Origin of the sequence: Streptomyces sp. Ru71 (assembly GCF_002920535.1) — a bacterium.
Classification (GTDB): domain Bacteria; phylum Actinomycetota; class Actinomycetes; order Streptomycetales; family Streptomycetaceae; genus Streptomyces.
This window is the reverse complement of sequence record NZ_PQSS01000011.1, coordinates 1-113,613: the sequence shown is the minus strand read 5'-3', so window position 1 is coordinate 113,613 and position 113,613 is coordinate 1. Positions and strand designations below refer to the sequence as shown.

General features: G+C 72.0%; 100 protein-coding genes, 2 tRNA genes, 5 pseudogenes and 1 riboswitch (1 of these 108 only partly in view). Of the genes and pseudogenes, 45 read left to right on the top strand and 62 right to left on the bottom strand.

Annotated features, from left to right (window positions below):
• Positions 1 to 205, top strand: partial view of an amino acid ABC transporter permease gene (locus tag C3489_RS09860; RefSeq protein ID WP_103781380.1) — the 3' end only. Its footprint begins 734 nt before the window's first position; the window shows 205 of its 939 coding nt (coding positions 735-939); its start codon lies off the left edge, out of view; the stop codon is at positions 203 to 205.
• Between the two features lie 86 nt (positions 206 to 291).
• Positions 292 to 1,044: an amino acid ABC transporter ATP-binding protein gene (locus tag C3489_RS09855; protein ID WP_103781415.1), complete on the top strand. Its 753-nt coding sequence runs from the start codon at positions 292 to 294 to the stop codon at positions 1,042 to 1,044.
• 56 nt (positions 1,045 to 1,100) lie between these two features.
• On the opposite strand, the pseudogene C3489_RS09850 reads toward C3489_RS09855, so the two are convergent.
• Positions 1,101 to 1,917, bottom strand: a pseudogene (locus C3489_RS09850) (class I SAM-dependent methyltransferase).
• 101 nt (positions 1,918 to 2,018) lie between these two features.
• On the opposite strand from C3489_RS09850, the gene C3489_RS09845 reads away from it, so the two are divergent.
• Positions 2,019 to 2,648 carry an ABATE domain-containing protein gene (locus tag C3489_RS09845; RefSeq protein WP_103781379.1) on the top strand — a complete coding sequence of 210 codons (630 nt, stop codon included), beginning with the start codon at positions 2,019 to 2,021 and terminating at the stop codon, positions 2,646 to 2,648.
• Here the strand turns inward: C3489_RS09845 and sodX are convergent.
• A complete protein-coding gene (gene sodX, locus C3489_RS09840; RefSeq protein WP_103781378.1) occupies positions 2,552 to 2,995 on the bottom strand; it encodes a nickel-type superoxide dismutase maturation protease in 444 nt (147 codons plus the stop codon). The two genes, C3489_RS09845 and sodX, sit on opposite strands and share 97 nt — an antisense overlap.
• 144 nt (positions 2,996 to 3,139) lie before the next feature.
• Between sodX and sodN the strand changes: the two genes are divergently transcribed.
• The gene (sodN, locus tag C3489_RS09835; protein WP_103781377.1) at positions 3,140 to 3,535 is read left to right on the top strand and encodes a superoxide dismutase, Ni; all 396 of its coding nucleotides are present in this window, start codon (positions 3,140 to 3,142) and stop codon (positions 3,533 to 3,535) included.
• Positions 3,536 to 3,636: 101 nt separating this feature from the next.
• On the opposite strand, the gene C3489_RS09830 is transcribed toward sodN, so the two are convergent.
• On the bottom strand, positions 3,637 to 4,455 hold the full coding sequence (locus tag C3489_RS09830; protein ID WP_258054626.1) for an alpha/beta fold hydrolase: 819 nt from the start codon (positions 4,453 to 4,455) through the stop codon (positions 3,637 to 3,639).
• 92 nt (positions 4,456 to 4,547) lie between these two features.
• On the opposite strand from C3489_RS09830, the gene C3489_RS09825 reads away from it, so the two are divergent.
• Positions 4,548 to 6,617, top strand: coding sequence for a transcriptional regulator (locus C3489_RS09825; RefSeq protein ID WP_103781375.1), 2,070 nt, complete (start codon positions 4,548 to 4,550; stop codon positions 6,615 to 6,617).
• Positions 6,618 to 6,620: 3 nt separating this feature from the next.
• Here the strand turns inward: C3489_RS09825 and C3489_RS09820 are convergent, their stop codons facing one another.
• From C3489_RS09820 to C3489_RS09795, 6 genes are all read right to left on the bottom strand, one after another.
• A complete protein-coding gene (locus C3489_RS09820; RefSeq protein ID WP_103781414.1) occupies positions 6,621 to 7,601 on the bottom strand; it encodes a hydroxyacid dehydrogenase in 981 nt (326 codons plus the stop codon).
• Positions 7,602 to 7,642: 41 nt separating this feature from the next.
• A complete protein-coding gene (locus tag C3489_RS09815) occupies positions 7,643 to 8,551 on the bottom strand; it encodes a carbohydrate ABC transporter permease (protein WP_103781374.1) in 909 nt (302 codons plus the stop codon).
• The gene (locus C3489_RS09810) at positions 8,548 to 9,507 is read right to left on the bottom strand and encodes a carbohydrate ABC transporter permease (RefSeq protein ID WP_103781373.1); all 960 of its coding nucleotides are present in this window, start codon (positions 9,505 to 9,507) and stop codon (positions 8,548 to 8,550) included. The genes C3489_RS09815 and C3489_RS09810 overlap by 4 nt, the downstream gene beginning before the upstream one ends.
• Positions 9,507 to 10,844, bottom strand: a complete 1,338-nt coding sequence (locus C3489_RS09805; RefSeq protein WP_103781372.1) for an ABC transporter substrate-binding protein — start codon at positions 10,842 to 10,844, stop codon at positions 9,507 to 9,509. The genes C3489_RS09810 and C3489_RS09805 overlap by 1 nt, the downstream gene beginning before the upstream one ends.
• Positions 10,845 to 10,994: 150 nt before the next feature.
• Positions 10,995 to 12,056: a substrate-binding domain-containing protein gene (locus C3489_RS09800; RefSeq protein ID WP_103781371.1), complete on the bottom strand. Its 1,062-nt coding sequence runs from the start codon at positions 12,054 to 12,056 to the stop codon at positions 10,995 to 10,997.
• A 157-nt stretch (positions 12,057 to 12,213) separates the two neighbouring features.
• Positions 12,214 to 13,704 (bottom strand): right-handed parallel beta-helix repeat-containing protein, encoded by a 1,491-nt coding sequence (locus C3489_RS09795; protein ID WP_103781370.1) that lies wholly within the window; start codon positions 13,702 to 13,704, stop codon positions 12,214 to 12,216.
• A 131-nt stretch (positions 13,705 to 13,835) separates the two neighbouring features.
• Here C3489_RS09795 and C3489_RS09790 point away from each other — a divergent pair, with 131 nt between their 5' ends.
• On the top strand, positions 13,836 to 14,264 hold the full coding sequence (locus C3489_RS09790) for a helix-turn-helix transcriptional regulator (protein WP_103781369.1): 429 nt from the start codon (positions 13,836 to 13,838) through the stop codon (positions 14,262 to 14,264).
• A 10-nt stretch (positions 14,265 to 14,274) separates the two neighbouring features.
• A complete protein-coding gene (locus C3489_RS09785; RefSeq protein ID WP_103781413.1) occupies positions 14,275 to 14,685 on the top strand; it encodes a VOC family protein in 411 nt (136 codons plus the stop codon).
• A 4-nt stretch (positions 14,686 to 14,689) separates the two neighbouring features.
• Here C3489_RS09785 and C3489_RS09780 read toward each other — a convergent pair whose 3' ends face one another.
• The 6 genes from C3489_RS09780 to C3489_RS09755 all read right to left on the bottom strand — a co-directional run bounded on the left by C3489_RS09780 (position 14,690) and on the right by C3489_RS09755 (position 19,277).
• On the bottom strand, positions 14,690 to 15,025 hold the full coding sequence (locus tag C3489_RS09780) for a DUF952 domain-containing protein (RefSeq protein ID WP_103781368.1): 336 nt from the start codon (positions 15,023 to 15,025) through the stop codon (positions 14,690 to 14,692).
• A gap of 9 nt (positions 15,026 to 15,034) precedes the next feature.
• Complete coding sequence (locus C3489_RS09775; protein WP_103781367.1) at positions 15,035 to 15,253, bottom strand: hypothetical protein; 219 nt, start codon at positions 15,251 to 15,253, stop codon at positions 15,035 to 15,037.
• A 19-nt stretch (positions 15,254 to 15,272) separates the two neighbouring features.
• Positions 15,273 to 15,857, bottom strand: coding sequence for a dihydrofolate reductase family protein (locus C3489_RS09770; protein WP_103781366.1), 585 nt, complete (start codon positions 15,855 to 15,857; stop codon positions 15,273 to 15,275).
• A gap of 108 nt (positions 15,858 to 15,965) precedes the next feature.
• On the bottom strand, positions 15,966 to 16,553 hold the full coding sequence (locus tag C3489_RS09765; RefSeq protein WP_103781365.1) for a GNAT family N-acetyltransferase: 588 nt from the start codon (positions 16,551 to 16,553) through the stop codon (positions 15,966 to 15,968).
• Between the two features lie 205 nt (positions 16,554 to 16,758).
• Positions 16,759 to 17,874 carry a family 2 encapsulin nanocompartment cargo protein polyprenyl transferase gene (locus C3489_RS09760; RefSeq protein ID WP_258054624.1) on the bottom strand — a complete coding sequence of 372 codons (1,116 nt, stop codon included), beginning with the start codon at positions 17,872 to 17,874 and terminating at the stop codon, positions 16,759 to 16,761.
• Positions 17,871 to 19,277, bottom strand: coding sequence for a family 2B encapsulin nanocompartment shell protein (locus C3489_RS09755; RefSeq protein WP_103781363.1), 1,407 nt, complete (start codon positions 19,275 to 19,277; stop codon positions 17,871 to 17,873). Before C3489_RS09755 ends, C3489_RS09760 begins: the two co-directional genes overlap by 4 nt.
• Positions 19,278 to 19,568: 291 nt before the next feature.
• Between C3489_RS09755 and C3489_RS09750 the strand changes: the two genes are divergently transcribed.
• Together C3489_RS09750 and C3489_RS09745 are read left to right on the top strand one after the other, a co-directional pair.
• The gene (locus C3489_RS09750; RefSeq protein ID WP_103781362.1) at positions 19,569 to 20,159 is read left to right on the top strand and encodes an N-acetylmuramoyl-L-alanine amidase; all 591 of its coding nucleotides are present in this window, start codon (positions 19,569 to 19,571) and stop codon (positions 20,157 to 20,159) included.
• A gap of 22 nt (positions 20,160 to 20,181) precedes the next feature.
• A complete protein-coding gene (locus C3489_RS09745; RefSeq protein ID WP_103781361.1) occupies positions 20,182 to 21,126 on the top strand; it encodes a 1-aminocyclopropane-1-carboxylate deaminase/D-cysteine desulfhydrase in 945 nt (314 codons plus the stop codon).
• On the opposite strand, the gene C3489_RS09740 is transcribed toward C3489_RS09745, so the two are convergent.
• Positions 21,108 to 22,706, bottom strand: coding sequence for a Na+/H+ antiporter (locus C3489_RS09740; protein ID WP_103781360.1), 1,599 nt, complete (start codon positions 22,704 to 22,706; stop codon positions 21,108 to 21,110). The two genes, C3489_RS09745 and C3489_RS09740, sit on opposite strands and share 19 nt — an antisense overlap.
• A gap of 60 nt (positions 22,707 to 22,766) precedes the next feature.
• Between C3489_RS09740 and C3489_RS09735 the strand changes: the two genes are divergently transcribed.
• The 3 genes from C3489_RS09735 (at position 22,767) to C3489_RS09725 (ending at position 24,890) form a co-directional block, all read left to right on the top strand.
• Entirely contained in the window at positions 22,767 to 23,027 is a 261-nt protein-coding gene (locus tag C3489_RS09735) for a UBP-type zinc finger domain-containing protein (protein WP_103781359.1), read from the top strand.
• A gap of 316 nt (positions 23,028 to 23,343) precedes the next feature.
• The gene (locus C3489_RS09730) at positions 23,344 to 23,760 is read left to right on the top strand and encodes an anti-sigma regulatory factor (protein WP_103781358.1); all 417 of its coding nucleotides are present in this window, start codon (positions 23,344 to 23,346) and stop codon (positions 23,758 to 23,760) included.
• Positions 23,761 to 23,777: 17 nt separating this feature from the next.
• Positions 23,778 to 24,890: an RNA polymerase sigma factor SigF gene (locus tag C3489_RS09725; RefSeq protein ID WP_258054623.1), complete on the top strand. Its 1,113-nt coding sequence runs from the start codon at positions 23,778 to 23,780 to the stop codon at positions 24,888 to 24,890.
• A gap of 6 nt (positions 24,891 to 24,896) precedes the next feature.
• On the opposite strand, the gene C3489_RS09720 is transcribed toward C3489_RS09725, so the two are convergent.
• Positions 24,897 to 25,349: a hypothetical protein gene (locus tag C3489_RS09720; RefSeq protein ID WP_103781356.1), complete on the bottom strand. Its 453-nt coding sequence runs from the start codon at positions 25,347 to 25,349 to the stop codon at positions 24,897 to 24,899.
• 144 nt (positions 25,350 to 25,493) lie between these two features.
• Here C3489_RS09720 and C3489_RS09715 point away from each other — a divergent pair, with 144 nt between their 5' ends.
• Together C3489_RS09715 and C3489_RS09710 are read left to right on the top strand one after the other, a co-directional pair.
• The gene (locus C3489_RS09715; RefSeq protein ID WP_103781355.1) at positions 25,494 to 26,462 is read left to right on the top strand and encodes a diacylglycerol kinase family protein; all 969 of its coding nucleotides are present in this window, start codon (positions 25,494 to 25,496) and stop codon (positions 26,460 to 26,462) included.
• Between the two features lie 321 nt (positions 26,463 to 26,783).
• The gene (locus C3489_RS09710; protein WP_003992873.1) at positions 26,784 to 27,041 is read left to right on the top strand and encodes a WhiB family transcriptional regulator; all 258 of its coding nucleotides are present in this window, start codon (positions 26,784 to 26,786) and stop codon (positions 27,039 to 27,041) included.
• Between the two features lie 281 nt (positions 27,042 to 27,322).
• Here C3489_RS09710 and C3489_RS09705 read toward each other — a convergent pair whose 3' ends face one another.
• A complete protein-coding gene (locus C3489_RS09705; RefSeq protein ID WP_181139604.1) occupies positions 27,323 to 28,798 on the bottom strand; it encodes a sensor histidine kinase in 1,476 nt (491 codons plus the stop codon).
• A gap of 406 nt (positions 28,799 to 29,204) precedes the next feature.
• Complete coding sequence (locus C3489_RS09700) at positions 29,205 to 29,945, bottom strand: TetR/AcrR family transcriptional regulator (RefSeq protein ID WP_258054622.1); 741 nt, start codon at positions 29,943 to 29,945, stop codon at positions 29,205 to 29,207.
• 107 nt (positions 29,946 to 30,052) lie between these two features.
• Here C3489_RS09700 and C3489_RS09695 point away from each other — a divergent pair.
• The 8 genes and pseudogenes from C3489_RS09695 to C3489_RS09660 all read left to right on the top strand — a co-directional run.
• Positions 30,053 to 30,793, top strand: a pseudogene (locus tag C3489_RS09695) (SDR family oxidoreductase); the annotation flags it as partial.
• Positions 30,794 to 31,041: 248 nt separating this feature from the next.
• Positions 31,042 to 31,827 carry a glucosamine-6-phosphate deaminase gene (nagB, locus tag C3489_RS09690; protein ID WP_103781353.1) on the top strand — a complete coding sequence of 262 codons (786 nt, stop codon included), beginning with the start codon at positions 31,042 to 31,044 and terminating at the stop codon, positions 31,825 to 31,827.
• Positions 31,828 to 32,026: 199 nt separating this feature from the next.
• Positions 32,027 to 32,791: a GntR family transcriptional regulator gene (locus tag C3489_RS09685; protein WP_103781352.1), complete on the top strand. Its 765-nt coding sequence runs from the start codon at positions 32,027 to 32,029 to the stop codon at positions 32,789 to 32,791.
• Between the two features lie 147 nt (positions 32,792 to 32,938).
• Positions 32,939 to 33,205, top strand: coding sequence for a DUF3311 domain-containing protein (locus C3489_RS09680; RefSeq protein ID WP_181139603.1), 267 nt, complete (start codon positions 32,939 to 32,941; stop codon positions 33,203 to 33,205).
• Entirely contained in the window at positions 33,202 to 34,839 is a 1,638-nt protein-coding gene (gene mctP / locus C3489_RS09675) for a monocarboxylate uptake permease MctP (protein WP_103781350.1), read from the top strand. Before C3489_RS09680 ends, mctP begins: the two co-directional genes overlap by 4 nt.
• 83 nt (positions 34,840 to 34,922) lie before the next feature.
• Entirely contained in the window at positions 34,923 to 35,429 is a 507-nt protein-coding gene (locus tag C3489_RS09670; protein ID WP_103781349.1) for a GNAT family N-acetyltransferase, read from the top strand.
• 77 nt (positions 35,430 to 35,506) lie between these two features.
• A riboswitch (cobalamin riboswitch) is annotated at positions 35,507 to 35,585 on the top strand.
• A gap of 146 nt (positions 35,586 to 35,731) precedes the next feature.
• Positions 35,732 to 38,104, top strand: a complete 2,373-nt coding sequence (locus tag C3489_RS09665) for a ribonucleoside-diphosphate reductase subunit alpha (protein ID WP_103781348.1) — start codon at positions 35,732 to 35,734, stop codon at positions 38,102 to 38,104.
• A complete protein-coding gene (locus C3489_RS09660; protein WP_103781347.1) occupies positions 38,104 to 39,117 on the top strand; it encodes a ribonucleotide-diphosphate reductase subunit beta in 1,014 nt (337 codons plus the stop codon). Before C3489_RS09665 ends, C3489_RS09660 begins: the two co-directional genes overlap by 1 nt.
• On the opposite strand, the gene C3489_RS09655 is transcribed toward C3489_RS09660, so the two are convergent.
• Positions 39,030 to 39,272 (bottom strand): hypothetical protein, encoded by a 243-nt coding sequence (locus C3489_RS09655; protein WP_181139602.1) that lies wholly within the window; start codon positions 39,270 to 39,272, stop codon positions 39,030 to 39,032. The genes C3489_RS09660 and C3489_RS09655 overlap by 88 nt on opposite strands.
• Positions 39,273 to 39,365: 93 nt before the next feature.
• Between C3489_RS09655 and C3489_RS09650 the strand changes: the two genes are divergently transcribed.
• Positions 39,366 to 40,331 (top strand): GlxA family transcriptional regulator, encoded by a 966-nt coding sequence (locus C3489_RS09650; protein WP_103781345.1) that lies wholly within the window; start codon positions 39,366 to 39,368, stop codon positions 40,329 to 40,331.
• A gap of 4 nt (positions 40,332 to 40,335) precedes the next feature.
• Here C3489_RS09650 and C3489_RS09645 read toward each other — a convergent pair whose 3' ends face one another.
• The 10 genes and pseudogenes from C3489_RS09645 to C3489_RS09600 form a co-directional block, all read right to left on the bottom strand.
• Complete coding sequence (locus C3489_RS09645; RefSeq protein ID WP_103781344.1) at positions 40,336 to 41,706, bottom strand: cytochrome P450; 1,371 nt, start codon at positions 41,704 to 41,706, stop codon at positions 40,336 to 40,338.
• Positions 41,703 to 42,800, bottom strand: coding sequence for an epi-isozizaene synthase (gene cyc1 / locus C3489_RS09640; RefSeq protein ID WP_103781343.1), 1,098 nt, complete (start codon positions 42,798 to 42,800; stop codon positions 41,703 to 41,705). Before cyc1 ends, C3489_RS09645 begins: the two co-directional genes overlap by 4 nt.
• Positions 42,801 to 43,082: 282 nt before the next feature.
• On the bottom strand, positions 43,083 to 43,733 hold the full coding sequence (gene def / locus C3489_RS09635) for a peptide deformylase (RefSeq protein ID WP_103781342.1): 651 nt from the start codon (positions 43,731 to 43,733) through the stop codon (positions 43,083 to 43,085).
• Between the two features lie 126 nt (positions 43,734 to 43,859).
• On the bottom strand, positions 43,860 to 44,840 hold the full coding sequence (locus C3489_RS09630) for a hypothetical protein (RefSeq protein ID WP_103781411.1): 981 nt from the start codon (positions 44,838 to 44,840) through the stop codon (positions 43,860 to 43,862).
• Positions 44,841 to 44,951: 111 nt separating this feature from the next.
• A pseudogene (locus C3489_RS09625) lies at positions 44,952 to 46,200 on the bottom strand (HD-GYP domain-containing protein).
• 412 nt (positions 46,201 to 46,612) lie between these two features.
• Positions 46,613 to 47,917: pseudogene (locus C3489_RS09620) on the bottom strand (HD-GYP domain-containing protein); the annotation flags it as partial.
• Positions 47,918 to 48,029: 112 nt separating this feature from the next.
• On the bottom strand, positions 48,030 to 48,332 hold the full coding sequence (gene rsrA / locus C3489_RS09615) for a mycothiol system anti-sigma-R factor (RefSeq protein WP_103781339.1): 303 nt from the start codon (positions 48,330 to 48,332) through the stop codon (positions 48,030 to 48,032).
• Entirely contained in the window at positions 48,329 to 49,024 is a 696-nt protein-coding gene (locus C3489_RS09610) for a sigma-70 family RNA polymerase sigma factor (protein ID WP_219821940.1), read from the bottom strand. The genes rsrA and C3489_RS09610 overlap by 4 nt, the downstream gene beginning before the upstream one ends.
• Before the next feature lie 258 nt (positions 49,025 to 49,282).
• Positions 49,283 to 49,909, bottom strand: a complete 627-nt coding sequence (locus C3489_RS09605; RefSeq protein ID WP_103781337.1) for an alpha/beta family hydrolase — start codon at positions 49,907 to 49,909, stop codon at positions 49,283 to 49,285.
• Between the two features lies 1 nt (position 49,910).
• Positions 49,911 to 50,726, bottom strand: a complete 816-nt coding sequence (locus tag C3489_RS09600) for an SOS response-associated peptidase (RefSeq protein WP_103781336.1) — start codon at positions 50,724 to 50,726, stop codon at positions 49,911 to 49,913.
• A 49-nt stretch (positions 50,727 to 50,775) separates the two neighbouring features.
• Between C3489_RS09600 and C3489_RS09595 the strand changes: the two genes are divergently transcribed.
• The 4 genes from C3489_RS09595 (at position 50,776) to C3489_RS09580 (ending at position 54,310) form a co-directional block, all read left to right on the top strand.
• Entirely contained in the window at positions 50,776 to 51,498 is a 723-nt protein-coding gene (locus C3489_RS09595) for a M50 family metallopeptidase (RefSeq protein ID WP_103781335.1), read from the top strand.
• Between the two features lie 51 nt (positions 51,499 to 51,549).
• Positions 51,550 to 52,866: a 3-phosphoshikimate 1-carboxyvinyltransferase gene (gene aroA, locus C3489_RS09590; protein WP_103781334.1), complete on the top strand. Its 1,317-nt coding sequence runs from the start codon at positions 51,550 to 51,552 to the stop codon at positions 52,864 to 52,866.
• 10 nt (positions 52,867 to 52,876) lie between these two features.
• Positions 52,877 to 53,887 carry a ribosome small subunit-dependent GTPase A gene (gene rsgA, locus C3489_RS09585; RefSeq protein ID WP_103781333.1) on the top strand — a complete coding sequence of 337 codons (1,011 nt, stop codon included), beginning with the start codon at positions 52,877 to 52,879 and terminating at the stop codon, positions 53,885 to 53,887.
• 99 nt (positions 53,888 to 53,986) lie between these two features.
• A complete protein-coding gene (locus C3489_RS09580; protein ID WP_103781332.1) occupies positions 53,987 to 54,310 on the top strand; it encodes a multidrug efflux SMR transporter in 324 nt (107 codons plus the stop codon).
• A 3-nt stretch (positions 54,311 to 54,313) separates the two neighbouring features.
• Here the strand turns inward: C3489_RS09580 and C3489_RS09575 are convergent, their stop codons facing one another.
• On the bottom strand, positions 54,314 to 54,937 hold the full coding sequence (locus tag C3489_RS09575) for a TetR/AcrR family transcriptional regulator (RefSeq protein ID WP_103781410.1): 624 nt from the start codon (positions 54,935 to 54,937) through the stop codon (positions 54,314 to 54,316).
• 167 nt (positions 54,938 to 55,104) lie between these two features.
• On the opposite strand from C3489_RS09575, the gene hisN reads away from it, so the two are divergent.
• Together hisN and C3489_RS09565 are read left to right on the top strand one after the other, a co-directional pair.
• Entirely contained in the window at positions 55,105 to 55,905 is an 801-nt protein-coding gene (gene hisN, locus C3489_RS09570; RefSeq protein ID WP_103781331.1) for a histidinol-phosphatase, read from the top strand.
• A 159-nt stretch (positions 55,906 to 56,064) separates the two neighbouring features.
• Positions 56,065 to 56,457 carry a cyclic nucleotide-binding/CBS domain-containing protein gene (locus C3489_RS09565; RefSeq protein WP_103781330.1) on the top strand — a complete coding sequence of 131 codons (393 nt, stop codon included), beginning with the start codon at positions 56,065 to 56,067 and terminating at the stop codon, positions 56,455 to 56,457.
• Positions 56,458 to 56,521: 64 nt separating this feature from the next.
• Here the strand turns inward: C3489_RS09565 and C3489_RS09560 are convergent, their stop codons facing one another.
• Positions 56,522 to 57,976, bottom strand: a complete 1,455-nt coding sequence (locus tag C3489_RS09560) for a catalase (RefSeq protein ID WP_103781409.1) — start codon at positions 57,974 to 57,976, stop codon at positions 56,522 to 56,524.
• Positions 57,977 to 58,120: 144 nt separating this feature from the next.
• Here C3489_RS09560 and C3489_RS09555 point away from each other — a divergent pair, with 144 nt between their 5' ends.
• Entirely contained in the window at positions 58,121 to 58,537 is a 417-nt protein-coding gene (locus C3489_RS09555; RefSeq protein ID WP_103781329.1) for a Fur family transcriptional regulator, read from the top strand.
• Between the two features lie 123 nt (positions 58,538 to 58,660).
• On the opposite strand, the gene C3489_RS09550 is transcribed toward C3489_RS09555, so the two are convergent.
• From C3489_RS09550 to C3489_RS09535, 4 genes are all read right to left on the bottom strand, one after another.
• Positions 58,661 to 58,734 (bottom strand) — tRNA-Met (locus C3489_RS09550).
• Between the two features lie 109 nt (positions 58,735 to 58,843).
• On the bottom strand, positions 58,844 to 60,646 hold the full coding sequence (locus C3489_RS09545; protein WP_103781328.1) for a tetratricopeptide repeat protein: 1,803 nt from the start codon (positions 60,644 to 60,646) through the stop codon (positions 58,844 to 58,846).
• Positions 60,647 to 60,873: 227 nt separating this feature from the next.
• Positions 60,874 to 60,947: transfer RNA gene (locus tag C3489_RS09540), tRNA-Met, on the bottom strand.
• A gap of 42 nt (positions 60,948 to 60,989) precedes the next feature.
• Positions 60,990 to 63,950 carry a UPF0182 family protein gene (locus C3489_RS09535; protein ID WP_103781327.1) on the bottom strand — a complete coding sequence of 987 codons (2,961 nt, stop codon included), beginning with the start codon at positions 63,948 to 63,950 and terminating at the stop codon, positions 60,990 to 60,992.
• A 164-nt stretch (positions 63,951 to 64,114) separates the two neighbouring features.
• Here C3489_RS09535 and C3489_RS09530 point away from each other — a divergent pair, with 164 nt between their 5' ends.
• Positions 64,115 to 64,654, top strand: a complete 540-nt coding sequence (locus tag C3489_RS09530) for a PPA1309 family protein (RefSeq protein ID WP_103781326.1) — start codon at positions 64,115 to 64,117, stop codon at positions 64,652 to 64,654.
• A gap of 6 nt (positions 64,655 to 64,660) precedes the next feature.
• On the opposite strand, the gene C3489_RS09525 is transcribed toward C3489_RS09530, so the two are convergent.
• From C3489_RS09525 to C3489_RS09515, 4 genes are all read right to left on the bottom strand, one after another.
• The gene (locus C3489_RS09525) at positions 64,661 to 65,755 is read right to left on the bottom strand and encodes a PDZ domain-containing protein (protein ID WP_103781325.1); all 1,095 of its coding nucleotides are present in this window, start codon (positions 65,753 to 65,755) and stop codon (positions 64,661 to 64,663) included.
• Between the two features lie 71 nt (positions 65,756 to 65,826).
• On the bottom strand, positions 65,827 to 65,991 hold the full coding sequence (locus tag C3489_RS38615) for a hypothetical protein (protein ID WP_181139600.1): 165 nt from the start codon (positions 65,989 to 65,991) through the stop codon (positions 65,827 to 65,829).
• A gap of 119 nt (positions 65,992 to 66,110) precedes the next feature.
• Positions 66,111 to 66,572 carry a molybdenum cofactor biosynthesis protein MoaE gene (locus C3489_RS09520; RefSeq protein ID WP_103781324.1) on the bottom strand — a complete coding sequence of 154 codons (462 nt, stop codon included), beginning with the start codon at positions 66,570 to 66,572 and terminating at the stop codon, positions 66,111 to 66,113.
• Positions 66,573 to 66,822: 250 nt separating this feature from the next.
• Positions 66,823 to 67,935: an SDR family oxidoreductase gene (locus tag C3489_RS09515; protein ID WP_103781323.1), complete on the bottom strand. Its 1,113-nt coding sequence runs from the start codon at positions 67,933 to 67,935 to the stop codon at positions 66,823 to 66,825.
• A 193-nt stretch (positions 67,936 to 68,128) separates the two neighbouring features.
• On the opposite strand from C3489_RS09515, the gene C3489_RS09510 reads away from it, so the two are divergent.
• Together C3489_RS09510 and C3489_RS09505 are read left to right on the top strand one after the other, a co-directional pair.
• On the top strand, positions 68,129 to 69,577 hold the full coding sequence (locus C3489_RS09510) for a zinc-dependent metalloprotease (protein WP_103781322.1): 1,449 nt from the start codon (positions 68,129 to 68,131) through the stop codon (positions 69,575 to 69,577).
• A complete protein-coding gene (locus C3489_RS09505; RefSeq protein ID WP_103781321.1) occupies positions 69,574 to 70,095 on the top strand; it encodes an NUDIX hydrolase in 522 nt (173 codons plus the stop codon). The genes C3489_RS09510 and C3489_RS09505 overlap by 4 nt, the downstream gene beginning before the upstream one ends.
• A gap of 74 nt (positions 70,096 to 70,169) precedes the next feature.
• Here C3489_RS09505 and C3489_RS09500 read toward each other — a convergent pair whose 3' ends face one another.
• The 4 genes and pseudogenes from C3489_RS09500 to C3489_RS09485 all read right to left on the bottom strand — a co-directional run bounded on the left by C3489_RS09500 (position 70,170) and on the right by C3489_RS09485 (position 74,087).
• Complete coding sequence (locus C3489_RS09500) at positions 70,170 to 70,925, bottom strand: AIM24 family protein (protein ID WP_103781320.1); 756 nt, start codon at positions 70,923 to 70,925, stop codon at positions 70,170 to 70,172.
• Between the two features lie 17 nt (positions 70,926 to 70,942).
• Positions 70,943 to 71,623, bottom strand: a complete 681-nt coding sequence (locus C3489_RS09495; protein WP_103781319.1) for an AIM24 family protein — start codon at positions 71,621 to 71,623, stop codon at positions 70,943 to 70,945.
• A 12-nt stretch (positions 71,624 to 71,635) separates the two neighbouring features.
• A pseudogene (locus tag C3489_RS09490) lies at positions 71,636 to 73,358 on the bottom strand (TerD family protein).
• 132 nt (positions 73,359 to 73,490) lie between these two features.
• Positions 73,491 to 74,087: a M48 family metallopeptidase gene (locus tag C3489_RS09485; protein WP_103781318.1), complete on the bottom strand. Its 597-nt coding sequence runs from the start codon at positions 74,085 to 74,087 to the stop codon at positions 73,491 to 73,493.
• Between the two features lie 288 nt (positions 74,088 to 74,375).
• Here C3489_RS09485 and C3489_RS09480 point away from each other — a divergent pair, with 288 nt between their 5' ends.
• On the top strand, positions 74,376 to 75,599 hold the full coding sequence (locus C3489_RS09480; RefSeq protein ID WP_103781317.1) for a ThiF family adenylyltransferase: 1,224 nt from the start codon (positions 74,376 to 74,378) through the stop codon (positions 75,597 to 75,599).
• Positions 75,592 to 76,962, top strand: coding sequence for an AarF/ABC1/UbiB kinase family protein (locus C3489_RS09475; protein ID WP_103781316.1), 1,371 nt, complete (start codon positions 75,592 to 75,594; stop codon positions 76,960 to 76,962). The genes C3489_RS09480 and C3489_RS09475 overlap by 8 nt, the downstream gene beginning before the upstream one ends.
• A gap of 43 nt (positions 76,963 to 77,005) precedes the next feature.
• On the opposite strand, the gene C3489_RS09470 is transcribed toward C3489_RS09475, so the two are convergent.
• From C3489_RS09470 to C3489_RS09450, 5 genes are all read right to left on the bottom strand, one after another.
• Positions 77,006 to 77,227, bottom strand: a complete 222-nt coding sequence (locus tag C3489_RS09470; RefSeq protein WP_103781315.1) for a hypothetical protein — start codon at positions 77,225 to 77,227, stop codon at positions 77,006 to 77,008.
• A gap of 171 nt (positions 77,228 to 77,398) precedes the next feature.
• Positions 77,399 to 77,722 (bottom strand): hypothetical protein, encoded by a 324-nt coding sequence (locus C3489_RS09465; protein WP_103781314.1) that lies wholly within the window; start codon positions 77,720 to 77,722, stop codon positions 77,399 to 77,401.
• On the bottom strand, positions 77,719 to 78,087 hold the full coding sequence (locus tag C3489_RS09460; protein ID WP_103781313.1) for a WhiB family transcriptional regulator: 369 nt from the start codon (positions 78,085 to 78,087) through the stop codon (positions 77,719 to 77,721). The genes C3489_RS09465 and C3489_RS09460 overlap by 4 nt, the downstream gene beginning before the upstream one ends.
• Before the next feature lie 173 nt (positions 78,088 to 78,260).
• Positions 78,261 to 78,587, bottom strand: a complete 327-nt coding sequence (locus tag C3489_RS09455) for a hypothetical protein (RefSeq protein WP_103781312.1) — start codon at positions 78,585 to 78,587, stop codon at positions 78,261 to 78,263.
• Between the two features lie 164 nt (positions 78,588 to 78,751).
• On the bottom strand, positions 78,752 to 80,971 hold the full coding sequence (locus C3489_RS09450) for an ATP-dependent DNA helicase UvrD2 (RefSeq protein ID WP_181139598.1): 2,220 nt from the start codon (positions 80,969 to 80,971) through the stop codon (positions 78,752 to 78,754).
• Between the two features lie 207 nt (positions 80,972 to 81,178).
• Here C3489_RS09450 and C3489_RS09445 point away from each other — a divergent pair, with 207 nt between their 5' ends.
• Positions 81,179 to 81,421 (top strand): mycoredoxin, encoded by a 243-nt coding sequence (locus tag C3489_RS09445; RefSeq protein WP_103781408.1) that lies wholly within the window; start codon positions 81,179 to 81,181, stop codon positions 81,419 to 81,421.
• A gap of 83 nt (positions 81,422 to 81,504) precedes the next feature.
• Here C3489_RS09445 and nudC read toward each other — a convergent pair whose 3' ends face one another.
• From nudC to C3489_RS09420, 5 genes are all read right to left on the bottom strand, one after another.
• Entirely contained in the window at positions 81,505 to 82,446 is a 942-nt protein-coding gene (nudC, locus tag C3489_RS09440; RefSeq protein WP_103781310.1) for an NAD(+) diphosphatase, read from the bottom strand.
• 150 nt (positions 82,447 to 82,596) lie between these two features.
• On the bottom strand, positions 82,597 to 84,000 hold the full coding sequence (locus tag C3489_RS09435) for a dipeptidase (protein WP_103781407.1): 1,404 nt from the start codon (positions 83,998 to 84,000) through the stop codon (positions 82,597 to 82,599).
• A gap of 55 nt (positions 84,001 to 84,055) precedes the next feature.
• Entirely contained in the window at positions 84,056 to 87,541 is a 3,486-nt protein-coding gene (locus C3489_RS09430) for a UvrD-helicase domain-containing protein (RefSeq protein ID WP_103781309.1), read from the bottom strand.
• 122 nt (positions 87,542 to 87,663) lie between these two features.
• On the bottom strand, positions 87,664 to 91,083 hold the full coding sequence (locus C3489_RS09425; RefSeq protein ID WP_103781308.1) for an ATP-dependent DNA helicase: 3,420 nt from the start codon (positions 91,081 to 91,083) through the stop codon (positions 87,664 to 87,666).
• 255 nt (positions 91,084 to 91,338) lie between these two features.
• The gene (locus C3489_RS09420) at positions 91,339 to 91,764 is read right to left on the bottom strand and encodes an MGMT family protein (protein ID WP_308460804.1); all 426 of its coding nucleotides are present in this window, start codon (positions 91,762 to 91,764) and stop codon (positions 91,339 to 91,341) included.
• 185 nt (positions 91,765 to 91,949) lie between these two features.
• Here C3489_RS09420 and C3489_RS09415 point away from each other — a divergent pair, with 185 nt between their 5' ends.
• The 4 genes from C3489_RS09415 (at position 91,950) to C3489_RS09400 (ending at position 99,676) form a co-directional block, all read left to right on the top strand.
• Entirely contained in the window at positions 91,950 to 94,676 is a 2,727-nt protein-coding gene (locus C3489_RS09415) for a lysylphosphatidylglycerol synthase transmembrane domain-containing protein (protein ID WP_181139596.1), read from the top strand.
• A gap of 76 nt (positions 94,677 to 94,752) precedes the next feature.
• A complete protein-coding gene (locus tag C3489_RS09410) occupies positions 94,753 to 96,297 on the top strand; it encodes an alpha/beta hydrolase (RefSeq protein ID WP_103781305.1) in 1,545 nt (514 codons plus the stop codon).
• Positions 96,298 to 96,432: 135 nt separating this feature from the next.
• Positions 96,433 to 97,914 carry an alpha/beta hydrolase gene (locus C3489_RS09405; protein ID WP_103781304.1) on the top strand — a complete coding sequence of 494 codons (1,482 nt, stop codon included), beginning with the start codon at positions 96,433 to 96,435 and terminating at the stop codon, positions 97,912 to 97,914.
• A 127-nt stretch (positions 97,915 to 98,041) separates the two neighbouring features.
• On the top strand, positions 98,042 to 99,676 hold the full coding sequence (locus C3489_RS09400; protein WP_103781303.1) for a serine hydrolase: 1,635 nt from the start codon (positions 98,042 to 98,044) through the stop codon (positions 99,674 to 99,676).
• 88 nt (positions 99,677 to 99,764) lie between these two features.
• On the opposite strand, the gene moeZ is transcribed toward C3489_RS09400, so the two are convergent.
• The 7 genes from moeZ to C3489_RS09365 form a co-directional block, all read right to left on the bottom strand.
• Entirely contained in the window at positions 99,765 to 100,943 is a 1,179-nt protein-coding gene (gene moeZ / locus C3489_RS09395; RefSeq protein ID WP_103781302.1) for an adenylyltransferase/sulfurtransferase MoeZ, read from the bottom strand.
• Between the two features lie 63 nt (positions 100,944 to 101,006).
• Positions 101,007 to 101,759 carry a spherulation-specific family 4 protein gene (locus tag C3489_RS09390; RefSeq protein WP_103781301.1) on the bottom strand — a complete coding sequence of 251 codons (753 nt, stop codon included), beginning with the start codon at positions 101,757 to 101,759 and terminating at the stop codon, positions 101,007 to 101,009.
• Positions 101,747 to 102,709, bottom strand: coding sequence for an NAD(P)-dependent oxidoreductase (locus C3489_RS09385; RefSeq protein WP_103781300.1), 963 nt, complete (start codon positions 102,707 to 102,709; stop codon positions 101,747 to 101,749). Before C3489_RS09385 ends, C3489_RS09390 begins: the two co-directional genes overlap by 13 nt.
• A gap of 109 nt (positions 102,710 to 102,818) precedes the next feature.
• A complete protein-coding gene (locus C3489_RS39990) occupies positions 102,819 to 103,628 on the bottom strand; it encodes a hypothetical protein (RefSeq protein WP_374936729.1) in 810 nt (269 codons plus the stop codon).
• 474 nt (positions 103,629 to 104,102) lie between these two features.
• Positions 104,103 to 105,830, bottom strand: coding sequence for a DUF3492 domain-containing protein (locus C3489_RS09375; protein ID WP_103781299.1), 1,728 nt, complete (start codon positions 105,828 to 105,830; stop codon positions 104,103 to 104,105).
• A gap of 226 nt (positions 105,831 to 106,056) precedes the next feature.
• A complete protein-coding gene (locus C3489_RS09370) occupies positions 106,057 to 107,706 on the bottom strand; it encodes a DUF3152 domain-containing protein (protein WP_374936728.1) in 1,650 nt (549 codons plus the stop codon).
• An 8-nt stretch (positions 107,707 to 107,714) separates the two neighbouring features.
• Positions 107,715 to 108,725 (bottom strand): alpha/beta fold hydrolase, encoded by a 1,011-nt coding sequence (locus tag C3489_RS09365; RefSeq protein WP_103781297.1) that lies wholly within the window; start codon positions 108,723 to 108,725, stop codon positions 107,715 to 107,717.
• Positions 108,726 to 108,980: 255 nt separating this feature from the next.
• On the opposite strand from C3489_RS09365, the gene C3489_RS09360 reads away from it, so the two are divergent.
• The 4 genes from C3489_RS09360 to C3489_RS09345 all read left to right on the top strand — a co-directional run bounded on the left by C3489_RS09360 (position 108,981) and on the right by C3489_RS09345 (position 110,908).
• Positions 108,981 to 109,205 (top strand): hypothetical protein, encoded by a 225-nt coding sequence (locus C3489_RS09360; RefSeq protein ID WP_103781296.1) that lies wholly within the window; start codon positions 108,981 to 108,983, stop codon positions 109,203 to 109,205.
• A 188-nt stretch (positions 109,206 to 109,393) separates the two neighbouring features.
• Positions 109,394 to 110,038: a TetR/AcrR family transcriptional regulator gene (locus C3489_RS09355; protein ID WP_103781295.1), complete on the top strand. Its 645-nt coding sequence runs from the start codon at positions 109,394 to 109,396 to the stop codon at positions 110,036 to 110,038.
• 167 nt (positions 110,039 to 110,205) lie between these two features.
• Positions 110,206 to 110,433, top strand: a complete 228-nt coding sequence (locus C3489_RS09350; protein ID WP_103781294.1) for a DUF3107 domain-containing protein — start codon at positions 110,206 to 110,208, stop codon at positions 110,431 to 110,433.
• Between the two features lie 205 nt (positions 110,434 to 110,638).
• The gene (locus C3489_RS09345; RefSeq protein WP_103781406.1) at positions 110,639 to 110,908 is read left to right on the top strand and encodes a hypothetical protein; all 270 of its coding nucleotides are present in this window, start codon (positions 110,639 to 110,641) and stop codon (positions 110,906 to 110,908) included.
• A 143-nt stretch (positions 110,909 to 111,051) separates the two neighbouring features.
• On the opposite strand, the gene C3489_RS09340 is transcribed toward C3489_RS09345, so the two are convergent.
• The gene (locus tag C3489_RS09340) at positions 111,052 to 111,789 is read right to left on the bottom strand and encodes a ferritin-like fold-containing protein (RefSeq protein ID WP_181139594.1); all 738 of its coding nucleotides are present in this window, start codon (positions 111,787 to 111,789) and stop codon (positions 111,052 to 111,054) included.
• 537 nt (positions 111,790 to 112,326) lie between these two features.
• Between C3489_RS09340 and C3489_RS09335 the strand changes: the two genes are divergently transcribed.
• Positions 112,327 to 113,613, top strand: a 1,287-nt coding sequence (locus tag C3489_RS09335; RefSeq protein WP_374936727.1) for a DEAD/DEAH box helicase, incomplete at its 3' end; no start/stop codon positions are given.

Below are 113,613 nucleotides of genomic sequence, written 5' to 3'. Positions count from 1 at the left end.
CGGCCAGACCTCCGGCGCCCCGGCCGAGATGCTGTTCCTCGCCGCCGCCTGGTACCTGCTGCTGACCTCGGTGTTCAGCGTCGGCCAGTACTACCTGGAGCGCTACTACGCCCGCGGCTCCACGCGCCAGCTGCCGGCGACGCCCTGGCAGAAGATCAGGAAGAACGTGCTCTCCCTGTCCGGCCGGAAGGGGGCCACGGCATGACTGACAAGACCGCGAAGCCGGTGCAGACCGACAAGACGACGGAGCCCGCGAAGGCGGACGCCGCGCCGAAGAGGTCCACCGTCCCGATGGTGAAGGCCGAGGGCGTCCACAAGAGCTTCGGCGCCGTCGAGGTGCTCACGGGCATCGACCTGGAGGTCAAGCAGGGCGAGGTGTTCTGCCTGATCGGCCCCTCGGGTTCCGGCAAGTCGACCTTCCTGCGGTGCATCAACCACCTGGAGAAGATCAACGCCGGGCGGCTGTACGTCGACGGCGAGCTGGTCGGCTACCGCCAGAAGGGCGACAAGCTGTACGAGCTCAAGGACAGCGAGGTCGCGCGCAAGCGCCGGGACATCGGCATGGTGTTCCAGCGGTTCAACCTCTTCCCGCACATGACGGCCGTCGAGAACGTCATGGAAGCGCCGATGCAGGTCAAGGGCACCAGCAAGACGCAGGCGCGGGAGCGCGCCATGCAGCTGCTGGAGCGCGTCGGCCTGGCCGACAAGGCGCGCAACTACCCCTCGCAGCTGTCCGGTGGCCAGCAGCAGCGTGTGGCGATCGCCCGCGCGCTGGCGATGGACCCCAAGCTGATGCTGTTCGACGAGCCGACCTCGGCGCTGGACCCCGAGCTCGTGGGTGACGTCCTGGACGTCATGCGGGACCTGGCCGAGTCGGGCATGACGATGGTCGTCGTCACGCACGAGATGGGCTTCGCCCGCGAGGTGGGCGACAGCCTGGTCTTCATGGACGGCGGCGTGGTGGTCGAGTCCGGCCACCCGCGCGAGGTCCTGACCAACCCGCAGCACGAGCGGACGAAGTCCTTCCTGTCCAAGGTGCTGTAGAAACGCCCGAAAGGGGCGGTACGGCCTGGCCGTACCGCCCCTTTCGCTGTTCCTGGCTACCTCAGCGCCAGCAGCAGCGTGTCACTCGCGACGCCCAGACGGGCCGCGCCTCCTCGAACCCCTGCTCGCGCAGCACGCGCGCGTGCCATGCCGCCGAGGGCATCTCGCCGTCGGCGTGGACGCCGTAGATCTCGAAGCGGCGGGCCGTGGGACCGGCGAGGACGGGGTCCTTGGCGGCCAGGGCCCACCACTCCGCCCAGTCCAGCGCTCCGGCGCGCATGGCCTGATCCATGCGGGCGCGGCGCCGGATCTCCTCCGCCGCGTTGATCCGGGGCGTGGTGTCGTCGATCATGTGGTCCGCGTTGAGGAAGACTCCGCCGTGCCGGACCAGGCCGGCGAGCCGCCCGTAGAGCGTGCGCAGGGGTTCCTTGCGCAGCCAGTGCAGGGCGGTCGCGGTCAGCACGGCGTCGTAGGTGTCGTACGGCAGTCGCGCGGGCCAGTCCGGGTCGGTGAGGTCGGCCTCGACGAGGGTGACGCGGTCGTCCCCGGCGAAAGTGCCGCGGGCGATGGTGAGCAGGGCGGGGTCGAGGTCGATCCCGGTGCTGACGGCCTTCGGGAAGCGACTCAGCAGGCGGGCGGTGATGCTGCCGGTGCCGCAGGCGAGGTCGAGGACGCGGGGCTCGGAACCGCAGAAGGCCTCGACCTCCCCCATAGCCTTAAGGGCATGGGGGGACCCCCATCCAGCATGACGCGGAAGCGGTCCTCACGGTCGGGCATGTACCACTCCTGCCGGCGGTCCCAGCTCTCCTGCCAGGCCCGCCAGTCGGTGCCGAAGGCGGTGGACGTCGTTGGGGTGGTAGAGGTGTCCGTCATCGCTGCCCCTCCGTCACGGGATGACCGTAATACCCTGGAACCACGACCGGCTGTTACCCGACCGCACCCACGACCATAGAGCGCCTCCGTAAGGACTACAAGTGGAACTGGCCTATTACTCGGACTACGCCGTACGGCTCGTGAACAGTGAGGAGCCGACCCGGGGCAAGGACTCCCTGACCTCGGTGGAGGCCGTCCGGGAGCTGTTCGGCGCCAACCAGTCGGCGGCCCGCCGCGCCACCGACGCGGACGTCACCCGCTTCCGCTCGGTCCGGGCCCGGCTGCGCGCGGTCTTCGAGGCGGCCGACGAGGGCGACGAGACGCGCGCGGTGGACCTGCTGAACGCGCTGCTGCTGGAGTTCCCGGTCAGCCCGCAGATCTCCGGCCACGACCACCGCGACGACGACGGCCGCCCGCTGTGGCACATGCACCTGGCCGACCACCCGTCCAACGCCACCGCCGGCTACGCCGCCATCGCCGCGATGGGCCTGGCGTTCCACCTGACCGAGTACGGCGTGGACCGGCTCGGCCTGTGCGAGGCCGCGCCCTGCCGCAACGCCTACCTGGACACCTCGACCAACCGCTCCCGGCGCTATTGCTCCGACCGCTGCGCCACCCGCGCCAACGTGGCCGCCTACCGGGCCCGCAAGCGCCTGGAGGCCGACCGGTCGGCGAACAGGGGCCGGGCGGCCGACAGCACCCAGCGCGCCACCGCGAGCGGCGAGCGCTGATCCGGCTCCGGCATCCGGCGCAGACGGAAGACGGCCCGGCCCACCATCAGCTCGTCCGGCACGACACCGAACTCCTCGCTGTCCGTCGTCGCCCCGAACGGGTTGTCGGCGAGCACCCACCAGCCCCCGTCCCGGCGCTCCGCAGCCCGCTTCACGACCAGCAGGTTCTGCTGCAGCGGATGACGCAGGACGACGATGTCACCGGGCCGCACCCGGGCCCCGTGGCGCACCAGCAGCTGATCGCCGTGGTACAGCGTGGGCACCATCGACGGCCCCGTCACCTCGACCCACCCGAAAGGCGGCTGGGCAGGCCTCCCCTGCTCGGTCTCCTGCGACAGCTCCGGCATCCCGGCACCTCCCCGGTCCATTCATCCACCAGTCTCAGTCTGACCCTGGACTTTTGTCCTAAGCCCAAGGGGGCACTCGCGAAAACCCGTGCCGCAGGGAGTAATGTCCCACCTGAGAAGACGATCACGAGGAAGGAATGCTCCATGCTTTCCCGCCTGTTTGCCCCCAAGGTCAAGGTCAGCGCACACTGCGACCTGCCCTGCGGTGTGTACGACCCGGCCCAGGCCCGCATCGAGGCGGAGTCGGTGAAGGCCGTGCAGGAGAAGATGGCCGGCAACGACGACCCGCACTTCCAGGCTCGTGCCACGGTCATCAAGGAGCAGCGCGCCGAGCTCGCGAAGCACCACGTGTCCGTGCTGTGGAGCGACTACTTCAAGGCGCCGCACTTCGAGAAGTACCCGCAGCTGCACCAGCTGGTCAACGACACCCTGAAGGCCCTGTCGGCCGCCAAGGCGTCCACCGACCCCAAGACCGGTGAGAAGGCCCTGGAGCTCATCGCCGAGATCGACAAGATCTTCTGGGAGACCAAGAAGGCCTGATCACGTCAGCCGCCACCGACCCGCGGTCGGTGCACCACCGCGGGGGCGCGACCCGTGAGAAGGGGGCCGGTCGGACATCCGACCGGCCCCTTTCGCGTTCGTCACGGGGTGATCGGGTGCCTCGCGAAGAAGCGCGCCAGGGCCGTGGCGACCGGCTCGGGGTGTTCGATGTGCAGCAGGTGGCCCACGCCGTCGATGACGTGCTCCTCCACTCCGGGTACCGCCGCGCGCAGGAACGCGGCCACCTCCCACCACAGTGGGCGGGTGTCGCTGCCCAGCAGCGACAGCACGGGCCGGTGGATCGCCGCGGCCTCCTCGGGGCCGAACCGCCACGCGGCCAGGGCCGGCAGCTCGGTCCCGAAGAAGGTGTCGGCGTCCTTGGCCGCCCGCTCCACACAGCCCGGCATCCGCTCCTCCAGCAGCGCCCGGCACCGCTCGGCGTCCATCCCGCACACCACGGGCAGGAACAGCGACAGAGCCCGCTCCGGGTCCCCGGCGCCGTACGCCTCGAAAGCCGGTGCCAGCTCCGCCAGGAGCGCCTGCCCGGCCGGCAGCGACAGGACGGGGAGCTCCAGCAGCGCGGCCGTGGCCACCCGGTCGGGACGGTCCTGGGCGAGCTGGGCCGCGACCGCCGCGCCGCTGGAGTGCCCGGCCACATGGACGCGGTCCAGACCGAGCCGGTCGAGCAGCGCGACCGCGTCGGCCGCGTGGTCGGCGACCGACACCGGCCCCGGGGTGTGGGTGCTGCCGCCCCAGCCCCGCTTGTGGTACCGAATGAGCCGGTGGTGGTCGGCGAGGGCGGGCTCGGTGACCAGCGGCGCGAATCCGTCCGCCAGTACCGGACCGACCAGCAGCACCGGCTCGCCGGATCCGTGGATGTCGTACTCCAACCGGATGTCGTTCACCCTGGTGGTGTCCATGGTGTCCTCCTCGACGGTCATCTCTGACCAGAAGGCGTAAGCGAGACCGTTACGGCCGTAACCACGCGGCCCGCGACGGAAAGGACGTGGGCGTGAGCCATGCCGGCGGCCACCCGGCCGCACTCGAACAGGCCCGGACGGCCGCGGCCCGCGGCGCGTGGAGCGACGCCTACGACGCCTACCTGCGGGCCGGCGAGCTGGGCCCGGCGGAACTCGCCGAGCTCGCCGGCGTCGCCTACGCCGCGGGGCACCTCGACACGGCGATCGAGACCTGGGAGCGGCTGCACGGCGAGCTGGCGGCGCTCGGCGAGGACACCGGCGCGGCCGGCGCCGCCGTACGCGTGGCGATGCACCTGCTGTTCGACACCGCGCTCATGGCCCCCGTACGGGGGTGGCTGCGCCGCGCCGAACAGCTGCTCGGCCCGGGCGCGGCCACGCCCGCGTACGCCTGGTTCGCCGTGGTGCGGGCCTACGAACGGCTGCTCAGCGGCGATCCGGACGCCGCCCGCGCGTGGGCCGGGCGGGCGGTGATCACCGGCTCGGGCACGGATCCGGCGGCGGCCGCCGTGGGGCGGGTGGCACAGGCCCGGCTGCTCATCGTCGACGGTGACGTGGAGGAAGGGCTGGCGCTGCTCGACGACGCCGGCGCGACCGCGATGTCCGGTGACCTCGACCCGCTGTCGACCGGGGTCGTCTACTGCGAGCTGGTCTGCGCGCTGCAGGGCCTGGCCCAGTACGACCTGGCCGAGCAGTGGACCGAGGCGATGGAGCGGTGGACCCGGGCCAACCCCATCGGCAGCCTGCACGGCCGGTGCCGGGTGCACCGGGCCGAGATCCTGCGGCTGCGGGGCCAGTGCGCACCCGCCGAGCGGCAGGCACTGCTGGCCTGCGAGGAGCTGCGCCCCTATGTGCGCCGCGAGCTGGGCTGGCCGCTGACCGAGCTGGGCCGCATCCGGCTGCGCCGCGGTGATCCGCAGGGCGCCGAGGAAGCGCTGCTCGCCGCCCACCGGCTCGGCTGGGACCCCGAGCCCTGGCTCTCGCTCACCCGGCTCGCCGCCGGGGACGCCGGCACGGCGGCCGCCACGATCCGGCAGGCACTGGCCCACCCGCTGCCGGTGCCGTCCAAGGAGCTGCCGCCCAGCACCGCGCTGCGCCGGGCGCCCCTGCTGGCCGCGCAGGTGTCCATCGCCCTGGCCGCCGCCGACGCGGACACGGCCCGGGCCGCCGCCCGGGAGCTGGCGGAGGTGGCCGCCCGTTACGGGAGCAGCGCGCTCAGCGGGGCGGCGCTGCGCGCGCGGGGCGAGGTGTTGCTCGCCGAGGGCGACGCGGCCGGCGCGGCGGAGGCGCTCGCCGACGCGGTACGCGTGTGGAGCGAGATCGGCGCACCCTACGAGACGGCCGAGTGCCGGCTGCTGCTCGCCGACGCCCGGCGCGACCTGGGCGATCCGGAGGCCGAGAACCTCGAACGCGGGGCGGCGCAGGCCACGTTCGAGCAGCTGGCCGGGGGCACGTCCGAGCAGCCGGCCCAGCATGCCCGGACCACGACCGAGCACCCCGCGCAGCCCCGCGTCACCGAGCCGGCGCCCGCGGACGCCACCGAAGCCGACCTCTTCGTCCGCGAGGGCGACTACTGGACGGTCCTTTTCGACGGCCGGCGGGCGACCGTCCGCGACAGCAAGGGCATGCGGCACCTGGCCCGGCTGCTGGCCGCGCCCGGCCGGGAGTTCCATGTCCTCGACCTCGCCGCCGCCGACACCGACGACCCCGCGGCGGCCGCCCGGCTGGTGCGCGCCCCGGACGCCGGTCCGCTGCTGGACGAGCGTGCCAAGGCGGCCTACCGGCAGCGGCTCGCGGAGATCGAGGAGGACCTCGACGACGCCCGGGCCCAGGGCGACCTCGCCCGGCAGGAACAGGCCGCCTACGAGCGCGACTTCCTGATCGCCGAGCTGCGCCGGGCCGTCGGTCTGGGCGGGCGGGACCGGCGGGCCGGCGCGGCCTCGGAACGGGCCCGGGCCGCGGTGACCCAGGCCCTGCGCAAGGCGCTCGCCCGTCTGCACGCGACCTGCCCGCCGCTCGGCGAGCACCTCGACCGGACGATCCGTACCGGCACGTACTGCGTGTACCTCCCGGACCCCCGCTCCCCCGTCGCCTGGACCACCTGACGCTCAGGCCGACCGGTGCCACTCCGCCCGGCTGACCGGGTGGGCGAAGGGCAGGCCCGCGGTGTAGCGGTCGAGTTCGTCGGCGGCCGCCGCGGCCATGCGGTGCAGCTCGTTGCCCAGGGAGCCCGCGATGTGCGGGGTCAGCAGCACGTTGGGCAGGTCGTAGAGCGGGGAGTCGGGGGGCAGGACCTCCGGGACCGTCACGTCGAGGACCGCGTCCAGCCGGCCCGCCGTCAGCTCCTCGGTCAGCGCGTCCTGGTCGATCAGCGAGCCGCGGGAGGTGTTGATGAGCGTGGCGCCGGTGTGCATCAGCGCCAGGCGGCCGGCGTCGATCAGGTGCCGGGTCTCGGGCAGCTCGGGGGCGTGCACGCTCACCACGTCCGACGCGGCGCACAGCTCGTCCAGGCCGACCGACCGCGCGCCCAGCGCCGCCGCCTCGGCGGGCGGGACGTAGGGGTCGTGCAGGAGGAGGTCCAGGTCGTGCGGACGCAGCAGTTCCAGGACCCGGCGGCCGATGCGGGAGGCGCCGACGATACCGACCGTACGGCGGTAGTTGCCGGCCTCGGCGTAGGCGCCCTGCCAGTCGTGCGGGGCGCGGCGGCGGCGGTAGTCGTCGCGGATGCGCAGGAGCCGTTTGTTGGCGAGCAGGATCAGGGCGACCGTGTACTCGGCGACGGGCAGGGCGTTCGCCCAGGCCGCCGACGTGACCTGGATGCCGCGTTCCCAGCACGCCTCGGTGATGTGGTGCTTGACCGAGCCGGCCGCGTGGACGACCGCCCGCAGGCGGGGCGCGGCGGCCAGCACCTCGGCCGTCAGCGGAGGGCAGCCCCAGCTGCTGACGATCACCTCGGTCTCGTGCAGGACGGCTGCCGCGCGCGGCTCGGTGAAGTCCTCGACGACCAGCTTCGGGTCGAGGTCGGCGAGGTCGGTGAGCCGGGTCATGGTGGGGGCGTCGATGAGCTTGGCCGCCAGGTCGGCGTGCATGGCCAGCAGGGCACGCGGCCGGCGGCGTCCGGCGGGGGCGGTCACTTGACGGCTCCCGCGGTCATGCCCGCCTTCCAGAACCGCTGCAGCGCGACGAAGGCGACGACGAGCGGGATCACGGCGAGCAGCGAGCCGGTCACCACCAGCGGGTAGTACTCGGGGAAGGAGTGGGTCTGGGTGTTCCACGCGTACAGGCCGAGGCTGACCGGGAACAGCTTGGTGTCGGACAGCATCACCAGCGGCAGGAAGAAGTTGTTCCAGATCGCCGTGAACTGGAACAGGCAGATCGTCACGAACCCCGGCATCACCATCCGCAGCCCGATCGACCAGAAGGTCCGCAGTTCGCCCGCGCCGTCCATGCGCGCGGCCTCCAGCACCTCGCCGGGCACATAGCCGGCGCAGAAGACGCGGGCCAGGTAGACGCCGAACGGGTTGACCAGGGACGGCAGGAACACCGCCCAGAAGGTGTTGACCAGGCCCACCTTGGAGGCGAGCAGGTACATCGGCAGGGCGAGCGCGGTGGTCGGCACCAGCACGCCGAGCAGCACCAGGCCGAACAGCTTCTCCTTGCCGGCGAAGCGCGAGACGTGGAAGGCGTACCCCGCGGCGACGCAGATCAGCCCGCACAGCAGGGCGCCGCCGCCGGCGTACAGCAGGGAGTTGAGGTACCAGCGGAAGTACACGCCGTCGCCGGTCGCGGCGAGGTTCGCGAGGTTGTCGCCGAGGTGCCAGCGGGAGGGGGACAGGGTCCGCCCGCCGAGCAGGTCGCCGGTGTTCTTGGCGGCGGCGGTCAGCAGCCACAGCAGCGGGAAGAGCGTGTAGAGGGTGGCCAGCAGCAGGATGCCGTTGACGGCCGTCTTCGACAGGGACCAGGGGCGGCGCCCCGGCTCCTGGGTGTCGTACGCATCGGTCTTCGGCGGTGCCGGCCGGACGGGCGCGGTGGTGCTCATGCCTTCGCTCCCTTCGGCTCGGCGCCGCGGCCACCGCTGAGCCGGGTGACCACGAAGGACAGGACGGCGGCGGCGAGGGCGAGCAGGACGGAGGCGGCCGCGGCGAGGCCGTAGTCGTTCCGTTCGAAGGCCGCGGTGTAGGCGTACATGTTGGGGGTCCAGGTGGTGACGACGCCGGGGGCCGCGCCGTGCAGGATCATCGGCTCGGTGAACAGCTGGAGCGAGCCGATCACGGTGAACAGGCCGACCATGGCGAGCGAGGGCCGGATCAGCGGGAGTTTGATGCTGAGCGCGGTGCGCAGGGGGCCCGCGCCGTCGACGACGGAGGCTTCCAGCACCTCGCGCGGGATGGCCTGGAGGGCGGCGAAGAAGATGATGAGGTTGTAGCCGGTCCACTCCCACAGCGCGATGTTGACGACGGCGGGGACCGGGTGGCCGAGCAGGTCGGCCTCGATGCCGCCGGAGTGCAGGGCGCCGATCACCGGGCTGACGCCGGGCGTGTACAGGTACATCCACACCAGGGCGGCGATGATGCCGGGCACGGCGTGCGGCAGGAACAGCGCCAGCTGGAAGAAGCGCCGGGCGCGGGCGAGCGTGGAGTCGAGCAGCAGCGCCAGCAGCAGGGACAGGGCCAGCATCAGCGGGATGTACAGCACGCAGTACAGCGCCAGGTTGACGAAGCCGCCCCGGAAGGACGCGTCGCCGAGGGCCTGCGTGTAGTTGCCGAGGCCGGCGAACACGCGCTGCACGCCGCCGAAGCCGAGGCCGGAGCGGCGCTCGCGGTAGAGGCTGAGGTAGACGGCGTTGCCGATGGGGATCAGCGTGCACGCGGTGAAGAGCAGGAAGAACGGCAGCAGCAGCGTCACCGGGGCGCCCGGCCTCCCGCGCCGGCGGGCGGGGCGGGAGGCGGAGCGGGAGGCCGGGGCGCTGCCGCCGGGCAGCGTCGGGGCGACCATCAGCCGGTCACCTTGATGCCGCGGTTGCCGAGTTCCTTCGTGGTCGCGCTCTGGGCGCCCTTGACGCTGTCGAGGATGCTGCCCTTGCCGCCCTGGATGCCGGCGAAGGAGTCCTTGAGGGAGTTGTTGGTGACGCCCATGGCCGGGCCCCAGGCCCAGTCGGGGCGGATCGACTTGGCGGCGTCCTGGAAGAGCGTGTAGACGTCCTGGCCCTGGAACAGCGCGCCCTTGAAGGAGGCCTTGGCGACCGGGACGAGCGCGGGTGCGGCCGGGTAGGCGGAGGAGGTGCCGCTGGCGATACGGGCCTTGATGCCGGCCTCGGTGGTGGTGGCCCACTCGGCGAACTTCACCGCGGCCTCGGCCTTCTTGCTGTCCTTGGACACGGCGAAGGTGGAGCCGCCGAGCATGCCGCTGGCCGGGTTGCCGTCGGCGGTGGGGATGGGAGCGGCCGCCCACTTGCCGGTCTGGTCGGGCAGGGTGCCGCCGAGCACGCCCGCGCCCCAGCTGGCGCCGAGGTAGCCGACGGTCTGGCCCTTCTGCAGGGCGGCGGTCCACTGCTGGGAGAAGGACGGGGCGACGTCGATCAGGTCGTCGTCGATCATCTTCTGCCAGTAGCCGGCGGTCCGCTGGGTGGCGGGGTCGGTGAAGTTCACCTTCCACGCGTCGCCCTCGGTCTTGAACCACTGCGCGCCCGCCTGCCAGGCCATCGCCTCGAAGGTGCTGGGGTCGTCGGGGAAGAAGGTGGCGATACGGGCCTTGGGGTCGGCCTTCTTGATCTTCTCGGCGTCGGCGCGGAACTCGTCCCAGGTCTTCGGCGGCGTGGTGATGTGCGCCTTGGCGAAGACGTCCTTGCGGTAGTAGAAGGTCTGCGGCGCGGCGTCCAGCGGCAGCGCCCAGGTCGATCCGCCGAGCGTGGTCAACTGCACCGCCTGCGGCAGGTACTTGGCCTTGAGGCCGGCCGGGACCAGCTTGCTGATGTCCTTGACGGCGCCCTGGCTGACGAAGTCCGGCAGCTGCGGGTACTCCACGTTGAACACGTCGGGCGCGTTGCCCGCCTTGACCGCGTTGGAGATCTTGGCGTAGCCGCCGGCGTTGCCGGAGGGGATCTCCTGGAACTGCACCTTCACGTCCTTCTGGGCCGCGTTGAAGGCGTCGACGACGTCCTTGGTGCCCTTGGCCCAGCCCCAGAAGGTGATCGTCACGGGGCCGTTCTTGCCGGCGGCGCCGGCGTCCGCGTCCTCGCCCGAGCCGCAGGCGGCGAGCGCGGTGAGGGACAGGGCGGTGACGGCGATCAGGGCGGTGGAGCGGACTCTGCGTGCGGTGGCGGAGGAAGTCATGGGCGCGGCTCCTTGAACGGGGCGGGATCGGGTGACATCCTCAGTCGCCATTTGATCGGAGTCAATACTCTTCGATCAAATGATCTGAAGTGATCAGCCCGAACCCGAGTCCGGCGGGGCCGGGCGCCGAGTCCGGCGGGCCCGGGCGCGTCAGCCGCAGGACGCCCGCACGGTGAGCGAGGGCAGCAGCTCGATCTGGTGCACCGGCAGCGCGTCCCCCTCGTCGAGGCGGCGCAGCAGCAGCCGCAGCGCCTCCGCGCCCACGGCCCGCTTGGGCGGGGCCACCGCGGTCAGCGGCGGGTCGGAGAGGTTCGCGTAGACGTCGTCGTACGACACCAGGGCCAGGTCGTCGGGCACGGTCAGACCGTGCGCGCGCAGCAGCGGCGGCAGCTGGATGGCGTCCTGGTCGTTGTGGACCAGCACCGCCCGTACGCCGGAGGCGGCGGCCTCGGCGATCCGCGCGGCCAGCGCCTGATGACCGCCCGCGGGCCGCGCCGCGGCCGGCGTGGGAATGTCGACGACCGGCAGGTCCGCGAGCCCGAGACCCTCGACCGCGACGGCGTACCCGGCGCGCACCTCGTGCGCCGTGCGGGTGTCGGAACGCGCCGCGAGCAGCACGGACGTGTGGCCGAGCCCGGCGAGCCGGCGCAGGGCGAGCAGCACGCCGTGGCGGTGGTTGGAGCAGACCGCGTCGAGCCCCGCGGCGGGGCTGGCGGGCGCGGCCCGGCGCTCCACGAGGACGGCCGGCACCGGCAGGTCGCCCAGCCAGTCGCTGCCCACGAGGCCGCCGTCCGCCGACCAGTTGGGGGTCAGCAGCAGCCCGTCGACGTCCGACTCCAGCAGCCGTTCGACCTGGGCGCGGTCGCTGTCCGCCTCGTAGGGGGCGATGCCGAGCACCACGCGGGCCCCGGCGGCGGTCGCCGCGGCGCTGGCACCCGCGACGACCTCGTCGAAGTACGACCCGACGGACGGCACGAGCATGCCGATCACCCGTCCCTGCCCGCCGGGCCCGGCCGCGGAGGCGCCCGCCGACAGCGAGACCGCGCCGTGCGTGCGCTCCAGGCGCCCCTCCTCGGCCAGCGCGGCCACGTCCCGGCGCACCGTGACGGCGGGGATGCCGAGGCGTTCGGCGAGCTCCACGACCCGGACGGATCCGGCCTCCCGCACCACCTGAAGGATGCGCGTACGGCGTTCCTGCGCCGATGTGGCCATCGGGTCCTCCTGATCCTGGCGACGCGACGGCGCCGGCCGCCGTCGCCGTCCGGGCTGCCTCACGACCTCCCGCCCTCACGGTATCCGATCACATCGTGGTCATCTGATCAATCCGCTCAGGCCATCGCCCGGGCCCGCGCTGCAGTCCCGGCCCGCGCTACAGTCCCGGCCCGTTGTACGCGCCCCGGTTCGGCTTCGCGGTCGCCGAGACCGGGTTGCCCCAGTAGTCCCGGCCGCCGTTGTCCTGGACGACGCCGCCGTTGGCCAGGGCCGGGGAGTCGGCGCGCAGCCGGTAGCCGCCGGCGGAGGCCAGGGTGTCGCCGCCGGTGCCGGGGGCGGTGAACCTCGGGTCGCCGGCGATGCCGTTGGCGGTGGGCCGGGGCACGCCCTGGAAGACGTTCCACAGCCAGGAGATCCCGGACCCGGTGGGCAGCCTGGAGTCGGCGGTGCCCACCCAGATGTTGTTCTCCACGAGGCTGTTCGAGGGCAGCGTGACGTCGAACTTCTTGTCCGGGCAGTAGAAGACGTTGTTGTACATCCGCAGCGCGGACCGGCCGCCGGAGGCGTGGACGATCCGGCAGTCGTTCTCGGAGACGTTGTAGCGGACGACCTGGGTCGCCGCCCCGCTGGTGCCGCAGCCGTCGCAGTCGAGGAAGAACCCGCCGATGTTGTCCCGGCTGAAGTTGTACTGGATGGTGCAGGTGCCGGTGTTGCCCCAGTCGCAGTCGAAGGCCTCGCTGTCGAAGACGGACATCCGCGTGATGTCGTGGACGGCGTTGAACTGCATCACCGGGTTGTGGTCGCCGAGCACCCAGATCCCGGCGAAGTTGCCGCCCGAGAACGGATAGACCCCGTTGCCCACGCCGGAGGCGGTGTTGTACTGGATCAGCGGCGCCTCGGCGTAGCTGACGATGACGCCGTCGCCGCCCACGTCGCTGATCGTGTTCCGCTCGACCAGCACACCGGTGCCCTTGAGCGCCATCGCGCCCACTCGGACCTTCACTCCCCCGCCCCCGGTGTTGCTGATGACGTTGTCGTGGACGTGGATGTCGTCGAGCGTGGACCCGGTGCCGCTCGCGCCGGTGACGATGCCGGCGGACTGCACGTAGTCGTCGGTCGTCGGGCTGTTCTTGTTGGTCTGCCCGGCGACCCGGTCGACGACGAGATCGCCGATGTCGAAACCGGAGTGGGCGCGGCCGTCGGTGGCGGAGATCCGCAGCCCGGTGCGGCGGGCCAGGGCCGGGGCCGGATTGGTGATCTTCAGGCCGGTGACCGTCCAGTGGTCCTGGTCGGTGAAGGCCACGGCGTCGGGTGCGCCGGCGCCGTCGATCACCGGCCGGGCGCCGGAGCCGTACGAGGTGAGCGTGGCGGGTGCGGCGGCGGTGCCGCTTCCCCGGGGTGTGAGGGTGCCGGTGCAGGTGGTGCCGGCGGCCAGGGCGAGGGTGTCGCCGGGGCCGTAGGTGCGGCCGTTGGCCTGGGCGAGGCTGTTGAAGGGGGCGGCCTGGCTGCCGTCACCCGCCGTGGGGCGGGAGCAGTCGACGTAGGTCGTCGTGCCGGCGGCCGCTGCCGGTACGGCGGGCAGCGCGGCCGTACCGATCAGCGCGAGGGCGGCCACGGCCGACCGGCACAGGGCGGGGGTGATCCTCATGGAGTGTCCACCTTCCTTGGGTGGCTCAGAGGGACCGGAACGACGCCCGAAGCTAGGGAGGCACAAGGATCACGTCAATGCCCACGTATCAATCGATCGCAATTCGCTCAGCACCCGATCAATTGATCCCCATGTGCTGGGCCGGTTCCGCGTGGCATGCTGGCCGGGTGACCCCCGAGGACCTGGCCCGGCTGCGCAGGGCCCGTGACCGCATGGACCGCGAGTACGCCGAGCCTCTCGACATCGCCACGCTCGCCCGTACGGCGCTGATGTCTCCGGGCCACTTCCAGCGCAGCTTCCGCGAGGCGTACGGCGAGACGCCCTACGGCTATCTGATGACCCTCCGGGTGGAGCGCGCCAAGGCGCTGCTGCGGCGCGGGGACCTGAGCGTGACCGAGGTGTGCTTCGCCGTCGGCTGCACCTCGCTGGGCTCGTTCAGCTCCCGGTTCACCCAGCTGGTGGGCATGACACCGAGCGCGTACCGGGCCCGTCCGCACGAGGAGGTCGCGGTGATCCCGCCCTGCGTGGTGCGCCGGCTCACGCGCCCGCGCCGACCTTAGGTTGACCGTCATGGATGTGAAACTGAAGCAGTGCTTCATCACCGTCGACGACCCCGACAAGGCGCTCGCCTTCTACCGGGACGTCCTCGGCCTCCAGCTGCGCAACGACGTGGAGTACGAGGGGCTGCGCTGGCTGACCGTCGGCTCCCCGCTCCAGCCGGACGTGGAGATCGTGCTGGAGCCGCCGGCTGCCGACGCCTCCCCCGCCGACCGGGAGACCCTGACCCGGCTGCTGGCCAAGGGCGTGCTGCGCGGCGTCATCTTCACCACCCCCGACTGCGAGGCGCTGTGCGAGAAGGTCAGGGAGGCGGGCACGGAGATCCTGCAGGAGCCGATGGACCAGCCCTACGGGGTGCGGGACTGCGCGTTCCGGGACCCGGCGGGCAATCTGCTGCGGTTCATGCAGCGGGCGGACGGCTGACGGCTCAGGCCGACCACGGCTCCTCGGCCACCACGGCGGCCGCCGGGATGGGCCCGTACACGTGCGGGAACTCCTCTCCGCCGGGCTCGGCGGCCTCGTACTTCAGCGGCACATCCAGCCGCGCCGGGTCCACGACGAGGACGACCAGCTCGTCCGGGCCGTCGTAGCCGCCGTACAGAAAGGCGGCCACCGCGGGCAGTTGCGCCCGGGTCGAGCAGTGGATGAAACCCTCCTGCTCCAGGGTGCGGCCGCGGGTCGACATCGTGTACCGGCCCCGGGCGCGGGCGGCCTCCCACAGGGAGCGTTCGGTGAGGTGGAGGATGTGCGGGGCGTCGGTCATGCGCCCACGCTAGCCACCTTTCCGCGGGGCGTCGTCCGCTTTCTGCGCGGCCTCCTCGGCCGGGGCGACGCCCCCGGGCTCCTCCTCCGCACGGGCCGCCGGGCACTCGGGGTTGCGGCAGGGCCCGGGCCCCCACACCGGCACCCAGGCGCCCAGCGTCTTGTGCCGCCGGACGACCCTCTCGACGGGCTGTCCGCAGACGGGGCAGACGGGTTCGTCGCGGTCCATCTCCCCAGCGTAGGGCGGCTCAGCCCTTCCTGCTGTACGTCCGCACCAGGACGCCGTTCCTGAACGTGCGCACGTCCTCCAGCCGGAAGTCCGTGACGGCGAAGGCCGAGCCGAACATCGGCATGCCCGAACCGTAGATCTGCGGGTAGGTCTTGATGACGAGCTCGTCGACCTCGTCGACCAGCTGCCCGGCGAGCCGCGACCCACCGCACAGATAGATGCCGAGCCCACCCTCCTCGGCCTTCAGCTCGCGCACCTTCCCCACCAGGTCATCCGCGATGATCTCGACGTTCGGGTCGGGCGACTCCCCCAGGGTGCGCGAGGCGACGTGCTCGCGCAGATGGGCATACGGGCTGGTGATGCCCTCCTTGAGGGCGAGTTCATAGCTGCCCCGCCCCTGGATGATCGTGTCGAACCGTTTGTTCGGCAGGTCGTCGAGACCCATCGCGCGACGGCCAGGGGTCGCCATCGTCTCCGGGTACTCCGCCGCGAGGAACGCGATGAACTCCTCGTCGACGAACGAGTACATCGACGAGGCGTCGCCGGCCGGGTCACCGATGAACCCGTCGATCGAGCAGGCGATGAAGTAGGTGAGCTTGCGCAAGCCGGTCTCTTTTCCGTAGGCGGGTGATCACTTCAGTTGTAGTACTCCACTTGTAGTGGTTGCAAGGAGATTTCCCCACCCGCATCAATTAAGAGACGACCCTCCGCTTCAGCCCCGCGGCTCCCGCCACATCGGCCACATCCGGGGCCCGTCGGGCAGATCCAGGTCACCCATGACCGCAAAGCCGAGCCGCTCGTACAACGCCCGGCTGCGCACGTTGCTGGCCTCCAGATAGGCGGGCAGCCCCTCGCGGTCGCACCGCTGAAGCACATGCTCGATCAACGCGGTGCCCAGCCCCTCCCCCTGCCGCTCCGGAGCGACCCCGATCATCCACAGATAGAGATGCGCACGCTCCCCGGGGTGCACCCCGGCGGTCAGCCGCCCGATCAACTCCACCCGCTCATTTCCCGGATCCACCGCCTGCCGCAGCTCAGCGGGCCCCTCGTCCTCCCCGTGCTCGCCACCGGGCACGGACAGCCACAACGCGCAGGCAGCCAAGTCATCGCTGAGATCGATCCACCCCTCACCGAGCACGATGTCGGTGAAGGCCCCCATCAACCGCCGATGCGTACGGCGCCGGTACTCCTCCCCGGGAAACACCCACGCGCTGACCGGATCATCCAGAAAGGCCTCGTCCAACAACCGCACGACGAGGTCCCGATCCCCCGCATCCGCCCGCCGTATGACCACACCCACGAGGACCCTCCCACCAACCCGCCTACGGAATACGGTCGTTGACCCTATCCCGCACGCCCGCCCGGCGACGGCCCGCACCCGCGCACGGCGGGAGGGGGCCGCCGCAGGCGTTCAAGGGGGCGCGGGGAACTGCGCGAGCAACCACAACGCACCCGCAGACGAAAGACCACCGCAGCCAAGCCCGGCCAAGCGCCGCAGGCAATCGTCACGAACAACGCCGCGTGACAAACTCCGCCAGACTCAGCAAACCCCCCGCCCTCTCCGGCTCCGGCAAAACCCGAGCCAACGCACAAACAGCCCGCGACATACGATCCGCCGCCTGCTCCTGCGCCCAGTCCCGCCCACCGGCCCGCTCCACGGCGGACGCCGCCCGCTCCACATCCCCCGCCTCGAACGGCACCGCGTACAACTCCGCCAGCTCCCGCGCCGCCCCCGTGCCGGAGGCCAACGCCGCGACCACCGGCAGCGACTTCTTCCGCGCCGCGAGATCCGCCCCCGCCGGCTTGCCGGTGTGCCGGGGATCCCCCCAGATCCCGATCACGTCGTCGATGAGCTGGAAGGCGAGCCCGGCCTCCCGCCCGAACACCTCCAGCGCCTCGACGTCCTCCACCTCCGCTCCCGCGTACAGCGCACCGATCGCGCAGGCACAGCCCAGCAGCGCCCCGGTCTTGGCCTCGGCCATGGCGAGCACCTCGTCGATCCCCACCTCACCGGCCGCGCGCCGCTCCAGCGCGGTGTCGGTGTGCTGCCCGGCGCACAACTCGACGACACAGGACGTCAGCCGCGCGGCCGCCGCCGCGGCCGCCGGATGCGGATCCTCCGCGAGCATCCGCAGCGCGAGGGCCTGCAGGGCGTCGCCGGCGAGGATCGCGTCGGCGTCCCCGAACACGGTCCAGGCGGTCGGCCGGTGCCGCCGGGTGCTGTCCCGGTCCATCACGTCGTCGTGCAGCAGCGTGAAGTTGTGCACCAGCTCCACCGCCGCGGCCACCCGCACCGCGCTCTCCAGCGCAGGCCGCCCGCCGAGCGCGTCGGCCGCCGCGAGGACGAGCGCCGGCCGCAGCGCCTTGCCCGCGGGTGCCGAGTCCGCAGTGCCGTCCGCCCGCTCCCAGCCGAAGTGGTACCCGGCGACACGTCGCATGGAGTGCGGCAGCGAGGCCACCGCCGCGCGCAGCTCGGGATCGACCAGGACCCGCGCCCGCTCCAGAAGCACCGCCGCCTCCGCGCCGTCCGTCGTCGCCCCGCCCTGCGCCGGGAGCGCGGCCGAAGCGTGTGCCCGCCCCGCCGTGGGACGGGCACACGGCCCCTGGACGGGGAGGGTCACCGCCAGCGGCCGATCTCGACGTTCTCCAGCACGCCCAGCGCATCGGGCACGAGCACCGCCGCCGAGTAGTACGCCGTCACCAGGTACTTGATGATCGCCTGCTCGTTGATGCCCATGAACCGCACGGACAGGCTCGGCTCGATCTCGTCGGGGAGGCCGGACTGTCGCAGGCCGATGACGCCCTGGTCCTGCTCACCGAGACGCATCGCGATGATGGAGGTGGTGCGCGCCTCCGTCACCGGGATCTTGTTGCACGGGTAGATCGGCACGCCCCGCCAGGTCGGGATGCGGTTGCCGCCCACGTCGATGGTCTCGGGGACGAGCCCGCGCTTGTTCAGCTCCCGCCCGAACGCGGCGATCGCGCGCGGGTGGGCGAGGAACATCTTGGTGCCGCGCCGCCGGCTGAGCAGCTCGTCCATGTCGTCCGGGCTGGGCACGCCGTCGTGCGGCTGGATCCGCTGGTCGTACTCGCAGTTGTTGAGCAGGCCGAACTCACGGTTGTTGACCAGCTCGTGCTCCTGGCGCTCCTTCAACGCCTCGACGGTGAGCCGCAGCTGCTGCTCGGTCTGGTTCATCGGCTGGTTGTACAGGTCGGCCACGCGCGTGTGGATGCGCAGCACGGTCTGGGCGATGCTCAGCTCGTACTCGCGGGGCCGGGCCTCGTAGTCGACGAAGGTGTGCGGGATGTCCGGCTCGCCGGAGTGACCGGCGGCCAGCTCGACCTCCTTCTCCCCGTACTTGTTGGTGCGCTGGGCCGGAACCGAGCGCGTGCGCCGCAGCTGCTCGCGCAGGGACTCGGCGCGCTCGGCGACCTGCTCGACGTCCTGGCGGGAGAGGATCAGCACCGTGCACGCGGTGTCCGCGCGGGCGGTGTACTCCCAGATGGCGTCGCCGGACAGCAACGCCTGGTCGCCGAAGTACGCGCCGTCGGCGAGCACACCGAGGACCTGGTCGTCGCCGTAGGGGCCGGTGCCGACCTTCTCCACCCTGCCGTGCGCCAGCAGGTACACCTCCTCGGCCTGGCTGCCGAAGGAGGCGATCACGTCGCCCGGGGCGAACTCGTGCTGCCGGCAGCGCTGGGCCAGTTCCGCCAGCACCTCCTCGTCCTCGTACGACCTCAGGGCGGGCAGCTCACCCAGCTCGGCGGGGATCACCTCGACCCGGTCCCCGGTCTTCACGAACGTGATGCGGCCGTCGCCGACCGCGTAGGTCAGCCGCCGGTTCACCCGGTACGTGCCGCCCTGCACATCCACCCACGGCAGGAGCCGCAGCAGCCAGCGCGAGCTGATCTCCTGCATCTGCGGGACGGACTTGGTGGTGGTGGCCAGGTTCCGCGCGGCCGCGGTGCCAAGGCTCTGCTGCGGCCGGGTCTCTTCCGTGCGGACCTCTTCGCCTACCGACATAGAGAACTGCCCTCCCAGTGCTGCACTGGCTCCGAAGTGCGCCAGGCATCGATCTCCGACCAGGCTCCCATCACGGAGCGTGCCGGTGCTATTACACGAAAGAGCGGGGTTGGATCACCGCTCGCTGGGAAGAGGGAGAAATCCGCTTCCCCACCGATCGGTCCCGGCATGTCCGGATCGGCTCGCACACCGTACGAACGATGTGGTCCAGGACATCCCGTTTCGGTACAAGCGCTGTAACGACGGCGGCCGCGACCCGTGGCCGCGGCACGGCAGCACGAAGGAGGCGACATGGCCTCACCCCTGTCCGCGAGCGACTTCCTGGCCGCGCTGAGAGCCGAGGGTCTGAAGGTCGTCGAAGTCGGCGACTGGAGGCATCACAACCGCAATCACAAGGGCCCCTGGGGCCCGGTGCACGGCGTGATGATCCACCACACGGTGACCCGCGGCAGCGCGCGCACGGTGGAGCTCTGCCGCGACGGACACCCGGGGCTGCCGGGCCCGCTGTGCCACGGCGTGATCACCAAGGACGGCACGGTCCACCTGGTCGGCTACGGCCGCGCCAACCACGCCGGCCTCGGCGACCACGACGTACTGCGCGCGGTGATCGCGGAGAAGGCGCTGCCCCACGACAACGAGGCCGACACCGACGGCAACCGCTGCTTCTACGGCTTCGAGTGCGAGAACCTCGGCGACGGCGAGGACCCCTGGCCCGAGGCCCAGCTGGAGGCGATCGAGAAGGCGGCGGCGGCCGTCTGCCGCCGGCACGGCTGGACACAGCGGTCGGTCATCGGGCACCTGGAGTGGCAACCGGGGAAGGTGGACCCGCGGGGGTTCACGATGACGTGGCTGCGGGCACGGATCCGCGACCGCCTGAAGTGAGCGGCTGTTCGACAATGGTGCCGTGACCAGCCTGGACGCCCTTGAACCCCGTCTCCCCTCGCCCCTGCGGGAGGTGCCGGACGACCGTTTCGCCCGGCACGGCGTCCGTCTGTTCCTCAAGCGCGACGACCTGATCCACCCGGAGCTGGTCGGCAACAAGTGGCGCAAGCTGGCGCCCAACCTCACGGCGGCGGCCGGGCGCCCGATCGTGACGTTCGGCGGCGCGTACTCCAACCACCTGCGGGCCACGGCCGCCGCGGGCCGCCTCCTGGGCGTGCCCACGGTGGGTGTGGTCCGCGGCCAGGAGCTGGCCGGCCGCCCCCTCAATCCCGTGCTGGCCCGGTGCGCCGCCGACGGCATGCGGCTGCACTTCGTCGACAGGTCGACGTATCGCCGTAAAGCGGAACCGGACATCCTTGCCGCGGTCCTGGGCTCGGCAGGGGTCCCGGACGCGTACGTCGTGCCCGAGGGCGGCAGCAACGCGGCGGCGGTGCGGGGATGCCTGGCGCTCGGCGCGGAACTGCGCGGCCGGGCGGACGTGGTCGCGGTCGCCTGCGGCACCGGCGGCACCCTGGCCGGGCTGGCCGCCGGACTGGGGCCCGGGCAGCGGGCGCTCGGCATCCCGGTGCTCAAGGGAGGCTTCCTCGCCGACGAGATACGGCGGCTGCAGGGCGCGGCCTTCGGCGGCCGGCGCGGCAGCTGGTCCCTGGACGAGCGCTTCCACTTCGGCGGCTACGCGCGCGTGCCCGCCCTGCTGGACGCGTTCGCGGAGGACTTCGAGGAGCGGCACCGACTGCCCGTGGAACGTCTCTATGTCGCCAAGCTGTTGTACGGGCTCGTCGCCCTGACCGAGGAGGGGGCCTTCCCGCGCGGCACCGTCCTCGCAGCCGTGATCACGGGCCGCCCGTTCCCCCCGTCTCGCCCGCCTCGGTCCGGTCCCGGTACGGATCAGGTCGCCTCGCGGTAGGCCGCCGCCTCCTCCAGGTCCAGGCGGCGCAGCAGCGTGCGCAGCATCTCGTCGTCGATGTAGCGGCCGTCGCGCAGCTTCACGAAGACCTCACGTTCGGCGCTGATCATCTCGCTGGACAGCCGCCGGTAGGTGTCGTCGGCGGTCTCACCGGTGATCGGATTGACCTGGCCGAGGCGTTCCCACACGGCGTTGCGGCGGCGCTCCAGGACGGTGCGCAGCCGGTCGGCGAGCGGCGGCGGAAGGGCGTTGCGCTCGTCGGCGAGGAGGTCGTCCAGGCGCTGCTCGGCGACGCGGGACGCCTGCGCCTGCGCGTTGGCCTCCGCCAGGGTCTCGGCCTGGATGTCGCGGCCGGGGAACTTCAGCAGGCGGATCAGCGGGGGCAGGGTCAGTCCCTGCACCACGAGGGTGCCGATGACCGTGGTGAAGGTCAGGAAGAGGATCAGGTTGCGCTGCGGGAAGGGCTGGTCGCCGTCGTGCAGGTGGAGCGGGATGGAGAAGGCGATGGCCAGGGAGACGACCCCGCGCATGCCGGCCCACGCGATGACGACCGGGGCACGCCAGGTGGGGTTGTCCTCGCGCGTACGCACGCGTGCCGACAGCAGCCGCGGCAGGAAGGTCGCCGGGTACACCCACAGGAAGCGGGCCGCGACGACCACCAGGAAGAGCGCGATGGCGTACCAGGCGGCGTCGGCACCCTCGTACTCCCCGAGGCCCTTCAGGACGACCGGCAGTTGCAGGCCGATGAGCGCGAAGACGGCCGACTCCAGGACGAAGGCGACCATCTTCCACACCGCCTCCTCCTGCAGCCGGGTGGCGAAGTCGACCTCCCACGCGCGGTGCCCGAGGTACAGCGCGACGACGACCACGGCCAGCACACCCGAGGCGTGGACCTGCTCGGCCGCCGCGTAGGCGACGAACGGGATCAGCAGCGAGAGGGTGTTCTGCAGCAGGGGTTCCTTGAGGTGGGTGCGCAGCCAGTGGATCGGGGCCATCAGGACCAGGCCCACCACCACGCCGCCGACCGCCGCGAGCAGGAACTCGCCGATCCCGCCGGCCCAGGACGCGCCCTCGCCGACGGCCGCGGCGAGGGCCACCTTGTACGCGGTGATCGCGGTGGCGTCGTTCAGCAGGGACTCGCCCTGGAGGATCGTGGTGATCCGGGAGGGCAGCCCGACCCTGCGCGCCACCGCCGTCGCCGCCACCGCGTCCGGCGGCGCGACGACCGCGCCGAGCACGAGCGCCGCGGTCAGCGGCAGGCCGGGCACGAGCACGTACGCGGCCCAGCCGACGAGGACGGTCGCGAACAGGACGTAGCCGACGGACAGCAGCGCCACCGGCCGCGTCTGCGCTCTGAGGTCCAGGTAGGAGCTGTCGGTGGCGGAGGTGTACAGCAGCGGCGGCAGCAGCAGGGGCAGCACCACGTCCGGGTCGAGCCGGTAGTCGGGGATGCCGGGCACGTACGACACGGCCAGGCCGGCCGCGACCAGCAGCAGCGGCGCGGGCACCGGGGTGCGCCGGGCCGCCGCGGCGACCGCCGCACTGCCCGCCACCAGCAACAGCAGTGGCATCACGTCCATGGTCCTCGCCCGCCCTCTTTTCCGCGCCGCCGTCCGCGGGCCCGTCGTAACCTGGCAATCATGAAACAGTGCACGCACGCCGACGCGCTGCCGCGTCCGGAACCTCAGCCGCAGAGCGAGACGTGTCCGGAGTGCCTGCGGGACGGCACGCATCCGGTGCAGCTGCGGCTGTGCATGACGTGCGGCCACGTGGGCTGCTGCGACTCCTCGCCGGGCCGGCACGCCACCGAGCACCACAAGGACTCCGGTCACCCGGTGATGCGGACGTTCGAACCCGGTGAGGACTGGCGCTGGTGCTTCGTCGACCATGTACTGGTGTGAGCGGTCCGGCACGTTCCGGCGTGAGCGGTCCGGTGGGTGAAACGGGCGGGACAGAAGACCGGAAGGGCCCGTACCGGGTACGGTTCGAGCGTCTGACGTCTGGGTACGTCAATCCGGCGCGCGCTGTTCCCAATTGGGCCCGCACACCCCCTAGCCACGGAGCGTATCCGGAGTTTTACTATGAGTGACGGCAAGGGGTTGGGGTCCCGGAACAGGAAACTTCTGGGCGCGATAGCGTCACCGCTGTACCACACTTCGCGTTGACCCGGGGGGCGACCCTCGGCCCCGAACAGCTTGTACCACCTTGGAGGTGAGGGTGTCCCAGATCGCAGGCGAGCCCGCGGTGAACCAGGACTTCGTGGAGGTCCGGCTGCCGGCTGCGGGTGCCTACCTGTCGGTGCTGCGGACGGCCACGGCCGGTCTCGCGGCCCGCTTGGACTTCACCCTGGACGAGATCGAGGACCTTCGCATCGCGGTGGACGAGGCCTGCGCGATCCTGCTTCAGCAGGCCGTGCCCGGCTCGGTGCTGTCCTGCGTCTTCCGACTCGTCGACGACTCACTTGAGGTCACCGTCTCGGCACCGACCACGGACGGCCACGCGCCCTCGCGGGACACCTTCGCCTGGACCGTCCTGTCCGCCCTCGCGGGCAAGGTCTCCTCCGCCGTGGACGAGGACAAGACCGTTTCGATCAGCCTCTACAAACAGCGCGGCGCGGGACCCGGGCCGGCGTGAGGAACGGGGACGGGCCGGTGCGGGACGAAGAGCGCGGCACACGGGAGCTGCCGTCCGAGAACGCCCTGGGCGCTCAGGGTGGATCCCGGCGTACGGCGGACGGCATCGACGGCATCCCCGAGCAGGCCCGGCCGCATCCGGAGGAGGCCGCCGAGGGCGGCTCGCGGACGGCTGCGGACGGCGGCCGCCGGGAGACGGAAGGCGCCGGACCGGGGACGCCCCGGGGCCGGCACAGCGGGGGCACCCCTGTCCGAGCACAAGCCGGGGCTCGGGGAAGGGCAACGGGCGGGACGATGAGCGAGCACGAGCGAGACGCCGAGGACCAGTCGCCGAACGGGCAGGCCGCACCGGGTCTGCAGGCCACCGGCCACGGCCTGCAGGACCGCAGCGGGGCGCGGGCGATGTTCGTCGAGCTGCGCGGCCTGAAGGAGGGCAGCCCCGAGTACGCCGAGCTGCGCAACCGGCTGGTCCGGATGCATCTGCCGCTCGTCGAGCACCTCGCGCGCCGGTTCCGCAACCGCGGCGAGCCGCTCGACGACCTCACCCAGGTCGCCACCATCGGCTTGATCAAGTCCGTCGACCGCTTCGACCCGGACCGCGGGGTGGAGTTCTCCACGTACGCGACCCCGACGGTCGTCGGCGAGATCAAGCGGCACTTCCGCGACAAGGGCTGGGCGGTGCGCGTGCCGCGCCGGCTCCAGGAGCTGCGGCTTTCGCTGACGACGGCCACGGCGGAGCTCTCCCAGCTGCACGGCCGCTCCCCCACGGTCCACGAGCTCGCCGAGAAGCTGTCGATCTCGGAGGAGGAGGTCCTGGAGGGCCTGGAGTCCGCCAACGCGTACTCCACGCTGTCCCTGGACGTCCCGGACACCGACGACGAGTCCCCCGCGGTCGCGGACACCCTGGGCGCGGAGGACGAGGCGCTGGAGGGCGTGGAGTACCGGGAGTCCCTCAAGCCGCTGCTGGAGGACCTGCCGCCGCGCGAGAAGCGGATCCTGCTGCTGCGCTTCTTCGGCAACATGACCCAGTCGCAGATCGCGCAGGAGGTCGGCATCTCCCAGATGCACGTGTCCCGGCTGCTGGCCAGGACGCTGGCCCAGCTGCGGGAGAAGCTGCTCGTCGAGGAGTGACCCGGGTCACTTCTCCGCGTTGCCGGGCCCCCGGATCCCGAGGGCCCGGGTGGTCTCGCCGTTGACCAGCAGCACCAGTGCGGCGATGGCGACGGCGGCGAGCGCGATGCCCGCCGGGATGGCGACGCCGTCGGCGTGGATCAGGCTGTAGGACACCGGCAGCGCCATGAGCTGCGTGATGACGGCCGGGCCGCGGCTCCAGCTGCGCCGGGCCAGCAGCCCGCGGGCGGCCAGCAGCGGCAGCAGCGCGAGGATGACGAGCGTCACCCCGCCGGTCACGGCCTGCTGCCGGTGATCCACTTCGCCGGTGAGACCGAGGGCGAGCATCCACACCCCACCGACCAGCACCGTGAGCCCTTCGAGACCGGCGAGCACGGCGGCGTACGTCAGACGCCGCGGCCGGGGTCCGGCGAGGTCGTCCTGGGGCTTGGCGGAGGCGGGGGTCTGCTCACTGCTCACCCCAGAAGGGTAGCCCTCACGTTTCCCCCACCGGCGTCCCCCACCGGCCCGCCCCCTCTCGACCTCGGCCTCGCCGGGGCGGGCTCTTACCCGATCCCTACCTCGCTCTCGTACGAGTACCGCTCAGTAGGTACGCTTCCCGTCATGCGTGCACTTCTCGTGGTCAATCCGGCGGCAACCACTACCAGTGCGCGCACACGTGACGTGCTCATCCACGCGCTCGCCAGTGAGATGAAGCTGGAGGCGGTCACCACCGAGTACCGCGGGCACGCGCGCGACCTGGGCCGGCAGGCCGCCCTCGGCGACGACATCGACCTCGTCGTGGCGCTCGGCGGCGACGGCACGGTCAACGAGGTCGTCAACGGCCTGCTGCACGCCGGCCCCGACCCGGAGCGGCTGCCCGGCCTCGCCGTGGTCCCCGGCGGCTCCACCAACGTCTTCGCCCGCGCGCTGGGGCTGCCCAACGACGCCGTCGAGGCGACCGGCGCCCTGCTGGACGCGCTGCGCCAGGGCAGCGAGCGCACGGTCGGCCTGGGCCTGGCCTCGGGCACTCCGGGCACCGAGGACGAGGCCGTACCGGAGCGCTGGTTCACCTTCAACGCGGGGCTCGGCTTCGACGCGGGCGTGGTCGGCCGGGTCGAGCAGCACCGCGAGCGCGGCAAGAAGTCGACGCACGCGCTGTACGTACGGCAGGTGGTGCGCCAGCTGCTGGGCGAGCCGAACCGCCGGCACGGCACGATCACGCTGGAGCGGGCCGGCGAGGAGCCGGTCGAGGATCTCGTGCTGTCGATAGTTTCGAACACCTCGCCCTGGACGTTCCTCGGCAACCGGCCGATCTACGCCTCCCCGCAGGCGTCGTTCGACACCGGGCTCGATCTGTTCGGTCTCAGCCGCCTCTCCACGCCCGCCGTCGCCCGGTATGGCACCCAGTTGCTCACTTCGTCCCCGGAGCGCGGACCGCGCGGCAAGCACGCCGTCACACTGCACGATCTGGACCGGTTCACCTTGCATTCGAAGGCCCCGCTCCCCCTCCAGATGGACGGTGACCATCTGGGGCTGCGTACCAGCGTGACGTTCACAGGTGTACGCCGTGCACTGCGTGTGATTGTGTGAGCAGAACGGGCCAAAGTCCTTTCACTCGAACGTTTAGGCCAGGATCCACCCCATGGAAGTACGGCTGTGACCTAGTCGACACCGAAGAATCAAAAAAAACTTTCCAGAAGGGGTTGTATCCGCCGCTGAGGTTTGCGAGTCTCTACGTGGCGATCGGGACGGCCCGCAACACCGGCCTCCACTGATCACCGGAACCCCTCTACAAACCACAGGACCACGCCGGGGAAGACTCGGCGGTCGGCCCTTCACTTGTTGAGGGATTCGTGAAAGCGTTCACATTCACAAGCAACTTGCACGTAATACCAAGGAGAGGTAGCAGCCATGGACTGGCGTCACAACGCCGTTTGCCGCGAGGAAGACCCCGAGCTCTTCTTCCCCATCGGCAACACCGGTCCTGCGCTGCTGCAGATCGAGGAAGCCAAGGCCGTCTGCCGTCGCTGCCCGGTGATCGAGCAGTGTCTGCAGTGGGCGCTTGAGTCCGGTCAGGACTCCGGCGTCTGGGGTGGTCTCAGCGAGGACGAGCGCCGCGCCATGAAGCGCCGCGCCGCCCGCAACCGGGCCCGTCAGGCCTCCGCCTGACGTCCCACCCCTGCTGACAGCCTGAGCTTGGCGGCGCGCACATCGCGTGCGCATCTCCCGCCCCCGAGCCGCAGCGCGCAGTGAACGAAGAAGTCGAGCACTAGCCTCGGACCAATGGCGGTCCGGGGCTTTTTGCTGTCCCCAACTCGTACGAGCTGTCCCGGACCCCTGTGACGCGGCCCTCAACTCCCAGGTGAGGAGGGCCACTTACCCCCTATGGCGAGGGTCACTCACTCTCTGTGACATCCGCCGCGTCGGTCCCGTACCGCTTCTGTCCTGTACTACTTCTGCGCCCGCACCGGGATGTCGAGGATCACCTGGGTGCCCCGCTCCGGGGCCGGGACCATGTCGAAGGTGCCGCCCAGCTCGCCCTCCACCAGTGTGCGGACGATCTGCAGGCCCAGGTTTCCTGCCGTGTGCGGGTCGAATCCCTCGGGCAGGCCGACGCCGTCGTCCTGGACCGTCACCAGCAGGCGGGCCTCCTTCGTCGTACCGCCGCGCACCGCCGAGACCTCGACCGTGCCGGTGTCGCCCTGACGGAAGCCGTGCTCCAGGGCGTTCTGCAGAACCTCGGTGAGGACCATCGACAGCGGCGTGGCGACCTCGGCGTCCAGGATGCCGAAGCGGCCGGTGCGCCGGCCGGTGACCTTGCCCGGGGAGATCTCCGCGACCATCGACAGCACCCGGTCGGCGATCTCGTCGAACTCCACCCGCTCGTCCAGGTTCTGAGACAGCGTCTCGTGGACGATGGCGATCGAGCCGACCCGGCGGACCGCCTCCTCCAGCGCCTCCCGTCCGCGCTCGGAGTCGATGCGCCGGGCCTGCAGCCGCAGCAGGGCCGCAACCGTCTGGAGGTTGTTCTTCACCCGGTGGTGGATCTCCCGGATGGTGGCGTCCTTGGTGATCAACTCGCGCTCACGGCGCCGCAGTTCCGTCACGTCCCGGAGCAGCACCAGCGAACCGATGCGGGTGCCCTTGGGCTTGAGCGGGATCGCCCGGAACTGGATGACCCCGTCGTTGGCCTCGATCTCGAACTCGCGCGGCGCCCAGCCGCTGGCGACCTTGGCGAGCGCCTCGTCCACCGGCCCGCGCGTCGGAGCGAGTTCCGCGGTGGTCTGGCCCAGGTGCTGGCCGACGAGGTCGGAGGCGAGACCGAGCCGGTGGTAGGCGGACAGCGCGTTCGGGGAGGCGTACTGGACGAGTCCGTCGGCGTCCAGCCGGATCAGGCCGTCGCCGACGCGCGGCGAGGCGTCCATGTCGACCTGCTGGTTCGGGAACGGGAAGGAGCCGGCCGCGATCATCTGCGCCAGGTCGGAGGCGCTCTGCAGGTAGGTCAGCTCCAGGCGGCTCGGGGTGCGCACGGTGAGCAGGTTCGTGTTGCGCGCGATCACACCGAGGACGCGGCCCTCACGCCGTACGGGGATGGACTCGACCCGTACCGGCACCTCCTCGCGCCACTCCGGGTCGCCCTCGCGCACGATCCGGCCCTCGTCGAGCGCGGCGTCCAGCATGGGCCTGCGGCCGCGCGGGACCAGGTGGCCGACCATGTCGTCCTGGTAGGAGGTGGGGCCGGTGTTGGGCCGCATCTGGGCGACCGAGACGTAGCGCGTGCCGTCGCGGGTGGGGACCCACAGGACCAGGTCGGCGAAGGAGAGGTCGGAGAGCAGCTGCCACTCCGAGACCAGCAGATGGAGCCATTCGAGATCGGAGTCGTCGAGGCCGGTGTGCTGGCGGACCAGTTCGTTCATGGAGGGCACGTGTGCGAGCGTACCTGGCGGTTTGTACGGCCCTGAAATGCACGGCGCGGGGAGGCGGCCGTGGGTCCCCTGGGCCTGCCGCACCGGCCCCGGAAACACCCGCGGGCCGCGGCGCCTGGGAGGGACCCTCAACCCTCCCGGCACCGCAGCCCGGAGCAATATCGGCCGCGGGGTGTGCGGTCCCGGTCGGCCGAAGGTGAGGACCCGGGGCAGTCAGGGCAGAGAGCACCGGTTCCTCGGTCCGCCTTCCTGTGCGGGGAAGACGGAGGCTCTGGTCCTGCGCTGGTCGTTCTCGCGCTCTCCCGACGATTGTGGACTAGACCAGTAGGCGTGTCCATGCGTCGGCGGCGGTTTGTTCGGCGCAGGTCTGTGTGAAGTTGCTGCTGCGCAGCCTAGCCCGCCCGGCTCAGCTGCGGGGCCAGATGGACATGGCAAATTCCGCGACCGCTTCCAGTTCCTCCCGGCTCGCCCCATCCCGTGCCTGCTGTGACATGCCCTGGAACACGGCGGCGGCGTGTCGCGCGAGGGTGCCCGCGTCGGTGTCCGCAGGCAGCGCACCGGCGACGACGTCGGCCCGGATACGGCTCTCGATGGCGGCGACGGCGGCCTGCCGCTGCCGGCGCAGGGCCTGCTCGACCTCGGGGGTCGAGCAATTGGTGGCCGCGTGGATGACGAGGCAGCCGTGCGGATGACCGGGGTCGGTGAACTGTGCGGCGGCCTCCCGCAGCAGCCGCGCGACGGCCGCCTCGGCGCTCGGCTCCTCGTCCAGGGCGCGCTGCGAGAAGGCGCCGTGCGTGACGCCGTAGACCCTGACGACCTCCTCGAACAGCGAGCGCTTGTCCCCGAAGGCCGCGTACAGGCTGGGGGCGCCGATGCCCATGACGCGGGTGAGATCGGAGACCGAGGTCGCCTCGTAGCCCCGCTCCCAGAAGGCCATGACCGCCTTCTCCAGCGCGGTCTCCCGGTCGAAGGCGCGGGGGCGGCCACGGGGACGCGGGGTACGCGCCGGCACCGGTCCGCCGCGCCCGGTCGCGCTGTCGTCTGCCGACGCGCTGTCGTCTGCCGACGCGCTGTCGTCTGCCGACGCGCTGCCGTCGGCAGCGGCCCTGTCGTCCGCAGCCGCGCTGCCCATTCGCTGCTCACCCATGGGAGGGATTTTATAGCGGGCACTAGAGAAATGTCTGCGGGCTGTCGTACGGTTTTTTTGTAGCGACCGCTAGACAAATGCGGCGACGGATCGAGGGGAGTGCCGACATGGGCGTGCTCGGGGGCAGGACGGCCCTGGTGACGGGGGCGAGCAGGGGAATCGGGCGAGCGGTCGCCGAGCGGCTGGCGCGTGACGGGGCGCGTGTCGCGGTGCACTACGGCAGCAACGAGGCAGCGGCCAAGGAGACGGTCGCCGGGATCGAGGCGGAGGGCGGCTCGGCCTTCACCATCGGGGCGGAGCTGGGCGTGGCGGGGGACGCCGAGCGTCTGTGGGCCGAGTTCGACCGGCACGCCGACGGGCTGGACATCCTGGTGAACAACGCCGGGATCGGGACCAGCCGCCCGTTCGATGAGATCGACGAGGGGGAGTACGACCGCCTCTTCGCGGTGAACGTGAAGGCGCCGCACTTCATCACCCAGCTCGGGCTGCGCAGGCTCAGGGACGGCGGGCGCGTGGTGAACATATCGTCCGGCCTCGCCCACAGCGCCGCGATGCCGCAGTTGATGGCGTACGCGATGACGAAGGGCGCGCTCGACGTCTTCACCCGGGACCTGTCCAAGGTGCTCGGCCCCCGGGGGATCACGGTGAACTCGGTGGCGCCCGGCATCGTCGACACCGACATCAACGCCGGGTGGCTGCGGGTGAGCGATCAGGCGCGGCAGGGCGCCGCCGCGTACTCGGCGCTCGGCCGGGTGGGCATGCCGGCGGACATCGCCGACGCGGTGGCCTTCCTCGCCTCGGACGACGGCCGCTGGGTGACCGGTCACTGGCTGGACGCGACGGGGGGGGTCGCTGACCTGACCCCAGGACACTCGGCCAGGGCGCTGCCTGCCGGGCGGTGGCGGGAGGCGGAGGGTCCGGGGACCCTGGGATACGGGCACCTGTCTCTGTTAGATTGGTCTAAACCACACTGCCCGTTTCCGGGCAGAGCCATCGGCCCCGACGGACCCCGGTCCCCGGCCCGCACGGGCCCCGGTCCCGGCCCGCACGGGCCCAGTCCCACCTCCGAGTCCCCTCTTCGAAACGGCAGGCCAGCGTGGAAGTTGTCATCGTTCCGGACGCCGAGGCGGGCGGCGAGCTCATCGCCGAGGCCATGGCGCAGCTGCTGCGACGCAAGCCCGACGCCCTGCTCGGCGTCGCCACGGGCTCCACCCCGCTGCCCATCTACCGGGCGCTGGAGGCCAAGGTGCGCTCCGGTGCCGTGGACACCGCGCGGGCCCGGGTCGCCCAGCTCGACGAGTACGTGGGGCTGCCCGCCGACCACCCCGAGTCCTACCGCTCGGTGCTGCGGCGCGAGGTGCTGGAGCCGCTCGGCATCGGCATGGAGCGGTTCCTCGGCCCGGACGGCACCGCCGAGGACGTCCAGGCGGCGTGCGAGGCGTACGACCGCGTGCTGGCCGAGGCCGGCGGGGTGGACCTGCAGCTCCTCGGGATCGGCACCGACGGACACATCGGGTTCAACGAGCCGTGCTCCTCGCTGGCCTCCCGGACGCGGATCAAGACGCTGACCGAGCAGACCCGAGTGGACAACGCGCGGTTCTTCGACGGCGACATCGAGCAGGTGCCGCACCACGTCATCACGCAGGGCATCGGCACCATCCTGGAAGCGCGCCACCTGGTGCTGCTGGCCACCGGTGAGGGCAAGGCGGACGCGGTGGCGGCGACCGTCGAGGGGCCGGTCGCGGCGATATGCCCGGCGTCCGCGCTGCAGCTGCACCCGCATACGACGGTGGTGGTGGACGAGGCGGCCGCGTCCAAGCTGAAGCTCGCCGACTACTTCCGGCACACCTACGCCAACAAGCCGGAGTGGCAGGGCATCTGACCGCCGCGGGGGCGGAAGCCGGACCGCCTCTGCCGGGCTCTCTGGACTAGACCAGCACCGGCGCCAACGGTATACAGAGGAGATCACGGAGCGTGCAAGGGCGCCCACCGAGGTCGCCCCGCACGAAGCCGTGCCACGATGTGAGCCCGCGGCCGATGGCGTGTCGGCCGCTTCGGCACCGGAGCCGGGAAGGCAGAGCATGAGCACCGACGTCAGCAGTGCGGAGAACGACAGTGGCGCCACCGTCCGTACCGCGCGTGTGCCCAAGTACTACCGCCTGAAGAAGCACCTGCTCGACATGACCGAGACGATGCCGCCCGGCACCCCGGTCCCGCCGGAGCGGACGCTCGCGGCGGAGTTCGACACCTCCCGCACGACCGTCCGCCAGGCGCTGCAGGAACTGGTGGTGGAGGGCCGGCTGGAGCGCATCCAGGGCAAGGGCACGTTCGTCGCCAAGCCGAAGGTCTCGCAGGCGCTGCAGCTGACGTCGTACACCGAGGACATGCGGGCGCAGGGCCTGGAGCCCACCTCGCAGCTGCTGGACGTCGGTTACATCACCGCCGACGAGCGCCTGGCCACCCTGCTCGACATCACCGCCGGCGGCCGGGTGCTGCGCATCGAGCGGCTGCGCATGGCCAACGGCGAGCCCATGGCCATCGAGACCACCCACCTGTCGGCCAAGCGGTTCCCGGCGCTGCGCCGCTCGCTGGTGAAGTACACGTCGCTGTACACCGCCCTCGCCGAGGTCTACGACGTCCACCTGGCCGAGGCCGAGGAGACCATCGAGACCTCGCTGGCCACCCCGCGCGAGGCCGGTCTGCTCGGCACCGACGTGGGTCTGCCGATGCTGATGCTCTCCCGGCACTCCTTCGACCGGCAGGGGGAGCCGGTGGAATGGGTGCGGTCGGTCTACCGGGGCGACCGCTACAAGTTCGTGGCCCGCCTGAAGCGCCCGCAGGACTAGCCGTCACATCCCGTCGAAGTCGCGGTCGGATAACGGTCCAGGCAGCCAACGACCGTTATGCGGACGAGGGGTTCCGTTCCCGCCACACCTGACCTAGATTTCCTGCGCACTTGCACAGGTGATCAGTGAGGGGACGGGAGCCGCGCGATGTCGAATGCGCCAGATGTGTCCAGACCGGCGGTGGTGACGCCTGCACGCGTCGTCATCGCCCTCTGCCTTGTCGCGCCCTTCGTGGCGATGCTGTGGGTGGGTTCGTACGCCAAGGTGGACCCGGCGTTCATCGGAATCCCGTTCTTCTACTGGTACCAGATGCTGTGGGTGCTCATCTCCACGGCGCTGACGATGATCGCCTACAAGCTGTGGCAGCGTGACCAGCGCGCCCGTGCCTCTCAGAAGGGCGGTGCGGACAAGTGAAGGACGACGTGAACGGCGTCGCACTCGGCGTCTTCATCTTCTTCTTCCTGCTCGTCACCGTCATGGGCTTCCTGGCCGCCCGGTGGCGCAAGGCCGAGAACGAGCACAGCCTGGACGAATGGGGCCTGGGCGGACGGTCGTTCGGCACCTGGATCACCTGGTTCCTGCTCGGCGGTGACCTGTACACGGCGTACACGTTCGTCGCCGTGCCGGCGGCGATCTACGCGGCGGGCGCGTCCGGCTTCTTCGCGGTGCCGTACACGATCCTCGTCTACCCGCTGATCTTCACGTTCCTGCCGCGCCTGTGGTCGGTGTCGCACAAGCACGGGTACGTGACGACCTCGGACTTCGTACGGGGCCGGTTCGGTTCCAAGGGGCTGTCGCTGGCGGTGGCGCTGACCGGCATCCTCGCGACGATGCCGTACATCGCGCTCCAGCTCGTCGGCATCCAGGCCGTGCTGGACGTGATGGGCGTCGGCGGCGGCGAGAACACCAACTGGTTCGTCAAGGACCTGCCGCTGCTGATCGCGTTCGGCGTGCTGGCGGCGTACACCTACTCGTCGGGTCTGCGGGCCCCCGCGCTGATCGCGTTCGTGAAGGACGCGCTGATCTACATCGTCATCGCGGTGGCGATCATCTACATCCCGATCAAGCTGGGCGGGTTCGACGACATCTTCGCCAAGGCGGGCGACGCGTTCAGCCAGGTCAACCCGACCACGGGCAAGCCGCGTGGTGCGCTGGCCTCGGGCGAGGCGCAGCAATGGACCTACGCCACCCTGGCGTTGGGCTCCGCGCTCGCGCTGTTCATGTACCCGCACTCGATCACCGCGACCCTGTCGTCCAAGAGCCGTGAGGTGATCCGGCGCAACACCACGATCCTGCCGCTGTACTCCCTGATGCTGGGCCTGCTCGCGCTGCTCGGCTTCATGGCGATCGCGGCCGGGATCAAGGTGCAGAACGGCCAGCTGGCCATCCCGCAGCTGTTCGAGAACATGTTCCCGGACTGGTTCGCGGGCATCGCCTTCGCGGCGATCGGCATCGGCGCGCTGGTCCCGGCGGCGATCATGTCGATCGCGGCGGCCAACCTCTTCACCCGCAACATCTACCGGGACTTCATCAAGCCGGACGCCACGCCGAAGCAGGAGGCCCAGGTCTCCAAGATCGTCTCCCTGCTGGTGAAGGTGGGCGCGCTGGTCTTCGTCCTCACCATGGACAAGACGGTCGCGATCAACTTCCAGCTGCTGGGCGGCATCTGGATCCTGCAGACGTTCCCGGCGCTGGTCGGCGGTCTGTTCACCCGCTGGTTCCACCGCTGGGCGCTGCTGGCCGGCTGGGCGGTCGGCATGGTCTACGGCACGCTCGTCGCCTACGGGGTGCCGTCGCCGACCAACCCGAGCCAGAAGCACTTCGGCGGCTCCGCCAAGGAGATCCCCGGCATCGGCGAGATCGGCTACATCGGCCTGACGGCGTTCGTGCTGAACGTCGTGGTGACGGTGGTCCTCACCTTCGTCCTGAAGGCCGTGAAGGCCCCCGAGGGCGTCGACGAGACCCGCCCGGAGGACTACACGGCGGACGCCGGCGACCCGGGCGTCCAGACCGAACTGCCCCCGGCCACGGCGGGCGCCGGCCACTGAGCCACCCGCACGCACGCCGTACGCACGGGCCGTCGGAGAAATCCGGCGGCCCGTCGTCGTACCCGTGGGGCACACTCGCCGTCATGGACATCCGGATCCGACGCATTCAGCCCGCCGAACACGCCGCTCTGGGGGAGATCACCGCCCAGGCCTACCTCCGTGACGGCCTCCTGGACTTCGGGGAGAGCGACGAGTACCTCGGGGAGCTGCGGGACGTGGCCAAGCGTGCCGCCGCGGCCGAGGTGCTGGTCGCCACGGCGGACGGCACGGTTCTGGGCGGCGTCACTTTCGTACCGTCCGGCGGTCCGATGGCCGACATCGCGCGCCCCGGCGAGGCCGAGATACGGATGCTCGCGGTGGCCCACGAGGCGCGCGGCCGGGGTGCCGGCGAGGCGCTGGTGCGAGCCTGCGTCGAGCGGGCCCGGGCCGTCGACGGCTGCACGAAGCTCGTGCTGTCGACCCAGCGGACCATGCACGCCGCCCACCGCATCTACGAACGCCTGGGTTTCGTCCGTACGCCCGAGCGGGATTGGAATCCCCTCCCGGAGCTCGACGACATCACCCTGCTCACCTACGAGCTGACGCTGTGAAGCCACCGGGACACAACATCTGGGGGTGACGCGACAGCCCAGCACTAGATGTATGCTCATGCTCGCTGTCGCCGCAGGGGAATCCGGTGCGAATCCGGAACTGTCCCGCAACGGTGTACACGCGTGCTTCGCGCACGCCTGTTCAGTCCGAGGACCTGCCGACAGTGCACCCGGCCGTCCGGCCGGTGTGCCCTGACGTCCGGGCCTCGTGGAATGGGCCGGTGGACGCGACGCCGCGTGCGCTCGTGTGCTGCCCCCTGCCCTCCCCCAGGCCCGAAGTGCCGAGCGAGGGAGAGCCCCACGTGACCATCGCGCCAGCCGACCCGGCTTCAGTCAGCGACGATGCCGTCGACGGTCTGAAGACCGACGGTCCCGGTGCCGCGCTGCTGCGGACCCTGACCGAGCTGACCGCCGACCTCCCCGACGCCGACCCCGGCCGGGTCGCTGCCGCCGCGCTGCGCGGCCGGTCCGCCCACGCCGACGAGGCCGAGCTGCGGGAGCTGGCCACGGAGGCCGCCGCCGGGCTCATCTCCGAGGACCCCGCGTACTCGCGGCTGGCCGCCCGGCTGCTGACGCTGACCATCCGCGCCGAGGCCGCCTCGCAGGGCGTCACGTCGTTCACCGAGTCGGTCGCCGTCGGCCACCGCGAGGGGCTCGTCGCGGACCGGACCGCCGAGTTCGTGCGGCTGCACGCCGAGCGGCTCGACGCCCTCGTCGACACCGGCGCCGACGACCGCTTCGGCTACTTCGGCCTGCGCACGCTGCACAGCCGCTATCTGCTGCGGCACCCGATCACCCGCAAGGTGATCGAGACGCCCCAGCACTTCCTGCTGCGGGTGGCGAGCGGGCTCGCCGAGGACGACACCGCCCGCTCGGTGGACGAGGTCGCGGCGCTCTACGGGCTCATGAGCCGCCTCGACTACCTGCCCTCCTCCCCCACGCTGTTCAACTCCGGCACCCGGCACCCCCAGATGTCGTCCTGCTACCTCCTGGACTCCCCGCTGGACGAGCTGGACTCCATCTACGACCGCTACCACCAGGTCGCCCGGCTCTCCAAGCACGCCGGCGGCATCGGTCTGTCGTACTCCCGCATCCGCAGCCGCGGTTCGCTGATCCGCGGCACCAACGGGCACTCCAACGGCATCGTGCCGTTCCTGAAGACGCTGGACGCCTCGGTCGCGGCGGTGAACCAGGGCGGGCGGCGCAAGGGCGCGGCCGCGGTGTACCTGGAGACCTGGCACTCCGACATCGAGGAGTTCCTGGAGCTGCGGGACAACACCGGTGAGGACGCCCGCCGTACGCACAACCTGAACCTCGCGCACTGGATCCCGGACGAGTTCATGCGCCGGGTGGGCGCCGACGAGCAGTGGTCGCTGTTCTCGCCGGCCGACGTGCCGGAGCTGGTGGACCTGTGGGGCGAGGAGTTCGACGCCGCCTACCGCAAGGCGGAGGCCGCGGGCCTGGCGAAGAAGACCATCCCGGCTCGTGACCTGTACGGCCGCATGATGCGCACCCTGGCGCAGACCGGCAACGGCTGGATGACCTTCAAGGACGCCGCCAACCGCACCGCCAACCAGACGGCCCTGCCGGGCCACGTGGTCCACTCCTCCAACCTCTGCACGGAGATCCTGGAGGTCACGGACGACGGCGAGACGGCGGTGTGCAACCTCGGCTCGGTCAACCTGGGCGCGTTCGTGGCCGGCGGGGACATCGACTGGGAGCGGCTGGACGCCACCGTCCGCACCGCCGTCACCTTCCTCGACCGCGTGGTCGACATCAACTTCTACCCGACCGAGCAGGCGGGCCGTTCCAACGCCAAGTGGCGCCCGGTGGGCCTGGGCGCGATGGGTCTGCAGGACGTCTTCTTCAAGCTGCGGCTGCCGTTCGACTCCCCCGAGGCCAAGGCCCTGTCCACCCGGATCGCCGAGCGGATCATGCTCGCCGCGTACGAGGCCTCGGCCGACCTCGCCGAGCGCAACGGCCCGCTGCCGGCCTGGGAGAAGACCCGTACGGCACAGGGTGTGCTGCACCCCGACCACTACGACGTGGAGCTGACCTGGCCGGAGCGCTGGGAGGCGCTGCGCCGTCGTATCGCCGACACGGGCATGCGCAACTCCCTGCTCCTCGCCATCGCGCCGACCGCCACCATCGCCTCCATCGCGGGCGTCTACGAGTGCATCGAGCCGCAGGTGTCGAACCTGTTCAAGCGCGAGACGCTGTCGGGTGAGTTCCTGCAGGTGAACTCCTACCTGGTCGCCGAGCTGAAGAAGCTCGGCGTGTGGGACGCCCGCACCCGGGAGGCGCTGCGCGAGTCGAGCGGCTCGGTGCAGGACTTCGCCTGGATCCCCGAGGACGTACGCCGGCTGTACCGCACGGCGTGGGAGATCCCGCAGCGCGGCCTGATCGACATGGCGGCGGCGCGGACCCCGTTCCTGGACCAGGCGCAGTCCCTGAACCTCTTCATGGAGACGCCGACCATCGGCAAGCTCTCCTCGATGTACGCCTACGCCTGGAAGTCCGGGCTGAAGACCACGTACTACCTGCGCTCGCGCCCCGCGACGCGCATCGCCCGCGCCGCCCGGGCGCAGGCCACCGTCCCCGTCCAGCAGGTGTCCTCCGAAGAGGCCGTCGCCTGCTCCCTGGAAAACCCCGAGTCCTGCGAGGCCTGCCAGTGATGACCACCCGAAACCAGAACCTGCTCGACCCGGGCTTCGAACTCACCCTGCGTCCGATGCGCTACCCCGACTTCTACGAGCGCTACCGGGACGCCATCAAGAACACCTGGACCGTGGAGGAGGTCGACCTCCACTCCGACGTCGCCGATCTGGCCAGGCTGACGCCCGAGGAGCAGCACCTGATCGGCCGGCTCGTGGCCTTCTTCGCGACGGGCGACTCGATCGTCGCGAACAACCTGGTGCTGACGCTGTACAAGCACATCAACTCCCCCGAAGCGCGGCTCTATCTGAGCCGTCAGCTGTTCGAGGAGGCCGTGCACGTCCAGTTCTATCTGACGCTGCTGGACACCTATCTGCCCGATCCGGACGACCGTGCCGCCGCCTTCGCGGCCGTGGAGAACATCCCGTCCATCCGGGAGAAGGCCGAGTTCTGCTTCAGGTGGATCAACGAGGTCGAGAAGCTGGAGCGGCTGGAGAGCAAGGCCGACCGCCGCCGCTTCCTGCTCAACCTCATCTGCTTCGCCGCGTGCATCGAGGGCCTGTTCTTCTACGGCGCCTTCGCGTACGTCTACTGGTTCCGCAGCCGGGGTCTGCTGCACGGCCTGGCGACCGGCACGAACTGGGTGTTCCGGGACGAGACGATGCACATGTCGTTCGCCTTCGACGTGGTCGACACCGTCCGCAAGGAGGAGCCGGACCTCTTCGACGACGAGCTGGGCCGGCAGGTCACCGACATGCTGCGGGAGGCCGTCGAGGCCGAGCTGCAGTTCGCGCGCGACCTGTGCGGGGACGGCCTCCCCGGCATGAACACCGACTCGATGCGGCAGTACCTGGAGTGCGTCGCCGACCAGCGGCTGACCCGGCTCGGCTTCGCTCCGGTCTACGGCTCCGAGAACCCCTTCTCCTTCATGGAGCTGCAGGGCGTTCAGGAGCTGACCAACTTCTTCGAGCGGCGCCCCTCGGCGTACCAGGTGGCGGTGGAGGGCACCGTCGACCTGGACGAGGACTTCTGAGCCTCCTTCTCTCCGCGGGCTTCCTGGGCCTCCCTGATCTGCCGGTCGACGCGCCGTTCGCGCACGATGCCGAGCAGTGAGGGGAGGATCAGGAGGACCAGGATCCCCAGGGTGAGGGTCATTCCGATCAGGCCTTCGATCTGGTTTCCGTTCATGGACACCACTGTCGCGCCGCACACTCCTTACCGTGAGTGGCAGTACTGCCGCACACCCTCGAATTACTGCCACTGGCGAGGCACACTGGCAGCATGCTGAAGAACGTGGCCGCCGTCCTGCTCGACGGTGTGCATCCCTTCGAGTTCGGGGTCGTGTGCGAGGTCTTCGGGCTCGACCGCAGCGACGACGGGCTGCCGGTGTACGACTTCGCGGTGGTCTCCGCCGAGGGCCCGTCGCTGGGCACGCACGTCGGCGGGCTGACCGTGTCCACGCCGTACGGCCTGGACCGGCTGGAGGGCGCCGATCTGATCGTCGTCCCGGCCGGCGAGGAGTTCGCGCACCGCGCCTATCCCCCCGCACTGCTGCAGGCCCTGGTCCGTGCGGTGGAGAGCGGGGTGCGGGTGCTGAGCGTGTGCTCCGGCGTGTTCGTGCTGGGCGCCGCCGGACTGCTGGACGGCCGGCGCTGCGCGGTGCACTGGCACCACGCCGACGAGCTGCGGCGGCAGTACCCGCGCGCGATCGTCGAGCCGGACGTGCTCTACGTCGACGAGGACCCGGTGATCACCTCGGCCGGCACCGCCGCCGGCATCGACGCCTGTCTGCACCTGGTGCGCAAGGAGCAGGGGCCGGAGGTGGCCAACAAGATCGCCCGGCGCATGGTCGTACCGCCGCACCGGGACGGCGGGCAGGCGCAGTACATCGAGCGGCCGCTGCCGAAGGCACCCTGCGACACCGTCGGCGAGGTGCTGGCGTGGATGGAGCAGCACCTCGACCAGGAGGTCACCGTCGAACAGCTCGCGGAGCGGGCCCATATGGCGCCGCGCACGTTCGCCCGGCGCTTCCAGCAGGAGACCGGCACGACGCCGTACCGGTGGATCCTGCGCCAGCGGGTGCTGCTGGCGCAGCGGCTGCTGGAGGCGACGGACGAGACGATGGACGCGATCGCCTGGCGCACCGGGTTCGGTACGGCGGCGGCGCTGCGGCACCACTTCACGCGGGTGCTGGGGACGACCCCGAACGCCTACCGCCGTACCTTCCGCGGCCCGCGGGCCGCCTGAGCGCTCAGCGCGGCACCGCCCGCAGCAGCAGCCGGTTCGGGCGCAGGGTGATGCCGACCCGGGTCGCGTCGTCGGAGCCGGGGGCCTGCTCGAAGCGGTACCGGGCGGCGAGCGCGGCCGTGATCAGCGTCAGCTGCGACATGGAGAAGTGGTCGCTGGGGCATTTGCGGTTGCCGGTGCTGAACGGGCTCATGGCGTGTTTCGGTACGTCCTTGGCCCGGTCCGGAAGCCAGCGGTCCGGGTCGAACTCCAGGTTGCGGGCGTACGACTTCGGATCGCGCTGGATCGCGTACGGACTGTAGACGATGTCCGACCCGGCCGGAATCCGCCAGCCGCCCAGTTCGGTGTCGACGACCGCGCGCCGGGTCAATATCCATACGGCGGGCCGCAAACGCATGGCCTCGATGACGACATTGTTGGTGTGCCGCAGCTTGCGTACGTCGTCGAATGCCACGGGCCTGCCGCCGGTGACGGATTCGACTTCGGCGTGAATCTTGTCGGCGTGCTCCGGGTGCTCGGCAAGTGCCTGAAGCAACCACATGATGGTGGATGCCACCGTTTCGCTGCCGGGCGTGACGATGGCGACGACCTGGTCGTGGATCTCCTGCTCCCCGATGGGGTCGCCGTTTTCGTCCTTCGCTTCCAGCAATGCCGTCAGCAAATCGTCCGGCTTTTGACCAGATGCGCGTCGCTCGGCGATGATCTCGTCGACCAGGAGATGCAAATCGGCCAGGGCGCGATTGAATTCGCGGTTGGCCGGCAGCGGCAGCCGGTACAGCGGTCCGAGCGGGACCACCATCCGCCGGTACATGCCGCGGAAGACGACCGCGAGGGCGGTGCACAGCCGCTCGGCCCGCTCGTCCATGTAGTCCCCGCGCAGCAGGCAGCGGGCCGCGATGCGCACGGCGATCCGGAAGGACTCGCCGGTGCAGTCGATGGTCTCGCCGCCCGCCCAGCGCTCGGCGAGCGCGTGCGCCTCCTCTTCCATGATCGGTCCGTAGGCGGGGATGGCGTCGAGCCGGAACGCGGGCTGGATGGTGCGCCGCTGCCGGCGGTGCTGCGGGCCGTTCGCGGTGGCCACGCCCTCCTTGCCGAGCAGGCCCTCCAGGGACTCCCACAGCGGGCCGGCGATGTGGTAGTCGGGGCTGAGGGCGAGCGCGCCGGTCAGTTCCGGGGTGGTGACGGCGTACACCGTCTTGGGGCCGAGCCGGAGGCGGACGACGTCGCCGTGGTCGCGCAGCGCGGACATGAACCGCAGCGGGTCGCGGGCCAGTTTCCAGCCGTGGCCGAGGAGCGGGACCCCGCCGCCCGCGAGGGGTGGCTCGCGCAGTTCCGGGGGTGTGGACACCGAGGGCTTCACCGACTCGACGGTCATTTCTCACCTGCCGCTTCGTTGTTGACGTACGGGGGCGTGGACCGGTCGTCCCAGTTGTCGACCATGTACCGGCCGGATTCGTGGTGGAACCAGTAGACGGAACTGAACCAGTTCCGCATGTTCCCGACGCAGGCCCGTACGGCGGCGCTCAGTTCTTTTCCGCGCACGGTGCCGTCGTCGAGTCCGTCGGCGAAAATCAGGGCGCTCCGTTCCGCGTCGATGAATTCGGTGATGCATTCCTCGACGCGGCGCCGGACTTCTCGCACCGCCTGTTCCAGGGTCAGCCCCTCATGGGTGATGAGACTGATTCCGAGATTGTGCACCTCGTCGCCCGCTATTTCCTTGGGCAGCGAGCACAGGTCGTTGTACCAGGCGGCGAATTCCTGGCTCAGCAGAGCCGGTCGCGCATATGCCGGGTGTTTCCGTACGGCGTCCGGGAGTTCACAGCCGGCGCTCGGTTCGAGCAGGTCGGTCCAGATCCCGTGGGCGAAGGTCAGCCGGCGCAGCCGCAGGTACTCCTCGACCGTCGGGACGACGCCCTCGATCCGATTGTGGAACTCCCGGTCATAGGCCTCGATGACCGCGTGGAAGTGCCGGGTGAAGCGGGCGTTCCAGCTGGCCGGCAGGAACGTGAACAGCCGCCCCACGCTGTCCGCCAGCCCCGCGACCAGGGGATCCTCGTGGCGCAGATGGTCCCGGGGGGCGTCCAGCGCGGTGTGCAGCCGGGACTTCAGGCAGCGCCAGGCGACCGGCCTGCGGTGCACGATGTCGCGGTCGTGGCGGTCGTCCCAGACGAAGAACCAGGCGCTGAAGTCGGCGATGGCCTGCAGGACCTCGTCGGGGGCGCCCAGGTAGTAGCCCGCCATGAGGTCGGTGTAGCACAGGCTGTCGGCATATTCCTCGACCTTGTCCGCCGGCATCAGCCGCTTTTCCAGCAACCAGGTTCGGGTCTTCTCCTGGAGCTTTGGCCAATACTGGTGCAACCGCCGGGGAAACGCCGCCTCGATCACCGGAAGAGAGAGCGACGGTGGCACCGCCACCGCCTTCGGCGCCGCACCGGTGCCGCGTGTGGTGCTGTATGGGAGAGCATGCACGAACTACCCCTCTCAGCCGCCGCTGCGCGCACACCCCTCCTGTCGTGCCGGGCGTGCGCCGTTGCGTATCCCCGCACTTACCATTCAGCACCACAACTGACCGTTCTGGGAACGGATTTGCTTCATTCACTACCCCGGCGTGCCGAGAATCTCCCCCTATGTGACTGCTTATCGATCACCCACATGTGCGCAGGGGATCGAACGTGCGACGGACAGACGAACGGCGCCTGTTGGGGCGCTGGGGCCCCCAACAGGCGCCGTACGCAAGGCGCTTGGGAGACGTCAGTCGTTGGCGACGACCGGGTAGCGCGGCTCGTTCTCGGCCATCTGCCGCAGCACGTCCTTGCGTTCACGCTTGGAGAGCCGGTCGATGTAGAGACGGCCGTACAGATGGTCCGTCTCGTGCTGCAAACACCGGGCGAAGTAGCCGGTGCCGCGCACCTTGACCGGGTTGCCCTGCTCGTCCTGCCCGGTGACCTCGGCGTAGTCGGGGCGGGCGAGCGGCGCGTACGCGGTCGGCACGGACAGGCAGCCCTCGTTGCTGTCGTCCAGGACACGCTGGTCGGCGGGCAGCTCGACGAGCTTGGGGTTGCAGACCACGCCGACGTGCCGGACACCGCTGTCGTCCATGCAGTCGTAGACGAAGACCTTCAGGCCGACGCCGATCTGGTTGGCGGCCAGGCCCACGCCCTCGGCGGTGCGCTGCGAGGCGAACATGTCCGCGACCAGCTGCTGGAGCTCGTCACCGAAGTCGGTGACGTCCTCGCACTCCTTGTGCAGCACCGGGTTGCCCACGACCGTGATCGGCCGCGAGGTGCCGCGCTCACGCCAGGCGGTCTCGCGCTCCTCGCAGTCCTCCGTGTCGACGACGTACCCCTCGTCATCGACGGGGAGCACGCCCACGTGCTGCTGATCGGTGTCCTGCTGCGCCATGACGGACGTAAGCCTTCCTGAACAAAAACAAGGGGATGATGCTGATACAGGGTACGGCGGCCGCGCCCCGAAGGGGCGCGGGGAACTGCGCGATCAGCCACGACGGCGCCGCGCGCGGACGACGGCCTAACAGACCTCCTCAAGATCCCGCCAATCGCGGGAATCCGGGCTGTCCGCCACCCATCCGTCCAGCAACCCCCGTACCAAGGAAGCCGGCGCAGCCACCCCGCACTCCCGCTCCGGCACCCACAGCTGCCCGTCCGTGCGGTGGCCGAGGGGGCCGGGGTGACCCGGCTCGCTGTGGTCGTGGGGGTCGAGGTGGACGCCGTCGCCCTCGTCGGCCGGCATCCGCGACTCCGAGCACATCCGGCACAGCAGCCGCACCGACGACGACCAGTCCTCCGCCGCGAACCCGGCGTCCGCGGCCAGCTGCTCCAGCGCGTCCCGGTCCGCCTCGGTGGCCGCCTCGATCAGCACCACCCAGGTCGGCACCGGCGAGGGCGCCCACAGCTCGATCTCGTCGAAGACCGGGAAGCTGTGCCCGCCGGACGTGGTCCGCTCCCCGTGCGGGACGCCGTCGTGCAGTACGACCTCGCCCCAGCGCCGCCCGGACGACGGCAGTGGAATCGACAGCACCTCGATCCGCGACGGGTCCAGCCGCCGGCCCCACACCACCTCGGCCTCGCCCTCGGGCGACAGCCGTACGGCCGCGCTGCCCAGGTCCATGCCGACCGGCTCGTCGGCGGCCGTGGCACCGCCCGGCACGCTCAGCCCGTACGCCTGCCAGGCACGCCGGGCCAGCGGCCAGTCCTGCAGCGCGGTCGCGGCGATGCCGACGTTCCACCAGTCCGGCGCCCCGCTCTCCTTCTCCAGCAGGGCCACCGCCCGCAGACCCGCGGCGCGCGCCTGCTCCCAGTCGTGCCGGAACTTGTGCAGCAGGGCCAGGTTGAACCAGGACTCCGACAGCCAGGGCTCCAGATCGGCCGCCCGCGTCAGCAGCGCGCCCGCGTCCTCGTAGCGGCCGTCACCGATCAGCGTGAACGCGCGGTCCGTGGCCTGCCGCCAGGAGGCGGAGGGCCGGTGCCGTCCCTTGCCGAAGATCCTCACGATTCCCGCCTGCCAGTTCCAGTTCCGGAAAGTGGGCTGGCTCACGCCCCCGGACACCCTCTCCCTCGCATCCAACCACGTACGCCGGGAGGGCCGCTCATTACCCATGGGTTACCCAGCTCGGGGCCGGGTCAGACTGTTGCCGGGACAACACCCGGGCCAGCGCTTCCACCACATCCGGCGCGTAGTCCCCGGCCGTTCCCAGCCGTAGCTCCTCCAGCGCCGCCAGCGCCCCGCACGGCCCGGCGCCCCGCGCCTTCTCCTCGTACGCGTTCACCGCCCGCACGATCCGCGCCGCGAGCGGCTGCTCCCGGCACGGGTTGGCCTGCCGCTCCACCACCATGGCCACCTGCGGGCTCACCCCGGTCTGCCGTACGACGGCCCCGCCGAGCAGCGCGATCCGCCGCTGCTCCTCGGCCGGGAGGTGGGCGGTGGCCCCGGCCGGCACCGGGTCGACGAGGCTGAGCTGCCCGATGTCGTGCATCAGGGCCGCGTACTCCAGCACGGTCAGCTCCGCCTCGCTCAGCCCGAGGTCCCGCCCGACCGCCTGGCTGAGCCCGGCGACCCGGCGCGCGTGCCCGGCCGGTGTGTACCCGGCTGTCTCGGTGGCCCGGGCGAGCGAGGCGATGGTCTGCCGGTAGGTGGCGCGCACCTCCGCGTACCGGCGGAAGGCCAGCTGGGTCAGCAGCAGCGGCAGGCAGAACACCGGCAGCGCCCACAGCCCGGCCACCGCCACCGCCAGGGCCATCACCGCACCCGTGGCGCACACCGCCGAGCCGATGCCGGGCAGCGCCCGCAGCTGGTCGCGCAGCAGCGGCCCGAACGGCCACCGGGTGCGCGCGTGGGCCAGCGCGGCCGCGAGCACCGCGTCGCACAGCGCGGTCAGCGCCAGCAGGGCGACCAGCAGCAGGGCGTAGGCGGGGCCGATCCAGGTGTCGAACACGCCCCGGTTGAACAGCGGCTGGAAACAGACGGCGGCGAAGCCGGCGGTCAGCGTGCGCCGGGTCAGGTCGTCGAGCGTCGGCCCGCACCCGCGCGCGATGTGCGGCACCCCGCCGAGCAGGCAGGCGGCGCCGACCACGGTGACGACCTGCGCCACGCCGTGCCCGGTCGGCCTCCCGGCGCACTGCCCCAGCAGGGCGTACGACAGCGCCCCTGCCGCACCGAGCGGCGCCGGCTCCCGCAGGTGCGGGCCGCTCCAGCGGGTCAGCTCTCCGACGGCGACGAGCGTGCCGAAGGCCAGCGCGATGGGGCGCTCGGCGAGCCCGGTACGCAGGGTGCCGGCGAGACAGGCGAGCACGAGGAGACCGGCGGGGATGTGCAGAAGCAGCAACCCGAGCGGCACGCAGCGCCGAGGCACCCGCACGCTGAGGGCCGGGTCGCCGGTCGGCGAGGCGCTGGGGGCCGGTCCCCCGCTCGCCGATGCGCCGCGGGCCGATTCCCCGCTTGCCGATGCGCCGCGGGCGGACTCCCTGCCTTCCGGCGCCCTACGGGCCGGCTCCCCGTTCACCGGTGTCCCGCTGACCGGCTCCCCGCTTCGGGGCGCCCACCCGGCCACTCGACCGGTTCCCGCCACCGTCCCGCCCGGCGATTCGCTCCCCGGCGATTCGCTCCCCGGCGCCCACTCGGCCGGCCGCCGTCGCCCCTCCAGCCGGCGTACGCCCCTGACAGGCGCACCGTCGGCCGATTCCTCGTCCCCCGGCGCTCCCCCGGCCGGCTCCCCGTCCGCCGTCCCCCCGCCTCCCGGCTCCCTCCCGGGCGCTCGGCCGGTCACCGGTGGGCTCCCGGGTGGGTGGGGCGGGGCGCGGGGTGGGGAGCGTGGGCGGGGGCTCGTCGGCGGTGACGGCCGGGTGCCAGCCCTGGCGGGCCACGGCTCGTACCAGCGCCTCGACCATCCGCGGGTCGAAGTGGGAGCCCGCGCACCGCTGGAGCTCGGCCAGCGCCGCCGGCACCGGCCGCGCCCTGCTGTAGGAGCGGGTGGACGTCATCGCGTCGAAGGCGTCGGCGACCGCCACCACCCGGGCCGGCTCGGGGATCTGCCCGCCCCGCAGGCCGTAGGGATATCCGCTGCCGTCGAGGCGTTCGTGGTGGTGCAGCACGGCCGAGCGCGCCTCGCCGAGGAACGAGATGCCGCGCACGATGTCGTGGCCGTACTCGGGATGCAGCTCGATCACCCGGCGTTCCTCCGGGGTGAGCGGGCCGTTCTTGCGCAGCAGCCGGGTGGGGACGCCGAGTTTGCCGACGTCGTGCAGGATTCCGGCGAAGCGCAGCACCTCCACGCGTTCGTCGCACATGCCGAGCTCGCGGGCGATCATCATCGACGCCTGGCCGACGCGCTCGCTGTGGCCGCGTGTGTAGCCGTCCTTGATGTCCACGGCCTGCACCAGCGCGCGGATCGTGGCCTGGTGGGCGGCGCGCTGCCGGTGGTACTGCGCGAAGACCCACCAGGACACGCACATCGGCAGCAGCACCAGCAGCGCGGCGACGGGGCCGTAGGGGCTGCGCCAGAGCACGGCCATCATCAGCCCGGCGAGCCCGTGCACGGCCAGCGGGCCGAGGCAGCGCAGGAACAGCCCGCGCCAGGCCCGGCGCAGCGGCAAGTGCTCGGCGCAGGCGCGGATTCCCCCGTCGAGCAGGGTGAGGACGAGGCAGAAGGCGAGCACGGCCGCGCCGGCGGGCAGCAGGACGTGCGGAAAGTCGGAGCCGGTGACGGCTTCGCGTCCGCCGAGGACACCGTGCACCCGTGCCGCGGCCCAGGTGCCGATGACGAGCTGGGCGGCCCGCCACAGGCGGCGTGGCAGCGCGGGCCGCTGCTCGACCGGTGCGAGCAGGGCACCGGGCAGCGGGACGAGCGCCGCGGCGGGCGGCGGCAGCAGGAAGGCCCCGGCGAGCAGCACGGGATAGAACGTTCCGGCGAAGCGGCGGCGGGCCACGCGCTCACCGGCGGCGTACAGCGCGGCCAGCAGGGTGAGTGCCCACCAGGGGGCCGGTGCGGACGTCAGCGGGAGCAGGAGCACCAGGGCGCAGACGACGACACAGGCCACATACGCGCGCGCCCGTGCCGGAACCGTCTCCATGAACGCCCCTCCCCGGCCCTGCCTCCTCCAGGTGTCGGAGCCTAGGGCGGCGTCAGGGGGCTCCGCGGGCGGATGACCCGCGGATTAGCACGTTCGGGTGACAGCGGGGAGTTCAGGACTCCTGGGGCGCGGCGGTGATGTCGTGCTCGGGCACGGCCTGCCCGGAGCGGATCAGGTCGAGCCGCCCCAGGACCTTGGCCCGCAGGTCGGTCGGCACGTCGTCATGCCCGCAGCACCGCTTGACCAGCTTCTTCACGGCCTGCTCAAGGCCGTACTTCTCCAGGCACGGCGAGCACTCCTTGAAGTGCTGCTTGAACTTGTCGCGATCGACGTCCGGCATCTCACTGTCGAGGAACTCGTACAGATGGTCGAGTACCTCACTGCAGTCCGTCTCGTGCGGCTCTCCGCAGCTCATGAGCCCGAGCCTTTCGCTTCGTTCGACTCTCCGGCGCCGGCCGGGACCAGTCCGCGCTCGCGCGCGTAGTCCTCCAGCATGCCGCGCAGCTGACGGCGGCCCCGGTGCAGCCGGGACATCACCGTACCGATGGGTGTCCCCATGATGTCCGCGATCTCCTTGTACGCAAAGCCCTCTACGTCCGCGAGGTAGACGGCGATGCGGAACTCCTCGGGGATCGCCTGCAACGCTTCCTTGACGTCCGAGTCGGGCAGGTGGTCCAGCGCCTGCGACTCGGCGGAGCGCAGACCCGTGGACATGTGCGACTCGGCGCGGGCGAGCTGCCAGTCCTCGATCTCCTCCGCGGCGGAGCGCTGGGGTTCGCGCTGCTTCTTGCGGTAGGAGTTGATGAAGGTGTTCGTGAGGATCCGGTACAGCCACGCCTTGAGGTTGGTGCCCTCGCGGAACTGGTGGAAGGACGCGTACGCCTTGGCGTACGTCTCCTGCACCAGGTCCTCGGCGTCGGCCGGGTTGCGCGTCATGCGCAGCGCGGCCGAGTACATCTGGTCGAGGAATTCCAGCGCGTCACGCTCGAAGCGCGCGCTGCGCTCCGCGGTCGTCTCCGTGCTCGCGTCCGCGCCGGCGCCCTGGCCCTCGGGCAGCCCCGTCTGGCCGTTGTCGGTCCCTGCGTCGGTACCGGGAACCGGACCCACCTCCTCAAGCGACGTCGGGCGGCCGAAACCGGTCCCACCCGAATCGGAGGATAGACGACGACCCGTGCCTGCCGCCGCTCGAATAGGAGCGGTCTTGGCCGCGTGCAGCACCGTCCAGTCCAGGTCGGCACGGCTGCTGCGGCTCGGGCATGCGGTCGAACCCATGCGGCGGACTTCCTCTCCCACGATGTCGGCGCTGGTTCCCCAGCGCTTCTGTCCGCCTCAACAGCGTTCGTGTGCGAGTCATTCCCGGGTGTTTCAGGCCAGTGACGCGACCCACCGCAGGACACCGTCGGTGACGATCTCCAGTGCTTGCTCCTGGGTGATGTCCGCGCGCCTGGGCACGGCCAGACCGTGATCGCCGGACGGCACCTCGACCAGGTCGTACGCCCCGTTCGGGAACTCCTGCGGCCTGCCGAACGGGTCGTTGCCGCCCTGCACGACCAGGGTGGGCACCCCGGCCCCGAGCAGCTCCTCGGCGCGGGACTTCTCCGGTCTGCCCGGCGGGTGCAGCGGGAAGCTCAGCGCGAGCACGGCGAGCGCGCCCAGTTCCGTCGCCGTACGGCACGCGACCCGGGCGCCGGCGCTGCGCCCGCCGGAGATCACGGGCAGCTCCATCCCGGCGAGCGCCGGCCAGATGCCGCGCCAGCCGGTGTCCAGCGTCTTCGGCGCCGCCGCGACCTTCTTCCCGGCGACCCGCCAGGGCTGCTCGACGAGGGCCACGGTGACGCCGTGCCCGGGCAGGACCCGGGCGAGGGCCTGCAGGTCGCGGGCCTCGATGCCGCCGCCGGCGCCGTGGCTCACGGCGAGGACCAGCCGTGCGTCCTCCGCCCGGTGCCAGGTGATGCGCGCGGTTCCGGCCTCGGTCTCGACAATCTCGATCACGCTAGAAGAGTGTGCCCTCTTCCGGCCCCTCAAGCTCCTTGAGCAGCTCCGGGCTGTTGTTGCGCACATTGCTCACGGCCGTCGAGACCGGGTAGGCCCGCATCAGCCCGGCGGGCGGCGGCGCGAGCAGTTCGCGCAGGTCGTCGGGGTCGGTGCGGGCCGGGTCCAGCCAGGCGTCCCAGCGGTCCGGGGTGAGCATCAGCGGCATCCGCGGGTGGATGTCGGCCAGCGCGTGCGGGCCCTCGGCGGGGGCGACGGCCAGCGGGGTCTTCTCGGCCTCCGTGGTGATGACCGAGCAGGTCACCCACCAGGCCTGCGGGTGGTCGTCCGGCAGGGTGCGGTCGCGCCAGAACTCGTACAGCCCGGCCATCGCGAACACCGAGCCGTCGGCCGGCAGCACGAAGTACGGCTGCTTGCGCGGCCGCTTCTTCTTCCCCTCGACCTCCAGGTCGCGCTCCTGCTTGCCGGTGACCCACTCGTAGTAGCCGTCGGCGGGCAGGATGCAGCGCCGTGAGGTGAAGGCGCGGCGGTAGGCGGGCTTCTCGTGCACCGTCTCGGCGCGCGCGTTGATCATGCGGGCGCCGCCCTCGGGCGTCTTGGCCCAGGAGGGCACGAGCCCCCACTTGAGCTTGCGCAGCTGCCGAACCGGACGCGGGTCGGGGACGTCTTTGAGGGGGCGGTCCAGGACGGCGTAGACCTCTTTGGTCGGGGCGACGTTGTAGTCGGGCGCCAGCGTCTCCTCGGGCTCCCACTTCTCGACCTCAAAGATTCCTGCGAGATCCTCGGGCCTACGACTCGATGCATACCGTCCGCACATACGTGCCACCCTGCCAGACTCCCCAGGAGCAGAGGAGCCACTTCCGCACATGGACAACCTCGCCGCCACCGCGCTGCCCGACCTCTGGGACCGGCTCACCGGAACCCAGCCCGACCCGGACCTCTGGGTGGTGCTCGCCACCATGGTCGCCGCTCTGGCCGTGGTCGTCCCGCACACCCTGTGGCGGATATCCCGCAACGCCATCACCATCGCCCACGAGGGCGGCCACGGCCTGGTCGCGCTGCTGACCGGCCGGCAGCTGACCGGCATCCGGCTGCACTCCGACACCAGCGGCCTGACGGTGAGCCGCGGCAAGCCGTACGGCCTCGGCATGATCCTCACCGCGGCGGCCGGCTACACCGCTCCCCCGCTGCTCGGCCTCGGCGGCGCGGCCCTGCTCGGCGCGGGCCGGATCACGCTGCTGCTGTGGGTGGCGACGGCCCTGCTGGTGGCGATGCTGGTGATGATCCGCAACGCGTACGGCGCGTTGACGGTCCTCCTTACGGGTGGCACGTTCGTGCTCGTCTCCTGGCTCGCCGGTCCGCAGGTGCAGGCGGCGTTCGCGTACGCGGTGGTGTGGTTCCTGCTGCTGGGCGGGGTGCGCCCGGGCTTCGAGCTGCAGTCGAAGCGGTCCCGGGGCGGAGCAGGCGACTCGGACGCGGACCAGCTGTCCCGGCTCACCCACGCCCCGGCGGGACTGTGGCTGTTCCTGTTCCACGCGGTGTCGCTGTGCTCCCTGATCGGGGGCGGCCGGTGGCTGCTGGACCTGTGACGGCGGGCGCTGACGACGACCCGCGGCGCGCGCTCCTTATAAAGTGACCCCATGGCCCCGAACCCCGCACACACCGCCCTCTGGCCCGCCCCGCACGCGAGCGGAGCCGTCGACGCGACGGTCCACGTGCCCGGGTCCAAGTCGGTCACCAACCGTGCCCTCGTGCTCGCCGCCCTCGCCTCCGAGCCGGGCTGGCTGCGCCGGCCGCTGCGCTCCCGCGACACCCTGCTGATGGCGGGGGCCCTGCGCGAGATGGGCATCGAGATCGAGGAGGGCGTCGGCCCGGACGGCACCGGTGAGGCGTGGCGGGTGCTGCCCACCGGCCTGCGCGGCCCGGCCACCGTCGACGTCGGCAACGCCGGCACCGTGATGCGGTTCCTGCCGCCGGTGGCCGCGCTGGCCGACGGCCCGATCCGCTTCGACGGCGACCCGCGCTCCTACGAGCGCCCCCTGCACGGCGTGATCGACGCGCTGCGCGTGCTGGGCGCCCGCATCGACGACGACGGCCGGGGCGCGCTGCCGCTGACGGTGCACGGCGGGGGCGCGCTGGACGGCGGCCCGGTGGAGATCGACGCGTCCTCCTCCTCGCAGTTCGTCTCCGCGCTGCTGCTGTCGGGACCGCGGTTCAACCAGGGCGTGGAGGTCCGGCACGTCGGTGCCACGCTGCCGTCGCTGCCGCACATCCAGATGACGGTGGACATGCTGCGCGCGGTCGGCGCCCAGGTGGACACCCCGGAGTCGGGCGGCGAGCCGAACGTGTGGCGGGTGACGCCGGGCGCGCTGCTCGGCCGGGACCTGACCGTCGAGCCGGACCTGTCCAACGCGCAGCCGTTCCTGGCGGCGGCGCTGGTGACCGGCGGCCGGGTCGTCATCCCGGACTGGCCGGCCCGCACCACCCAGCCGGGTGACCGGCTGCGGGAGATCTTCACCGAGATGGGCGGCACCTGCGAGCTGACCGAGTACGGCCTGGTCTTCACCGGTTCCGGCACCGTGCACGGCATCGACGTCGACCTCGGCGAGGTCGGTGAGCTGACCCCCGGCATCGCCGCCGTCGCCGCGCTCGCCGACTCGCCCTCCACCCTGCGCGGGGTGGCGCACCTGCGGCTGCACGAGACGGACCGGCTGGCCGCGCTGACCAAGGAGATCAACGAGCTCGGCGGTGATGTCACCGAGACCGCCGACGGCCTGCACATCCGCCCGCGCAAGCTGCACGGCGGCGTCTTCCACACCTACGAGGACCACCGCATGGCCACGGCCGGCGCGATCATCGGCCTGGCCGTGCCGGGCGTCGAGATCGAGAACGTGGCGACGACGGCGAAGACCATGCCCGAATTCCCCGAGCTGTGGACCGGGATGCTCGGGGCATAGGGGTTTTGCCATGCGCCGCTACGGCAAGCACACCGACGAGGACGACATCCGCAGCCGCCCCGGCCGCCGGGGCAGCCGGCCGCGCACCAGCATCCGGCCCAAGCACGAGGACGCCGCCGAGGGCATGGTCCTCACCGTCGACCGGGGCCGGCTGACCTGCCTCGTCGACGACCGCACGATCCTGGCGATGAAGGCGCGGGAGCTGGGCCGCAAGGCCGCGGTGGTCGGCGACCGGGTGGCGCTCGTCGGCGACCTGTCCGGCAAGAAGGACACCCTCGCCCGCATCGTGCGCATCGAGGAGCGCTCGTCGGTGCTGCGCCGTACGGCCGACGACGACGATCCGTACGAGCGGGTCGTCGTCGCCAACGCCGACCAGCTGGCCATCGTCACGGCCCTGGCCGACCCCGAGCCCCGTCCGCGTCTGATCGACCGCTGCCTGGTGGCGGCGTTCGACGGCGGTCTGGAGCCGCTGCTGGTGCTGACCAAGTCGGACCTGGCGCCGGCGGACAAGCTGCTGGAGCTGTACGGCGACCTGGACATCCCCTACGTCGTCACCAGCCGCGAGGAGCTGGAGAACGGCGGTGCGGCGGACCGGGTGCGCGAGCATCTGGACGGCCGGATCACGGCGTTCGTCGGCCACTCCGGCGTAGGCAAGACGACGCTGGTGAACGCGCTGGTGCCCGAGGAGCGGCGGCGGCTTACGGGCCATGTGAACGCGGTGACCGGCCGCGGCCGGCACACCACCACCTCGGCCCTCGCGCTCCCGCTGGCCGGGGACGACGGCTGGGTGATCGACACCCCGGGCGTGCGCTCCTTCGGCCTGGCGCACATCGACCCGTCCCGGGTCATCCACGCGTTCCCGGACCTGGAGGCCGGCACGGAGGGCTGCCCGCGCGCGTGCAGCCACGACGAGCCGGACTGCGCGCTGGACACGTGGGTCGCCGAGGGCCACGCGGACCCGGCCCGCCTGTACTCGCTGCGCCGGCTGCTGTCCACGCGGGAGCGCAAGGAAGGCGACTGAGCCGCTGCCGCGGTGCGTCCGCGTTGTTTGCCGGGGCCCGGGTTCGGTAAGTGCATAATCGCACCGAGCCGGAGATCCGGATCAACGGGAGGACAGCACATGGCGTGGCTGCTGGTCATAGTGGCCGGGATTCTGGAGACCGGTTTCGCCGTGTGCCTGAAGCTCTCGCACGGGTTCACCCGGCTGTGGCCGACGATCGCCTTCGCGTGCTTCGCGCTCGGCAGCTTCGGTCTGCTGACCCTGTCGCTGAAGAAGCTCGACGTGGGCCCCGCCTACGCGGTCTGGACCGGCATCGGCGCGGCCGGCACCGCGATCTACGGCATGGTCTTCCTCGGCGATCTGGTGTCCACGCTGAAGATCGTCTCCATCAGCCTGGTCATCCTCGGTGTGATCGGCCTGCAGCTGTCGGGTTCCGCGCACTGAGCGTCACGCGGACCGGCGGGGCAGGACGCCGTGCACCAGTTCGCTGACGCCGCCCTCACCGGGCGGGGCGGCGATGCAGGACAGGGCGAGCCGGACGACGAGCTCGCAGGAGCGGGCCAGGTCCGCGAGGTCCGCCTTGGCCGTGCCGGATCCAGCACCGGCCCCGGCCCCGGACAGCGCGGCGACGGCCCGGTCGCGCACCTGCGTCACGAACTCCCCGGGCGAGGGCAGCGGCCCGTCGGCGCGGCGCTGCGCGGGCACGGCCGAGGTCGACGGCACCGCCTGGAGGGTGGGGGCGGGGAGCCGCTCGCTCCAGCATCCGGTGAGCAGGGCCCGGACGAGCGCGCTGTCCCGTGCCGCCGAGGCCGTCCACTCGGCCGTCGCCGACAGCCGCTCGCGTGCGTCACCGTGCCCGGCGAGCGCCCGCTCGACCCCGGCGAGGTAGGCGTCCGCCTCCCTTCTGACGAGCGCCCGCGCGAGCCCCTCCTTGCTGCCGAACTCGTTGTAGAGCGTCTGCCGCGACACCCCGGCCGCGGCGGCCACGTCCACCATCCGCACATCCGACCACGGCCGACGCGCCACCGCCGCATAGGCGGCATCCAGCAGGGATTCCCGCGCTGCAGGCATCATCGCCTCCCTCACGCGACCGACTCTGCGCCCAGGTTTGACGCGCTTGTATGCACTGTCAAGGGTCTGTACCGAGCTGCGGGCAATCGTGCCCCCGTGCCCTCCGCCGTGCCCGGCTGACGGACCCCGCTGGTCCCACCCTCCCCGGCACGACTACCGTTCCTCACATGCCCGACTACCTCGACGACCTCCGCTTCGCCCACGTCCTCGCCGACGCGGCCGACGCCACCACCATGGACCGCTTCAAGGCCCTCGACCTCAAGGTGGAGACGAAGCCGGACATGACCCCGGTCAGCGAAGCGGACAAGGCCGCGGAAGAGATAATCCGAGGCCATCTCTCGCGCTCCCGTCCCCGCGACGCGATCCTCGGCGAGGAGTACGGCATCGAGGGCACCGGCCCGCGCCGCTGGGTCGTCGACCCGATCGACGGCACCAAGAACTACGTCCGCGGCGTCCCCGTCTGGGCCACGCTCATCTCCCTGATGGAGGCCGGCGAGGGCGGCTACCACCCCGTCGTGGGCGTCGTCTCCGCCCCCGCGCTCGGCCGCCGCTGGTGGGCCGCGAAGGGCCACGGCGCCTACACCGGCCGCAGCCTGTCGACCGCGACCCGCCTTCAGGTCTCCCGCGTCTCGAAGCTGTCGGACGCCTCCTTCGCCTACTCCTCGCTCTCCGGCTGGGAGGAGCAGGGCCGCCTGGACGGTTTCCTCGACCTGACCCGCAACGTGTGGCGCACCCGCGCCTACGGCGACTTCTGGCCGTACATGCTCGTCGCCGAGGGCGCGGTGGACCTCTGCGCCGAGCCGGAGCTGTCGCTGTGGGACATGGCCGCCAACGCGATCGTCGTCACCGAGGCCGGCGGCACCTTCACCGGGCTCGACGGCCGTCCGGGCCCGCACAGCGGCAACGCCGCGGCGTCCAACGGCCTGCTGCACGACGAGCTGCTGGGCTACCTCAACGGGCGCTACTGAGAAACCCGAGGTGAGCGTGCGCGCCCCCGGCGGGCCGCACGCGCCCTCTTGTTGACCCCCGCTTTACCTGACACCCTGAGAGTCCCCCCGCTTGTGAATTTGTGAAACGGTGAACAAGCCGCATATGCAGCGGGGCACTCAAGGAGGTGGCTCAAGACCATGCTCGTCCGCGACGCCATGAGCACGGTGGTCCTCACCATCGGCCCGCAACACACCCTCCGCCAGGCAGCAGCCCTGATGTCCGCCCGCCGGGTCGGCGCGGCCGTCGTGTACGACCCCGACGCCGGCGGCATCGGCATCCTCACCGAACGCGACATCCTGATCTCGGTCGGCCTGGGCCAGGACCCGGACACCGAGCAGGCCCACGCCCACACCACCACGGACGTCGTGTTCGCGGCCCCCGTCTGGACCCTGGAAGAGGCGGCCCGCGCCATGGCGCACGGCGGTTTCCGGCATCTGATCGTCCTGGACAACGGCGAGCCGGCCGGCATCGTCTCGGTCCGCGACATCATCCGCTGCTGGGCACCCGCCCGCGAGCGCATCCCCGCGTGAACACGGCGACGGGCCGGGCCCCGCTCCCGGGGACCCGGCCCGTCGGCCGCTCAGGACCGGCGTGTCAGCCGCGCAGCGCCTGCACGGCGACCTCCAGCCGCTTGCCGAAGTCGGCGTCGGCCTGCCGGAAGTTGTCGATCGCGCGCTCGACGATGTCCTCGCGCGAGACCTGCGAGATGGCCCCGGCCAGGTTGGCGACCAGGCGCTCCTTCTCGTCCTCGCTCATCAGCCGGTAGAGGTTGCCGGCCTGTACGAAGTCGTCGTCCTCGGCGTGGCGCGGGGTGGGGTGGTTGCCCGTGCCGCCGGTGAAGGAGTCCAGCGGCTGCCACAGCGGGCGTCCGGTCTGCTCCGGGCCGCCGAAGCTGTTCGGCTCGTAGTTCTTCGCCCCGCCGTGACGGCCGTCGTACAGGTAGCCGTCGCGGGAGTTGGTGCGCGCCTCGGTGGCGTGCGGGCGGTTCACCGGCAGGTGGTCGGCGTTGATGCCGACGCGGTAGCGGTGGGCGTCGCCGTACGCGAAGAGGCGGCCCTGGAGCATCTTGTCGGGCGAGGGGCCGATGCCCGGCACGAAGTGCGCGGGGCTGAAGATCGACTGCTCGACCTCGGCGAAGATGTTGCGCGGGTTGCGGTTGAGCTCCAGCTTGCCGATCTCGATGACCGGGTAGTCCGCGTGCGGCCACACCTTGGTCAGGTCGAACGGGTTGAAGCGGTACGTCGCCGCCTCGGCCGCCGGCATGATCTGCACGCCCACGGTCCAGCTCGGGAAGTCCCCGCGCTCGATCGCCTCGCGCAGGTCGCGCTGGTGGGAGTCGGGGTCCTTGCCCGCGAGCACCTCGGCCTCCTCGGCCGTGAGGTTCTTGATCCCCTGGTCGGTCTTGAAGTGGTACTTGACCCAGAAGACCTCGCCGGCCTCGTTGTTCCACTGGAAGGTGTGCGAGCCGAAGCCGTCCATGTGGCGGTAGGAGGCGGGGATGCCGCGGTCGCCGAAGAGCCAGGTCACCTGGTGCGTGCTCTCCGGGCTCAGGCTCCAGAAGTCCCAGACGTTGTCGGCTTCGGTGGAGCCGGTGTACGGGTCGCGCTTCTGGGTGTGGATGAAGTCCGGGAACTTGATCGCGTCGCGGATGAAGAACACCGGGGTGTTGTTGCCGACGAGGTCGTAGTTGCCCTCCTCGGTGTAGAACTTCAGCGCGAAACCACGCGGGTCGCGGACCGCGTCGGCGGCACCGAGGTTGCCGGCCACGGTGGAGAAGCGCAGGAAGACCTCGGTCTGCTTGCCCACCTCGGAGAGGAACTTCGCCCGCGTGTACGGCGTGACGTCGGCGGTCACCGTGAAGGTGCCGTAGGCGCCGGCACCGCGGGCGTGCACCACACGCTCCGGGATGCGCTCACGGTTGAAGTGGGCCAGCTTCTCCAGCAGGAGCTGGTCCTGGACGAGCACCGGGCCGCCGACGCCCGCGGTCTCGCTGTTGTTGTTGTCGGCTACCGGAGCCCCGGCCTCCGTCGTGAGCGGTCCCGTGGTCACGCCTGCCTCCTGCATTGCTTCCATCTATTCCTGTCCCGTGGCCAAAGCCGTTTCCGATCCTACATTGGACAATGTCTAAGTCAAGCAAGGCTCCAACTTCACACCTATTCGGAACCTGGTCCCCTTGCTGTTACGCTGGTCTCCATGAGCGACCTTCTGGAACGGCTGCGCGGACGCGGATGGCGGATGACCGCACAGCGACGCGTCGTGGCCGAGGTCCTGGACGGCGAGCACGTCCACCTCACGGCCGACGAGGTGCACGCCAGGGCCGTCGCCAAGCTGCCGGAGATCTCCCGGGCGACCGTCTACAACACGCTCGGCGAGCTGGTCTCCCTGGGCGAGGTGCTTGAGGTCAGCACGGACAAGCGCGCCAAGCGGTACGACCCGAACGCGCACCGGCCGCACCACCACCTGGTCTGCGCCAACTGCGGAGCGATCAAGGACGTGCACCCCACGGGCAACCCGCTGGCCGACCTCCCGGCCACGGAGCGCTTCGGCTTCACCGTCTCGGACGTCGAGGTGACGTACCGGGGCCTGTGCCCGAACTGCGCGAGCGCGTAACACCGACGCAGGGAACCCCGGTACGGACGCCGTACCGGGGTTTTCCGTATCCGCCGTGGGCGCTCTCACCTGGGAAAACACCGAGGGCCGGAAACCTTTCGGCTTCCGGCCCTCGGCCTTCAGTAGCGGGGACAGGATTTGAACCTGCGACCTCTGGGTTATGAGCCCAGCGAGCTACCGAGCTGCTCCACCCCGCGGCGATGAATGGAACATTACGTCAAGGAAGCCGACGGAAGCAAATCGCTTCCTTCAGCCGCCGCGGCCGCGGTCAGTCCGCGCCTCCACGCCGACAGCTCACGCCGAAGCTCACGCCGACAGTTCCTCCCGCAGCGCGTCCCGCAGCCTCGCCGCCCGCTCCGAGACCTCCCCCGGCCCCAGGGACACCGCCCGGTCGGCCCACCGCTGCGACTCCACCAGCTCACCCCGACGCGCGTAGACCAGGGCCAGCCGCAACGCCGCCCGCCCGTGCCCGGCGTCGGCGGCCCGCGTCCACCACATCGCCGCCTCCGGCTCGCTCCCCTCCCGCGCCAGCAGCAGCCCCAGGTTGAACGCCCCGTTGCGCGACCCGGCCTCGGCCGCCTCCCGGTACCAGCGCGCCGCCTCGACGACGTCACCCCGCGCCGCGGCCAGCATCCCCACCCGCACCTGCGCCCGCCGGTGCCCCTGGGACGCCGCCCGCTCGTACCACTCCTCGCACTCGGTCTTCTCGTGCAGCGACTGCAGCGACTCACCCAGCTCGTGCTGCGACGCCGGGGGCCGGCGCGCGTCCAGCACGGTGGCCAGCCGGTACGCCGCCTCCGCGCTGCCGCCGCCCGCCGCGCACCGCAGGTGCCGCTCGGCCTCCAGCTCGTCGCCCTCCCTCAGCCGGGCCATCCCGACCTGCAGCGCCGCCTCGGTGTGCCCGGCGGCCGCCGCCCGCTCGTACCATCCGAGCGCGGCCTTCTCCTCGCCCCGCCCGGCGTACAGGATCCCCAGGTTGAACGCGGCGTCCACGCTCCCGGCCTCCGCCGCCTTGGAGAACCACGGCTCGGCCCCGGTCTGGTCCCCGCCCCGCAGCAGCAGGATGGCCAGCGCGTTCGCCGCCTCCCGGTGCCCGGCGTAGGCCGCGCGCCGGTACCACTGCTCGGCCTGCGCGGTCCGGCCCTGCTCGGCGCAGAGCAGGCCGAGGTTGTACGCGCCGTTGACGTCCCCGGCGTCCATCGCCGCCCGGTACCAGCGCTCCGCGGTCTGGGTCTCCCCGCGCTCGGCGTGCAGCGCGCCCAGCGCGTTGGCGGCGTTGCCGTCGCCCTCCTGCGCGGCCTTGAGCCACCAGGCGGCGGCGCTGTCGGGGTCGCCGGCGTCGCGCAGCAGGAAGCCGAGCGCGCACGCGGCACGCGGCTCGCCGTCCTTGGCGGACGTCAGGTACCAGCGCCCGGCCTCCTTCAGCTCGCCGCGCTTCTCCAGGATGGCCCCGAGGTGCAGCGCGGCCCGCCGGTGCCCGCGCGCGGCGGCCTGCCGGTACCACTGCTCGGCCTCGGCGCAGGGGTCGTCGCGGTCGTCGTCGCCGGACTCCCGCGCGGCCCTGCGGTCCAGTGCCCGCGCCAGCCGGTACGCCGCCTCCCGGTGCCCGCGTTCGGCCGCGGCCCGCATCCACCGCTCGGACTCGGGGTCCGCCCGGTGGTCCAGCAGGTCGGCGAGCGCGTAGGCGCCCAGGACGTGCCCCTGCTCGGCGGACTGGCGCAGCCAGTACTCGGCGGCGGGCTCGTCGCCGCGCTCGCGGTGGTGCCGGCCGAGCGCGTGCGCGGCGGGCGCGGAGCCGGCGACGGCCGCGATCCGCCACCATCCGGCGGCCTCGTCGGCGTATCCGCGCTGGTGCAGCAGGACGCCCAGGTTGTTCGCGGCGGCGCGGTCGCCGGCCGCGGTGGCGGCACGCAGATGGGGTTCGGCTCCGTCGAGATCGCCGCGACGCAGCAGCATGGCCCCGAGGATGCTCATCGCCTCGACGTCGCCGGCCTCGGCGGCGAGCCGCTGGCGCAGTTCCTCAGCGGCCTCGCCGTCGTCCTCATCGCCCGAAGGCTGAACAAATCGCCCTGTCTCGAACAGAGTTGCCTTGTCCCCCATAACGTCCATCGTCGCACCACCTGCAACCTGGGTACACCCGGTATACCGCAGTCCGTGAGGTCACTTCAGCGTTTTGTCGACATGCCCACAGAGAGACAAGTCAAACACAGTTCTCCCAACTCCCCACGGCGGCACGGCGGTCCTGCACGTCGGCACATGCGTTCGCACACACGAAGGCCCGGATCCCTGTGAGGATCCGGGCCTTCACCGTCGTACGACCACGTCGTCGACTCCAGTAGCGGGGACAGGATTTGAACCTGCGACCTCTGGGTTATGAGCCCAGCGAGCTACCGAGCTGCTCCACCCCGCGCCGTTGTGTGTACAACCGTACCACGGCGCGGGGCGGCCATGATCAGCCGCTGCTCGGCGAGGCCGTCGGCTTCGGGGGCGCACTGCCGGTGGCCCCGGGCTTGGGACTCGCGCTCGGAGCGCCGGCGCCGCTGCCGCCCCGCGCCCCCTGGCTCGCCTTGGACTGGGCCTCCTCGGCCCGCTTCAGCGCGGCCTCCAGGTCCTTCTGCGCCTGGCCGTACGCCTGCCAGTCGCCCTTCTTCAGGGCCTCCTGACCCGCGTCGAACGCCTTCTGCGCGTCGTCCAGCGCCTGCTGGACCGTCGGGTTGCCCGTCGTCGGCGGCTTGGTGCCGGTGCCCTGGTCCGGTGGCTGAGTGGAACCGTTGGCTCCGAACACCTTGTTCAGGGCCTCGTCGAGGGTGTTCTCGAAGGCCGTGCTGCCGCCGTAGGTGACCAGTACCTTGCGCAGCAGCGGGTACTTGAGGTCACCGCCGCGGACGTAGACGGGCTCCACGTAGAGCAGTCCCCCGTCCAGCGGGACGGTCAGCAGATTGCCGTACTCCACCTTGGAGTCGCCGCGTTGCAGCAGGCTGATCGACTCGGCGATGGCCGGTTCGGAGTTGAACTGGCTCTGCACCCGTTTCGGTCCGTCGATCGTCTTGCCCGTCGGCAGCTTCAGGATGCTGATCCTGCCGTAGTCGCCCGACTGCGGTTCGGCGTTGACGGACATGAACGCGCTGAGGTTGTCGCGGCCGTTCGGCGTCATCGTCGTCGTCAGCGAGAACGCCTGCGCCTTCTGCCCCGGCAGCTTCATGCTCAGGTAGTACGGCGGCACCGCGTCTCCCGACTTGTTCGTCGGGTCGTCCGGGATCTGCCACACCTCGCTGCCGCTGAGGAAGGTCGTCGCGTCCTCCACGTGGTAGCGGGTGAGCAGCTCGCGCTGGACCTTGAACAGGTCCTGCGGGTAGCGCAGGTGCTCCATCAGGGAGGCGGAGATGTCGCTCTTGGGCTGGACCGTGCCCGGGAACGCCTTCATCCACGTCTTCAGGACCGGGTCCTTGGTGTCCCACTGGTAGAGCTTGACCTCGCCGGTGTACGCGTCGACGGTCGCCTTCACCGAGTTGCGGATGTAGTTGACCTGGTTCTGCTGGGCCACCACCCGCTGGTTGTTCGCGGCCGTCAGCGAGTCGGTCGTGGTGTCGCCGAGGGTGGTGCGCGAGGCGTACGGGTAGCCGTTGGTGGTCGTGTACGCGTCGACGATCCACTGGATCCGGCCGTCGACCACCGCCGGATACGTCACGCCGTCGATGGTCAGCCACGGGGCGACCGCCTCGACGCGCTCCTTGGGCGTGCGGTTGTACAGGATGCGCGAACCGTCGCCGATCGCGCCCGAGTACAGGATCTGCGGCTCGCCGAACGCCACCGCGTACGCGGCGCGGTTGAGCGGGTTGGCCAGGTTCACACCGCTCTTGCCCTGGTAGCGGGTGGTCTTCTCCCCGCTGTCGTCGGAGTAGTCGATCTCCTCCTGGGGACCGCCGACGATCGAGTACGTGGTGGTCTTCTCGCCGTAGTAGACGCGCTGCTGGTAGGTGCCCAGGTCGCCCTTGGAGGGGAGGTCGTACTCGGTGAAGACCGGCCGGCCCTCGGAGTCGGCCTCGGTGCCCTTGGCCGCGACGACGCCGAAGCCGTGCGTGTAACGGAAGTGGTCGTTGATCCAGTTGTGCTTCGGAACGCCGTTGAGGTTCAGCTCCCGCAGACCGATGACCGTGTCCTGGACCTTGCCGTCCTTGGTCTTGTACCGGTCGACGGCCAGGTTGGACGGGAAGCCGTAGTAGTTGCGCACCTGCTGGAGCTGCTGGAACGTCGGACCGACGACGTTGGGGTCCATCAGCCGGATGCTCGCGACACTCTCCGCGTCGTCACGCAGTTTCGTCTTGTCGCCGGTGGTGCTGGTGCCCGAGTACTCGCTGACCTGCGTGTCGTCGATGCCGTACGCCTCACGCGTCGCCTTGAGGTTCTTCTGGACGTACGGGGCTTCCTTGGCCTGCTCGTTGGGCTGGACCTGGAACTTCTGCACGATCGCCGGGTAGAGCCCGCCGATGAGGATCGCGGAGAGCACCATCAGGCCGAAACCGATCACCGGCAGCTGCCAGGTGCGCCGCCACAGGGTGGCGAAGAACAGCAGCGCGCAGATCACGGCGATGCAGAACAGGATCGTCTTCGCGGGCAGGTACGCGTTGGCGTCGACGTACCGCAGACCGGTCCAGTTGTCGGTCGCCTTGAAGTCGCTCGACTTCACTGCCAGTCCGTACCGGTCGAGCCAGTAGGCGACCGCCTTCAGCGTGACGAACACGCCGAGCAGCACCGACAGGTGGCCGGTGGCCGCGGCCGTGGCGCGCGCTCCGGGGCTGGTGACGCGCAGCCCGCCGTACAGGTAATGGGTGAGCGCGGCGGCGATCAGCGACAGGATCGTGGCGGCGAAGCCGAAGCCGAGCAGGAAGCGGTACCAGGGCAGGTCGAAGGCGTAGAAGGCGACGTCGAGGTGGAACTGCGGGTCCTTCTGGTGGAAGGGCACCCCGTTGACCCACATCAGCCAGGTGCGCCACTGGCCGGCGGCCGAGGCGCCGGCGATCAGGCCGACCAGGGCGGTGATCCCGAGCAGCAGCCACTTCTTGTAGGGCGCGATGCCCATCCGGTAGCGGTCGAGGCTCTGCTGCTCCATCGACATCGCGCTCAGCGGCGGGCGCAGCCGGTGGGCCAGCCAGATGTTCAGACCGACGGCGAGGGCCATCAGCAGGCCGAAGACGAAGAACAGCCCGATCTTGGTCCACAGGGTGGTGGTGAAGACCGAGGAGTACTTCACCGACCGGTACCACAGCCAGTCCGTCCAGAAGCCCGCGAACATCGTGAACGCCATGCCGAGGACGGCAAGGACGCCCAGCGTCGCGAGCAGGGTCCGGACACGCCGGGACGGGCGGCCCACTCTGATCCGCGGCCCCGTAGGGCCTCCGCCGCGGTCCGGCATCTGGAAAGCCAAGGTGCGCACCTCGAAGTTCGCTGTCGTCTCGTCAGGCCCGCGTGTTCGCCGGCCCTCCGTGGCCCCCCGTGATCGCGGGCCCACACCTATGCAACTTACTCACCGTTTACTCGGTTCCCGATTTCGGCCGGGAACGAGGCAGGATTGTGACCATGTCCAACACTCCCATGGCGGCGAACCCCCTCACCCGGGCCGTGCTCGAAATCGACGAGTACGCCTCCGGCCTGGGCTGGGACCAGCCCGCCCGCCTCTTCGCCCTCGTCGACACCGCCCAGCTGCGCGCCCAGGAACCCGCGCTCGCCGACCAGCTCGGCCTGGGTGACGACGAGACCACCGGCCTCACCCCGATCGAGCAGGACGAAGTGGCAACGGACCGGCCGCTCGATGAGTTCCTGGCCACCATCGCCTGGCCCGGCGCGGTGGCCGGCTGCGCGCTGACCGTGGAGCGGCTGATGCTGCCGCCGTCCGCCGAGGCCCAGGTCCCCGAGGGCCTGAGCGAGGCGAAGCTGGCCAAGTGGGTCGCCGAGCACCCCGAGCGCCAGGAGGTGCGGATGACGGTCGCGGTGCTGCGTGACGGCGCGCGCGAGTCCGCGCTGCGGCTGCGCGAGAAGGACTCCCCGACGGAGGTCCTCACCGGCCCGGACCTGGTGCCGGGCCTGGCGGACGCGCTGGCGGCGACGTTCGAGGAGTAGTCCCGGCTACTGGGCGGCGCAGCTGGGCAGGTCGTCCGTCCTGCCGCTGCGGATGTCCTCCAGGGCCTTCACGGCGTCGTCGATGGTCCTCACCTTGACCAGGGTGAGGCCGTCGGGGGTGTCCTTGGCGGCGGACGCGCAGTTGTCGGCGGGCGTGAGGAAGTACTGGGCGCCCTTGTTGCGGGCGCCGACGGTCTTCATCTCCACGCCGCCGATCGGGCCGACCTTGCCGTCGTCGTCGATGGTGCCGGTGCCCGCGACGAACTTTCCGCCGGTCAGGCTGCCCGGCGTGAGCTTGTCGTAGATCCCGAGCGCGAACATCAGGCCGGCGCTCGGGCCGCCCACGTCGGCGAGCTTGATGTCGACGGTGAACGGGAACGTGTGGTCGGTGCCGGCCGAGATCCCGACGATGGCCCGCTTGGAGCCGGAGTCGTCGGAGGCCTTGGTGGTGATCGTCACGTCCTTGGTGGCGGTCGCCTGCCGGTGCTCCTTCTCGGCGGCCGCCTGCTCCTTCGCGGGCACGATCGTGAAGACGACGTCCTGGCCGGGCTTGTGCTTCGTGACCAGCTTGGCGACGTCGGTGGGCTGCTTGACCGCCGTACCGTCGACGGCCTTGATCACGTCACCGGCGTGCAGCCTGCCCTCCGCCGGGGAGTCCTTGATCACCGTGGAGACGATCACCCACGACTGGACCGGGATGTTCAGCTCCTTCAGGGCGGCGACCTTGGCGCTCTCCTGGGACTGGCTGAACTCCTCGGCGTTCTCCTGCGTGGACTGCTCCTCCGTCTTGCCGTCCGGGTAGAGCGTGTCGTGCGGCACGACCTTGCTGTCGTGCGCGAGCCAGCCGTACACGGCCTCCACGAGGTTCATCCGGTAGTCGGCGCTGGTGACCCGCACGGTGGTCATGTTCAGGTGGCCGTCCGTGGGATACGTCCGGTGTCCGGAGATCTGCAGCACCGGCTCGCCGTCGTGCTCGCCGAGGGTGTTCACCGTCGGCCCCGGGGACATCTCCGAGTACGGCACGTGGATCAGCACTCCCGCGCACAGGAGTGCGATCAGCATCAGGGTGGAGGCGAGCATCGTCGCGGTGCGGCGTGGCATGGCACGACAGTACGGGACGTGTCTGTCGGAGCACCGTCAGGGCTGCTCCCGTGATCACCGCCGTGGCCGCCTCACGTGCCCGAGTGCGACTTCTCCATCGCCTCACGGAAGCGGGCATACCCGTCCAGCTCGGGGCCATCGCTGCGGACCCGGCGGGTCCGGTTCGCCCAACTGCCCCACAGACCGGCCACGACCGCGGCCACGAGCGGAATGAGCAACCAGACGAGCGCCCCCATGGCGACCTCCCGACCCCAACTGAGCGACCGCTACTGACTGATCAGCAGATTAACCATCCGCCGTGACAACGCTCACGCGAGGGGGTCGGTTACGCAACCGGACATCCGGGTGACGCTGCTCAGCAGGCCCCGACCCATTCCTCCGTACCGTCGGAGAACCTCTGGTGCTTCCAGATGGGGACCTCGTGCTTGAGGTCGTCGATCAGCTTGCGGCAGGCCTCGAAGGCCTCGCCGCGGTGCGGGCAGGACACGGCCACGACGACGGCCAGATCGCCGACCGCCAGATCCCCCACACGGTGGACCGCGGCCAGCGCCCGGACGGGGTACTCGGCGCAGACCTTCTCCGCGATCCGCCGCATCTCGGCCTCGGCGGAGGGGTGGCAGGAGTACCCGAGGGCGTCGACGTCGGCGCCCCCGTCGTGGTTGCGCACGGTCCCCACGAACAGCGCGGTCCCGCCGGCGGCGTCGTCCCCGACGGCCCGGAACACCTCGTCCACGGACAGCGCGGTGTCCCTGATGCCGATCAACCTGATGGGATCCACCGCGGCCTGCTCACCGGGATGGTCGTACGTGGGTGCCATGCCCCCATCGTGCCGTACCGCACGCCCATCCGAAATAGACGTTTCACCATGCACACGCGCGTGGGGGCTTGGAGCTACCTACGTAGCTGCGGGCAGTCGTGCCGCACACGCGCGTAGCTGCGGGCACTCGTGCCGCTGGGGCGGCACGGGTGGGCGCCGGGGTCCCCCCCTGCTCGAAGAGCTTGGGGGAGGCACCCCGTCGCGCCGGGCTGCGCAACCCACCTCCGGCCAGCTGCGGCACCGGGCGCCGCTAAACCCGGCGCCGCGCCTTCCGAGCCCGCCGCACCACAGCCGCCGCACCCAGCAGCGCGACCGTCGCCCCGGCCGCCCCCGCCGCCGTCGCGTCCTTGCGCCCCAGGCGCCGCCCGGCCACCGTGTGCCGCCCGGCCACCTCCTCCAGCAGCTCGGCCAGCACCTCCTCGTTCGTCCACTTGGGCCGCCACCCGGCGTCGTGCAGCCGGCTCCCGCTGACCACCCACGGGTACATCGTGTAGGCCAGGTCCCCGGCCGGCGACGGCGTCAGCCCGATCCGGTGCAGCCGCGCCGCCGCGCCCAGCGCGACCGCCGACGGCAGCTCCATCCGCCGGATCCCGCTGAGCTCCTCGACCTCCTCCTGCTCCAGCCACCCGTCACAGCCGACGGCCAGCTCCCCGTCGGCCTTCTCCAGCACGGCGTACTCCAGCGCGCTGCACAGGTCCTCCACGTGGCAGAACTGCCACGCCGGCCGCGACCCGGCCACCACCAGCAGCCGCGGCGACTCGAAGTACCTGGTCAGCGCGGTGTCCGTGCCCCCGACCAGCACCGCGGGCCGCACCACGGTGACGTTCAGCCCGGGATGCGCCCGGGGCGCGCGCCGCGCGAGCCGCTCGATCTCCAGCAGGTCCCCGACCCCCGTGGCCTCGGCCGTGGCCCGCAGCTCCGCGTCCTCCGACAGCGGCAGCTCGTTGTCCGGCAGCGCCCCGTAGACCATCGCGGAGGTGCACAGCACCACCCGGTGCACGCCGGCCGCAGCCGCCGCGGTCAGCACGGTCTGGGTCCCCCGGACGTTGTACGCCGTCCGGGCGGCGGCGTCGGACCCCAGATCGAGGTCGAGCGCCAGATGGACGACGACGTCCGCGCCGCGCAGCTTGTCGGCGATGGCGGGGTCCCGGACGTCCAGGATGTGCCACTGCGCCGCCTCGCACTCGCCGCGCCGTTCGTCGATGGCGATGACCTGCTTGATCTCCTCCGAGGCGGCGAGCCGCTCGGTGAGCAGCGCGCCGACGCCGGACGCGGCACCGGTGACCGCGACGACGGGCCCGCGCGCGGCGGGTGTGGTTGAGTGGTTTCGCGCTGCGCGAACCTGCGGATCTGGGGAACTCACCGGGCGTCTCCAGCGGTTGTCTTCATACGAGCGCAAATGACGCGTACGTACCAGGTGGCATCCATCCTGCCGCAGGCGTTCTCTCGGCGAAGCACCGAGGCCCGAACGGCTCGCGGTGTCTACGCTGGGTGGTGTTGTCGGGCAGTCGTGCCGCCGGGGAGAGAACCGGTGGCCTTACCAGCCGAGGAATCCCGTGAGTGACACCCCATTCGGATTCGGCCTTCCGCCGGAGGAGCCGGAAGACGGCGACGAGGGCAAGAAGAAGGACCAGCAGAGCGGTGGTGGTCAGGGACCGTCCAACCCCTTCGGTTTCGGGCTGCCCGGTGCCGGAGGCCTGGGAGGCGGCGCGGACAATCCGCTCGCTGCCATGTTCGGTTCTCTGAACCCCACCGACCTGGGCGCCGCGTTCCAGCAGCTGGGCCAGATGCTCTCCTACGAGGGCGGCCCGGTGAACTGGGACATGGCCAAGCAGATCGCCCGCCAGACGGTCTCCCAGGGCACCCCGGACGGCACCAAGGACGCCAGCGTGGGCCCCACCGAGCGCAAGGCCGTGGAGGAGGCCGTCCGCCTGGCCGACCTGTGGCTGGACGACGCGACGTCGCTGCCGTCCGGCTCAGCCTCCGCGGTGGCGTGGAGCCGCGCGGAGTGGGTCGAGGCGACCCTGCCCGCGTGGAAGGAGCTGGTCGACCCGGTCGCCGAGCGCGTCGGCGGCGCCATGGGCGACATCCTGCCGGAGGAGATGCAGGCCATGGCCGGCCCGCTGATCGGCATGATGCGCTCCATGGGCGGCGCCATGTTCGGCACGCAGATCGGGCAGGCCGTCGGCGTCCTCGCCGGCGAGGTGGTGGGCTCCACGGACGTCGGCCTGCCGCTGGGCCCGGCCGGGAAGTCCGCCCTGCTGCCGCTGAACGTGGAGGCCTTCGGCAAGGACCTGAGCGTCCCGCAGGAGGAGGTGCGGCTGTACCTGGCCCTGCGCGAGGCCGCCCACCAGCGCCTCTTCGCGCACGTGCCGTGGCTGCGCTCGCACCTGTTCGGCGCGGTCGAGGGCTACGCGCGCGGGATCAAGGTCGACACGGCCAAGCTGGAGGACGTGGTCGGCCAGTTCGACCCGCAGAACCCCGAGGAGCTGCAGCAGGCCCTTCAGCAGGGCATGTTCCAGCCGGAGGACACTCCCGAGCAGAAGGCCGCTCTGGCTCGTCTGGAGACCGCTCTGGCGCTCGTGGAGGGCTGGGTGGACGCGGTGGTCCACGCGGCCGCCAAGCCGCGTCTGGCGTCCGCCGACGCGCTGCGCGAGACGCTGCGCCGCCGCCGCGCCACGGGCGGCCCGGCCGAACAGACGTTCGCCACGCTGATCGGCCTGGAGCTGCGCCCGCGCCGGCTGCGGGACGCCTCCCGCCTGTGGGCCTCGCTCACGGACGCGCGCGGGGTCGACGGCCGGGACGCCCTGTGGGCGCACCCGGACATGCTGCCCACGGCCACCGACCTGGACGACCCGGACGGCTTCGTGCACCGCGAGCAGATCGACTTCTCCGAGCTGGACAAGATGCTCGGCGAGGCGGCCGGCGGCCACAAGCCGGACCTGCGCAAGAAGGACGAGAGCGCCGAGGACGGCAAGCCCGAGGGCGGCGACGAGACCGAGTGAGCCTGTACGACGACGCGGTCCTCGTCCTGAAGGGATACGAGGACCAGGAAGAGCTGCGCCAGGCTTACCTGGACCATCTCGCCGCCCACCCGGACAGCATGTGGAAGGCCTGTGAGGCGGGACACATCACGGCGAGCGCGCTGGTGATCGACCCGGAACACGGGCGGGTCCTGCTCACCCTGCACCGGAAGCTGCGCATGTGGCTGCAGATGGGCGGCCACTGCGAGCCGCAGGACGCCTCGCTGGCGGCGGCCGCCCTGCGTGAGGCGGCGGAGGAGTCCGGCATCGCCGGCCTGACGCTGCTGCCGGGCGGCCCGGTGCGCCTGGACCGGCATCCGATCCCGGCACCGTGCCACTGGCACTTCGACGTGCAGTACGCGGTCCTGGCCCCGGCGGGATCCGTGCAGCAGATCAGCGAAGAGTCCCTCGACCTGCGCTGGTTCGCCTACGACGAGGTGGCGGACGTGGCGGACGCCTCGGTCGTACGCCTGCTGGAGGCGACCCGGGCCCGGCTGTGACCGTCTGAGCCGGGCTACGACATGTAAGGGGCGGCCGCTTTAGGCGACCGCCCCTTACGTCTGCTCACCGGAGGTCAGCTCCAGACGTTGCCCTGGTTCTGCCCCCGCGCTCCGTGCTGCCCCATGCCGAACTGGGCCGCGAGGCCCTGCCCGATCTGCGCGTTCTGCGGCGGCAGCAGCTCGCTGGGCTGCACCAGCGCGAAACCGGAGCCCATGAAGCTGAGCTCCCAGCCCTCGCCGGTGCTCCCGCGCCGCCGCCACACACCCGAGGAGTGCGTCTGGGCCTGCATCTGCACGCGCAGCCCGGTGGACCAGGCGACGATGGCGTCGGCGTCGCAGTTGACGTACTTGTCGGGGGTGACCTGCATCAGCAGCGGCGCCCCGGACGTCATCAGGGCGACCTTGCCGCGCCCGGTGATGTTGAGCTGGTACTTCCCCGACCCGGAGATGCCGTAGAGGCTGTCGACGGCGATGACCTCGTGGTGCAGCGAGGAGTCCATGGCGAGGACGTAGGAGCTGTCGACGGTCAGCCCGTCCTGCTCGACGTCCATGACGTGGATGTGCTGGGCGAGGTTGGCGAGGTAGACCGTGCCCTGCCCGTGGCAGCGCATCAGGTCCAGGCCCTCGCCGGTGTACGCACGCGCGCGTGCCTGGTTGTTGCTGCTGTACTCGGCGTCGAACTCGACGAGCCCCTGGTAGGCGACCATCGTGCCCTTGCGGGCCAGGATGTCGTCGTGTCCCTCCAGGGCGACGCGCAGCATCTGCTTGTTCTGCAGGCTCCAGCGCTCCTGGGTCTGCGCGTCGTTGTGGGCGAAAAGCGGGCTCTGCATGGCTTTCTGGCTCCCCCTCAGCCCCGGATCCGGAGGCGGTCGGTGCTGTCCTCGCTGGGCTGGACGACGACGATGCCCTGGCCGGAGAAGGCCATCTGGTAGGCCTCGCCGCTGCCCCGGCCGATGAGCGACTGCGCCTTGAAGCTGCGCTTGCCCTTCACCTTCAGGTTCGGCGACCAGGCGACCAGCGCGTCCGGGTCGACGTACGTCTCGTCCTCGCCGCCGCCGCAGTCGACGACGATGGGCTTGCCCCGGGAGGTCAGCGCGACCCAGCCCTGCCCGGAGATCTTCGTGTTCCACAGGCCCTGCCCGGCGAACTTCGCCAGCCCCTTCACCCGCTCCACGCCCCAGGTCAGATGGGCGTCGAAGGCGAGCAGGTTGGTGGCGTTGACGGAGATGCCGTCGCCGTTGAGCTGGATGACGACGACGTTCGCGCCGTAGTCGGCGAGGTAGAGCAGGCCGTCGCCGGAGCACTTCATCAGCGGGGCGCCCTCGCCGGTGATCCAGTCCCGGGCGATCTGCCGTACGGCCGGCGGGTTGGGCTCGTACTGGATGAAGCCCTCGTAGGCGACCATCGAGCCCACGCGCGCGAGGAGGTCGTGCCCGGACTGCATGGCGACCTTCAGCATGTGGTTGCCGTGGTTCTCCATGCGCGCGGTGACGGGTGCGGGAGCGAAGCCCGCGAGCGGCTGGTTCATGACGGGCTCCCTCTAGACCTCGTACGGCTGGACGACGATGAAGTTGCCGGGGGCGCCCCGGAACTGGAGGTTGACGCTCTCACCGGTGTCGCCGGGGTAGGCGTTGCGGCGCATGCGCACCTGGCTGGAGACGACGACCTGGGAGGCGGCCGACCAGGCGACGACGGCGTTGCAGTCGGCGAACGTGGTCGGCGTGACCGGCAGGACGACGGGCGTGCCGTGCGTCTTCACCACGATCGTGCCGGTGCCCTGGAACTGCATGGTGAACAGGGCGCCGCCGGGGATGCCGTGGCCCTCGATGCGGCGGACCTCGTACTGCAGACTCTCGTCGAAGGCGAGGACGTTCTCCGCGGAGACGCAGACGGCGTCGCCCTGCAGCTCGATGGGGTGCAGCATCGTGGAGTTCTCGGCGAGGAACACCTGGCCCTGGCCGGTGCAGCGCATCAACTGCATCTCCTGGCCGGTGGCGTTGCCGACGATCCGGCCGGCGAAACCGGCGCCCTTGTAGCTGAAGTCCACCTTGCCCTGGTAGAGCACCATGCTGCCCTGCCGGGCGAGCACCGGCTGGCCGCCGATGCCGAGGTCGACGCGGATCAGCTTCTTGTTCTGCTGCGTCCAGCGCTGCCCGGTGGGCGTCTCCTTGAACTGCTGGAGCGCGGCGGCGACACCGGGGCCCTGGGGCGCGCTCTGCGGGGCGCCGTACGCCTGCTGGCCCGGGACCTGGCCGTAGGACGGCTGCTGGCCGTAGCCGGGGGGCGCGGACGGCTGCTGTCCGTATCCCGGCGGCGCGGGCGGCTGCTGGCCGTAACCCGGCGGCGGGGCGGGGGCCTGCGGGGCCGGGGGCTGGCCGTAGCCGGGGGGCAGCGGCATGGTCGACTGCCCCGGGTGCGGGCCGTGCGGGGCGTTCGGTCCCGCGTAGGGCGCGGGCGGCGGTGCGGGCGGCGGCACCTGGGTGCCGCCGGGCGGCGTCATGGGCGCGACGATGGTGGGCTGGGCGTGCACGGACGGCGCGGGGCGCCGGGGGCGGAGTGGCGCCCGGCGGGGGCGCGAATCCCTGCGCGGCCGGCTGCGGCGCGGGAGCGGGCGTCTGGGCCGGAGCGGGTGCCGCCGGGACGCCGAACGCGGGCGGGGCGGAGCTCTGTGCGGGCGGCGCGAAACCCGGAGCGGCGCCGGTCTGCGGCTGCTGCGGCGCGGCGGGCGCCTCCTCCTCCAGCACTTCGCCGCCGAAGTTCTTCAGCAGCGCGTCCAGTCCGCCGTCGAAGCCCTGTCCGACCGCGGCGAACCGCCAGATGTCCTTCAGGTAGATGTCGCCCAGCATCACGGCCCGTTCGGTGGAGAACTCCGCGCCGCTGAAGGCGTACCGGGCCACCTCCTCGCCGCCGGCGACGATGCGCAGATAGCCGGGGCTGATCTGCGACATCTGTCCGGCGCCGTCGATGGTCGCCGTGAAGGACAGCTTGTGGATGTTCGGGGGGATCTTGTCGAGCGTGACGCGGAAGGACTCCGTGTCGCCCGCCTGGGGACCCAGCAGCTGGATGGCCTCCTCGGGGGACTTCGGCTGGTTGAAGAAGACGAAGTACCGGTCGTCGGAGAGCCGTTCGGCGGCGTCGAGCCCGAAGCAGCTGATGTCGAAGGTCAGCCCGGGGGCCGAGATCTGCACGCCGACGTACAGATCCGTGCCCGCTGTGAGGTCACTGATCCTGGCCTTGTGGCCGCGTTGGAATTCCCTGGGCATGCGTTACGACCGTCCCCCATCCCGAATGTGAGTGCGTCGCGCCAGGCTAACGGCAAACGCCGACATCGGATGAAGCCGGTACAGACCCGCTACACAACGGTCGCCGGGCTGCTGCGCAGGCGGCGCGCGCGATCACTCTCCGCGCGCGCCGGGCACGTGCGGCAGCCGTTCGGCCGCGACGACGCCCTCCAGGTAGCCGCGGGCCCGCTCGGTGCGCGGGTAGGCCTCCAGCAGCCGCCAGAACCGCGGCCCGTGACCCGGCACCAGCAGATGGGCGAGCTCGTGCAGCAGGACGTAGTCGACGACGTACTCGGGCATGCCCTGCAGCCGGTGCGACAGGCGGATGCTGCCCTCGGCCGGGGTGCAGGAGCCCCAGCGGGTGTTCTGGTTGGTGACCCAGCGCACGGAGGTGGGGCGGGCGCGGCCGTCGAAGTACTGCTCCGACAGGCGCTCGGCGCGCTCGGCCAGTTCACCGTCGCCCAGTTTCCGCTTGCTCTCCTGCGCGGCCAGTTTGTCCAGCATGACGTCGACCCAGCGGCGCTCCTCGGCCTCGGACATGCGGGCGGGGATGAGCACGATGGTGCGGTCGCCCTCCCGGTAGGCGGAGACCGTCCGGCGTCGTCGGTTGCTTCTGCGCACCTCGATCGCGCTCGTCCCCGAGCCGCCGGTCGGCGGGCTCGTCGTACTGCGCTGTGGGGCTGCGGCGCGGTGCAGGGGGTCGGCGGACACGCCCCGACGTTACCCGTTGCACACGGCGGAAGTCCCGCCTCCCGAACGCTTCTGTTCCGGTGCCCCACCGTGCGCTGGATTTGTACGACCGATGTGTACGACAAGTACGACGAATCCGGTCGCCTGTGGATAACCGTCGGCGCCGGGCCGCGCAGACCGGCATGCTGGCAAGCGCCGGTGGGGCGAGGACACCCCCACGCCCCTGCCCCATCGGCACCGGCGGACTATCCGTGACATCACGGACATTCCTTCCATTTGTCGACCCTTCTCGGGCTACGGGGGCCTGCGATGCATCCAGTGGTGAAACCCGCGCTGCGGCGCGGCTGGCGCGATCTGAACACCGTGCAGTTCGGGATGACACCGGCGCACGCCATGACGCTCGGCCCGGTGGACACGGCGACGGGCAGCTTCCTCGAACTGCTCGACGGCACCCGCGGGCTGCCCCTGCTGCGCGAGCAGGCGCCCCGCATGGATCTGCCCGACGGCCATGTCGACCGGCTGGTGGAGCGGCTCGCCCGGGCCGGCCTGCTCGACGACGCGCGCGGTGGAGGAGAGGCCGCGCAGGCGTTGCGCGCCAAGAAGGACGTCCTCGACCGGCTGCGCCCGGACCTGGAGTCGCTGTCGCTGACGACGTCCGCACCGGGCGAGGCGCTCGCGCTGCTGGCCGCCCGCCGCGATCTGCGGGTGCAGGTGCGCGGCGCCGGGCGAGTGGGGTCGGCGGTGGCCGCGCTGCTGTCCGCCGCGGGCGTCGGCGAGGTCGACGTCCGCGACACGGGCCGGGTCGAGCCGTGGGACGTCGCCCCCGCCGGGCTGCCCGTGGACACGGTCGGCGAGCGCCGGGACGAGGCGGCCCGCCGCGCCGCACGCCGGGCCGCCCCCGACCGGCCGCCGCGCCGCACCCGCTCCCCCGGCGAGGACGGCGGGCCACCGCTGTCCCTGGTGATCATCGCCCCGCGCGACGACGTCGATGTGCACGCGCCCGCGCCGTCGGCGGCGGACGGCCTCGTCTCCTCGGGCATCCCGCACCTGTACGCGGGCGTGGTCGAAGCGACCGGTGTCGTCGGCCCGCTCGTCCTGCCCGGCGAGAGCGCCTGCGCGGGCTGTCTGCACCTGGACCGCGCCGACCGGGACCCGGCCTGGAACCGCATGGTCGCCCAGTGGCGGTCCGGACGGCGGCGCCCGGTGCGGCCCTGCGACCTCACCCTGGCCACCACGGTCGCCGGGCTGGCCGCCGCCCATGCGCTCGCCTTCCTCGACCGCGGCCTCGCCGCCGCGGCGGGCGCTCGCTGGGAGGTGTCTCTGCCGGGGCTCCAGTGGCATGCGCGACCATTGTGGCCACACTCGGACTGCCCGTGCGCGGCGGCGCGCAGCAGCTCGGGGAAAGACGAGGGGGAACACGCCTTAGAGGACGGGGGAGGGCACGAGACAATGTCTGTGCAACGGTCGTCGACTCAGGTACGCCGTCGGGCACGGGCGGCGCGGCCGGCTGGGACTTGGAGGGCGCATGTCTGATCTTCCTCGGAAGGCGGTCACCCGGACCGCCAAGCTCGCCGCGCTCCCGCTCGGCTTCGCCGGCCGGGCGACCTGGGGGCTGGGCAAGCGGATCGTGGGCGAGTCCGCGGAGATCGTCGGCCGCGAGCTGCAGCAGCGCACGGCGGAGCAGCTGTTCAAGGTGCTCGGCGAGCTGAAGGGCGGCGCGATGAAGTTCGGGCAGGCGCTGTCCGTCTTCGAGTCGGCGCTGCCCGAGGAGATCGCCGGCCCCTACCGTGCCGCCCTGACCAAGCTGCAGGACGCGGCGCCGCCGATGCCGACCCGCACGGTGCACGCCGTGCTGTCCGAGCGGCTCGGGGAGGACTGGCGCGAGCTGTTCGAGGAGTTCGAGGACAAGCCGGCGGCGGCGGCCTCGATCGGCCAGGTCCACCGGGCCGTGTGGCACGACGGCCGCGAGGTCGCCGTCAAGGTGCAGTACCCGGGCGCCGGTGAGGCGCTGCTCTCCGACCTCAACCAACTGAGCCGCTTCGCCCGGTTGTTGGGTCCGCTGATCCCCGGCATGGACATCAAGCCGCTGATCGCGGAGCTGAAGGACCGGGTGTCGGAGGAGCTGGACTACGGGCTGGAGGCGCAGGCCCAGCAGGCGCACGCGGAGGAGTTCGCGGGCGATCCCGACGTGGTCGTCCCGGCCGTGGTCCACCAGCGCGAGCAGGTCCTCGTCACCGAGTGGATGGACGGCATCCCGCTGTCGGAGGTGATCTCCGACGGCACCCAGGAGCAGCGCGACCGCGCCGGGCAGCTGCTGGCCCGCTTCCTGTTCTCCGGTCCCGCCCGCACCGGCCTACTGCACGCCGACCCGCACCCGGGCAACTTCCGTCTGCTGCCCGGCGGTCCGGACGGCGAGGACGACTGGCGGCTGGGCGTGCTGGACTTCGGCACGGTCGACCGGCTGCCGGGCGGACTGCCCACCCCGATCGGCAACTCGCTGCGGATGACCCTCGACGGCGACGCCGAGTCGGTCTACGAGCTGCTGTGCGCGGAAGGCTTCGTCAAGGAGTCGATCGAGCTGGACCCGGACGCGGTCCTGGACTATCTGCTGCCGATCATCGAGCCCGCCCGGGTCGAGGAGTTCACCTTCACCCGCGGCTGGATGCGCAGCCAGGCCGCCCGGGTCGCCGATCCCCGCTCCCCCGCCTACCAGCTGGGCAAGCAGCTCAACCTGCCGCCGGCCTATCTGCTGATCCACCGGGTGACGCTGAGCACCATCGGGGTGCTGTGCCAGCTGGGGGCCACCGTGCGGATGCGCGAGGAGCTTCAGGAGTGGCTGCCGGGGTTCGAGCCCGAGGACCCCGCGGACGAGGAGGCGTCGGCGGCTCAGGCGTAGGGGCGGGGGCGGGGGCGGGCGTGGGCTCCCGGGCTCGCCCTGGTCACCACCAGCCGGAGTCCAGGCGGCCCTCGATCGCCCGCAGGTTCTCCCGGGAGCAGGCGTCGCAGAAGTAGCGGCGGACGCCGTTCTCCACCGAGAAGGTCCAGGTCGCGGGCTGCGGCTCGGTGGCGGTGACACCGCACCGGGCACACACGGGCGGCCCGGGCCGGTCCGGTGGGCCGCCGTTGTCGCCGATGTCCCCGCTGCCGGGAAGGCTCGTCATCCGGCGACGATAACCCCCTGGCCGGATGATCGCCGGGCAAACGCCCGCGGGGGCCGGTCCGTGCGGAACGGACCGGCCCCCGCGGGAAGCCTCCCGGAACGGGAGGCCGCTGCTGCCGGGAGTGCCACTGGCTCGGCGGTGTCGGTGGCGGTGTGCCTCAGCGGCACCAGGTCAGTGCATGACCGCCATGGCGAGCGCGCGGCGGGCACGCAGCGAGGCGCGCTCCGCCCTGCGCTGCATCCGGCGGGCGGCCGCCAGGCGCACGGCCAGGCGGTCCCGCTCGGCCTCCCGCAGGCGCTCATGCATATGCGCACGTGCCAGGGCTTCTGGGATGAGTTGCATCTCACGGGTCCTGTTCTGGCGCGAGTCGGTCGCGCCGGTGGTGGTGACGTCTTCGATCACGGAGCTGGTGAGCTCGCTGGTGGACGGCTTCATCGGGGCCTGCTTCTTGGGGTCGTGCGTGAGGGGGCGGTCGATCGTTCCTGCGGTGTTCATGCCGTGACCGGGTTCTTGCGCGGGCGGCCACGCGGCCGCTTCCGGGCGACGACGACACCCTGCACGAACAGCTCGCCACCCCAGACGCCCCAGGGCTCACGCCGCTCCTTGGCGCCGGCGAGGCAGGCCTCGATCAGCGGGCAGGTGCGGCACAGGGACTTGGCGTACTCGACGTCCGCGGGCGACTCGGCGAAGAAGACCTCCGGGTCGTAGGAGCGGCACGGGACGGGTACGCCGAGGTTCTCGATGGCGTCGTCGAGCGCGGTGAGCGCGGTGAGCGGGGTCAAGGTGGAGTCCTCCGTGGAGCCGGGCTTGGGGATCGTGTCGGAAGGCGGTACGGACGGGGCGTGCGCTTCGAGTTGCACGGATCGTCTTCCTCGTCTGGTCGTTCCGGCCTGTTGGCCGGGGGGCGGCTGGTACCGGGTTCTTTTCTTGTCCCGAGGCCCCTTCGCTCCGCCGTCCCCGTTCGGGGAAAACAGAAGGGCCGCGGATCCCGGATGGGGTTCCGCGGCCCTGAAGGCGCCGGCCTGATCGAAGATCAGGCTGGATCACTCCAGGGTTCTGGCCCACGGAAGGCCCACATCTGGTGGTGGTGCGTCGTCTGCTTCCGGACACCGGCACCGGTCGCCGTAAAGGCATAGGCCTGAGCCTGCGCCACTACTGCCGCTTCCAGTGCCTTGGTCGGTCGCTCATCGCGCTCGCGGACAGGGAGACCCGCGAGGGCAACGGCGGACGCCGGACGCACGGCACGGATGCCGGACAGACCGGTGCCCGGGATCGAGGCGCCGAGCATGCACAGGGAGACGGCCGCGAGATCGGTCATTTTGGCCGTGGTGCTGGTGTTGTTGGCGTTGATGCTGATCACTGGACTCGCCTCCTCTCGGCGTCTCGTGGACCGATGTGCACCGGTCCGGCGGATATGCAAGTACAACACGGAATCAGCGCCTCCGAGAAGGCCGCTGCTCTCGTGCCTAAGAACCTATGGGGATTGCTGGGGCATGCGCAAACTATTTTTTCGACGAGTTGGCATCAGTCGTCGATCTCGTCTTCCGCAGGGCTCTCGACCGGGTCGCGGCCTGCGCAGATGGCCAGGACGTCGGCGCCGAAGCGGCCCAGCTTGCGGGCGCCCACACCGGGGATGCGGGACAGTTCCCGCTCGTCGTCGGGGACGGCCTCGGCGATCGCCATCAGGGTGCGGTCGGTGAAGACGCAGAAGGCGGGCTGGCCGCTGAGCCGGGCCTGCTCCGCCCGCCACTCCCGCAGCCGCTCGTACAGGCCCTCGTCCATGTCGGAGGGGCAGTCCTCGCAGCGCATCAGCTTCATCTCACCGGCGTCGGTGAGGGTGCGCCCGCACACCCGGCAGCGGGCCGGGGTGCGCACTCTGCGCCGGGGCGCGGCCTCCGCCGGCGCACGGCCGCCGCTGCCGAAGCCCCGCTCCACGCCCCCGGCACCGCCCGCACCGCCCCGGCCGACGGCGCCGGACGAGCCGGGGCGCAGCCCCTCCAGGAACCGGCTGGGGCGGCGGCTGGGACGGCCTCCGGGCGAGCGGGAGAGCGACCAGGACACGTGCAGCCGCTCGCGGGCGCGGGTGATGCCGACGTACAGCAGCCGGCGCTCCTCCTCGATCTGCTCGTCGGTGCGGGCGTAGGTGATCGGCATCATGCCCTCGGCGACGCCCACCAGGAAGACGACGTCCCACTCCAGGCCCTTGGCCGAGTGCAGGGAGGCGAGGGTGACGCCCTGCACGGTCGGGGCGTGCTGGGCGCCCGCCCGCTCGTCGAGTTCGGCGACGAGGTCGGCGAGGGTGGCGCCGGGCCGGGCGGCGGCGAAGTCCTGGGCGAGGTTCACCAGCGCGGCCAGCGACTCCCAGCGTTCGCGCACGGCACCGGAGCCGGCCGGCGGCTGCGGGGTCCAGCCCTCGCCGGAGAGCACGGCCCGCACCTGGGAGGGCAGGTCCACGGCCTCGTCGAGGGCGGAGTCGTTGCCGCCGAAGCGGGCCGCGCCGCGCAGCGCCATGCCGGCCTTGCGCACCTCGGGCCGGTCGAAGAACCGCTCGGCGCCGCGCAGCTGGTAGGGCACGCCGGCGTCGGCGAGGGCCTGCTCGTAGGTCTCGGACTGGGCGTTGGTGCGGAACAGGACGGCGATCTCGCTCGCCGGCACGCCCGCGTCGAGCAGCTCGCGGATGCGGCGCGCGCAGCCCTCGGCCTCGGCGGGCTCGTCGGTGTACTCGGTGAAGACCGGCTCGGGCCCCGGGGGCCGCTGGGAGATCAGCTCCAGGCGGTGGTCGGCGGCGCGGCCGCGGGCCTGGGCGAGCAGCCCGTTGGCGAGGTGGACGACCTGCGGGGTGGAGCGGTAGTCGCGGACCAGCTTGACGACCGTGGCGCCGGGGTGGCGCAGCCGGAAGTCGAGCAGATGGTCGGGGGTGGCGCCGGTGAAGGAGTAGATGGTCTGGCTGGCGTCGCCGACGACGCACAGGTCGTCCCGGTCGCCGAGCCACAGCTCCAGCAGCCGCTGCTGCAGGGGGCTGACGTCCTGGTACTCGTCGACGACGAAGTGCTGGTACTGGGCGCGGACCTGCTCGGCGATGTCGTGCCGGTCCTGCAGGACGGCGACGGTCAGCAGCAGCACGTCCTCGAAGTCGATGACGGCGCGCTGCCGCTTGAGGTCCTCGTAGGCGGAGTACAGCTGGGCGATCTCGGCCGGGTCGCGTGGGGTCTCCCGGCCGGCCTTGGCGGCGGCGAGCGCGTAGTCGGCGGGGACGGTCTGGGTGACCTTGGACCACTCGATCTCGGCGGTGACGTCCCGCAGCTCGCCCCGGTCCAGGCGGATGCGGCAGGCGGCCGCCGCGTCGGCGACGAGCTGGATCTTGCGGTCGACGAGCCGGGGCAGGGAGCCACCGATCGCTTTCGGCCAGAAGTACTGGAGCTGCCGCAGGGCCGCGGAGTGGAAGGTGCGGGCCTGCACCCCCTGCGCGCCGAGCTGGCGGAGCCGGCCGCGCATCTCGCCCGCGGCGCGGTTGGTGAAGGTGACGGCGAGCACGCTGGAGGGCTGCAGGATGCCGGCGCGTACCCCGTAGGCGATGCGATGGGTGATCGCGCGGGTCTTACCGGTGCCGGCGCCCGCCAGCACGCACACCGGTCCGTGCAGGGCGGTCGCCACCTCGCGCTGCTCGGGGTCGAGCCCTTCGAGCACCGCGTCCGGGGAGTCCGGTACCTGCGGGAAGAGGGTGGAGTGCGTTGCTGCTGTCACAGGACCATGCTGCCAGGCCGCCGGAGACGGGTGCGGCGGGTTGTCCACAGGCAGGGCTCGCAGTCGTATTAATGCGACGGGTCTCACGCCGGCCCCTGCGACCGGCGTCACCCCCGGTCCGGCACCCGCGGCGGGAATGGTGGCGCTTTCAAGTACGTTCTCCCCCTAGCGAGCGTGATCCCCGAGCCGCTGAAGGAGCGCGAAGACATGCTGGGCACTGTGACGATGTACAGCACCACGTGGTGTGGCTACTGCCGCCGGCTGAAGAGCCAGCTGGACCGCGAGGGCATCGCGTACACCGAGATCAACATCGAGCAGGACCCGGAGTCCGCGGCCTTCGTCGAGAAGGCGAATGGCGGAAACCAGACGGTGCCGACCGTGCTGTTCCCGGACGGTTCGACGCTGACGAACCCGTCGCTGGCGCAGGTGAAGCAGAAGATCGGCGTCTGAGCACCGCGATCACCGCGCGGCTCGCACAGCCGTAGAGACGAAAGGGCGGCCCCTGAGAGAGCTCAGGGGCCGCCCTTCGCGCGTCACACGCTCCGCGTCGGCAGCGGCTTGCCGTACCACAGCTCGATCAGGCGGGCGGCGATCGAGATGCCGTACGGCGGCATGACCTCGCCCGCCTCGAAGGCGGCGGTCAGCTCGTCGCGGGAGAACCAGCGGGCCTCGTGGATCTCGTCGCCGTCGACGTCGATGTCCGTGGAGGTGGCGCGGGCCATGAAGCCGAGCATCAGGCTGGACGGGAACGGCCAGGGCTGGCTGGCGACGTACTCGACCTGCCCGACGCTGACCCCGACCTCCTCGTGGACCTCGCGGCGCACGGCCTGCTCGATGGACTCGCCGGGCTCGACGAAACCGGCCAGCGTCGAGAAGCGGCCCTCGGGCCAGTGCACCTGGCGGCCGAGCAGGATGCGGTCGTCCTCGTCGGTGACCGTCATGATCACGGCCGGGTCGGTGCGCGGGTAGTGCTCGGCGCCGCAGGCCGGGCAGCGCCGGATGTGCCCGGCGGCGGCGATCACCGTGCGCTCGCCGCAGCGGGAGCAGAAGCGGTGGGTGCGCTGCCAGTTCTCCAGGCCGACGGCGTGCACCATCAGGCCCGCGTCGCGCGGGGAGAGCAGCAGACCGGCCTCGCGCAGCCCGGCGGGGCGCGCGGACTGGTCGATCCGGCCGGGCAGCGCGTCCTTCTGCAGGGCGAAGTAGCTGACGCCGTCCTCGTCGATGCCGAGGAAGTAGCGGTGCGCCTCGGTGAGAGGGGCCTCGAAGGACGGCGTCATGACGAGCTCGGTCCGGCCGTCGGGCGTCTCGTCGATGAGGACCTGGCCGCCGGACACCACGAAGCAGCGCGTCGAGGGGTGGCTCCACGCCGCCGCGAGCCAGGCCTCGTCGAGCCGGTGGTGGGCGGCCCGGTCGATGCCGCTGGGCGCGGTCAGCGAGATGGGTCGGTCGTCGGTGCGGTCGGTCCAGGTGGTCACGGGTGCTTCCAACTCCCCCGGTGGAACGGTTTGGGTCGGCGGGCGGTTCAGCGGTTCGTACGGCAGGCGGCGACCGGGTCCGGACGGGCGCGGCGGGCGGTCCTTACAGTGTGCCCCGGCGGGGCGGGTGCCCGGCGGGGTGCACCGGGTTCAGGGCACATCGGTCCGGCCGGCCGCGAGCTCGCCCCACAGGTACGCGCTGGTCTCGACGCCTTTGAGGAGCAGGTCCAGCTCGACCTTCTCGTTGGGGGCGTGCCAGCCGTCGGACGGGACGGAGATGCCGAGGAACAGCACGGGGGCGCCGAGGACCTCCTGGAGGTCGGCGGCCGGTCCGGAGCCGCCCTCGCGCGTGAAGCGGACGGGCTGCTCGAAGGCGCGGCTCATGGCGCGTACGACGGACTGCAGCGCCGGGTGGTCCAGCGGGGTCAGGCAGGGGCGGGTGGCGGCGCCGAAGGCGATCTCGTGGCGGATGCCGGCGGGCACCTGGTCGGCGGCCCAGGCGCGGACCACCTTCTCGATGTGCGCGGGATCCTGTCCCGCGACCATCCGGAAGGACAGCTTCACCATCGCCGAGGACGGGATGATCGTCTTGCTGCCGGGCCCCTGGTAGCCGCCCCCGATGCCGTTGACCTCGGCGGTGGGGCGGGCCCAGACACGCTCCAGGGTGGAGTAGCCGGCCTCGCCGTGGGCGGCGTAGGACTTGGCCGTGCCCAGCCAGCGCTGCTCGTCGAAGGGCAGCTCGGCGAACAGCTCGCGCTCGCGGTCGGTCAGAGCGACGACACCGTCGTAGAAGCCGGGGATCGCGACGCGTGCGTGCTCGTCGTGCAGGGCGGCGACCAGGCGGGCGGCGGCGGTGGCCGGATTGGGCACGGCGCCGCCGAAGGAGCCGGAGTGGATGTCCTGGTCCGGGCCGTACAGCCGGACCTCGCACTCGGCGAGGCCGCGCATGCCGGTGCACACCGTGGGGGTGTCCTCGGCCCACATGCCCGTGTCGGAGACGATCACGGCGTCGGCGGCGAGCCGGCCGGCCCGCTCCTCGACCAGGTCGCGGAAGTGCGGGGAGCCGGACTCCTCCTCGCCCTCGATCAGCAGCTTCAGATGCACGGCCGGGGCGGTGCGGCCGGTCGCGGCGAGGTGGGCGCGCACCCCGAGGGTGTGGAAGAACACCTGGCCCTTGTCGTCGGCCGCGCCGCGCGCGTACAGGCGCCCGTCGCGGACGACGGGCTCGAACGGCTCGCTGTCCCAGCCGTCCTCGCGGGCGGCGGGCTGCACGTCGTGGTGGCCGTAGACGAGGACGGTGGGTGCGTCGGGGTCGTCGGAGGGCCACTCGGCGAAGACGGCGGGTGCGCCCGGGGTCGGCCAGACCTCGGCGGTCGGGAAGCCGGTCTCCGTCAGCTTGGCGGCGAGCCAGTCGGCGCTGCGGCGTACATCGGGGGCGTGGTCGGGCTGAGCCGAGACGGACGGGATGCGCAGCCACGCGGCGAGGTCGTCGAGGAAGGCGGCACGGTGCTGCTCGATGTACTGACGGACGGCGCTGTCCGGGGTCTGGCTCATGGTCACGAGCCTATCGGCACTCAGTGACATCCTGGCTGGGCGGTTCGTCACACCTTCACGAACGCGTTCCGGCCTCGGCGGCGGGTTCCGCCGTGAGCAGCCGCTCCAGCGCGGCACGGTCCGGCAGATCGTCCGGCCGTACGACCTGACCGGTACGCACGTACAGGAAGGCGGCCGTGACCGATTCCACATCGACGCCCTGCTGCTCGGCCCACGCCAGCCGGTAGACGGCGAGCTGGAGCGGGTCGGCGTCGCGGTGACGGTTGGTCTTCCAGTCGACGATCTCGTATGTCGCGCCCGCGCCGTCGCCGTCGCCGTCCTTGTAGACGGCGTCGATCCGGCCGCGGATCACGCGTCCGGCGAGCGACAGCTGGAAGGGCGCCTCCACCCGGTAGGGGGTGCGGTGGGCGTACTCGGTGCGCTCGAAGGCCTCCTTGAGAGCCTGCAGGTCCTCTTCGTCGGCGATCTCGGCGTCGCCGCCGGGCAGCTCGTCCGGTTCCAGCAGGGGCAGCGTCAGCGCCTCGAACCGTGACTCCACCCACGCGTGGAAGCGCGTGCCCCGGCGGGCGGCCGGCTGCGGCGGCCGCGGCATGGGACGCGCCAGCTCCCGCGCGAAGCCGTCGGGGTCGGCGGCCAGGCGCAGCAGCTGCGAGGCGGTGAGCGACGCGGGCAGGGGGACGTCGGTGACGGCCTCGCGGGCGCGCAGCAGCTCGCCGGACAGCGCCTCCAGGTCCCGGTCCCAGGAGGCGACGACCCGGGCCTCCTCGGGGGTGAGGGGCTCCTCACCGGCGTGCGTGTGCGGCTCGCCGGCCCGGGGCCGGGCGGCGGGAGGCTCGGGCGCCGTGGCCTGGTGGGGCACCGTCGGGCGTTCGGCGGGCCAGGTGTCCCAGTCGGTGTCCTGCGCGAACGGGTCCTCGTCGTACGGCGGCTCGTCGAGGGGCGGTTCGTCGTACGGCGGCTCACCGTCGGCCGGGTCCTCGGGGGGCGGCGGCCAGTCCGGGTCGGTGTACGAGTCGGCGTCGTGCGTGGCCGTGGCCTCGCCCGCGGCGAGGGCGTCGAGGTGGGCGAGGACCGTCTCGGCGGCGGCCCGGCGGCGGGCGAGGGCGGCCTCGTCCAGCGGCAGCGGCCATGCCTGCTCGGCCCCGGCCTGCTGCAGCGCGGGGTTCTCCGCGCCCTCCTCCGGTTCGTCCGCCCACGCCTCGATCTCGCCGTACCCGGCGGCGCAGTGCTCGTACAGGGCGAGCAGGAAGTCGGACGGGCCGCGCGGCTTCTTCTGGGTGGGGCCCCACCAGTGGCCGGAGCCGAGCAGCAGGGAGCGGGGGCGGGTGAAGGTGACGTAGCCGAGGCGGAGCTCCTCGGTGTGCTGGTGGTCCTTCATGGCCTCGTGGAAGGCCTTCATGCCGCGCGCGTCCCACGCCTCGACGTCGGGCAGCGTGTCGGCGTCGCCGCGCAGGGCGTGCGGCAGCACCTTGGCCTGCGCGGTCCACTTCTCGCGGCCCTGCCCGCTGGGGAAGGTGCCGGTGACCAGGCCGGGGACGGCGACGACGTCCCACTCCAGGCCCTTGGACCGGTGCGCGGTGAGCACCTTGACCGTGTTCTCGCCGCCGGGCAGGGCGTTGTCCAGGCCCTTCTCGTACTGGGCGGCGGTGCGCAGGAAGCCGAGGAAGGCCAGCAGGGTGGCCTCGCTGTCGTGGGCGGCGAAGGACGCGGCGACGTCGAGGAAGTTGGACAGCGTCTCGCGGCGGCGGGCGGCCAGCGCGTGCGGGGACGCCGACAGCTCCACCTCCAGGCCGGTGACGGCGAGCACCCGGTGCAGGACGTCCATCAGCGGGTCGGACAGCGAGCGGCGCAGGTCGCGCAGTTCAGCGGCGAGCCGGGCGAACCGCACGCGCGCGTCCGGCGAGAAGGGCAGCCCGTCGTCGCCGGCCTCCATGGGGGTTTCCAGGAAGGTGTCCAGGGCGTCGGCGAGCGATATCACCTCCGACGGGTCGACTCCCTCGACGGCTTCGGCGAGGCGGCGGTCCGGGTCGTCGCCGTCGGCCACGCGCGTGTGCGCAACCAGCAGGCGGGCGCGGCGGCCGAGGAGGGCCAGGTCGCGGGGGCCGATGCGCCAGCGCGGGCCGGTCAGCAGACGCACCAGCGCGGCGTTGGCGCCCGGGTCCTGGAGGACCTCGCAGACGGCGACCAGGTCGGCGACCTCGGGCAGGTGCAGCAGCCCGGACAGGCCGACGACCTCGACGGGGACGTCACGGGCGACGAGGGCGCCCTGGATCTCGGCGAAGTCGTTCGCCGTACGGCACAGGACGGCGATCTCGCCCGGCGCCGTGCCGGTGCGCACCAGGTGGGCGATGGAGTCGGCGATCCAGTCGATCTCCTCGGCGTGGGTGTCCAGCAGGGCGCAGCGGACCAGGCCGTCGCGTTCGGCTCCCGGCGCGGGGCGCAGGGCCTCCACGCCCGCGTGCATCGCGCGCAGCGGCTCGGCGAGGCCGTTGGCCAGGTCGAGGAGGCGGCCTCCGCTGCGGCGGTTCTCGCTCAGCGCCTGCCGGGTGGCGGGCCGGCCGTCGGCGCGGGAGAAGTGCTGGGGGAAGTCGTCGAGGTTGGCGACGGAGGCGCCGCGCCAGCCGTAGATGGCCTGGCAGGGGTCGCCGACGGCGGTGACCGGGTGGCCGGTGCCCTCGCCGAAGAGGCCGGCGAGCATCACGCGCTGGGCGACGGAGGTGTCCTGGTACTCGTCGAGGAGCACCACCCGGAACTCCTCGCGCAGCTGGCGGCCCACCTCGGGGAGCCCGCCGAGCTGCGCGGCGAGCGCGATCTGGTCGCCGAAGTCGAGCAGGTCGCGTTCGCGCTTGGCGGCCCGGTAGCGCAGCACCAGATCGGTCAGTTCCCGGCGGGCGGCGGCGGTCTCGGGGACCTTGCGCAGGTCGGCGTTGGAGAGCTTGGCGCCCTGGAGGGTGAGCAGCAGTTCGGCGTCGTGGGCGCGCAGCGCCTCGGGGCGTACCAGGTGTTCGGCCAGCTCCGCGTCGAGGGCGAGCAGGTCGCTGACCAGGTCGGGGAAGGAGCGGGTGAGCGCCGGGTAGGGGCCGGGGGCCTCGCGCAGCACCCGCGCGGCGAGCTGGAAGCGGCTGGCGTCGGCGAGCAGGCGGGAGCTGGGCTCCAGGCCGATGCGCAGGCCGTGGTCGGTCAGCAGGCGGCCGGCGAAGGCGTGGTAGGTGGAGATCACCGGCTCGCCGGGCGGGTTGTCCGGGTCGATGACGTCGGGGTCGGTGACGCCGGCCTTGACCAGCGCCTTGCGGACGCGTTCGGCGAGTTCGCCGGCGGCCTTGTTGGTGAAGGTCAGACCGAGGACCTGTTCGGGGGCGACCTGGCCCGTGCCGACCAGCCACACCACACGCGCCGCCATCACCGTGGTCTTGCCGGAGCCGGCGCCGGCCACGATCACCTGCGGGGCGGGCGGCGCGGTGATGCAGGCCGTCTGCTCCGGGGTGAACGGGATGCCGAGGAGCTCCTTGAGCTGCTCGGGGTCGGTGATGCGTGCGGACACATCGAAAGAGGCTAGCGGCGGGCACTGACAACAGTGGCCGGGTGAGCGTTCAGAGGGGGAAGAAGCGCAGGTCAGCACGTGAGGTGCCGTGCATCACGGCGACTCCCCTCGCATCAGGTTGTTCACTCGACCACGTGCCGCCCCTCCGGCCGCGCGGTGCACGAGGCCCGGAACGAGCAGTGCGTGCAGTGCTGGCCGGCACTCGGCGTGAACCGCTCGTCGAGCACCTTTCCGGCCGCCGTGGCCAGCAGCTCGCCGACCCACTCCCCCTCCAGCGGCTCCTGCGCCTGCACCTTGGGCAGCGTCTCACCGCCGTCCCGCTTGGCGGCGCCCTGCCGCAGCTGGACCAGCTCCGCGCCGCCCGGCTCGGGCCGCACCCCGTCGAAGGCCTCGTCGACGGCGCCCTCACGCACGGCGAGCTGGTACACGGCGAGCTGCGGGTGGCGGGCCACCTCGGCGGAGCTGGGCGCCTGCTTGCCGGTCTTGAAGTCGACGACGTACGCGCGGCCCTCCCCGTCGGCCTCCACGCGGTCCATCTGGCCGCGGATGCGCACCTGGTACTCGCCCGCCCCCAGCGTGACGTCGAAGTCGTGCTCGCTGGCCACCGGGGTGCGGCCGGCGCGGTCCATGACGTGCCACTGCAGGAAGCGCTCCAGCGCCACACGCGCGTTGTCCTTCTCCTGCTGCGACTTCCAGGGCGCGTCGAAGGCGAGCGCGTTCCACACCGTCTCCAGGCGTTCCATGAGCACGGCGAGGTCGGCGGGGGTGTGCCCGGAGGCCACCTCGTCGGCCAGGACGTGGACGACGTTGCCGAAGCCCTGGGCGGCGGTCGCGGGGGCGTCGGCCTTGACCTCACGGCCGAGGAACCACTGCAGGGCGCAGGTGTTGGCGAGCTGGTCCAGGGCGCTGCCGGACAGCACGACGGGCTGGTCGCGGTCGCGCAGCGGCACCTTGGACTCGGTGGGGTCCCACATGCCCCACCAGCGGTAGGGGTGCGCGGCCGGCACCAGGGGCCGGCCGTCCTCGTCGGCCAGCGCGGCGAGCCGGGCCAGCCGGTGTGCGGCGGCCTTTCTGAGGGCGTCCGAGGCGCGCGGGTCGACGGTGGTGGCGCGCAGTTCGGCGACCAGGGCGGCGACCGACAGGGGGCGGCGCGGGCGGCCCGTGACGTCCTTCGGTTCGACGCCGAGTTCGGCCAGGAAGCGGGAGGGCTGGTCGCCGTCGTCGGCGGGGGCCTTCACCGCGGTGACGACGAGCCGTTCACGCGCGCGTGTGGCGGCGACGTAGAACAGGCGGCGTTCCTCGGCGAGCAGGGCGCCGGGGGTGAGGGGCTGGGCGAGGCCGTCGCGGCCGATGCGGTCGGCCTCCAGCAGCGAGCCGCGCCGGCGCAGGTCCGGCCACAGGCCCTCCTGGACACCGGCGACGACGACCAGGCGCCACTCAAGGCCCTTGGAGCGGTGCGCGGTCATCAGCCGGACGGCGTCCGTGCGCACCGCGCGCCGGGTGAGGGTGTCGGCGGCTATGTCCTCCGCCTCGATCTGCTCCAGGAAGTTCAGCGCGCCCCGGCCGCCGGTGCGCTCCTCCGCGCGCGCGGCGGTCGCGAACAGCGCGCACACGGCGTCCAGGTCGCGGTCGGCGTTGCGGCCGGCCGCGCCGCCGCGCCGGGCGGCCCGCTCCAGTCGCCCGGGCCAGGGGGTGCCCTCCCACAGGTCCCACAGCGCCTCCTCGGCCGTCCCGCCGGCGGCCAGGCGCTCGCGTGCCGTGCGCAGCAGTGCGCCCAGGCGCTGGGCGCCGCGCGCGTACGTCGGGTCGTGCACGGCCAGGCGTTCCGGTTCGGCCAGGGCGCGGGCGAGGAGTTCGTCCGAGGGCGGGGGCAGCGGGTTGCCTGCGGCGCGCTCCTCCTCGCGCAGGGCGCGGCCGAGGCGGCGCAGATCGGCGGCGTCCATGCCGGCGAGCGGGGAGGCGAGGAGGGTGAGGGCGGTCTCGGTGTCGAGCCAGCAGGGGGCCGTGGCGGCGGGGTTCTCTGCGTCCTGGGGTGCGTCGGCGTCGGCTTCCGGAGCGTCGGTCTCCTCGGTGACCGGGGCCTCGCGAGTCTCCGTGGCCTCCCCGGCCTCCCCGGCCTCCCCGGCCGGCTCGGTGGACGCGCCGCCGGCCTCCGCCGTGGCCACCGCCCGCAGGGCCGTCAGCAGGGGTGCCACGGCCGGTTCGTGACGCAGGGGCAGGTCGTCACCGTCGATGTCCAGCGGGACGCCGGCGGCGGTGAGGGCGCGGCGGACCGCCGGGATGGTCCGGGCGCCCGCGCGCACGAGGACGGCCATGTCGCGCCAGGGGACGCCGTCCTCCAGGTGGGCGCGGCGCAGGATGTCGGCGATGTTGTCCAGCTCGGTGCCGGGCGTCGGGTAGGTGTACACCTCCACGCGGCCGCCGTCGCGTACGGGCGTGAGGTCGCGGTGGGCGCGCACCTTGTCGGCGGGCAGCCGGGTCAGCGGCATGCGCTGGGTGATCAGCCGGGTGGCGGCGAGCAGGGCGGCGCCGGAGCGGCGGGAGGTGCGCAGCACCGCGACGGGGGCGGGGCGGCCGTCCGCGCGCGGGAAGGCGGCCGGGAAGTCGAGGATGCCGTTCACGTCGGCGCCCCGGAAGGCGTAGATCGACTGGTCGGGGTCGCCGAAGGCGACGAGGGTGCGTCCGTGGCCGAAGAGCGCGTGCAGCAGCCGTACCTGCGCCGGGTCGGTGTCCTGGTACTCGTCGACGTACACGGCGTCGTACCGGTCGGCGAGCTGCCGGGCGACGTCCGGGCGGCGGGCGAGGAGCACCGCGCGGTGGACGAGTTCGGCGTAGTCGAGCACTCCCTGCAGGTCGAGGACGTCCAGGTACTCGGCGAGGAAGGCGGCGGCCGCCCGCCAGTCGGGGCGGCCGATACGGCGGGCGAAGGCGTCCAGGGCGTCGGGCCCGAGTCCCAGTTCGCGGGTGCGGGCGAGGACGGCGCGGACCTCGTCGGCGAAGCCGCGGGTGGTCAGGCAGGCGCGCAGCTCGTCCGGCCAGCGCACGTGCGCGAGGCCGAGCTTCTCCAGGTCGATCTGGCCGGCGAGCAGTCCGCGCACGGTGACGTCCTGCTCGGGGCCGGACAGCAGCCGCAGTGGTTCGGCGAACAGCTCGCTGTCCTGGTGGGCGCGTACGAGGGCGTAGCAGAACGAGTGGAAGGTGGTCGCCTGGGGCGCGCGGGCCGCCCCCATGCGCAGGGCCATGCGGTCGCGCAGCTCGACGGCCGCCTTGCGGCTGAACGTCAGCACGAGCACGCGCGCGGGGTCACCTCCGCGGGCGACACGGGCGGCCACGGACTCGACGAGGGTGGTGGTCTTCCCGGTGCCCGGACCGGCGAGGACGAGCAGCGGGCCGCTGTCATGGTCAACCACGGCGCGCTGCGCGGCGTCCAGACGAGGGGGATCCGGACGGTGTGGCGGGGTACGCACCAATCGGTAGGCGCCACGGCTCCCCTGCCGCACCTGGGGGTGCGGCAGGCGCCGGGTGGAGGAAGAGGAGCTCACGTGGTTCGCCGGTCCTGGTGGGTGTGCTGGGTGCGCGGCCGGCCGCGCCTGCGGGCCGGTGGCCGTGGGTCGGGGACGCGCGCAGGCGACGCTACGCCGCCGGGCCGGGTGGAAGCAGGACTTCCGCTTCTTCCCGTCCGGCGCTCGCGCCACGCGAGTCCCTCGCCTCACGAACGTACGTCATGCCACGGATGTGCCCTTGTTCATCCCTTCGGGTCACAGGTCACACTCCGGCCTGACGCATGGCGGAAGCTGTCAGGTGTGAGCGTCAGCGCGTCCGCCGCCGTCCCACCGCGCACGACTCATGTCGAGGCGCGGCACATGGCCCTGCGCGGCCCGGCTCGCCGACTTCAGCGGCGTGCCCTCCGCCCGGTAGTGCGCCAGCGCGCGCTGCTCGTGCCCCGGCAGCAGCACCCCGTCGGCCCGCACGACACGCCACCACGGGACGGCACCGCCGTACAGCGACATCACGCGCCCGACCTGGCGGGGCCCGCCCTCCTCCAGCCATTCGGCGACGTCCCCGTACGTCATGACCCGCCCCGGCGGGATCAGCTCGGCGACCTCAAGGACCCGCTCGGCGTACTCGGGGAGCGCCTCGGGCCGGCCGGGGCCGGCGTCGTCCTCGGGGAGCGCCCCGGCCCGCTCCGGGCCCGCGTCGTCCGGAAGGCTCTGCTCGCTCATTCGACCCATCCTGCACCACCCCACCGACAGGGTGACCGGTTCTCGACGGTGCGTGACCCTCGCCCCGGCACGGCGCTTCCGGCAGACTGTCGGCCCCGCATGTGCACCCTGATGCCCCCGTGTGTCGGTGGGGCATGCCACCATCGTGCGGGCGGTGACCGGTGATACGAGATCAAGAAGAGGCGATGAAGCAGCAGGGTGTGCACCCCGGAGACGCGGAGGGCACCTCTGACGCTGCGTCGCGCCCGGGCACCGGCGACAAGGGCACCAAGAGCGACACTTCCCCCGACGACGCGCGTGACGTGACGCACATCGACGAGGTGGAGGGCGACGAACCGCTGCTCCCCGCGCGCGTGCACCGCCCCTCGGACCTGATGCGGCTGCTGGTGGGTCTGCTCGCGATCGTCGTGCTGCTGGGGATCGCCGCGTTCGCGCACGGCACGACCTCCGGCCTGGAACAGGACATCAACAAGGGCACCGGGCAGGCACCCGACCTGCTCATCAAGATCGCCGGCCTGGCCTCCAGCATCGCGATCCTGCTGGTGCCGGTCGCCTTCGCGATCGAACGGCTGATCAAGCGGGACGGACTGCGCATCGCCGACGGCGTCCTCGCCGCGGTCCTCGCGCACGGAGTGACGCTCGCCACCGACCTGTGGGTCGCCAAGGCCGCCCCCGACTCCATCCAGGAGGCGCTCACCCAGCCCTCCCCTGGCGACATCCACGCGCTGACCGACCCGGTGCACGGCTATCTGGCCCCGGTCATCGCGTACATGACCGCCGTCGGCATGTCCCGCAGACCGCGCTGGCGGTCGGTGCTGTGGATCGTGCTGCTCCTCGACGCGTTCTCCATGCTGGTCACGGGCTACACGACACCGTTCTCGATCATCCTGACGGTGCTCATCGGCTGGACCGTGGCCTACGGCACCCTGTACGCCGTCGGCTCCCCCAACGTCCGCCCCACCGGCCGCACCCTCATGGCCGGCCTGCAGACCGTCGGCTTCCACCCGGTCAGCGCCTCCCGCGAGGAAGCACCCGACAGCGCCGACATGAGCGACCGCGGCCGGCGCTACTTCGTCACCCTGGAGGACGGCCCGCCGCTCGACGTCACCGTCGTCGACCGCGAACAACAGGCCCAGGGCTTCTTCTACCGCGCCTGGCGCAACCTCACCCTGCGCGGCTTCGCCACCCGCAGCAGCCTGCAGTCGCTGCGTCAGGCCCTGGAGCAGGAGGCGCTGCTCGCCTACGCCGCGATCGCCGCCGGCGCCAACGCGCCCAAGCTGATCGCCACCTCCGAGCTCGGCCCCGACGCCGTCATGCTCGTCTACGAGCACACCGGCGGACGCACCCTGGACTCGCTGGCCGACGAGGAGATCACCGACGAGCTGCTGCGCAACGCCTGGCACCAGGTGCGCGCCCTGCAGTCGCGGCGGATCGCGCACCGCAGGCTGGCCGGCGACGCGATTCTGGTGGATCGTTCCGGCAGGGTGATCCTCACCGACCTGCGGGGCGGCGAGATCGCGGCCGGTGATCTGCTGCTGCGCATGGACGTCGCCCAGCTGGTGACCACGCTGGGCCTGCGGGCCGGCGCCGAGCGGGCGGTGGCCTCCGCGGTGAGCGTCCTCGGCCCCGACGCCGTGGCCGACTGCCTGCCGATGCTCCAGCCGATCGCGCTGACCCGCTCCACGCGCGCGACGCTGCGCCGACTGGCACGCGAGCGTGCCCAGCGCGAACGCGACGCGGTCCTGGAGGCGGCCCGGCACGCCAAGGAGGCCCGCGCCGAGGCCCACCAGGACACCGCCGCCGTACCCGAGAAGGCCGACAAGAAGGCCGCACGGGCGCAGGCACGGGCCGAGAAGCGGGCTGTCGACGAGGCGCTGGAGGAGGCCCGTGAGGAGGCACGCGAGGAGGATCTGCTCAGCCAGATCCGGCACGAGGTGCTCCGGATCAGGCCGCAGGCCCCGGTCGAGCCGGCCCGGCTTGAGCGGGTGCGGCCGCGGACGCTGATCAGCTTCATCGCCGGCGCGATCGGCGCGTACTTCCTGCTGACGCAGCTCACCCACATCGAGTTCGGGCCGCTCGTGGCGAACGCCCAGTGGGGCTGGGTGGCCGCGGCCGTGCTGTTCTCCGCGCTGAGCTATGTGGCCGCGGCGATGAGCCTGCTGGGCTTCGTGCCCGAGCGGGTGCCGTTCCCGCGGACGGTGGCCGCGCAGGTCGCCGGGTCCTTCGTGAAGATCGTGGCGCCCGCCGCGGTCGGCGGCGTCGCGCTGAACACACGGTTCCTGCAGCGCCAGGGAGTGCGGCCGGGGCTCGCGGTGGCCAGTGTGGGCGCCTCGCAGCTGTTCGGGCTCGGCGCGCACATCCTGATGCTGCTGTCGTTCGGCTATCTGACCGGCACCGAGAAGACCCCGTCGCTGTCGCCGTCCCGCACGGTCATCGCCGGTCTGCTGACCGTCGCGGTCCTCGTCCTCGTGGTGACCTCCGTGCCGTTCCTGCGCAAGTTCATCGTCACGCGCGTGCGGTCGCTGTTCGCGGGCGTCATCCCGCGCATGCTGGACGTGCTGCAGCGGCCGCAGAAGCTCGTCACGGGCATCGGCGGCATGCTGCTGCTCACCGCCTGCTTCGTGATGTGCCTGGACGCCTCCATCCGCGCCTTCGGCGACGGCTCGGCCTCGCTGAGCATCGCCAGCGTCGCCGTCGTCTTCCTGGCCGGCAACGCGCTCGGCTCGGCCGCGCCCACGCCGGGCGGTGTCGGCGCCGTCGAGGCGTCCCTGACGCTCGGCCTGATCGCCGTCGGGCTGCCCAAGGAGGTCGCCGCGCCGGCGGTGCTGCTGTTCCGGCTGCTCACGCTGTGGCTGCCGGTGCTGCCGGGCTGGCTGGCGTTCAACCACCTCACCCGCAAGGGAGCGCTGTAGTCACTCCCGGCGCCCTCGTCCCCCCAACGGGCCCGCGCCCCGCGCGCGCGGGCCTGCCGCGCCGCACGATGGGATCATGCCCAACCCCTCCCGGCTGCGCGCCGCCGCTCTGACCGTCACCGCCCTGCTGCTGTCGGCAGCCCTGACGGGCTGCGGTGACGACTCCAAGGACGAGGACCTGACGGAGCAGAAGCTGAGCTGGAAGGACTGTCCCGCCCCGTCGCAGGCGGAGGGCGGCGGCAACGCGCCCTCACCGCTGCCGGGCGGCGCGCAGTGGCAGTGCGCCACCATGAAGGCGCCGCTGGACTGGGCCAAGCCCAAGGGCGACACGATCGGCATCGCGCTGATCCGGGCGAAGTCCAGCGGCCAGGCGAGCCGCCGCATCGGTTCGCTGATCTTCAACTTCGGCGGCCCCGGCGGCTCCGGCGTGACCACGCTGCCCGCCTTCGGCGAGGACTACGCCACCCTGCGCACGCGCTACGACCTGGTCAGCTTCGACCCGCGCGGCGTCGGCCGCAGCGCACCCGTCAAGTGCGAGGACGACGCACAGCTGGACGCCTACTTCCAGCAGGACGCCACCCCCGACGACGCCGCCGAGCGCACGACGTACCTCGACAACACCAAGGACTTCAACGGGGCCTGCGAGCACCACTCCAAGCGGATCCTGCCGCATGTGCGCACCACCGACGCCGCCCGCGACATGGACCTGATGCGCCAGGTCCTCGGCGACGACAAGCTGTACTACTTCGGCATCTCCTACGGCACCGAGCTCGGCGGCGTCTACGCCCACCTGTTCCCACGGCGGGTCGGGCGGGCGGTGTTCGACGCGGTCGTCGACCCGACGCAGAACGCCGAGCAGGGCGCGCTCGGCCAGGCCAAGGGATTCCAGCTCGCCCTGGACAACTTCGCCGAGGGCTGCACGTCCAAGGTCGAGGACTGCCCGATCGGCGACACCGCGCAAGACGTCAAGAACCGCATCGCCAAGCTGCTCGCCGACCTCGACCGCAAGCCGATCCCCGGCATCTTCCCGCGCCAGCTGACCCAGACCGCCGCCACCAACGGCATCGCGCAGGCCCTGTACTCCAAGGACTTCTGGGAGTACCTGACCGAGGGCCTGCAGGAGGCCTACAGCGGCAACGGCAGGATTCTCATGGCCCTGTCCGACTCGATGAACGGGCGCAACGAAAACGGCGAGTACAGCAACATCACCGCCGCCAACATCTCCATCAACTGCGCCGACGACAAGCCCCGCTACACCGCCGACTACGTGCAGAGCAAGCTGCCCTCCTTCCGCGCCGCCTCGCCGCTGTTCGGCGACTTCATGGCCTGGGGCATGGTCAGCTGCACCGACTGGGCCGTGCCCGGCGCCGCCGACCACCCCGACGTCAGCGCGCCCGGGGCGGCGCCGATCCTCGTCGTGGGCAACACCGGCGACCCGGCAACGCCGTACGAGGGCGCGCGGAAGATGGTGGACGCCCTGGGCAAGGGCGTCGGGGTCGAGCTGACGTACAAGGGGCAGGGGCACGGCGCGTACGACAGCAAGAACAAGTGCGTGCAGTCGGCGGTGAACGGCTATCTGCTGGAGGGCAAGGTCCCGCCGGCCGGGACCGTCTGCGCCTGACCCTCACCCTTTATTCGACAAACCCCCAGGTCAGAGAGTTATCCACAGGCTCCGACGGAGGCTCGTCGGTCCGCCTACGATGGCCTGACCGCTGTTCGCCACCCCGGTGCGGACGGCTCACGAGGGGGCAGGGGCATGGCACGTTCGATCCGGTGGGCGGCGCTCGCGACCGCTGGGGCACTGCTGGCGGCCGGCTGCGGCGGGGGCTCGTCGGGCTCGTCGCCGGCCTCGCTCACGGAACAGAAGCTCGACTGGGGCCGCTGCGAGGCGACCGACGACTCCCCCGCGCCGGGCGACGACTGGCAGTGCGCCACGCTGAAGGCACCGCTGGACTGGTCGAAACCGGACGGCCGCACGATCGGCCTGGCCATGATCCGCGCCAAGGCCGACGGCGGCGACCGCATCGGCTCGCTGCTGTTCAACTTCGGCGGGCCCGGTGGCTCCGGCGTGTCCGGCATGCCGGGATACGCACCGCTCGTCTCCCGGCTGCGCGAGCACTACGACCTGGTCAGCTTCGACCCGCGCGGAGTGGCCGCCAGCGAGGGCGTGCGCTGCCGAGGCGACCGCGAGATCCAGGCCGCCGAGGCGATCGACGCCACACCGGACACGCCGGCCGAGGAGCGCGCGTTCCTCGCGGACTCCACGGCCTTCGGCAAGGGGTGCCAGAAGGCGGCAGGGGAGCTGATGGCCCACGTCTCCACGACCGACACCGCGCGCGACATGGACCTCATGCGCCAGGTCCTCGGCGACGCCAAGATGCACTACTTCGGCATCTCCTACGGCACCGAACTGGGCGGTGTCTACGCCCACCTGTTCCCGCGCAACGTGGGCCGGCTGGTGCTCGACGCGGTCGTCGACCCCACGGGTGACGCGGTGGGCCACGCCGAGAACCAGGCCCGCGGTTTCCAGCGCGCGCTGGACGACTACCTGAAGTCCACCGGCCGGGACCCGAAACAGGGCACCCGGGAGATCGCCGACCTGCTGCGCCGGATCGACGCGAACCCGCTGCCCACCTCGTCGGGACGCAAGCTCACCCAGACCCTGGCCGTGACCGGCATCGTCCTTCCCCTCTACAGCGAACAGAGCTGGCCCAGCCTGACCAGCGCGCTCGCCTCGGCCGAACGCGGCGACGGCACCGAACTGCTGGCCCTGGCCGACGTCTACAACGAACGCGATCCCTCGGGCCACTACGGCACCTCGTCCCACTCCCAGCGGCTCATATCCTGCCTGGACGACAAGCAGCGCCCGACCCCGCAGGACACCCGGGCACGGCTGGCGGACTTCGAACGCGTCTCGCCGGTCTTCGGCCCCTTCCTCGCCTGGGACGCGGCCGGCTGGTGCCACGACTGGCCGGTACCGGGCCAGTACGACACCCCGCAGGTGAGCGCGCCGGGCGCGGCGCCGATCCTCGTCGTGGGCAACACCGGCGACCCGGCCACCCCCTACGAGGGCGCGCGCCGCATGGCCGACGAACTCGGCAGGAACGTCGGCGTGGTCCTCACCTGGCAGGGCGAGGGCCACGGAGCGTACGGCAGCGGCAGCACCTGCGTGGACTCCACGGTGAACGCCTACCTGCTCCGGGGCACGGTCCCGAAGGACGGCACGACCTGCCGCTGAGCCCGGCGCCCCGCTGCCGGTCCCTCACCCACTTGGCGATGTCCGAGTGCCGTGCTCCACCGCCGTGACGAGGATGGAGCGGGCGCCGGACACGCGCCAGGGGCCTTGAACGCGAGGAAACCGGATCATGGTGAATCGAAGTCGCAGGAGAAGGCTGTCGTGGCAGAGCCGGGTGGGCGCGGCAGTGGTGCCGCTGGGCGTGCTGGGGCTCGCCGTGTCGGGGTGCAGCGACAGGACGGACGCGGCTACCGGCGGGCCGTCGGCCACCGCGTCGCTCGCGCCCACGCCGCCGAAGCAACCGCCGCCCCAGTTGACCCAGGACCAGGTGAAGACCGCGGTGAGCCGGCTCGACGGCCTGGTGGAGAACGCGATGCGGCAGACCGGAGTGCCGGGCGTGGCGGTGGCCGTCGTCTACCAGGACAAGGTCATCTACCGCAAGGGCTTCGGCGTCCGCGAGCTGGGCAAGAGCGCCAAGGTCGACCCCGCGACCGTCTTCCAGCTGGCGTCCGTGTCCAAGCCGCTGTCGTCCACCGTCGTGGCCGGGGCCGTGGGACGCAAGGTCATCGGCTGGGACGATCCGGTCCGTCCCCACGAGCCGGACTTCGCGCTGAAGGACCCGTACGTGAGCGCGAACGCGACCGTCGCGGACCTGTTCTCGCACCGCAGCGGCCTGCCCGACCACGCGGGCGACCTGCTCCAGGACCTGGGATACCCGCTCGACTACATCCTGCGGCACCTGCGGCTGGAGCCCCTGACCCCCTTCCGCGCAAGTTACGCCTACACCAACTTCGGCCTCACGGCAGCGGGCGAGGCGGTGGCCCACGCGGCGAAGACCAGCTGGCCGCGGCTGGCGACGGACACCCTGTTCAAACCCCTGGGGATGGATCACTCCAGCTACGAGCGTGCCGACTACGACAAGGCCGCCGACAAGGCGTCGGCCCATGTGCTGGTCAACGGTCACTGGAAGCCCTCCACCACCGAGAACGCCGACCGGCAGGCGCCCGCGGGTGGTGCGAGTTCGTCCGTCGACGACCTCACCAAGTGGATGCGCCTGCAACTGGGCAACGGGGAGTTCGAGGGGAGAAAACTGATCGACCCAGCCGCCCTGGACCAGACCCACGTACCCCACTCCGTCGCCAATCCGCCACACGCCCCGGCCGGCGAGCCGGGCTTCTACGGGCTCGGCTGGGACGTCGGCTACGACCAGCGCGGACGGCTGCGCCTGAGCCATTCCGGCGGCTTCGAGTTGGGCGCCGCGACCACGGTGTCCCTGCTCCCCGGCGAGCAGCTCGGCGTGGTCGTGCTGTCGAACGGGCAGCCCATCGGCGTTCCCGAGGCGATCAGCGCCGCGTTCTTCGACATCGCCCAGAACGGAAAGCAGACGGTCGACTGGCTGCCCTTCTTCAGGAAGGCGGTCGAGGCAGCCGTCTACACGGGCGCCTCCCCCACGAACTACGCCAAGCCGCCCGCCAACGCGACACCGGCCAAGGCCGACGACGTCTACACGGGCACCTACGCCAACGACTACTACGGCCCGGTCGTCGTCACCAGCGACGGCAAAGGCAACCTGAGCATGACACTGGGCCCGAAGAAGATGACGTTCCCCCTGAAGCACTACACGGGTGACACCTTCAGCTATCAGACCCAGGGCGAGAACGCCGTCGGCCTGTCCGGCGTCACCTTCCACACCCGCTCCGGCCAGGCCACGAGCGTCACGATCGAACACCTCGACGCCAACGGCCTGGGCACCTTCACCCGCTGAGACCCCCACCGGACGCGAAAGCCCACGGCACCCGAGCTGCTCGGATGCCGTGGGCTTCGTCAGCCTCGCCGGTCGGCGAGAGCCGTGATCAGTAGACCGGCTTGTGCGGTTCGATCTGGTTGACCCAGCCGATGACGCCGCCGCCCACGTGGACCGCGTCGGCGAAGCCCGCGGACTTCAGGACCGCGAGGACTTCCGCACTGCGGACACCCGTCTTGCAGTGCAAGACGATCTTCTTGTCCTGCGGGAGGCCCTCCAGGGCGGTGCCCATGAGGAACTCGTTCTTCGGGATCAGGCGGGCGCCCGGGATGGAGACGATCTCGTACTCGTTCGGCTCGCGGACGTCGATGATGTCGATGTTCTCGCCGTCGTCGATCCACTCCTTGAGCTGCTTGGGAGTGATCGTCGCGCTGGCGGCCGCCTCCTGGGCCTCCTCGGAGACGACGCCGCAGAAGGCCTCGTAGTCGATGAGCTCGGTGACCGTCGGGTTGTCGCCGCAGACCGCGCAGTTCGGGTCCTTGCGGACCTTGACCTGGCGGTAGGTCATCTCCAGGGCGTCGTAGATCATCAGACGGCCGACCAGCGGCTCGCCGATGCCCGCGAGGAGCTTGATGGCCTCGTTGACCTGGATGGAGCCGATGGACGCGCACAGCACGCCCAGGACGCCGCCCTCGGCGCAGGAGGGGACCATGCCGGGGGGCGGGGGCTCCGGGTAGAGGCAGCGGTAGCAGGGGCCGTGCTCGGACCAGAAGACGGACGCCTGGCCGTCGAAGCGGTAGATCGAGCCCCACACGTACGGCTTGTTCAGCAGCACGCACGCGTCGTTGACCAGGTAGCGGGTCGCGAAGTTGTCCGTGCCGTCGATGATCAGGTCGTACTGGCTGAAGATGTCCATCACGTTGTCGGCTTCGAGCCGCTCCTCGTGAAGGACCACGTTCACGTACGGGTTGATGCCCTTGACGGTGTCGCGGGCCGACTCCGCCTTCGAGCGGCCGATGTCGGACTGGCTGTGGATGATCTGACGCTGCAGGTTCGACTCGTCGACCTCGTCGAACTCCACGATGCCGAGCGTGCCCACGCCCGCGGCGGCCAGGTACATCAGCGCCGGCGAGCCCAGGCCGCCGGCGCCCACACAGAGCACCTTGGCGTTCTTCAGCCGCTTCTGCCCGTCCATCCCCACGTCGGGGATGATCAGGTGGCGGGAGTACCGGCGGACCTCGTCTACGGTGAGCTCAGCAGCTGGCTCGACCAGGGGTGGCAACGACACGGGGACTCCGTTGGTCGGTCAAACAGTACGGTTGTTCTCCCCGTAACACTGCCATGGGCTTTTTCATTCCGAGACACCCGTTCCGATACGCGAGACGATTTCGTCCCAGTAGCCGGGCATCGTGGTCCACGGGTCCACGCCCTCGTCCCTGTGGTGGCCGCTTCCCACCCGGTCGGTGAACCAGATCGTCGCCGCGCCCTGCCAGCGGGCGATGCGCAGTGCCTCCTCCAGGTGCGGGCGGGGCACGCCGTGCACGAGGTGGCAGAAGCGCTCCGGCGGGTGGTCCGCGGTCCACTCGGCCGCCTGCGACCAGCGGTAGTCGCTCCAGGCGCCGCGGAAGGTCACCAACTGCTCGGCGGTCTCGGCGTAGCCGGGGTGCGGGTGGGTGCCGTGGCCCAGGACGATGTGGGCATCGTCACGCCGGGAGCGCAGCGCGGAGACCGTGCGGCGCACCGCCGGCAGGGCGTCGCCGTCGGCGGGGCAGCGGTCCAGCAGGAAGCCGTCGACCTGGTACCAGTCGACGTAGTGCTGGGCGTCGCCGAGCACGTCACCGGCGGCCGAGGAGGCGTTCAGCCGCCCCAGCACGCGCACACCGGCGTTGCGGAGCCGGCCGGCCGCCTCCAGGCAGTGCGGGTCGGGGCGGGCGCCGGCGCCGTCGGCGACGTCGAGGACGACCCAGTGCAGCGGCCTGCCGGGCCGGGCGAGCTCGCCCCACTCGGCCGGTGCCACGAGGGGGTGCGCGAGGCCCGGGATGCCGAGGCCGGTGCGCAGATCGGTGCTGGAGGTGCTGGCTTTGGTACTGGTCAGATGCGGCATGCCGCCTCCATCCAGATGTCGGCGAGGGACTCTTCGAGGTTGATCCGGGGCCGCCAGCCGAGCCGGTCGCGTGCGGTGCGCACATCGGCCTGCTGCCAGCTGCCGCAGCCGTCGGGGTAGGGGTAGGCGACCGGTGCGACATGGTCGGAGTCGGCACGCGGGTGGCCGATGGGCGACCTGAGCGGCGGGCCGGGCGGGCCGTCGAGCTCGTGCAGGGCACCGCCGTAGCCGGCGACCCGGGCGAGGATCGCGGCGGCGTCGCGCAGCCGCACGGCGCGGCCCGAGCCGATGTTGATCACGCCTTGCGCGGCCGACAGGGAGGCGGCGTGGACGGCGCGGGCCACGTCGCGGACGTCGACGAAGTCGCGCTGGGCGCCGAGGCCGCCGAGCTTGAGTTCGCCGTCGCCGGACTGCATGGCACGCCGCATGGCCTCGGCGAGCCGCCCGAGCGGGGAGCCGGCCGGGGTGCCGGGTCCGGCGGGCGAGAAGACGCGCAGGACGACGGCGTCCAAGCCGGAACCGAGGACGAGTTCGGTGGCGGCGAGCTTGCTGACGCCGTACGGGCCGCCGGGGCGCGGCACCGCGTCCTCGGCCGTGGAGGAGCCGGGCTGGCTCGGGCCGTACTCGGCGCCGCAGCCGAGCTGCACCAGCCGGGCTCCGCAGCCGCTGCGGCGCAGCGCCTCGCAGATGGTGGCGACGGCGACGGTGTTGTGCCGGGTCAGTTCGCGGGCGCCGCCGCGGGTGGCGCCGGCGCAGTTGACGACGACCTGCGGGTGGACGGCGTCGAGGAAGCGGGTGAGCGCGCCCGGGCTGCCGGTGGCGAGGTCGAAGCGGACGTCGGCGTCGTCCCCGCGGCCGAGCGCGGTGAGCTGGACGGCCGGGTCGGCGAGCAGACGGTCGGCGACGAAGCGGCCGAGGAAGCCGTTGGCTCCGATCAGCAGGACCCTCATCGGGCGGCTCCCGGGGCCGAGTCCTCGGGTCGGGAGGTGATCATCTGGTGTTCTCCTTCAAGGGTGTCGCGGTTGCGTGCGGCCCGGTGGGGGGTGGGCTGCCGGCGGCTCACCGGGGGTGGTCCGCTCGCGCGTGGGCCGAGGCCCGGGTGAGGGTGCGGGTCGCGTGGATCAGCAGGGTCAGGGCCGCCGCCCCGCACAGCAGGGCGGGCACGCCGCCCGGGCCCAGGGCGCCGACGACGGCCTCCACGGGGACGCTCAGGAAGCCGCAGCCGGGCAGGCGGGCGGCGAGGACCGCGGCCACGACGACGGCCTCGCAGGCGGCCGTGGCGGCCAGGACGAGCCCGGGTGCGCGGGTCGCTCCGTGCAGGGCCAGCAGGCGGGCGAGCAGCAGGAGGGCGCCCAGGGTGAGCGTGCGGGCGTAGCCGGCGGGCTCGCCGAGGAGGGTCGCGCACAGGGCGAGCAGCGCGGTGAGCGCGGCCAGGAACAGGGCGAACGTGCCGAGCAGCAGGGGCCGTACGGCTGCGGCGAACTCCTCCAGACCGCCGCTGGCGGCGAGTTTGCGGCGGGCGCCGGCGGCGAGGAGGTGGGCGCACCAGGCGGCGGGGGCGCAGGCGAGGGTGAGCGCCAGGAGGGGGGCCGCGGCGAGCGGCCAGGCGCCGGCCGGGGTGCCGTCGGGCAGGCCGTCGGGGCCTCCGGTGACGGCCGCGTCGAGCAGGGCGTCGCCCAGCGCGGCGTAGGCGAGCAGCCACCAGACGGCGGCGCGGGCACCGGCGGGGCGGGCGGCGGGCCGGGGGCGGTGCGCCGCGCTCAGGGGGCCCCGGCGCAGAACGGCCCGCAGTGCGGCAGCCACGGCGAGGACGCCGGCCAGGGCGACGAACCCGCGCGCCCGGCCGTCGGTGAGCCGCAGGCCTGCCACGGCGGCGGCACACAGGGCCCCGGGCAGCAGGGACAGCGGCAGCCAGGTCGCGCGCGGCCGGTCCGGGGCGTGAGCGGCCGGGGGCGTCCCCCGCGCCCCGCGGTGGAGTGAGGTCGCCGGTGCGGGGCACGCGCGCGTACATCTCCTCCGCGAGGGAGAAGACGTCCCGGTGGCGGAAGCGGGCGGCGGTGCGGTCGGTGACGCCGTGCGCCTCCAGACCGGCGGCGATCTCCAACGGGTCGACGGCGCTCTCGCACAGCTCCCGGTGCCGGTGCATCAGCGCCTTCACGGGGTCGGCGGTGCCGCGCCGGGGGGCGTGGGGTCTCCGGGGGCCACGCGGCGCCTCGGAGGCACCGTCCGGCGCCTCCGTGGGTGGCGCCCCCGCCCCGCTGCCGTCCAGGAGCTGTGCCGACCGCGTGTCCCACGCCCCGGGGCTGCTCGGTGTCCCCGGGCGGTCCTGGTCCGCCGTGCCGCTCATCGCGCTCCTTCCGCCGCCGCCACGGGCCGCACGCCTGGCCGGGCCGTGGCCCGTACGGGTGCCGCCTCGGCCCACCCCGGGCCGCCACGGGCGACGACTGGGGTGCCCGAGTCGGTCCAGCTGCCGGGGACGTGTGCCTCCGCCGGGACACCGAAGGGCAGGGGCTCGCCGGCCTCGTCGAGGACGACGCGGGTGACCGGGCAGCGGGAGACGATCTCCAGGTAAATGCCGTGAAATGCCGCGACGTTCTGCTCGACGGTGAACAGCTCCAGCGCACGCGCGCGTGCGGCGGCGCCCAGGCGCGCACGACGCTCGGGGTCGCGCAGCATCGCCACGCACGCCTCCGCGAGCGCCCGTGGATTGCGCGGCGGTACGACGAGTCCGGTGCCGCCGATGACCTCGACGACCGCGCCGACGTCCGTGGAGACGGTCGCGCGAGCGCAGAACATCGCCTCGACCAGACCGAGGGGAAAGCCCTCGACGACGCTGGACAGCACGACGACCGCGCCGGCGGCGTAGGCGTCGGCGAGCGTGGGCAGTTCCGGACCGCCGATCTCCTCGAAGGAGACGGGGTTGTCGCCGACGGCGTGCAGCCCTGCGGCCTCGTCCGGGAAGAGCTGGGCGGCGAGCGCCTTGCAGTGGGCGAGGTACGCCTCGCCCTCGGCTCCGGCGGGCGGCCCGACGATCCGCAGACGGGCGCCCGGCTCCTCCCGGCGGACCTCGGCGAAGGCGTGCAGCAGCGACACCAGGTCCTTGGCCGGTTCGATCCGGCCGACCCACACGAGGGTGTCCGGGTCGGCGGTGTCCGGCGCCTCACCGACCTCGGTGAAGCGACCGGCGTCCATGCCCGGGTAGACCGTGCGCAGCTTGGCCCGGTCGGCGCCGCAGCGTTCCTGCCAGCGGCGGGCGTGCGCGTTGCCGGGCGTGACGCAGGCGGCCCGGCGGTAGACCTCGGTGGCGAGCCGCCCGTGGAAGGCGGCGAGCAGCGCGCGGACGGCGGGCGCGGTGGCCGGGCCGGCGCCCTGGGCCAGATAGTGGCTGCGCAGCCGTACGCCGTACTCGGTCACCAGCAGCGGTACGCCGAAGAAGTGGCCGGCGAGCAGGCCGGACAGGGCCGCCGGGCCACCCGAGGCGGCGTGGCACAGGTCGGCCGAGCCGAGCCCGGCGTCGTCGTACCAGTCGAGCGAGAGGGGGCGCAGGGCGCTTTCCAGGTGCTCGGTGACGGCGAGGAGGTCCGGCACCCGGGCCTCGCGTGCGGTGCGCAGCGCGCCGGGCGCACGACAGGCGCGTTCCAGGGCGCGCACCGCCCCTTCCGAACGGAGCGCGCCCACCAGCCCGCCCTCGTCGCGGGCGAGTTCGGCGAGGCCGTACAGCGCGTTGCTGAAACGGTCCGCCTCGGGGGTGGACCCGTCCTCCGCAGCGCCGCCCGCGGGGTCCGCGCAGATCGCGGCCAGCAGTTCGCCGTAGCACTCCGCGAACCGCCGGCGCGCACGCCTGCCGTACGCCACGCCGTCCTCCCGCGCGGTCCACAGCGGCGCCACGCGCACCCCGCTGACCTGCGGCGGCAGCGGCACCCAGCCGTCGTCCTCCTGGTCCCGGCCGCGGCTGAGCGCGTAGACGTCGAACTCGTGCTGCCCGAGCCCGCGCACGAGCCGGTCGCACCACGGCCCGGCGTCACCGCTCAGAAACGGGTAGCCACCCTCCGTAATCAATCCGATGCGCACGCGTACACCCCCGATCTCCCAGGTGGGGAGCCGCCGCCTGTCCGGCGGCTCGCAGCGGGACGAACGTATGCGGACAAGGCGGTGGTGCGACGGACGGTTGTCCGTCGCACCACCAAAAGGGGTGAACGGTCGTAACTTTCCCGCGCGGGTCGCGTTCGGTCGCGCTAGGAGATCACGCGGTTGCGAAACGTCATGCGTCGCGCCGGTACGACGATGCCTGCCCGGGTCAGGTGGCGGGGTACGGCCAGGGGTTGGGCCGGCAGTGGATTCCGTCGTGGTCCAGGAACTTGGTCTGCTGCTGCATGACCGGGGCCAGTTCGCCGTCCTTGTCGCAGGTGACGTGACCGTGGCCGAGACGGTGGCCGACCTCGTGGTTGATCAGCATCTGCCGGTAGGCGTGGATCTGGTCGCCGTAGGTCGGGGAACCCTGCGCCCACCGGTAGGCGTTGATCATCACGCGCTCGGTGGCGGCCGAGTCGCAGGAGACGTTGTCCTCCGTGGTGTCCAGGCCGGACTTGGCGCACCAGGCGGCGGTGGTGCCGGGGCTGGCGAGCGTGATGACGAAGTCGGGCTTGCCGGAGTAGACGCGCTCGAAGGTGCGGGCGCCGCCGTGGGCCCAGCTGCGGGGGTCGTTGAGCGTCTTCTGCACGGCCTCCGCGAACAGCGCACCGTCGAGGCCGAGGCCCTGCTCGACGTCCACGCGGTAGGTGTACTTCTGGCCGTGCCCCGGCGCCTTCGCGACGCCGGGCACCGCGTCGAAGGCCCCCGGGCCCTTGAGGGTGGCGCTGAGCGGGTACTTCCGCGCCATCTTCTGCTCGTACGTCAGCGGCGCGGCCGGCGTGGACTGGCTGGGCCTGCCCTCGCCGCGCGAGGCGGAGTCCCGGGCGTCGCGCGCCTGGTCGGAGGCCGACTGCGCGTGTACGCCGCCGTCGTGGTCGCCGGTGACCTGGCCGGCCACGACGACGGCGAGCACGGTGGTCACGGCGGCGGCCGCGATGCCGGTGAAGGTGCGGCCCTTGCCGCTCTTGGGGCGCGCGGGCAGGTCGTCGCCCGCGAGGCCGGCCCCGTCGGCGCCGGTGCCGGGCGGGGCGGCGGCGGGCCGGGGGACGGTGGTGCCGGGATGGGCGCTCGCGGCGTGGGGCGGCGCGGCTCTGTTGCCGGCACCCGTGCCGCTGCCGGTGGCTGTGCCGGTGTCCGGGTCGGTGGACGGATCGGGTCCGGTACCGGGGCGGAACGGGGTGAAGACGTCGTCGCGGTCGCGACGGGCGCCGTCGAGGCCCTCGAAGGCGTCCAGGTACTCCTGACGCGGCCCGCCCTGCGGTGCCCGCCGCTGCCGCGGAATGGGAACGCCGGCGGTCTGCTGCCCCGCGGGCCGCGCGGATCCTGCCGCGCCGGGCGCTGCGCTCACGTCGCCCCAGCCACCGCCTGCTTCCCGCTGCTCCGGATGCCCGCCCCGCACCCGGGGGACACCGTGAGCGGGGGTGCCGTCGGGGAACCTCGGGACGCCATGAGCGGGCGTGCCGTCAGGGAACCTCGGCACACCATGAGCAGGCGTGCCGTCGGAGAACCTCGGCACTCCACGCGCCGGTGTGCCGTCCGGGAACCGGGGCACACCGTGGGCCGGAGTGCCGTCCGGCCGCCGGGGCATGCCCCGCGTCGGCGCCCCCTGGGGGAAGGCCGCCCCCGGCGCCCCCTGCGGATACCCGAACCCGCCAGGCCCAGGCACCCCTTCGCCACCCCACCCCGCCGGATCGTCCGGAAGCTGTGGCATCGGTGGCTGCGGAACCGGCGCCGACGGGCGTCCCGCCCCCGCCGTCCCGTTGGTATCGCCAGGCGCCTTCTTCGGCGCGGGCCCCCGCCTGCTGTGGCGTCCCACGTCGCGCCTCAGCTCCCCTGGCTCGCGGATTCGGACTCGGACTCGGCGACGGTACCGGCACCCGGACCGGTCACGTCGGTCAGCAGCTCGCGGAACGCGGCGGCCACCGCCTCCGGATACTCCATCATCGCCACGTGCCCGGCGTCCGGCAGCGTCACCAGCCGCGCGTCGCGGAAGGTGCGCGCCGCCTTGTGAGCCATGCGGAAGCCGACGAGCTTGTCCCGGCCGCCGTAGACGAGCAGCGTGGGCGCGAGGACCCGGGCGGCCTGGCGCCACAGCCCGTGCTGGCCGCCCAGCGTGTAGGCGTCGACGATCCCGCGCGCGGAGCGGGCCATCGCGTCCCAGAAGTACGGCAGCCGCATGCGCCGCTCCAGCTCGTCGACCGCGTCCCGGAACGCCTGCGGCGACACGCGCGCGGGGTCGCCGTAGCACAGGGCCATCGAGCCGCGGACCCGCTGCTCGGCCGTCCACTCCCGGGTCAGCCGGGTGAACAGCGCGGCCATGCCGGGCACGGCCAGCAGGGCCGTCGGCACGGCGGTGCGCTGGACGCGCAGCTCCGGCAGCGCGGGCGAGACGAGGGTGAGCGTGCGGACCAGGTCGGGGCGCAGCGCGGCTACGCGCGTGGAGACGGCGCCGCCGAGGGAGTTGCCGAACAGGTGGACGGGTCCGCGTCCGGAGGCGTCGAGGTAACGGATCACGGCGCGCGCGTGCCCGGTGACGGAGTAGTCGCCGTCGTCCGGTGGCGGCGAGTCGCCGAAGCCCGGCAGGTCCAGGGCCTCGCTGTCCACGACGCCGTCCAGCTCGGCCATGAGCGAGGACCAGTTCTGCGAGGAACCGGCGAGCCCGTGGACGTACAGCGCGGGCGGCAGCCCCTCCTCGGCGGGGGGCCGTGAGCGCACCGTGAGCGTGATGCCGGGCAGTCCGACCGACTTCAGCCGCTCGCCCTCCGCGACCCTGACGGATGCCGCCTTCGGGGAAAGGTCGGTGGGCGGCACGGACGGCAGCTCGGTCGAAGACATGCGGCAATGTTACGAGACGATCACGCAGTTGGTTCACGTGTTCGGCATCACAGGGGTCACCGGGAACCCAAGGGGCACACGGCCCCTCAAGGGTGAGCCGGACCCGGATCCGTTCCGCACGCGCGCGTGCGGGCTCCGTCACGCACCCGCGCGTATGGCATGGCGTCCGGATCGGGTGTCTCCTACGCTCAGGGAGTGGGCACCCGGGTGTGACCCCCGTTCTTTCCAGGGACGTTCTTAGGAAGGGAGCCCTCCATGGCCTTCGACCCCACCGACCCCGAGACGTTCGAGGAGATCGAGGAAGAGGGTGCCGCGGAGCACGACGTCGAGGCGCCCGACGCGGACGCCGCCGAGCAGCAGGCGGCCGTCGCGCCCGACCGCGACGACCCCCTGACCGGCGTGGACCCGGCGCGGGCGAACGAGGCCGACCTGATCGAGCAGGCGCGCGTCGTCTCGCTCGACGAGGACGACTACCGCTGACCCCGGCACCGCGCTGAGCTGGAGAGAGGCCGTTTTTTGCCCGCTCGGGACCGTTTTGAAACCCTTTCCCCGACTTTCGTCACCGTCCGGTCCGTGAAATTCTGCGCTCGCACCGCGCACACCCGGGTTACCGAAAAGTACGATGGCGGCGCGGCGCACACCGCATGTGGACGACTTTGGGAGGCGGCGTGACAGCCATCGAGCAGACAGAGGCGGCACGCCCGCGAGGTACGCGCCTGCCGCGCCGTGCCCGACGGAACCAGCTGCTGGGCGCCGCCCAGGAAGTCTTCGTGGCGCAGGGCTACCACGCCGCCGCGATGGACGACATCGCCGAGCGCGCCGGCGTCAGCAAGCCGGTGCTCTACCAGCACTTCCCGGGCAAGCTCGACCTCTACCTCGCCCTGCTGGACCAGCACTGCGAGTCGCTGATCCAGTCCGTGCGGGGCGCGCTCGCGTCGACCACCGACAACAAGCAGCGCGTACGGGCGACCATGGACGCCTACTTCGCCTACGTCGAGGACGACGGCGGCGCGTTCCGTCTGGTCTTCGAGTCGGACCTGACGAACGAGCCCGCGGTGCGCGAGCGCGTCGACAAGGTCACCAACGAGTGCGCCGAGGCGATCTGCGACGTCATCGCCGAGGACACCGGTCTCTCGCGCGCGGAGTCGATGCTGCTGGCCAGCGGCCTCGGCGGCCTCGCCCAGGTGGTGGCCCGCTCCTGGCTGCACAGCGACCGCAGCGTGCCGCGCGAGCAGGCGGTGCAGCTGCTGACCTCGCTCGCCTGGCGCGGCATCGCCGGCTTCCCGCTGCACGGCACCGAGCAGCACCACTGATCCACCCCGGCCTGGGGCCGTGTGACAGCCGACGGGAGTTTGTTCCCGTCGGCTGTTCGCTGTTGGCGTGCCCGGCGCGGAGCGTGCGGGTCCCCTCACCGGGCTAATGTGTGCTGGGTACGGCGCGGAAGGTCGCGCACTTCACTGACCGTCGGAGGGACATAGCCGTGGAGGTCAAGATCGGCGTGCAGCACGCGCCCCGCGAGATCGTTCTGGAGAGCGGTCAGAGTGCCGAGGAGGTCGAGCGGGCGGTGTCCGAGGCGCTGGCCGGCAAGGCACAGCTGCTGAGCCTCGTGGACGAGCACGGCCGCAGGATCCTGGTCCCGGCCGACCGCCTCGCCTATGTGGAGATCGGTGAGCCGGCCCCGCGCAAGGTGGGCTTCGGCGCGCTGTAGAGGCGCCGCGCAGCGGATGTGTACCGGAGGGGGCCGGCGGTGTCGAACCGCCGGCCCCCTCCCGTGTTCCCTCTTCACGGACGGAGCACAGCGACTCCACAGTCGAGGATTGGATTCCGCAGGTCACGGGTATGACGGGCTACGACCTTGGTACCAGGTGGGCATGACCCTGGTGCAGTGTCCGGCCGTCTGGGAGGGACCCGCGATGATCTTCGAAGCACTCGGCTCGGCCGTGCTCGGTCTCGTCATGGCGTGGGCGGCGTTGCACCGCCTGTCCCACCGGCTGCCGGCCCGCGCGCTGGTCCTCGCGACGGGCGTCGCCGGGGGCCTCTTCGGCGACTTCGTCACCCACAGCGCCCTCGGCCCCGGCAGCGTCCTGCCGAGCCTGATCGGCGCTGCGATCGTCTCGGCGGCGTCCCTGTCCCTCCTCCTGCGCCCCGCAGGCCGCCTCCGTCGACGATCAGCAACGGCGTAAGCCGACGGGACGACGGCGAAGCCGAAGCCGCAGGACGACGGCGAAGCCGGAGTCCAAGGGGCGCGGGGAACTGCGCGGCCAGCCACAACACACCCGCAGCCGCACAACTCCCCGCAACCACCCCCCACGAAGCGAACCCGGGGTCAGGCCGCGAGGCCCAGCGCAGCCATCCGCTTGGTGTGCGCCTCGGTGATCCGAGAGAACATCTTCCCGACCTCCGCGAGGTCGAACCCGTCCGCGACCCCGCCCACGAGCATCGTCGACAGCGCGTCCCGGTCGGCGACCACGCGCTGGGACTGCGACAGCGCCTCGCCCATCAGACGCCGCGCCCACAGCGCCAGGCGCCCGCCGACACGCGGGTCGGCCTCGATCGCGGCGCGCACCCGGTCGACGGCGAAGCCGGCGTGCCCGGTGTCGTCCAGCACGGCCAGCACCAGCGAGCGCGTGTCGGAGTCGAGGCGGGCGGCGACCTCCCGGTAGAAGTCGCTGGCGATGGAGTCGCCGACGTACGCCTTCACCAGGCCCTCCAGCCAGTCCGAGGGTGCCGTCTGCTTGTGGAAGCCGTCGAGCGCGGCGACGAACGGCTCCATGGCCTGCGTCGGGTCGGCACCGATCTCGGTGAGCCGGTCGCGCAGCCGCTCGAAGTGGTGGAACTCGGCCGACGCCATCTTGGCCAGCTCCGCCTTGTCCGCCAGCGTGGGCGCCAGCTTGGCGTCCTCCGCCAGCCGCTCGAACGCCGCCAGCTCGCCGTAGGCGAGCGCGCCGAGCAGGTCCACGACGGCGGCCCGGTACTGCGGTTCGGCGGAGGCCGTCGCCCAGTCCTGGGCGGCGACCCCGGTGGGTGCGTCGGAGGCGTGGTCAGGCTTGTCAGAGCTCGTCATGCAGCGCACAATAGCCCGCTCGCCGCACGAGGGAAGGCCCTGGTCACCACTGTGGCGGCGGCGCCGCCGAGAGCCGCCCGGCCAGTGTGACGACCACAACGTGACCGAATCGGCCATCGCGTGTGCGTCGATCCGGGGTATGGTGGTAATGCGCCTGCCGAATACTCGGTTGCATTCCGACGTGTCTCGACGGGCCGCACGTATGAGGATGCCCGGTCGGTGGCCCGATCGGCTCCGACCCGACAGCCCTCCCCGACCGTACGGCAGGACGCGTACGGCCCCGGAGGGGGACACCCTCAGCGGTACGAGCGCTTCGAGCGTCGGCAGAGGTCCCGTGCCTACGGCTTGCCCGAGCGGTTCTCCGTAAGGCGGCCGACGTCCCCGGCACGGTCCGACACGACCCCCGCGCTCGCCTCGCACCGCGCACACAGAAGAGGCAGCACCCTGACTACGACGTTCCGAGAGCTCGGAATCCTTCCCGAGACCGCCGAGGCCCTGGAGGCCGTCGGCATCATCACCCCCTTCCCCATCCAGGAGATGACCCTCCCCGTCGCCCTCTCCGGCACGGATGTCATCGGCCAGGCCAAGACCGGCACCGGCAAGACGCTCGGCTTCGGCCTTCCGCTCCTTGAGCGTGTCACCGTCCCCGCCGACGTCGAGGCCGGCCGGGCCGCCCCCGAGGCCCTCACCGACGCCCCCCAGGCGCTCGTCGTCGTCCCCACGCGTGAGCTGTGCACGCAGGTCACCAACGACCTGCTGACGGCGGGCAAGGTCCGTAACGTGCGCGTGCTGGCGATCTACGGCGGCCGCGCCTACGAGCCGCAGGTCGAGGCCCTCAAGAAGGGCGTCGACGTGGTCGTCGGCACCCCGGGCCGCCTGCTCGACCTGGCGGGCCAGAAGAAGCTGGACCTGAAGCACATCAAGTCCCTGGTCCTCGACGAGGCCGACGAGATGCTCGACCTGGGCTTCCTGCCCGACGTCGAGAAGATCATCAACCTGCTTCCGGCCAAGCGCCAGACCATGCTGTTCTCGGCCACCATGCCGGGCGCGGTCATCGGTCTCGCGCGCCGCTACATGTCCCGGCCCACGCACATCCGCGCCACCGCGCCGGACGACGAGGGCGTGACGGTCGCGAACATCAAGCAGTTCGTCTACCGCGCGCACTCGATGGACAAGCCGGAGATGGTCGCCCGCATCCTGCAGGCCGACGGCCGCGGGCTGGCAATGATCTTCTGCCGGACCAAGCGCACCGCCGCCGACATCGCCGAGCAGCTCCAGCGCCGCGGCTTCGCGGCCGGCGCGGTCCACGGCGACCTCGGCCAGGGCGCCCGCGAGCAGGCGCTGCGCGCCTTCCGCAACGGCAAGGTCGACGTGCTCGTGTGCACCGACGTCGCCGCGCGCGGCATCGACGTCGAGGGCGTCACGCACGTCATCAACTACCAGTCCCCCGAGGACGAGAAGACGTACCTGCACCGGGTGGGCCGTACCGGCCGCGCGGGCGCCAAGGGTACGGCGATCACCCTGGTCGACTGGGACGACATCCCGCGCTGGCAGCTGATCAACAAGGCGCTGGAGCTGGACTTCAACGACCCGGTGGAGACGTACTCCAGCTCCCCGCACCTGTTCAGCGACCTCTCCATCCCGGAGGGCACGAAGGGCACCCTGCCGCGCTCCGAGCGCACCCGCGCCGGTCTGGACGCCGAGGTCCTGGAGGACCTGGGCGAGCCGGGCGGCCGCGGTGGCCGCGGGCGCGGTGACCGTGGTGGCCGCCGTGACGAGTCCCGCTCCGCCGACCGCGACCGCGAGCGCGAGCGCAGCCGTGCG

Excerpts from the sequence above, each read along its gene's own strand:
- C3489_RS09475 (WP_103781316.1), top strand. The coding sequence starts at position 75,592 with ATGTCTGATCTTCCTCGGAAGGCGGTCACCCGGACCGCCAAGCTCGCC.
- C3489_RS09470 (WP_103781315.1), bottom strand. The coding sequence starts at position 77,227 with ATGACGAGCCTTCCCGGCAGCGGGGACATCGGCGACAACGGCGGCCCA.
- C3489_RS09360 (WP_103781296.1), top strand. The coding sequence starts at position 108,981 with ATGGCCTTCGACCCCACCGACCCCGAGACGTTCGAGGAGATCGAGGAA.
- C3489_RS09785 (WP_103781413.1), top strand. The coding sequence starts at position 14,275 with ATGGATGTGAAACTGAAGCAGTGCTTCATCACCGTCGACGACCCCGAC.
- C3489_RS09600 (WP_103781336.1), bottom strand. The coding sequence starts at position 50,726 with ATGTGCGGACGGTATGCATCGAGTCGTAGGCCCGAGGATCTCGCAGGA.
- C3489_RS09775 (WP_103781367.1), bottom strand. The coding sequence starts at position 15,253 with ATGGACCGCGACGAACCCGTCTGCCCCGTCTGCGGACAGCCCGTCGAG.
- C3489_RS09410 (WP_103781305.1), top strand. The coding sequence starts at position 94,753 with ATGCCCAACCCCTCCCGGCTGCGCGCCGCCGCTCTGACCGTCACCGCC.
- C3489_RS09740 (WP_103781360.1), bottom strand. The coding sequence starts at position 22,706 with ATGGACGTGATGCCACTGCTGTTGCTGGTGGCGGGCAGTGCGGCGGTC.
- C3489_RS09830 (WP_258054626.1), bottom strand. The coding sequence starts at position 4,455 with ATGGACACCACCAGGGTGAACGACATCCGGTTGGAGTACGACATCCAC.
- C3489_RS09445 (WP_103781408.1), top strand. The coding sequence starts at position 81,179 with ATGCTGGGCACTGTGACGATGTACAGCACCACGTGGTGTGGCTACTGC.
- hisN (WP_103781331.1), top strand. The coding sequence starts at position 55,105 with ATGCCCGACTACCTCGACGACCTCCGCTTCGCCCACGTCCTCGCCGAC.
- C3489_RS09420 (WP_308460804.1), bottom strand. The coding sequence starts at position 91,764 with ATGAGCGAGCAGAGCCTTCCGGACGACGCGGGCCCGGAGCGGGCCGGG.
- C3489_RS09650 (WP_103781345.1), top strand. The coding sequence starts at position 39,366 with ATGCTGAAGAACGTGGCCGCCGTCCTGCTCGACGGTGTGCATCCCTTC.
- aroA (WP_103781334.1), top strand. The coding sequence starts at position 51,550 with ATGGCCCCGAACCCCGCACACACCGCCCTCTGGCCCGCCCCGCACGCG.
- C3489_RS09525 (WP_103781325.1), bottom strand. The coding sequence starts at position 65,755 with ATGCCACGCCGCACCGCGACGATGCTCGCCTCCACCCTGATGCTGATC.
- C3489_RS09680 (WP_181139603.1), top strand. The coding sequence starts at position 32,939 with ATGTCGAATGCGCCAGATGTGTCCAGACCGGCGGTGGTGACGCCTGCA.
- C3489_RS09735 (WP_103781359.1), top strand. The coding sequence starts at position 22,767 with ATGAAACAGTGCACGCACGCCGACGCGCTGCCGCGTCCGGAACCTCAG.
- C3489_RS09465 (WP_103781314.1), bottom strand. The coding sequence starts at position 77,722 with ATGAACACCGCAGGAACGATCGACCGCCCCCTCACGCACGACCCCAAG.
- C3489_RS09405 (WP_103781304.1), top strand. The coding sequence starts at position 96,433 with ATGGCACGTTCGATCCGGTGGGCGGCGCTCGCGACCGCTGGGGCACTG.
- C3489_RS09750 (WP_103781362.1), top strand. The coding sequence starts at position 19,569 with ATGGCCTCACCCCTGTCCGCGAGCGACTTCCTGGCCGCGCTGAGAGCC.
- C3489_RS09535 (WP_103781327.1), bottom strand. The coding sequence starts at position 63,950 with ATGCCGGACCGCGGCGGAGGCCCTACGGGGCCGCGGATCAGAGTGGGC.
- C3489_RS09500 (WP_103781320.1), bottom strand. The coding sequence starts at position 70,925 with ATGCAGAGCCCGCTTTTCGCCCACAACGACGCGCAGACCCAGGAGCGC.
- C3489_RS09520 (WP_103781324.1), bottom strand. The coding sequence starts at position 66,572 with ATGGCACCCACGTACGACCATCCCGGTGAGCAGGCCGCGGTGGATCCC.
- C3489_RS09800 (WP_103781371.1), bottom strand. The coding sequence starts at position 12,056 with ATGGCCACATCGGCGCAGGAACGCCGTACGCGCATCCTTCAGGTGGTG.
- C3489_RS09700 (WP_258054622.1), bottom strand. The coding sequence starts at position 29,945 with ATGGGTGAGCAGCGAATGGGCAGCGCGGCTGCGGACGACAGGGCCGCT.
- C3489_RS09435 (WP_103781407.1), bottom strand. The coding sequence starts at position 84,000 with ATGAGCCAGACCCCGGACAGCGCCGTCCGTCAGTACATCGAGCAGCAC.
- C3489_RS09795 (WP_103781370.1), bottom strand. The coding sequence starts at position 13,704 with ATGAGGATCACCCCCGCCCTGTGCCGGTCGGCCGTGGCCGCCCTCGCG.
- C3489_RS09580 (WP_103781332.1), top strand. The coding sequence starts at position 53,987 with ATGGCGTGGCTGCTGGTCATAGTGGCCGGGATTCTGGAGACCGGTTTC.
- C3489_RS09575 (WP_103781410.1), bottom strand. The coding sequence starts at position 54,937 with ATGCCTGCAGCGCGGGAATCCCTGCTGGATGCCGCCTATGCGGCGGTG.
- C3489_RS09655 (WP_181139602.1), bottom strand. The coding sequence starts at position 39,272 with ATGAACGGAAACCAGATCGAAGGCCTGATCGGAATGACCCTCACCCTG.
- C3489_RS09545 (WP_103781328.1), bottom strand. The coding sequence starts at position 60,646 with ATGGACGTTATGGGGGACAAGGCAACTCTGTTCGAGACAGGGCGATTT.
- C3489_RS09790 (WP_103781369.1), top strand. The coding sequence starts at position 13,836 with ATGTGCTGGGCCGGTTCCGCGTGGCATGCTGGCCGGGTGACCCCCGAG.
- C3489_RS09415 (WP_181139596.1), top strand. The coding sequence starts at position 91,950 with ATGAAGCAGCAGGGTGTGCACCCCGGAGACGCGGAGGGCACCTCTGAC.
- C3489_RS09855 (WP_103781415.1), top strand. The coding sequence starts at position 292 with ATGGTGAAGGCCGAGGGCGTCCACAAGAGCTTCGGCGCCGTCGAGGTG.
- C3489_RS09660 (WP_103781347.1), top strand. The coding sequence starts at position 38,104 with ATGACCACCCGAAACCAGAACCTGCTCGACCCGGGCTTCGAACTCACC.
- C3489_RS09345 (WP_103781406.1), top strand. The coding sequence starts at position 110,639 with ATGATCTTCGAAGCACTCGGCTCGGCCGTGCTCGGTCTCGTCATGGCG.
- C3489_RS09805 (WP_103781372.1), bottom strand. The coding sequence starts at position 10,844 with ATGACTTCCTCCGCCACCGCACGCAGAGTCCGCTCCACCGCCCTGATC.
- C3489_RS09390 (WP_103781301.1), bottom strand. The coding sequence starts at position 101,759 with ATGCCGCATCTGACCAGTACCAAAGCCAGCACCTCCAGCACCGATCTG.
- C3489_RS09340 (WP_181139594.1), bottom strand. The coding sequence starts at position 111,789 with ATGACGAGCTCTGACAAGCCTGACCACGCCTCCGACGCACCCACCGGG.
- rsrA (WP_103781339.1), bottom strand. The coding sequence starts at position 48,332 with ATGAGCTGCGGAGAGCCGCACGAGACGGACTGCAGTGAGGTACTCGAC.
- C3489_RS09530 (WP_103781326.1), top strand. The coding sequence starts at position 64,115 with ATGTCCAACACTCCCATGGCGGCGAACCCCCTCACCCGGGCCGTGCTC.
- C3489_RS09820 (WP_103781414.1), bottom strand. The coding sequence starts at position 7,601 with ATGCACGCCGACCTGGCGGCCAAGCTCATCGACGCCCCCACCATGACC.
- C3489_RS09715 (WP_103781355.1), top strand. The coding sequence starts at position 25,494 with ATGCGTGCACTTCTCGTGGTCAATCCGGCGGCAACCACTACCAGTGCG.
- C3489_RS09400 (WP_103781303.1), top strand. The coding sequence starts at position 98,042 with ATGGTGAATCGAAGTCGCAGGAGAAGGCTGTCGTGGCAGAGCCGGGTG.
- sodX (WP_103781378.1), bottom strand. The coding sequence starts at position 2,995 with ATGCCGGAGCTGTCGCAGGAGACCGAGCAGGGGAGGCCTGCCCAGCCG.
- C3489_RS09815 (WP_103781374.1), bottom strand. The coding sequence starts at position 8,551 with ATGAGCACCACCGCGCCCGTCCGGCCGGCACCGCCGAAGACCGATGCG.
- C3489_RS38615 (WP_181139600.1), bottom strand. The coding sequence starts at position 65,991 with ATGGGGGCGCTCGTCTGGTTGCTCATTCCGCTCGTGGCCGCGGTCGTG.
- def (WP_103781342.1), bottom strand. The coding sequence starts at position 43,733 with ATGGCGCAGCAGGACACCGATCAGCAGCACGTGGGCGTGCTCCCCGTC.
- C3489_RS09495 (WP_103781319.1), bottom strand. The coding sequence starts at position 71,623 with ATGAACCAGCCGCTCGCGGGCTTCGCTCCCGCACCCGTCACCGCGCGC.
- C3489_RS09670 (WP_103781349.1), top strand. The coding sequence starts at position 34,923 with ATGGACATCCGGATCCGACGCATTCAGCCCGCCGAACACGCCGCTCTG.
- C3489_RS09565 (WP_103781330.1), top strand. The coding sequence starts at position 56,065 with ATGCTCGTCCGCGACGCCATGAGCACGGTGGTCCTCACCATCGGCCCG.
- rsgA (WP_103781333.1), top strand. The coding sequence starts at position 52,877 with ATGCGCCGCTACGGCAAGCACACCGACGAGGACGACATCCGCAGCCGC.
- C3489_RS09685 (WP_103781352.1), top strand. The coding sequence starts at position 32,027 with ATGAGCACCGACGTCAGCAGTGCGGAGAACGACAGTGGCGCCACCGTC.
- C3489_RS09365 (WP_103781297.1), bottom strand. The coding sequence starts at position 108,725 with ATGTCTTCGACCGAGCTGCCGTCCGTGCCGCCCACCGACCTTTCCCCG.
- C3489_RS09710 (WP_003992873.1), top strand. The coding sequence starts at position 26,784 with ATGGACTGGCGTCACAACGCCGTTTGCCGCGAGGAAGACCCCGAGCTC.
- C3489_RS09810 (WP_103781373.1), bottom strand. The coding sequence starts at position 9,507 with ATGGTCGCCCCGACGCTGCCCGGCGGCAGCGCCCCGGCCTCCCGCTCC.
- C3489_RS09595 (WP_103781335.1), top strand. The coding sequence starts at position 50,776 with ATGGACAACCTCGCCGCCACCGCGCTGCCCGACCTCTGGGACCGGCTC.
- sodN (WP_103781377.1), top strand. The coding sequence starts at position 3,140 with ATGCTTTCCCGCCTGTTTGCCCCCAAGGTCAAGGTCAGCGCACACTGC.
- C3489_RS09555 (WP_103781329.1), top strand. The coding sequence starts at position 58,121 with ATGAGCGACCTTCTGGAACGGCTGCGCGGACGCGGATGGCGGATGACC.
- C3489_RS09780 (WP_103781368.1), bottom strand. The coding sequence starts at position 15,025 with ATGACCGACGCCCCGCACATCCTCCACCTCACCGAACGCTCCCTGTGG.
- C3489_RS09385 (WP_103781300.1), bottom strand. The coding sequence starts at position 102,709 with ATGAGGGTCCTGCTGATCGGAGCCAACGGCTTCCTCGGCCGCTTCGTC.
- C3489_RS09645 (WP_103781344.1), bottom strand. The coding sequence starts at position 41,706 with ATGACCGTCGAGTCGGTGAAGCCCTCGGTGTCCACACCCCCGGAACTG.
- C3489_RS09480 (WP_103781317.1), top strand. The coding sequence starts at position 74,376 with ATGCATCCAGTGGTGAAACCCGCGCTGCGGCGCGGCTGGCGCGATCTG.
- C3489_RS09755 (WP_103781363.1), bottom strand. The coding sequence starts at position 19,277 with ATGTCGGTAGGCGAAGAGGTCCGCACGGAAGAGACCCGGCCGCAGCAG.